Source organism: Duganella phyllosphaerae (assembly GCF_001758785.1).
Lineage (GTDB): Bacteria > Pseudomonadota > Gammaproteobacteria > Burkholderiales > Burkholderiaceae_D > Rugamonas > Rugamonas phyllosphaerae.
The window spans coordinates 1-89,223 of record NZ_LROM01000091.1 but is presented as its reverse complement, the minus strand read 5'-3'; the positions used below and the strand labels follow the sequence as shown (position 1 = coordinate 89,223).

General features: G+C 63.6%; 85 protein-coding genes and 1 riboswitch. Of the genes, 30 read left to right on the top strand and 55 right to left on the bottom strand.

The window, feature by feature from the left end; all coding sequences use genetic code 11:
* Positions 1-1,227, top strand: a 1,227-nt coding sequence (locus DUPY_RS15830; protein ID WP_070249355.1) for an NAD(P)/FAD-dependent oxidoreductase, incomplete at its 5' end; no start/stop codon positions are given.
* Here the strand turns inward: DUPY_RS15830 and DUPY_RS15825 are convergent.
* Positions 1,211-1,498 (bottom strand): hypothetical protein, encoded by a 288-nt coding sequence (locus tag DUPY_RS15825; protein ID WP_070249354.1) that lies wholly within the window; start codon positions 1,496-1,498, stop codon positions 1,211-1,213. The genes DUPY_RS15830 and DUPY_RS15825 overlap by 17 nt on opposite strands.
* A complete protein-coding gene (gene rfaE2, locus DUPY_RS15820; RefSeq protein WP_070249367.1) occupies positions 1,495-1,980 on the bottom strand; it encodes a D-glycero-beta-D-manno-heptose 1-phosphate adenylyltransferase in 486 nt (161 codons plus the stop codon). The genes DUPY_RS15825 and rfaE2 overlap by 4 nt, the downstream gene beginning before the upstream one ends.
* A gap of 79 nt (positions 1,981-2,059) precedes the next feature.
* Between rfaE2 and DUPY_RS15815 the strand changes: the two genes are divergently transcribed.
* The 3 genes from DUPY_RS15815 to DUPY_RS15805 all read left to right on the top strand — a co-directional run bounded on the left by DUPY_RS15815 (position 2,060) and on the right by DUPY_RS15805 (position 4,333).
* Positions 2,060-2,995 carry a hydrogen peroxide-inducible genes activator gene (locus DUPY_RS15815; protein ID WP_070249353.1) on the top strand — a complete coding sequence of 312 codons (936 nt, stop codon included), beginning with the start codon at positions 2,060-2,062 and terminating at the stop codon, positions 2,993-2,995.
* A 59-nt stretch (positions 2,996-3,054) separates the two neighbouring features.
* Positions 3,055-3,909 (top strand): 4-hydroxybenzoate octaprenyltransferase, encoded by an 855-nt coding sequence (gene ubiA, locus DUPY_RS15810; protein WP_070249352.1) that lies wholly within the window; start codon positions 3,055-3,057, stop codon positions 3,907-3,909.
* A 73-nt stretch (positions 3,910-3,982) separates the two neighbouring features.
* Positions 3,983-4,333 (top strand): ElaB/YgaM/YqjD family protein, encoded by a 351-nt coding sequence (locus tag DUPY_RS15805; protein WP_070249351.1) that lies wholly within the window; start codon positions 3,983-3,985, stop codon positions 4,331-4,333.
* Between the two features lie 134 nt (positions 4,334-4,467).
* Here the strand turns inward: DUPY_RS15805 and prfH are convergent, their stop codons facing one another.
* The 4 genes from prfH to DUPY_RS15785 form a co-directional block, all read right to left on the bottom strand.
* On the bottom strand, positions 4,468-5,091 hold the full coding sequence (gene prfH / locus DUPY_RS15800; protein ID WP_070249366.1) for a peptide chain release factor H: 624 nt from the start codon (positions 5,089-5,091) through the stop codon (positions 4,468-4,470).
* Positions 5,091-6,284 carry an RNA ligase RtcB family protein gene (locus DUPY_RS15795; RefSeq protein ID WP_070249350.1) on the bottom strand — a complete coding sequence of 398 codons (1,194 nt, stop codon included), beginning with the start codon at positions 6,282-6,284 and terminating at the stop codon, positions 5,091-5,093. The genes prfH and DUPY_RS15795 overlap by 1 nt, the downstream gene beginning before the upstream one ends.
* Positions 6,285-6,507: 223 nt before the next feature.
* Complete coding sequence (gene proC, locus DUPY_RS15790; protein WP_070249349.1) at positions 6,508-7,332, bottom strand: pyrroline-5-carboxylate reductase; 825 nt, start codon at positions 7,330-7,332, stop codon at positions 6,508-6,510.
* A 1-nt stretch (position 7,333) separates the two neighbouring features.
* The gene (locus DUPY_RS15785) at positions 7,334-8,038 is read right to left on the bottom strand and encodes a YggS family pyridoxal phosphate-dependent enzyme (protein ID WP_070249365.1); all 705 of its coding nucleotides are present in this window, start codon (positions 8,036-8,038) and stop codon (positions 7,334-7,336) included.
* 51 nt (positions 8,039-8,089) lie between these two features.
* Here DUPY_RS15785 and DUPY_RS15780 point away from each other — a divergent pair, with 51 nt between their 5' ends.
* The 4 genes from DUPY_RS15780 (at position 8,090) to DUPY_RS15765 (ending at position 13,450) form a co-directional block, all read left to right on the top strand.
* A complete protein-coding gene (locus DUPY_RS15780; protein ID WP_070249348.1) occupies positions 8,090-9,133 on the top strand; it encodes a type IV pilus twitching motility protein PilT in 1,044 nt (347 codons plus the stop codon).
* 2 nt (positions 9,134-9,135) lie between these two features.
* On the top strand, positions 9,136-10,272 hold the full coding sequence (locus DUPY_RS15775) for a PilT/PilU family type 4a pilus ATPase (RefSeq protein ID WP_070249347.1): 1,137 nt from the start codon (positions 9,136-9,138) through the stop codon (positions 10,270-10,272).
* Positions 10,273-10,282: 10 nt separating this feature from the next.
* Positions 10,283-10,768, top strand: a complete 486-nt coding sequence (locus DUPY_RS15770) for a glutathione peroxidase (protein WP_070249346.1) — start codon at positions 10,283-10,285, stop codon at positions 10,766-10,768.
* 198 nt (positions 10,769-10,966) lie between these two features.
* Positions 10,967-13,450, top strand: coding sequence for a putative bifunctional diguanylate cyclase/phosphodiesterase (locus DUPY_RS15765; protein ID WP_229255389.1), 2,484 nt, complete (start codon positions 10,967-10,969; stop codon positions 13,448-13,450).
* Positions 13,451-13,573: 123 nt separating this feature from the next.
* Here the strand turns inward: DUPY_RS15765 and glcF are convergent, their stop codons facing one another.
* From glcF to DUPY_RS15750, 3 genes are read right to left on the bottom strand one after another with little or no spacing between them, the layout of a single operon-like run.
* Positions 13,574-14,809, bottom strand: coding sequence for a glycolate oxidase subunit GlcF (gene glcF, locus DUPY_RS15760; protein ID WP_070249344.1), 1,236 nt, complete (start codon positions 14,807-14,809; stop codon positions 13,574-13,576).
* 2 nt (positions 14,810-14,811) lie between these two features.
* On the bottom strand, positions 14,812-15,888 hold the full coding sequence (gene glcE / locus DUPY_RS15755) for a glycolate oxidase subunit GlcE (RefSeq protein WP_371851797.1): 1,077 nt from the start codon (positions 15,886-15,888) through the stop codon (positions 14,812-14,814).
* 10 nt (positions 15,889-15,898) lie between these two features.
* Positions 15,899-17,401 (bottom strand): FAD-linked oxidase C-terminal domain-containing protein, encoded by a 1,503-nt coding sequence (locus tag DUPY_RS15750; RefSeq protein WP_070249342.1) that lies wholly within the window; start codon positions 17,399-17,401, stop codon positions 15,899-15,901.
* Positions 17,402-17,495: 94 nt separating this feature from the next.
* Between DUPY_RS15750 and DUPY_RS15745 the strand changes: the two genes are divergently transcribed.
* Positions 17,496-18,050 carry a cob(I)yrinic acid a,c-diamide adenosyltransferase gene (locus DUPY_RS15745; RefSeq protein ID WP_070249341.1) on the top strand — a complete coding sequence of 185 codons (555 nt, stop codon included), beginning with the start codon at positions 17,496-17,498 and terminating at the stop codon, positions 18,048-18,050.
* Here the strand turns inward: DUPY_RS15745 and DUPY_RS15740 are convergent.
* The gene (locus tag DUPY_RS15740; RefSeq protein WP_070249340.1) at positions 18,047-18,961 is read right to left on the bottom strand and encodes a LysR family transcriptional regulator; all 915 of its coding nucleotides are present in this window, start codon (positions 18,959-18,961) and stop codon (positions 18,047-18,049) included. The genes DUPY_RS15745 and DUPY_RS15740 overlap by 4 nt on opposite strands.
* Positions 18,962-19,067: 106 nt before the next feature.
* On the opposite strand from DUPY_RS15740, the gene DUPY_RS15735 reads away from it, so the two are divergent.
* Positions 19,068-20,318 carry an SGNH/GDSL hydrolase family protein gene (locus DUPY_RS15735; protein WP_070249339.1) on the top strand — a complete coding sequence of 417 codons (1,251 nt, stop codon included), beginning with the start codon at positions 19,068-19,070 and terminating at the stop codon, positions 20,316-20,318.
* Between the two features lie 87 nt (positions 20,319-20,405).
* Here DUPY_RS15735 and dxs read toward each other — a convergent pair whose 3' ends face one another.
* The 3 genes from dxs to DUPY_RS15720 are packed head-to-tail and all read right to left on the bottom strand — an operon-like array spanning position 20,406 to position 23,455.
* Positions 20,406-22,295: a 1-deoxy-D-xylulose-5-phosphate synthase gene (gene dxs / locus DUPY_RS15730; RefSeq protein ID WP_070249338.1), complete on the bottom strand. Its 1,890-nt coding sequence runs from the start codon at positions 22,293-22,295 to the stop codon at positions 20,406-20,408.
* Complete coding sequence (locus tag DUPY_RS15725; protein WP_070249337.1) at positions 22,296-23,192, bottom strand: polyprenyl synthetase family protein; 897 nt, start codon at positions 23,190-23,192, stop codon at positions 22,296-22,298.
* Positions 23,189-23,455, bottom strand: coding sequence for an exodeoxyribonuclease VII small subunit (locus tag DUPY_RS15720; protein ID WP_070249336.1), 267 nt, complete (start codon positions 23,453-23,455; stop codon positions 23,189-23,191). Before DUPY_RS15720 ends, DUPY_RS15725 begins: the two co-directional genes overlap by 4 nt.
* A 334-nt stretch (positions 23,456-23,789) precedes the next feature.
* Here DUPY_RS15720 and DUPY_RS15715 point away from each other — a divergent pair, with 334 nt between their 5' ends.
* From DUPY_RS15715 to DUPY_RS15705, 3 genes are read left to right on the top strand one after another with little or no spacing between them, the layout of a single operon-like run.
* Positions 23,790-24,890, top strand: a complete 1,101-nt coding sequence (locus tag DUPY_RS15715) for an aromatic ring-hydroxylating oxygenase subunit alpha (RefSeq protein WP_070249335.1) — start codon at positions 23,790-23,792, stop codon at positions 24,888-24,890.
* Positions 24,891-24,906: 16 nt separating this feature from the next.
* Entirely contained in the window at positions 24,907-25,830 is a 924-nt protein-coding gene (locus DUPY_RS15710; protein ID WP_070249334.1) for a DMT family transporter, read from the top strand.
* 16 nt (positions 25,831-25,846) lie between these two features.
* Positions 25,847-26,701: a sulfurtransferase gene (locus tag DUPY_RS15705; RefSeq protein WP_070249333.1), complete on the top strand. Its 855-nt coding sequence runs from the start codon at positions 25,847-25,849 to the stop codon at positions 26,699-26,701.
* Here DUPY_RS15705 and DUPY_RS29265 read toward each other — a convergent pair.
* The 5 genes from DUPY_RS29265 to polA form a co-directional block, all read right to left on the bottom strand.
* On the bottom strand, positions 26,698-27,006 hold the full coding sequence (locus tag DUPY_RS29265) for a type II toxin-antitoxin system RelE/ParE family toxin (protein ID WP_084640738.1): 309 nt from the start codon (positions 27,004-27,006) through the stop codon (positions 26,698-26,700). The two genes, DUPY_RS15705 and DUPY_RS29265, sit on opposite strands and share 4 nt — an antisense overlap.
* A complete protein-coding gene (locus DUPY_RS15700) occupies positions 26,978-27,298 on the bottom strand; it encodes a hypothetical protein (protein WP_229255388.1) in 321 nt (106 codons plus the stop codon). Before DUPY_RS15700 ends, DUPY_RS29265 begins: the two co-directional genes overlap by 29 nt.
* Before the next feature lie 52 nt (positions 27,299-27,350).
* A complete protein-coding gene (locus tag DUPY_RS15695; RefSeq protein ID WP_371851796.1) occupies positions 27,351-28,052 on the bottom strand; it encodes a ZIP family metal transporter in 702 nt (233 codons plus the stop codon).
* A 202-nt stretch (positions 28,053-28,254) separates the two neighbouring features.
* Positions 28,255-29,139 (bottom strand): dienelactone hydrolase family protein, encoded by an 885-nt coding sequence (locus DUPY_RS15690; protein ID WP_070249332.1) that lies wholly within the window; start codon positions 29,137-29,139, stop codon positions 28,255-28,257.
* A 109-nt stretch (positions 29,140-29,248) separates the two neighbouring features.
* Positions 29,249-32,008: a DNA polymerase I gene (polA, locus tag DUPY_RS15685; protein WP_070249331.1), complete on the bottom strand. Its 2,760-nt coding sequence runs from the start codon at positions 32,006-32,008 to the stop codon at positions 29,249-29,251.
* 271 nt (positions 32,009-32,279) lie between these two features.
* On the opposite strand from polA, the gene DUPY_RS15680 reads away from it, so the two are divergent.
* The 3 genes from DUPY_RS15680 to DUPY_RS15670 all read left to right on the top strand — a co-directional run bounded on the left by DUPY_RS15680 (position 32,280) and on the right by DUPY_RS15670 (position 34,553).
* On the top strand, positions 32,280-32,693 hold the full coding sequence (locus tag DUPY_RS15680; protein ID WP_070249330.1) for a hypothetical protein: 414 nt from the start codon (positions 32,280-32,282) through the stop codon (positions 32,691-32,693).
* 103 nt (positions 32,694-32,796) lie between these two features.
* Positions 32,797-33,765 carry a homoserine kinase gene (locus tag DUPY_RS15675; protein WP_070249362.1) on the top strand — a complete coding sequence of 323 codons (969 nt, stop codon included), beginning with the start codon at positions 32,797-32,799 and terminating at the stop codon, positions 33,763-33,765.
* Positions 33,765-34,553, top strand: a complete 789-nt coding sequence (locus tag DUPY_RS15670) for a BPSS1780 family membrane protein (RefSeq protein ID WP_070249329.1) — start codon at positions 33,765-33,767, stop codon at positions 34,551-34,553. The genes DUPY_RS15675 and DUPY_RS15670 overlap by 1 nt, the downstream gene beginning before the upstream one ends.
* A gap of 33 nt (positions 34,554-34,586) precedes the next feature.
* Here DUPY_RS15670 and DUPY_RS15665 read toward each other — a convergent pair whose 3' ends face one another.
* The 10 genes from DUPY_RS15665 to thiC all read right to left on the bottom strand — a co-directional run bounded on the left by DUPY_RS15665 (position 34,587) and on the right by thiC (position 46,249).
* Positions 34,587-36,881 carry a UvrD-helicase domain-containing protein gene (locus tag DUPY_RS15665; protein ID WP_070249328.1) on the bottom strand — a complete coding sequence of 765 codons (2,295 nt, stop codon included), beginning with the start codon at positions 36,879-36,881 and terminating at the stop codon, positions 34,587-34,589.
* A 123-nt stretch (positions 36,882-37,004) separates the two neighbouring features.
* Complete coding sequence (locus DUPY_RS15660; protein WP_070249327.1) at positions 37,005-39,071, bottom strand: M56 family metallopeptidase; 2,067 nt, start codon at positions 39,069-39,071, stop codon at positions 37,005-37,007.
* A gap of 90 nt (positions 39,072-39,161) precedes the next feature.
* Positions 39,162-40,268: an S-(hydroxymethyl)glutathione dehydrogenase/class III alcohol dehydrogenase gene (locus DUPY_RS15655; RefSeq protein WP_070249326.1), complete on the bottom strand. Its 1,107-nt coding sequence runs from the start codon at positions 40,266-40,268 to the stop codon at positions 39,162-39,164.
* Positions 40,269-40,345: 77 nt separating this feature from the next.
* On the bottom strand, positions 40,346-40,801 hold the full coding sequence (locus DUPY_RS15650) for a response regulator (protein ID WP_070249325.1): 456 nt from the start codon (positions 40,799-40,801) through the stop codon (positions 40,346-40,348).
* A 235-nt stretch (positions 40,802-41,036) separates the two neighbouring features.
* Positions 41,037-41,666 (bottom strand): ANTAR domain-containing response regulator, encoded by a 630-nt coding sequence (locus DUPY_RS15645; RefSeq protein WP_208600054.1) that lies wholly within the window; start codon positions 41,664-41,666, stop codon positions 41,037-41,039.
* Positions 41,667-41,748: 82 nt separating this feature from the next.
* The gene (gene thiE / locus DUPY_RS15640; protein ID WP_070249323.1) at positions 41,749-42,381 is read right to left on the bottom strand and encodes a thiamine phosphate synthase; all 633 of its coding nucleotides are present in this window, start codon (positions 42,379-42,381) and stop codon (positions 41,749-41,751) included.
* Positions 42,382-42,402: 21 nt separating this feature from the next.
* A complete protein-coding gene (thiD, locus tag DUPY_RS15635) occupies positions 42,403-43,212 on the bottom strand; it encodes a bifunctional hydroxymethylpyrimidine kinase/phosphomethylpyrimidine kinase (protein WP_229255387.1) in 810 nt (269 codons plus the stop codon).
* Positions 43,209-43,994, bottom strand: a complete 786-nt coding sequence (locus tag DUPY_RS15630; RefSeq protein WP_208600055.1) for a thiazole synthase — start codon at positions 43,992-43,994, stop codon at positions 43,209-43,211. The genes thiD and DUPY_RS15630 overlap by 4 nt, the downstream gene beginning before the upstream one ends.
* A 124-nt stretch (positions 43,995-44,118) precedes the next feature.
* Entirely contained in the window at positions 44,119-44,322 is a 204-nt protein-coding gene (gene thiS, locus DUPY_RS15625; RefSeq protein ID WP_070249322.1) for a sulfur carrier protein ThiS, read from the bottom strand.
* Between the two features lie 10 nt (positions 44,323-44,332).
* Positions 44,333-46,249, bottom strand: coding sequence for a phosphomethylpyrimidine synthase ThiC (gene thiC, locus DUPY_RS15620; RefSeq protein WP_070249321.1), 1,917 nt, complete (start codon positions 46,247-46,249; stop codon positions 44,333-44,335).
* A gap of 69 nt (positions 46,250-46,318) precedes the next feature.
* A riboswitch (TPP riboswitch) is annotated at positions 46,319-46,427 on the bottom strand.
* Between the two features lie 133 nt (positions 46,428-46,560).
* Here thiC and DUPY_RS15615 point away from each other — a divergent pair.
* From DUPY_RS15615 to DUPY_RS28415, 5 genes are all read left to right on the top strand, one after another.
* The gene (locus tag DUPY_RS15615; RefSeq protein WP_141749558.1) at positions 46,561-49,587 is read left to right on the top strand and encodes a ligand-binding sensor domain-containing diguanylate cyclase; all 3,027 of its coding nucleotides are present in this window, start codon (positions 46,561-46,563) and stop codon (positions 49,585-49,587) included.
* Positions 49,588-49,647: 60 nt separating this feature from the next.
* A complete protein-coding gene (locus DUPY_RS15610) occupies positions 49,648-50,568 on the top strand; it encodes a hypothetical protein (RefSeq protein ID WP_070249319.1) in 921 nt (306 codons plus the stop codon).
* Positions 50,569-50,648: 80 nt separating this feature from the next.
* On the top strand, positions 50,649-53,441 hold the full coding sequence (locus DUPY_RS15605; RefSeq protein WP_070249318.1) for a valine--tRNA ligase: 2,793 nt from the start codon (positions 50,649-50,651) through the stop codon (positions 53,439-53,441).
* 108 nt (positions 53,442-53,549) lie between these two features.
* Positions 53,550-55,118, top strand: a complete 1,569-nt coding sequence (locus DUPY_RS15600; protein WP_070249317.1) for a class I SAM-dependent methyltransferase — start codon at positions 53,550-53,552, stop codon at positions 55,116-55,118.
* The gene (locus DUPY_RS28415) at positions 55,115-55,273 is read left to right on the top strand and encodes a hypothetical protein (RefSeq protein ID WP_167359074.1); all 159 of its coding nucleotides are present in this window, start codon (positions 55,115-55,117) and stop codon (positions 55,271-55,273) included. Before DUPY_RS15600 ends, DUPY_RS28415 begins: the two co-directional genes overlap by 4 nt.
* A gap of 50 nt (positions 55,274-55,323) precedes the next feature.
* On the opposite strand, the gene DUPY_RS15595 is transcribed toward DUPY_RS28415, so the two are convergent.
* Positions 55,324-56,292 carry a threo-3-hydroxy-L-aspartate ammonia-lyase gene (locus DUPY_RS15595; RefSeq protein ID WP_070249316.1) on the bottom strand — a complete coding sequence of 323 codons (969 nt, stop codon included), beginning with the start codon at positions 56,290-56,292 and terminating at the stop codon, positions 55,324-55,326.
* 165 nt (positions 56,293-56,457) lie between these two features.
* Positions 56,458-57,084, bottom strand: coding sequence for a helix-turn-helix transcriptional regulator (locus DUPY_RS15590; protein ID WP_070249315.1), 627 nt, complete (start codon positions 57,082-57,084; stop codon positions 56,458-56,460).
* Between the two features lie 160 nt (positions 57,085-57,244).
* On the opposite strand from DUPY_RS15590, the gene DUPY_RS15585 reads away from it, so the two are divergent.
* Complete coding sequence (locus tag DUPY_RS15585) at positions 57,245-57,703, top strand: DUF2147 domain-containing protein (RefSeq protein WP_070249314.1); 459 nt, start codon at positions 57,245-57,247, stop codon at positions 57,701-57,703.
* A 128-nt stretch (positions 57,704-57,831) separates the two neighbouring features.
* On the opposite strand, the gene DUPY_RS15580 is transcribed toward DUPY_RS15585, so the two are convergent.
* Positions 57,832-58,620, bottom strand: coding sequence for a ThuA domain-containing protein (locus tag DUPY_RS15580; protein ID WP_070249313.1), 789 nt, complete (start codon positions 58,618-58,620; stop codon positions 57,832-57,834).
* Positions 58,621-58,721: 101 nt separating this feature from the next.
* Here DUPY_RS15580 and DUPY_RS15575 point away from each other — a divergent pair, with 101 nt between their 5' ends.
* Entirely contained in the window at positions 58,722-59,099 is a 378-nt protein-coding gene (locus tag DUPY_RS15575) for a YbaN family protein (RefSeq protein WP_070249312.1), read from the top strand.
* On the opposite strand, the gene DUPY_RS15570 is transcribed toward DUPY_RS15575, so the two are convergent.
* The 13 genes from DUPY_RS15570 to tyrS form a co-directional block, all read right to left on the bottom strand.
* Entirely contained in the window at positions 59,096-59,554 is a 459-nt protein-coding gene (locus tag DUPY_RS15570) for a YaiI/YqxD family protein (RefSeq protein WP_070249311.1), read from the bottom strand. The two genes, DUPY_RS15575 and DUPY_RS15570, sit on opposite strands and share 4 nt — an antisense overlap.
* Complete coding sequence (gene ruvB, locus DUPY_RS15565; protein ID WP_070249310.1) at positions 59,554-60,612, bottom strand: Holliday junction branch migration DNA helicase RuvB; 1,059 nt, start codon at positions 60,610-60,612, stop codon at positions 59,554-59,556. The genes DUPY_RS15570 and ruvB overlap by 1 nt, the downstream gene beginning before the upstream one ends.
* Before the next feature lie 172 nt (positions 60,613-60,784).
* Entirely contained in the window at positions 60,785-61,492 is a 708-nt protein-coding gene (locus tag DUPY_RS15560; protein WP_070249309.1) for a phosphoribosyltransferase, read from the bottom strand.
* Positions 61,493-61,575: 83 nt separating this feature from the next.
* Positions 61,576-62,157, bottom strand: coding sequence for a Holliday junction branch migration protein RuvA (gene ruvA, locus DUPY_RS15555; RefSeq protein ID WP_070249308.1), 582 nt, complete (start codon positions 62,155-62,157; stop codon positions 61,576-61,578).
* Positions 62,158-62,186: 29 nt separating this feature from the next.
* Entirely contained in the window at positions 62,187-62,759 is a 573-nt protein-coding gene (gene ruvC, locus DUPY_RS15550; protein WP_070249307.1) for a crossover junction endodeoxyribonuclease RuvC, read from the bottom strand.
* A 191-nt stretch (positions 62,760-62,950) separates the two neighbouring features.
* Entirely contained in the window at positions 62,951-64,546 is a 1,596-nt protein-coding gene (gene purH, locus DUPY_RS15545; protein ID WP_070249306.1) for a bifunctional phosphoribosylaminoimidazolecarboxamide formyltransferase/IMP cyclohydrolase, read from the bottom strand.
* Positions 64,539-64,601: a hypothetical protein gene (locus DUPY_RS29260; RefSeq protein ID WP_371851795.1), complete on the bottom strand. Its 63-nt coding sequence runs from the start codon at positions 64,599-64,601 to the stop codon at positions 64,539-64,541. Before DUPY_RS29260 ends, purH begins: the two co-directional genes overlap by 8 nt.
* Before the next feature lie 32 nt (positions 64,602-64,633).
* A complete protein-coding gene (locus DUPY_RS15540) occupies positions 64,634-64,867 on the bottom strand; it encodes a helix-turn-helix domain-containing protein (RefSeq protein WP_008445162.1) in 234 nt (77 codons plus the stop codon).
* 114 nt (positions 64,868-64,981) lie between these two features.
* Complete coding sequence (gene dusB, locus DUPY_RS15535) at positions 64,982-65,998, bottom strand: tRNA dihydrouridine synthase DusB (protein ID WP_071651652.1); 1,017 nt, start codon at positions 65,996-65,998, stop codon at positions 64,982-64,984.
* Between the two features lie 70 nt (positions 65,999-66,068).
* Positions 66,069-66,716, bottom strand: coding sequence for a histidine phosphatase family protein (locus tag DUPY_RS15530; protein WP_070249305.1), 648 nt, complete (start codon positions 66,714-66,716; stop codon positions 66,069-66,071).
* Complete coding sequence (locus DUPY_RS15525) at positions 66,713-67,381, bottom strand: YbhB/YbcL family Raf kinase inhibitor-like protein (RefSeq protein ID WP_070249304.1); 669 nt, start codon at positions 67,379-67,381, stop codon at positions 66,713-66,715. Before DUPY_RS15525 ends, DUPY_RS15530 begins: the two co-directional genes overlap by 4 nt.
* Positions 67,382-67,392: 11 nt before the next feature.
* Entirely contained in the window at positions 67,393-67,839 is a 447-nt protein-coding gene (dtd, locus tag DUPY_RS15520; protein ID WP_070249303.1) for a D-aminoacyl-tRNA deacylase, read from the bottom strand.
* Complete coding sequence (tyrS, locus tag DUPY_RS15515) at positions 67,836-69,089, bottom strand: tyrosine--tRNA ligase (protein WP_070249302.1); 1,254 nt, start codon at positions 69,087-69,089, stop codon at positions 67,836-67,838. Before tyrS ends, dtd begins: the two co-directional genes overlap by 4 nt.
* A 160-nt stretch (positions 69,090-69,249) precedes the next feature.
* Here tyrS and DUPY_RS15510 point away from each other — a divergent pair, with 160 nt between their 5' ends.
* On the top strand, positions 69,250-70,644 hold the full coding sequence (locus tag DUPY_RS15510; protein ID WP_070249301.1) for a M23 family metallopeptidase: 1,395 nt from the start codon (positions 69,250-69,252) through the stop codon (positions 70,642-70,644).
* A gap of 157 nt (positions 70,645-70,801) precedes the next feature.
* Complete coding sequence (locus DUPY_RS15505) at positions 70,802-71,899, top strand: anhydro-N-acetylmuramic acid kinase (protein WP_070249300.1); 1,098 nt, start codon at positions 70,802-70,804, stop codon at positions 71,897-71,899.
* Between the two features lie 84 nt (positions 71,900-71,983).
* Here DUPY_RS15505 and erpA read toward each other — a convergent pair whose 3' ends face one another.
* The 4 genes from erpA to rplM form a co-directional block, all read right to left on the bottom strand.
* On the bottom strand, positions 71,984-72,346 hold the full coding sequence (erpA, locus tag DUPY_RS15500; RefSeq protein WP_026637751.1) for an iron-sulfur cluster insertion protein ErpA: 363 nt from the start codon (positions 72,344-72,346) through the stop codon (positions 71,984-71,986).
* Positions 72,347-72,442: 96 nt separating this feature from the next.
* Positions 72,443-73,480 carry an N-acetyl-gamma-glutamyl-phosphate reductase gene (gene argC, locus DUPY_RS15495; RefSeq protein WP_070249299.1) on the bottom strand — a complete coding sequence of 346 codons (1,038 nt, stop codon included), beginning with the start codon at positions 73,478-73,480 and terminating at the stop codon, positions 72,443-72,445.
* 175 nt (positions 73,481-73,655) lie between these two features.
* Entirely contained in the window at positions 73,656-74,048 is a 393-nt protein-coding gene (rpsI, locus tag DUPY_RS15490) for a 30S ribosomal protein S9 (protein ID WP_019924401.1), read from the bottom strand.
* A 9-nt stretch (positions 74,049-74,057) separates the two neighbouring features.
* On the bottom strand, positions 74,058-74,486 hold the full coding sequence (rplM, locus tag DUPY_RS15485) for a 50S ribosomal protein L13 (protein ID WP_019924402.1): 429 nt from the start codon (positions 74,484-74,486) through the stop codon (positions 74,058-74,060).
* Between the two features lie 213 nt (positions 74,487-74,699).
* Between rplM and DUPY_RS15480 the strand changes: the two genes are divergently transcribed.
* Positions 74,700-75,122, top strand: coding sequence for an OsmC family protein (locus DUPY_RS15480; RefSeq protein ID WP_070249298.1), 423 nt, complete (start codon positions 74,700-74,702; stop codon positions 75,120-75,122).
* A gap of 70 nt (positions 75,123-75,192) precedes the next feature.
* Here DUPY_RS15480 and coq7 read toward each other — a convergent pair whose 3' ends face one another.
* Genes coq7 through DUPY_RS15470 form a run of 3 tightly spaced genes read right to left on the bottom strand, consistent with a single transcriptional unit; the run spans position 75,193 to position 77,506 of the window.
* Positions 75,193-75,834 carry a 2-polyprenyl-3-methyl-6-methoxy-1,4-benzoquinone monooxygenase gene (gene coq7, locus DUPY_RS15475; RefSeq protein WP_070249297.1) on the bottom strand — a complete coding sequence of 214 codons (642 nt, stop codon included), beginning with the start codon at positions 75,832-75,834 and terminating at the stop codon, positions 75,193-75,195.
* 40 nt (positions 75,835-75,874) lie between these two features.
* Entirely contained in the window at positions 75,875-77,044 is a 1,170-nt protein-coding gene (locus tag DUPY_RS27925) for a hypothetical protein (protein WP_141749557.1), read from the bottom strand.
* Between the two features lie 51 nt (positions 77,045-77,095).
* A complete protein-coding gene (locus tag DUPY_RS15470; protein ID WP_070249358.1) occupies positions 77,096-77,506 on the bottom strand; it encodes a hypothetical protein in 411 nt (136 codons plus the stop codon).
* Between the two features lie 168 nt (positions 77,507-77,674).
* On the opposite strand from DUPY_RS15470, the gene DUPY_RS15465 reads away from it, so the two are divergent.
* From DUPY_RS15465 to DUPY_RS15450, 4 genes are all read left to right on the top strand, one after another.
* Positions 77,675-78,460, top strand: a complete 786-nt coding sequence (locus DUPY_RS15465; RefSeq protein WP_070249296.1) for an ABC transporter ATP-binding protein — start codon at positions 77,675-77,677, stop codon at positions 78,458-78,460.
* Positions 78,461-78,462: 2 nt separating this feature from the next.
* Positions 78,463-79,659 carry an ABC transporter permease gene (locus DUPY_RS15460; protein ID WP_070249295.1) on the top strand — a complete coding sequence of 399 codons (1,197 nt, stop codon included), beginning with the start codon at positions 78,463-78,465 and terminating at the stop codon, positions 79,657-79,659.
* A 170-nt stretch (positions 79,660-79,829) separates the two neighbouring features.
* Positions 79,830-80,726 (top strand): ABC transporter ATP-binding protein, encoded by an 897-nt coding sequence (locus DUPY_RS15455; RefSeq protein ID WP_070249357.1) that lies wholly within the window; start codon positions 79,830-79,832, stop codon positions 80,724-80,726.
* Between the two features lie 26 nt (positions 80,727-80,752).
* Positions 80,753-84,316, top strand: coding sequence for an ABC transporter permease/M1 family aminopeptidase (locus DUPY_RS15450; RefSeq protein WP_070249356.1), 3,564 nt, complete (start codon positions 80,753-80,755; stop codon positions 84,314-84,316).
* Positions 84,317-84,638: 322 nt separating this feature from the next.
* Here the strand turns inward: DUPY_RS15450 and DUPY_RS15445 are convergent, their stop codons facing one another.
* From DUPY_RS15445 to DUPY_RS15430, 4 genes are all read right to left on the bottom strand, one after another.
* Positions 84,639-85,145, bottom strand: a complete 507-nt coding sequence (locus DUPY_RS15445; RefSeq protein ID WP_070249294.1) for a hypothetical protein — start codon at positions 85,143-85,145, stop codon at positions 84,639-84,641.
* A 68-nt stretch (positions 85,146-85,213) separates the two neighbouring features.
* Positions 85,214-87,898, bottom strand: coding sequence for a DNA topoisomerase III (locus DUPY_RS15440; RefSeq protein WP_070249293.1), 2,685 nt, complete (start codon positions 87,896-87,898; stop codon positions 85,214-85,216).
* Between the two features lie 199 nt (positions 87,899-88,097).
* Positions 88,098-88,562, bottom strand: a complete 465-nt coding sequence (locus DUPY_RS15435; protein ID WP_070249292.1) for a Smg family protein — start codon at positions 88,560-88,562, stop codon at positions 88,098-88,100.
* Positions 88,563-88,629: 67 nt separating this feature from the next.
* A partial coding sequence (locus DUPY_RS15430) for a DNA-processing protein DprA (protein WP_141749556.1) occupies positions 88,630-89,223 on the bottom strand: 594 nt, incomplete at its 5' end.

Genomic DNA, 89,223 nt, shown 5'->3' with positions numbered 1-89,223 from the left:
GCCGTAGCGGCCGCGCAAGCGGCAGCAGCCGGCGGTGGCGCGGTCGCCATCGTCGATGACAACCCGCTGGCCGGCGGCCAGATCTGGCGCGGCGGACCGCAGCACCAGGGCGACAGCCGGGCCCCAACCCTGTGGGCCGCCTTGCAGGCGGCGACCAATGTCAGCTTCCTGGCGCAAACGCGGGTATTGTATTCACCGGCGCCGGGCCAGTTGCAGGTGCAGACGGCTGATACTGCGGACACCCTGCACTTCAACCACCTGGTCATCGCCACCGGCGCGCGCGAGCGGCTGCTGCCATTCCCCGGCTGGACCCTGCCCGGCGTGACCGGCGCCGGCGGCCTGCAGGCGCTGGTCAAGGGCGGCTACCCGGTCGCGGGCAAACGGGTGGTGGTGGCCGGCAGCGGCCCGCTGCTGCTGGCGGTGGCGGCCACGCTCAGGGAACGCGGCGCCGAGATCGTCGCCATCGTCGAGCAGGCGCCCTTGCCGGCACTGGCGCGGTTTGCCGCCGGCCTGGTGGCCACACCATCGAAGGCCATGCAGGCGCTGCGCCTGTTGGCGCAATTGCGGGGCATTGCGTACCTGCGCCACAGCCACGTGGTGGCGGCCCATGGCAATGGCGTGCTCGACTCCGTGACGGTACAGCGCGGTGGCCGGCAGCAGACGTTTGACTGCGACTACCTGGCCTGCGGCTACGGCCTGCTGCCCAACCTGGAACTGGCGCAGGCGCTCGGCTGCGCCACCGGGGCGGCAAACGGCCAGACCGTGGTGCAGACCGGCAGCTGGCAGCAAACCAGTATTCCCGGCGTGTACTGCGCCGGCGAGGGCACGGGGATTGGCGGCGTGGACCTGGCGCTGGTGGAAGGCCGCATCGCCGGCCTGGCTGCCAGCGGCCAGACCCAGCATATGCAGGCGGCGCTCGACGAGCGCGCACGCTGGAAAAAATTCGCCGCCCGCCTGGCGCGCGCCTTTGCGCTGCGCCCGGAACTGGCCACGCTTGCCGCCGACGACACCATCGTCTGCCGCTGCGAGGACGTGGTGCACGCGGAGTTGCGCGGGCACGCCAGCTGGCGCAGCGCCAAGCTGCAGACCCGCTGCGGCATGGGGCCATGCCAGGGCCGCATCTGCGGCGGCGCCACCGAGGTGCTGTATGGCTGGCGACCGGACGCGGTGCGCATGCCGATCGCGCCGGCGCGCATCGATACCCTGATCGCTACTGCCGACGTTTGAACTGGTAGTACAGCGCCAGCGCGCCGGCGCCGGCCGCGCTGACCACGATGGCAGCGCCGGCGAACAGCGCCGCCGGGTTGCGCATGCCCAGCAGGTCGGCCGCGAATGCCAGCGACACGGTGGCCAGCAACTGCGCCGGCATGATGAAGCGCAGCTGGCGGAACGAATAAGGGTCGCCGCGCAGCCACTGCCGGCGCGCCACGTACAGCACCGGTCCCCACTGGACGATGATGAACACCAGCGTGGCCAGGATGATCAGCAGCAGTCTCATTTGGGGTGGAAGGCGCGCACCTTGGTAAGCAGGCGCGTGGTCGAGCGGTCGTGTTCGAAGTCGATCGCCACGGCCTGGCCGCCGTAGGCCAGCACCGCCTGCCCTTCGGGAATCGCATCCATCTGGTAGTCGCCGCCCTTGGCGTAGATGTCGGGGCGCGCCTGCTGCACCACTTCGAGCGCCGTGTCCTCGTCGAAGTCCACGACCAGGCTCACCGATTCGAGCGCGGCCAGCAGCGCCATGCGGTCGGCGCAGCTGTTGAGCGGACGGTCGTCGCCCTTGCCCAGCCGCTTGACCGAAGCGTCGGTATTGGCCGCCACCACCAGCGAGGCGCCCAGCGCGCGCGCCTGCGCCAGGTACGTGACGTGGCCGCGGTGGAGGATGTCGAAGACGCCGTTGGTCAGCACCACCGGCTTGGGCAGCGCCGCCACGCGGGCCGCCAGTTGGTCGCGGGTGCAGATTTTTTGTTCGAAGTCGGGCATGGCAATCATCTCGGCTAGAATGGGAGTTCTTGGGCCGCTATTATTGCATCCCCCTATCGCCTGTGTTCAAATACCTCACATGACACTGACCGAACTGAAATATATCGTCGCCGTTGCAAGAGCGAAACACTTCGGCCACGCAGCGGAAGCCTGCTACGTTGCACAGCCCACGCTGTCGGTCGCCATCAAGAAGCTCGAGGATGAACTGGGCGTGGTGTTGTTCGAACGGGGCGGCGCCGAAATCTCGGTCACGCCGCTGGGCGCGCAAATCATCGCCCAGGCCGAACTGGTGCTCGAACAGACCGCCGCCATCAAGGAGCTGGCCAAGCAGAACAAGGACCCGCTGGCCGGACCGCTGCGCCTGGGCGTGATCTACACCATCGGACCGTACCTGCTGCCGCCATTAGTAAAAGGCATGATCGACAAGGTGCCGCAAATGCCCCTGATCCTGCAGGAGAATTTCACCGTGCGACTGCTCGAGATGCTGCGCCAGGGCGAGCTCGATGCGGCCATCATGGCGCTGCCGCTGCCCGACCACGGCATGACCATGCAGGCGCTGTACGACGAACCGTTCGTGGTCGCCATGCCGGCCCTGCACCCGTGGACCAGGCGCAAGACCATTCCCGCCAACGACCTCAAATCCGAGAACATGCTCTTGCTCGGCAACGGCCACTGCTTCCGCGACCAGGTACTGGAAGTGTGCCCGGAAATGGCGCGCTTTTCCACGCCGGGCAACGGCATGCAGCGCACGTTCGAGGGCTCGTCGCTGGAAACCATCCGCCACATGGTTTCCAGTGGCATCGGCCTGACCGTGCTGCCGCGCGCCTCGGTGCCGGACATGGATGCCAACGACGGCATGCTGCAATACCGGCCCTTCGAGGCGCCAGCGCCGTCGCGCCGCGTGGTCATCGTCTGGCGCAAGAGTTTTACCCGCAAGGCGGCGATTGACGCCGTGTGCGAAGTGGTCGCCGCGTGCAAACTGCCCGGCATCACCACCCTGTGCACGGAAGACTGAGGCGATATTTGCGATAATGGCGGTCTTACCGTTATGTCCCTTCGCCGAGACGCCCTTCGATGAACAAGCTTGCCCTGTATTTCCGCCTGGTCCGCCTGGACAAACCGATCGGCACCCTGCTGCTGCTGTGGCCCACGTTATGCGCGCTGTGGCTCGCCTCGAACGGCCGGCCCAACCTGCTGCTGGTGCTGATCTTCTCGCTCGGCACCCTGCTCATGCGCTCGGCCGGCTGCGCCATGAACGACTATGCCGACCAGGATTTCGATCGTCACGTCAAGCGCACCGTCAATCGTCCCATCACCAGCGGCCGCGTGAGCGGCAAGGAAGCGCTGGCGATTGCCGCTCTGCTGTCACTGGTTTCCTTCTGCCTGATCCTGCCCCTCAATGCGCTGACCAAGCAGCTGTCGGTGGCAGCGCTGATCATCGCCGGCACCTACCCGTACTTCAAGCGCTTCTTCGCCATCCCGCAGGCGTATCTCGGCATCGCCTTCGGCTTCGGCATCCCGATGGCGTTTGCCGCGATCCTGGGCACGGTGCCGACGGTGGCGTGGGTGCTGTTGATCGGTAACGTGTTCTGGGCCGTGGCCTACGACACCGAGTACGCGATGGTGGACCGCGACGACGACCTGAAGATCGGCATCAAGACCTCGGCGATCACGTTCGGCCGCTACGACGTCGCCGCCATCATGGTCTGCTACGCGGTGCACCTGCTGCTGCTGTTGTGGGTGGGCTTGCAGATGGGCATGGGATATTGGTACCTGGGCGGGCTGGTGATTGCTGCCGGCATTGCCGTCTATCACTACACGTTGATACGCCACCGCGAACGTGATTCCTGCTTTTATGCCTTCCGCCACAACAATTGGTTGGGTGCGGCGGTATTTGGCGGTATCGCGTTAGACTACGTCATGCGCTAAGCGTTCGTCGCGGTCAGGCGGGCGCAAGGCACGTATACTTTTTTTCGACCGCAGCGATAACGACGAGGTGAATATGAACCAACCACAAAACGGCAACGGTACGCTCAACGACATCAAGGATGCCAGCAGCGCAGCACGCGACAAGGTCGTCACCGGCGTAAAAACCGCCGCCCACGACGCGCAAGACTATCTGAGCGAAGCTGGCGACAAGGCCAACGAAGCGATTTCGGAAGCGCGCACGCGTTTCGAAGACTCGCTGCGCAACGCCCGCATCGACCTGCGCAAGCTGGAAGACACGGTACTGGCCCACAGCCGCGACGCCGCCCGCCAGGCCGACGTCTACGTCCACGACAATCCGTGGAAAGCCGTAGGCATCGGCGCGGCAATCGGCCTGCTGGCTGGCCTGTTGGTCTCGCGTCGCTAAGCTAAAGGGGACCTCAAAAAACCGTAGCGAGCGGTTCGTTATCGTCGCGAGTAGCGGAAGCGTACGGCTGTACGCTGAGCAACGGAGCGGCGATAGCGGATCGCGCAGTAGGTTTTTCAAGGTTCCCTACAGTACTAACGCTCAATAAAGCCGGTCCCCTCGAAGCTGCGCACCGCATTGCCCCTTTCGGCACTGTGGTGCCGCAAGTGACGGGCGGACCGGCTTGTTGCATTGGCGTCCTCCATCAGCCCCGCCAGCTTGCTGGCCAATAGCTGCGCCGCCAGCTTCCTGTTGGCATGCTGGCTGCGCTGCGATTGCACCTTCACCGTCAAACCGCTGGCCACGTGCGTGGCGCGGATGGCGCTGTCGGTCTTGTTGACGTGCTGGCCGCCCGGCCCCGAAGCACGGGTGGCTTCGTAGCGGATTTCGCCGCCATCCTCAGGCTGGTCCAGCGGCGCCCACGCCCCGCCGTGCAGGAACCAGTTCTTGCGTCGGCATTGCGGCCGGTAAGGACTCGGGTGCACCCACAGCAGGCTTCCGCACCAGCGCCGCGCCAGCAGTACTTCCTGGCCTTGGTCACCGTCGAGCTGCAGCAGGATCGAGCGCAGCGTGCCCGGCACCGGGCCGTCTGCCTGCTCGATTACGCTGGCCGTCACGCCCATTTTCGCTGCCTCGGCCAGCACCCGGTGCAGGGCCTTGGCCACGCCCAGGCAACACTCGGCCGGTCCGGTATTCGCACTCAGTTGAAGCCAGATCATCAGCAGCACTCCCCACGAGTTTTATAGGTGAGCAGCGGCTTGCTGCGATAGACCTCGCGCACCAGTCCCGCGCCGAGCAGGCTGCCGAGCACCGACTCGACATTCTTGTACGCCTGCGGCGCCTCCTCGTAGATCAGCGCCTTGTCGTTGCAGATCACGCGGCCGCCCAGCGCCGTGCGACTGAGCTGGGCGGGCGTGGCCAGCCTGACCAGGCGCCCCTTGCATTCGCCGCGCTGCCACTTGCGCCCCGCCCCGTGCGCCAGCGAGTGCAAACTGAGCGCGCCGTTCTCTGTCACCGGCGCCAGCAGGTTGCTGTAGTCGTCGCGCGAGCCTGGCAGCATCACCAGGCCATGGTCGGACGGCGTGGCGCCCTTGCGGTGCAGCCAGCCGTCGCTGCCGTCGATATGCGCCGGCGTGACGGTGTTGTGGTTCACGTCCAGCACCGGCGCCGCATCGCAGCGCAACCGCTGCGCGATACGGGCGGCGATTAGCGCGCGGTTCAGTTCCGCGTAGCGCACGGCAGCGTCGTGCCGGCGCAGGTAATCGAGCGCTACCGCGCTGCCGGCAGGCAGGCCGTCGTGCGAGCACGCGTCGATGTGCGCGGCCAGGATGGCCTGACCCAGTCCGCGCGAGCCGCTGTGCACCAGCAGTTGCACGTGCTTGACCGAGAGCGCGGTAGTTGCCAGCGTATCGGCGCAGGCCACGCGGTCGATCACCTGCAGTTCGGCGAAGTGGTTGCCGCGCCCGATGGTGCCCAGCGATCGCAAATGGACGGCATCGAGGCCGGCATCGGCCAGCGCGCCGGTGACCGCTGCCAGGCGCACGGCCAGTTGCGGTTCGCGCGCGTGCAGCAGCTGCCACTCGTGGTCGTCGAGCGGCTCGTCGAGGTTGCCGATTTGCTTGTCCAGCTTGTCGAGCCCCACCTTGCCGGCCAGCAGATCGATTTGCCACAGGCCCATGCCGCAGCCGATGTCGTTGCCCACCAGGGCGGGGTACAGCACGCCTTCGCAGAAAAACGCCGCGCCGACCGGGTAGCCGCGTCCCGGATGCAGGTCGGGCAAGCCGACCACGCGCCGCATGCCGGGCAGCCCGGCAGTGGTGTGCGCCTGTTGTATGGCAGCGCCCTCGAGCCACAGGCGCTCGGACGCGATGATCGATAAACGATCGGATAACACTTGAATAAAATTGCCCATGAAGGAGCCTATCCTGAAAAATAACCGAGGATTGGGCGTGGCGATACAGCGGCAATACGGAAGTAATATTGCCGGTATGGTGGGTGAACTTATGGAGGAACGCGCGCCAGGGTTGGCACAGCGGATCAGTCCAGCAAGTAAGCAGCCAGGCCCAGGAAAGGAGTGGTGGCGACGACGTGATGCATGGTGATCTCCTTTCAGAATGGGTGGATGGAAGTGGAGGTCAGCTGGCGGCGCCCAGTTCGTCACCGAGTTCCTTGCCGCGCGCAGCAGCTGCCTTGGCGCCCTTGACGATGGCCGCTTTGACGCCGCTGTCTTCCATGCTGGTCACCGCCGCATACGTGGTGCCGCCCTTGGAGGTGACGCGTTCGCGCAGCAGCGCGACCGGTTCGCTCGACTGCGTGGCCAGTTGCGCCGCACCGGCAAACGTGGCCAGCGCCAGCTGGGTGCCCTGCTGGTCGGACAGGCCCAGTTCTGCCGCCGCCTGCTGCATCGCTTCGATGAAGTAGAACACGTAGGCCGGGCCGCTGCCCGAGATGGCGGTCACGGCGTCGATCTGCGCTTCGTCGTCCAACCACACGGTGGGGCCGACTGCGCGCAGGATGTCGTCGGCGGCCTGCTTCTGCTGCGCCGAGACACCGTCGGTGGCGGCCATGCCGGTGATGCCCATGCCGATCAGGGCGGGCGTGTTGGGCATGCAGCGCACGATGGCGCCGTAGCCGCCCAGCCAGCGCGACAGATCGGCGCTGCGGATGCCGGCAGCGATCGAGACGATCAGCGGCTGGCGCGCGGCGTCGATCAGCGGCAGCAGCTGCGCGGCGACCTCGCGCATGCTTTGCGGTTTGACGGCCAGCACGATCACGTCGGCGGCAGATACGGCAGCATCGGATGCGCTGGCGGTAGTGACGCCGTACTGGGTGCGCAAGCGTTCCAGTGCATCGGCATTGGGATCCACCACGTGGATGTTGGCGCCGGCGGTCAGTTTGCCGGCCAGGCCGGCGATCAATGCGGAGGCCATGTTGCCGCCGCCGATAAATGCGATTTTCATGTCAAGCCTTTGGATAAGTTCGGGAACCAAAAATGGCGGATCCAATGCGCACCATGGTGGCGCCTTCGACCACGGCTGCGCGCAGGTCGGACGACATGCCCATCGACAGCGTGTCGAGCGCCAGGCCTTCGGCGCGCAGCTGGTCGTACAGCGCGCGCAGTTGCGCGAACGCGGCGCGTTGTTGTTCGAATTGCTCGGCCGGCTCGGGGATCGCCATCAGGCCGCGCAGCGTGAGGTTGGGCAGCGCTGCGACCTTATGGGCCAGCGCGGCCAGTTCGTGCGGGGCCACGCCACTCTTGCTGGCCTCCCCGCTGATGTTCACCTGCAGGCAGATCTGCAGCGGCGCCAGGCCGGCCGGGCGCTGTTCGGACAGGCGCTGGGCGATCTTTTCGCGCTCCACCGTGTGCACCCAGTCGAAGTGTTCGGCAATCGGCCGCGTCTTGTTGCTCTGGATCGGGCCGATGAAATGCCACTCCAGCGCCGGCGCGCCCAGGTCTTTCAATGCACGGATCTTGTCCACGCCCTCTTGCAGGTAGTTTTCGCCGAAGGCGCGCTGGCCGGCCGCCACCGCCTCGTGCACGGCTTGCGGCCCGAAAGTCTTGGACACGGCCAGCAGCTGCACGGTGTCCGGGGCGCGGCCCGCTTCTGTGGCGGCAGCGGCGATAGACGCGGTGACAGCTTGCAAGTTCTGGGGGATCGGGGACATAATCATTGGAGCTCTTCAGGCAATCGTTAAAGTCAGGCACAGGGATTATAAATGGACATTTCCGAACTTCTCGCATTCTCCGTCAAGAACAAGGCCTCGGATCTGCACCTGTCGGCCGGGCTGCCGCCGATGCTGCGCGTGCACGGCGACGTGCGGCGCCTGAACGTCGATGCGCTCGAGCACAAGGAAGTGCACCGCATGATCTATGACATCATGAACGACGGCCAGCGCAAGGTCTACGAAGAACGCCTGGAGATCGATTTTTCGTTCGAGATTCCCGGCCTGTCGCGCTTCCGCGTCAATGCCTTCAACCAGGATCGCGGAGCGTCGGCGGTGTTTCGCACCATTCCGTCGAAAATCCTCACGCTCGAAGACCTGAACGCGCCAAAGATATTCGGCGACTTCGCCCTGAAGCCGCGCGGCCTGGTGCTGGTGACCGGCCCCACCGGCTCGGGCAAATCGACCACGCTGGCGGCCATGGTCAACCACCTCAACGAAACCGAGCATGGCCATATCCTCACCATCGAAGACCCGATCGAGTTCGTCCACGAGTCGAAAAAATGCCTGATCAACCAGCGCGAAGTCGGGCCGCACACGCATTCGTTCAGTAACGCGCTGCGCTCGGCCCTGCGCGAAGACCCGGACTGCATCCTGGTCGGCGAATTGCGCGACCTGGAAACCATCCGCCTGGCGCTGTCGGCTGCAGAAACCGGCCACCTGGTGTTCGGCACGCTGCACACGTCGTCGGCCGCCAAGACCATCGACCGTATCGTCGATGTGTTCCCGGCCGAGGAAAAGGAGATGGTGCGGGCCATGCTGTCGGAGTCGCTGCAGGCGGTGATCTCGCAAACCCTGCTCAAGACCAAGGACGGCAGCGGCCGCGTGGCTGCGCACGAAATCATGGTGGGCACGCCGGCCATCCGCAACCTGATCCGCGAAGCGAAGATCGCGCAAATGTATTCGTCGATCCAGACCGGCAGCAATTTCGGCATGCAGACGCTGGACCAGAACCTGACCGACCTGGTGCGGCGCAACGTGATCTCGTCGGCCACTGCGCGCAGCGCGGCCAAGACGCCTGAAAACTTCCCGGGCTGACCATGGAAGCCAACACCGCCTCCACATTCATGTTCGACCTGCTGCGCAATATGCTGGCGAGGAAAGGGTCGGACCTGTTCATCACCGCCGGCTTTCCACCGGCGATGAAAATCGACGGCAAGATGACGCCGGTGGCGCCACAGGCGCTCACGCCCGCCCACACGCTCGACCTGGCGCGGTCGATCATGAACGACAAGCAGGCTGCCGGTTTCGAGCAGACCAAGGAAGCCAACTTTGCCATCAGTCCGCCCGACCTGGGACGGTTCCGCGTCTCGGCTTTCGTGCAAATGGGCTCGGTGGGCATGGTGCTGCGCACGATCACCAGTGAAATCCCGGTGCTGGAAAACCTCGGCCTGCCCGAGGTGCTCAAGGAAGTGGTGATGGCCAAGCGCGGCCTGGTGATCATGGTGGGCGCCACGGGCTCCGGCAAATCGACCACGCTGGCGGCCATGGTCGGCTACCGCAACGAGAACAGCTACGGCCACATCATCACCATCGAAGACCCGGTGGAATTCGTCCACCCGCATCGCAACTGCATCGTCACCCAGCGCGAAGTGGGCGTGGATACCGAGGACTGGGAAACGGCGCTCAAGAACACACTGCGCCAGGCGCCGGACGTGATCCAGATCGGCGAAATCCGCGACCGCGAAACCATGGACCACGCAATCGCCTTTGCAGAAACGGGCCACCTGTGCCTGGCCACGCTGCACGCCAACAGCGCCAACCAGGCGCTCGACCGCATCATCAACTTCTTCCCCGAGGAGCGCCGCCAGCAGCTGTTGATGGACCTGTCGCTCAACCTCAAGGGCCTGGTCTCGCAGCGGCTGGTGCCGCGCAAGGGTGCGCCGGGACGCGCCGTCGCCATCGAAATCCTGCTCAACACTCCCCTGATCTCGGACCTGATCTTCAAGGGCCAGGTGCACGACATCAAGGATCTGATGAAAAAGTCGCGCGAACTGGGCATGCAGACCTTCGACCAGTCGCTGTTCGACCTGCACGAAGCGGGCCACATCACGTACGAGGACGCGCTGCGCAACGCCGATTCGGTGAACGACCTGCGCCTGGCCATCAAGCTCGACAGCAAAACCACGCCCGAGCAGGCGCCGCCTACCGGCGCCAGACAACTAGGCATCCTGTGAGTACCAACTTATGAGCTCCATCTACGATTTCACCGCCAACGACCTGGCCGGCGTGCCGGTGGACCTGCGCCAGTACCAGGGCCAGGTGCTCCTGATCGTCAACACCGCCAGCGCCTGCGGCTTCACGCCGCAGTACCAGGGCCTCGAAGCCGTGTACCAGCAGTTTCGCGCGCGTGGCGTAACGGTGCTGGGCTTTCCGTGCAATCAGTTCGGCGCGCAGGAGCCGGGCAGCGCCAGCGAGATCGGTGCCTTCTGCGAAAAAAACTACGGCGTCACGTTTCCGCTGTTCGCCAAGGTCGACGTCAACGGCGACCAGGCCCACCCGCTGTTCGCCAGGCTGAAACACGAGGCGCCCGGCATCCTCGGCACCGAGCGCATCAAGTGGAACTTCACCAAGTTCCTGGTGCGCAAGGACGGCACCGTGTTTGCCCGCTATGCGCCCACCACCAAGCCGGAAAGCATCGTCGCCGACATCGAAAAGCTGCTGGCGGAGTAACACCGGCGGCCACGCTGTAACCATTTGTACACTGCGACAAGTAAATTTGTGAGGGACGGTTTCCGCAAACCGTGCTTTCGATTAACTTTTCAGTAATAATGGGTTTCGGTCACTTTTAATACATCATCGTTGCCTATGCCCCTGCTTGGAAAACTCCTGGCGCCATGGTTGCGGATGGGCGTGTATGCGCGCTTGTTCATGCCCATTTTCGTCATCATCACGGTGGTGCTGGTCGTGCGGTATTCGATGCTGTTCGAGTCGGAGACCGTGAGCGCCAATGCGCGGTACCAGCGCAGCGCCAGCGAACTGGCAACGTACCTGCACAACACCCTGCTGCCGGCGGTGCAGGCGTCGGACCGGTCCGCGATCGATCGCGCCCTGCACGACGCGCTGCTGCTCAATGCCGACCTGGCGGCGCTGTCGCTCGACTACCCCGGCGGCCACCTCGACGTTCGCCGCGCACCAGCATTGCCGCCGCCCTACCCGCACTGGTTCGAGGAGTTCGAGGCGCTGCAACCGATACATCACCCGGTACACCTCGGCGCCGCCAGCCTGCAACTGGCCTTCGAGCCGACGCTGCCGCTGGCCGGCGTATGGCATACGCTGCGCCAGCAGGCGGTAATCTCGGTCACCAACATCATCATCATCTATACCCTGCTTGGCTTCATCATCTTCGCCAACAAGCGCATGCTGCGCCAGCTCAATGCCGCCACCAACCGCTTTCATGGCGGCGACTACGCCACCCGCATGGAGGTGTCCGGCACGCTGGAGGCGCGCGTGCTGGCCGAAACTTTCAACAACATGGCGCAGCGGGTGCAGGCCCTGGTGGACAAGCTGCAGCACAGCGAGCAAAGCCTGAGCCGGCAGCTGGACCGCACCATGCGCGCGCAGGAACAGCTGCAGGCGCAAAAAGAACGCATCGAAGTGACGCTGGCCTCGATCGGCGACGCCGTCATCACCACCGACCTCACGGGCCGCATCGAGACCATCAACGAAGTGGCGCAGCAGCTGACCGGCTGGCCCGAATCGCGCGCGCGCGGCCAGGAGCTGCACCAGGTGTTCGTGCTGGCCAATAACTTCGGCCAGCATTCGCTGCTCAAGTCGATGGCGGCGATCTACGCCGGCGGCGAAGTGGTCAAGGTGGGCAACCAGAGCCTGCGCCACCGCTCGGGCCGCGCCATGACGGTGGAGTACACGGCCAACGCCATCCGCGCCGCCCACGGCCGGGTGGAGGGCTCGGTGCTGGTGTTCCGCGACGTGACGGAACGGCGCCAGTTGATGCAGCAAATCTCGTGGCAGAGCAACCACGACATCCTCACCGGCCTGCCCAACCGCACCGCGCTGGCGGCGCGTTTCGAGAACGAAGTCATGCGCGCGCGCGAACACAACTACCTGCTGGCGGTGTGCCTGTTCGACCTCGATCATTTTCAGCAGGTAAACGACCTGCTCGGCCAGGGCACCGGCGACGAAATCCTCAAGCAGGCAGCCAGCCGCCTGCACGATTTTGCGGGCCAGCGCCATTACGTGGCGCGCCTGGGCGGCGACGAATTCGTGCTGCTGCTGCCCGAGCTGCGCGGTCGCGGCGACGTCGAGCAAGCCATGGACCAGCTGCTGATAGCGCTATCGCGCGATTACACCTGTGACGGCAAGCCGGTGGCCATGTCGGCCAGCGTGGGCATTGCGGTCTACACCGGCAACGAGGCCAGCGCCGACAGCCTGCTGCGCCACGCCGACCAGGCGCTGTACCAGGCCAAGATCACGGGCCGCAACCGCTACCACTTCTTCGACGCCGATCTCGACGAACAGGTCCGCACCCACCACAACCGCCGCACCGAGGTGCGCGCGGCGCTGCGCGCGGACCAGTTCCGGCTGTACTACCAGCCCAAGCTGGACATGCGGCGCGGCCGCATCATCGGCATGGAAGCGCTGCTGCGCTGGGAGCATCCGCAGCGCGGCATCGTGGCGCCGCTGGAGTTCCTGCCCATCGTCGAGCACAGCGACGTGATTATCGACATCGGCGAGTGGGTGCTGCGCGAGGCGCTGCGCCAGTTGCAGCAATGGCGCCATACCGATCCGGCGTGGGTCGTCAGCGTCAACATCGCCGCGCGCCATTTCCAGCGCGCCGATTTCGTCGAACGGATCACCGCCATCCTGTCCGAGTACCCGGACGTGCCGCCGCATATGCTGGAACTGGAAATCCTGGAGTCGTCGGCGCTGTCCGACATCAACCACGTACGCGCGATCATGCAGGATTGCCAGGCACTGGGCATCGGCTTCGCGCTCGACGATTTCGGCACCGGCTACTCGTCGATGTCGTATCTGAAGCGGCTGCCGGCCGACATCTTGAAAATCGACCAGAGCTTCGTGCGCAACATGCTGGAAGACCGCGACGACCTGCACCTGGTGAGCGCGGTGATCGGCCTGGCCAGATCGTTCGGCCGCGCGGTGATCGCCGAAGGCGTGGAGACGGTGGCACACGGCGCCATGCTGATGCGCCTGGGCTGCGACCTGGTACAAGGCTATGGCATCGCCCGGCCGATGCCGGCGGACGAAGTGCTGGAGTGGGTGGCAGCCTTCGGCGCCCGCGCGCCGTTGTGGCAGGCAGCGGCGCGGCTGGCGCCGATCGTCAGTTTGCATGAGACCGAGGAATCGCCAACCACGTCGCTATTACCGCTGGCCTGACTCCCGTCATTCCCGCGCAGGCGGGAATCCATAGGACGGCTGAGGCTGCGCTGCGCACAGCAAAACAAGGGCCGGCTCGAGGGGTTATGGATCCCCGCGTGCACGAGGATGACGAATTCGAGCCTAACGATGCTGTTCGCCCAGCATCCGGTCCACCAGCTCGATCCAGTGCACCACCGGCGTCTGCGTGCCCGACTGCAGATGCGCCGAGCAACCCACGTTGGCCGAGACGATGGTGGTGGCGCCGGTCTGCGCCAGTGCATCGAGCTTGCGGTCGCGCAGTTGCAGCGACAACTCTGGCTGCAAGAGCGAGTAGGTGCCGGCCGAGCCGCAGCACAGATGGCTGTCCGCGCACAGCACCACGTCCACGCCCACCGCGCGCAATACACTTTCCACCTTGCCGCGTATTTGCTGGCCGTGCTGCAGCGTGCACGGCGGATGCCAGGCTACCCGCTCCGTCGAGTGCGTACACAGGCGCTGCAATGCATCCTCGAACTGCGGCAGTACCTCGGACAGGTCGCGCGTGAGCGCGGCGATACGCGCCGCCTTGGCCGCATAGTCCACGTCGTGCGCCAGCAGGTGGCCGTATTCCTTGACGGTGGCGCCGCAGCCCGACGCCGTCATGACGATCGCCTCAACTTCTTGCCGTTCCACGTACGGCCACCACGCATCGATATTGCGGCGCATGTCATTCAGCGCCGCCTGCTGGTCATTCAGGTGATGGCGCAGCGCGCCGCAGCAGCCGGCCTTGGGCGCGACGATCAGCTGCACGCCCAGCGCATCGAGCACGCGCGCGGCGGCATGGTGGATATTGGGCGCCATGGCCGGCTGGGTGCAGCCGGCCAGCGCCAGCATCTTGCGCGCGTGTGGTCGCGCCGGCAGCTTGCCGGCGGCCTGCCGCACCGGCATCTTGTCCTGCAGGGCCGGTGACAGCACGGGCCGGAACAGCCGGCCCGCACGCAGCGCCGCGTTGAAGATGCCATGTCGCGGCAACGCTTGCTTCAACAACCAGCGCTTGAAACGTTCGGTGGCCGGACGCTGCACGCGCTGCTCGACCACCTGGCGGCCGATGTCGAGCAGGCGCCCGTACCGCACCCCGGACGGACAGGTGGTTTCGCAGTTGCGGCAGGTCAGGCAGCGGTCCAGGTGCAGCTGGGTTTTAGCGGTGACGGGCGCGCCTTCGAGCACCTGCTTGATCAGGTAGATGCGCCCGCGCGGGCCATCGAGCTCATCGCCCAGCAGCTGGTACGTGGGACAGGTGGCGGTGCAAAAGCCGCAGTGCACGCAGGCGCGCAGGATCGCTTCGGCTTCCTCGCCTTCGCGCGTGTGCTTGATAAAATCGGCGAGGTTGGTTTGCATGGTCAGTACAGGCGTCCAGGGTTGAAGATGCCGGCCGGGTCGAACGAGGCCTTGAGACGCTGGTGGATGGCGGCCACCGCCGGCGCCAGCGGGTGGAACGCGCCGGCCGCCTTGTCCTGCGCGCGGTACAGGGTGGCGTGGCCGCCCGCTGCGGCCACGGTGCGACGGATCGCAGCGGCATCGGCGGCATTAGCGTCAGCATCGAGCCTGAGCCAGCGCTGCGCCCCGCACCACTCGATCAGCTGGCGGCCGCCGACAATGATGGCGCTGGCGGCCGAGGGCACGGACAGGCGCCACAAGGTATTTTGGCCCTCGAAGAATGGGTCGGTCTGGTCGCGCAGCGCGGTCCAGAAGGCGGCGGCGTCAACATCGCCGAGCGGCTGCCCACCGAGCGCGCGCCGGGCGGCTTCCACCGCCGCCTGCGCGCCCGACAGCCGCACTGTCAGCATGCCATCGTGCCAGCAACTGGCCGACAGCGGCAGCGGCTGGCCGGCCCATTGATTGAGCTTTGCCAGCGCCTCGATCTCGGTCATGCCGAAGCGCAGGCTCGCTTCGCACACGGGCTTGGGCAACACCTTGAGCGACACCTCCAGGATCAGGCCGAGGGTGCCCAGCGAGCCAGCCAGCAGGCGCGAGACGTCGTAGCCGGCGACGTTCTTCATCACCTGGCCGCCGAAGCGCAGCGCCTCGCCGCTGCCATCGATGAGCACCGCGCCCAGCACGAAGTCGCGCACGGCGCCGGCGGTGGCGCGGCGCGGGCCGGACAAGGCGGCAGCCACCACGCCGCCGATGGTGGAACCGGCGCCGAAGCGCGGCGGCTCGAACGCCAGCATCTGGTTGTGGGACTCGAGCAGCGCTTCGATCTCGGCCAGCGGCGTGCCGCAGCGCGCGGTGATCACCAGTTCGGTCGGCTCGTACGCCACCACGCCGGTGTGGGCGCGCGTATCGAGCACTTCGCCGGCAGGTTCGCCGCCATACCAGTCCTTGGTGCCGCCGCCGCGCAGGCGCAGCGGCTGGCCCGTTTGGGTAGCTTCCCGGATGCGGGTGCAAAACGCGCTGGCGATATCGGCCGGTAGCATCGTCGTCATGTCAAAAACGCGGCAGATGGGCAAACGGCAGCAGGCCGCCACGCACGCGCATCTTGCCGAATTCCGCGCAGCGGTTCAGGGTCGGTATCGCCTTGTCCGGGTTAAGCAGCCCGGCCGGATCGAAGGCGCGCTTGACCGCGAAAAACGCCTCGAGTTCGGCCGGCGCGAACTGCGCGCACATCGAATCGATCTTCTCGATGCCCACGCCATGCTCACCGGTGATGGTGCCGCCCACTTCAACGCACAGCGCCAGGATCTCGGCGCCGAAGGCCTCCGCGCGCGCAAATTCGTCGGCGATGTTGGCGTTGAACAGGATCAGCGGATGCAGGTTGCCGTCGCCGGCGTGAAACACGTTGGCGCAGCGCAGGCCATACTTGGTTTCCATCTCGGCGATCCCGGCCAGCACCTCGCCCAGCCGTTTGCGCGGAATGGTGCCGTCCATGCAGTAGTAGTCGGGCGAGATGCGGCCGGCCGCCGGAAACGCGTTCTTGCGGCCCGACCAGAAGCGCAAGCGCTCGGCCTCCGACTGCGAGACAGCAATCGCCACCGCGCCGGCCGCGCCCAGCACCGCCGACATGCGGGCGATGTCCTCTTCCACTTCCTCGGCGGTGCCATCGGCTTCGCACAGCAGGATGGCGGCGGCGTCGGTGTCGTAGCCGGCGTGGACGAACGGTTCGACCATGCGCGACGAGGTCTGGTCCATCATCTCGAGGCCGGCGGGAATGATGCCAGCGGCAATCAGCGCGGCCACCGCGTGGCAGCCGTCGGACACTTGCGCGAACGAGGCCATGATCACGCGCGCCACGGCCGGCTTGGGGATCAGTTTGACGGTGACCTCGGTGACGATGCCCAGCATACCCTCGGAGCCGATGAACACGGACAGCAGATCGAGGCCGGGCGCATCGAGCGCCGCGCCACCGAGTTCGACGATCTCGCCGGTGATGGTGGCCATGCGCACGCGCAGCACGTTGTGGATGGTGAGGCCGTATTTGAGGCAGTGCACGCCGCCCGAGTTTTCCGCCACGTTGCCGCCGATGGTGCAGGCGATTTGCGACGACGGATCAGGCGCGTAGTACAGGCCATGGCGCGCAGCCGCCTCCGAAATGGCGGCATTGCGCACGCCGGGCTGCACGACCGCCGTGCGCGAGTAGGCGTCGAGGTGCACGATGCGGTTGAGGCGCGCGGTGGACAGCACCACGCCGTCGGCAATCGGCATGGCGCCGCCAGACAGGCCGGTACCGGCGCCGCGCGGCACGATCGGCACCCCGAGCTCGCGGCACACGCGCAGCACGGCCAGCACCTGCGCCTCGCTGTCGGGCAGCGTGACGATCATCGGCAGCTGGCGGTAGGCGGCCAGGCCGTCGCATTCGTAGGGGCGGGTGTCTTCGGGCGCGGACAGTATGGCGCGCGCGGGCAGCACCCGCAGCAGGGCCTCGGCCACTTGCGCACGCAGTTGGTCGTGGGCTGTAACATCGTCAAGCCGGGTAGAAACCGCAACAGTCATGGACGGGCCCTGGTAGCACTACAGGCCTCGATTGTAAGCATAAAAGCGGAACTGTTGTATTCTTCCGTGACTCTTACCATCAACCGGAACAACCATGGGCAACCGACTCTCGAAAATCGCTACCCGCACCGGCGACGGCGGCACCACCGGCCTCGGCGACGGCAGCCGCACCGACAAGGACAGCGTGCGCATCCACAGCATCGGCGAAGTCGACGAACTCAATTCGCATCTCGGCCTGCTGCTGTGCGAAGACATGCCCGCCGACCTGCGCGATGAATTGGTCACGATCCAGCACGACCTGTTCGACCTGGGCGGCGAGTTGTGCATCCCCGGCTACCAGATGATCACCGAAGCGCACGTGGAGCGGCTCGACACGCTGCTGGCCAAGTACAACGCCACCCTGCCCGCGCTCACCGAATTCATCCTGCCGGCCGGCTCGCGCGGCGCGTCGCAAGCCCACGTCTGCCGCACCGTCTGCCGCCGCGCCGAACGCGCCATCGTCACCCTGGGCAAAACCGAAACCATCCACGAGCATCCGCGCCAGTACGTCAACCGGCTGTCGGACCTGCTGTTCGTGCTGTCGCGCGTGCTCAACCGCTACGCGGGCGGCAGCGACGTGCTGTGGCAACATGAGCGCAAGCGCGGCTAAGCCTCGCCCTTCAATCCGAAACCAGGCAACGCTGCAATCCGCGCTACCAGGAAATCCAGCAGCAACCGCGCCCGCACCGGCTGATACCGGCGCGTGGGCGACAGCAGGTGCAGCGGTTGCGGGGCGCCTTCCCAGGGCGCCAGCACCCGCACCAGCGCGCCGGTGTCGAGCAGGTCCTGCACCAGCCACAGGGGGCACATGCCGATGCCGCCACCGGCGACCAGGCTGTCGCGGATCGCCAGTGCGTGATTGACGCGGAACCGGCCGTGCGTGACCACCGACACCGCCTGCTGTTCCCGATACAACGTGAGCGCGTCGCCATCGGCCAGCCAGGCGAAGCGGATGTAGTCGTGCGTGGCCAGGTCCTGCTGCTGCTGCGGCCTGCCGCGCCGCTCCAGGTATGACGGCGCGGCCACCAGGTGGCGCGGCGAAACGCCCGCCGCGCGCGCCACTGCATCGGGCGGCAGGCCGGTCCCCTGGCGCACGGCGATGTCCACGCCGTCGCGCACCAGGTCCACCAGGCGGTCGTCCAGTATCAGTTCGATCTCCACCTGCGGATGCACGGCCATGAAGTCCGCCAGCAGGGCGTTCAGCCGAAATTGGCCGAACGCGGCCGGCGCGTTGATGCGAACGAGGCCTCTCGGGGTTTCGGTCTGGCCGCGCGCCTCGGCCACCGCTTCGTGGTACTGCGCCAGCATGCCCAGCGCGCGCTGGTAAAACTGGCTGCCTTGCGGCGTGGGGCGCAGGCTGGTGGTGCTGCGCTCGAGCAGGCGTACGCCCAGTTCGCGCTCGAGCGCCGCCATCAGCTTGCTCACGGTGGGCTGCGTGGTGCCCTCCTCGCGCGCCACGGCCGACAGGCTGCCCAGTTCCACGGCGCGCACGAAGCAGCGCAGCGAGCGGATGGTGTCCATGCAATGCCCTCATTCCATTTTTGAATGAAGTATAGTCGACTTCGCCGCCTTCACATCGATATGTGAATAACCTACCGTTGTGGCTTCACGATCTATGGAGCACATCATGACAAGACGCACGATCGCATTGCTGGCTACCCTGGCCGGCGCATTGGCCCCCCCTCTTGCAGCACTGGCTGCCCCGCCACCTTCCACCAGCACCTGGACCGCGAGCTGGTACGCCAGCCCCCACGCGACCTGGGACGCGGACTTCCCGCTACCTACCGGCGTGCCGGCGGTGCTGGCGCAGCAAACCGTGCGCGAAACCGCGCGCCTGAGCATAGGCGGCAAACGGGTCAGGATCGTGCTGTCGAACCGCTACGGCACGCAGCCGGTGCCCATTGGTGCGGCGCGGTTGGCTCGGGTAACGCGCGCTGCTCCTGCTGCCGCCATCGCGCTCACCTTCGGCGGCCAGACGGCAGCATTCATCGCACCGGGCGCACCACTGGTCAGCGACCCGGTGGAACTGCCGGTGGCGCCGCTCGACAAACTCGAGGTGAGCGTCTACCTGCCGCAAGCCACGCCGCTCACCACCTTCCACTGGGGCGCGCAGCAGACCGGCTCGATCGAAGCCGGCGATACGACCGCAGCAAGGCCGCGCCAGCCGCAGGCGCTGCATGGCCGTGCACTGCTAGCCGGCATCCTGGTGGAGTCGGACACCAGGCGTGACGTCATCGTCGCCCTGGGCGACTCCATCACCGACGGCAATGGCTCCACTCCCGACCAGGACCGGCGCTGGCCTGACGTGCTGGCGGCCACCATGGCGCAACAGGGCATCGCGGTGGTCAATGCCGGCATCTCCGGCGCGCGGCTGCTGGGTGACAGGATGGGCGTCAACGCCGCCGCCCGCTTCGGACCCGACGTGCTCGACCAGCCGGGCGTGACGACCGTGGTAGTGCTGCTGGGGATCAACGATATTGGCTGGCCCGGCAGCGCCTTTGCGCCGCAAGAACCGCCGATGACGGCGCCGCGCATGATTGCCGCCTACCGCCAGCTGATCGCGCAAGCGCGCTTGCACAAGGTGCGCATCGTCGGCGCCACGCTGCCACCATTCGAAGGCGCGCTGCAGGGTACGCCGTTCGCCGGCTACTACACGCCGGCCAAGGACGGCGTGCGGCGCGCAGTCAATCGCTGGATCAGTGAAAGCGGAGCATTCGACGCCGTGGCCGACATCGATGCAGCGCTGCGCGATCCGCAACACCGCACGCGCCTGCTGGCGCGCTATGACAGCGGCGACCACCTGCACCCGGGCGATGCCGGTTACGAGGCGATTGCGGCGACGGTGGCGGCAACGCTCGGCAAGACCGATGGCCGTTGAGGGCTGGAACCTGAACCCGCATACCAAAAACAAAGGGGCCTGACCCGGTTCGGATCAGACCCCACTGTGTACTGATTGCCAGGTAACTCAGCCGTTGTTGACCACCAGCCGTGGCTCGTCGCCACCGGCGTTGCCCGCATTGCCGAACCGCTGCTTGATCGACGCGGTGATGCCGGCGGCATCCAGGCCTACGCTCGAGAGCAGCTTGACCGGATCGCCATGGTCGATGAACTTGTCGGGCAGGCCGATCATCAACAGCGGTTTGACGATGCCCTCGGCAGCCAGCGCTTCGGCCACCGCAGCGCCGGCGCCGCCCATGATGGCGCCCTCTTCCACCGTCACCAGGTAGTCGTGGCTGGCGGCCAGTTGTTTCACCAGTTCCACGTCCAGCGGTTTGACGAAGCGCATGTTGGCGACCGTGGCGCCCAGCGACGCGCCGGCAGTGACCGACGGCGCCACCATCGAACCGAAAGCCAGGATCGCGATGCTGGCGCCCTGGCGCTTGATCTCGCCCTTGCCCATCGGGATGGTGGTCAGCTCCTGCTGCATCGCCGCGCCGATGCCGGCGCCGCGCGGGTAGCGGATGGCTGCCGGGCCCGGATAGCGGTAGCCGGTGGTGAGCATTTGCCGGCATTCGTTTTCGTCCGATGCGGCCATGATCACCATGTTCGGGATGCAGCGCAAATAGGCCAGGTCGTAGTTGCCGGCGTGGGTGGCGCCGTCGGCGCCGACCAGGCCGGCGCGGTCGAGCGCGAAGGTGACGTCGAGGTTTTGCAGCGCCACGTCGTGCACCAGCTGGTCGTAGCCGCGCTGCAGGAAGGTCGAGTAGATCGCCACGACCGGCTTCATGCCTTCGCAGGCCAGGCCGGCGCCGAAGGTCACCGCGTGCTGCTCGGCGATGCCTACGTCGAAGTAACGGTCCGGGTATTCCTGCTCAAAACGCACCATGCCCGAACCTTCACGCATGGCGGGCGTGATGCCGACCAGCTTGTTGTCGAACGCGGCCATGTCGCACAGCCAGTTGCCGAACACTTCGGTGTACGTCATCTTGGCCGGCGCAGTGGCCGGCTTGATGCCCTCGGCCGGGTTGAACTTGCCGGTGCCGTGGTACAGGACCGGCTCGGCCTCGGCCAGCTTGTAGCCCTGGCCCTTCTTGGTCACCACGTGCAGGAATTGCGGACCCTTGAGCTGCTTGATGTTTTGCAGCGTGGGAATCAGCGAATCGAGATCGTGGCCGTCGATCGGGCCGATGTAGTTGAAACCGAATTCCTCGAACATGGTGGCAGGCACCACCATGCCCTTGGCGTGTTCTTCCAGGCGCTTGGCCAGTTCCAGCACCGGGCCCGGCAGCACCGACTTGCCGACATTCTTGGCGGCCGCGTAGAACTGCCCCGACATCAGGCGCGCCAGGTAGCGATTGAGCGCGCCCACCGGCGGCGAAATCGACATGTCGTTATCGTTGAGGATCACCAGCAGGTTGATATCGTCCTGCACACCGGCGTTGTTGAGCGCTTCGAAGGCCATGCCGGCGGTCATCGAACCGTCGCCGATCACGGCGATGGCGTGGCGGCTCTCGCCCTTGATCTTGGCCGCCTGCGCCATGCCCAGCGCCGCCGAGATCGACGTCGACGAGTGAGCGGTGCCGAAGGTGTCGTACTCGCTCTCGTCGCGCTTGGGGAAGCCGGAGATGCCATCGAGCTGGCGCAGCGTGTGCATGCGGTTGCGGCGACCGGTGAGGATCTTGTGCGAATAAGTCTGGTGCCCCACGTCCCACACGATGCGGTCTTCCGGCGTGTTGAACACGTAATGCAGCGCCACCGTCAGTTCGACCGTGCCCAGGTTGGACGACAGATGGCCGCCCGTCTTGGAAACCGAGTCGAGCAGGTAGGCACGCAGTTCGTGCGCCAGCGGCGTCAGTTGGTGGTACGGCAGTGCGCGTACGTCGGCCGGTGAATCTATTTTTTCTAGCAAGTTCATTTATGCCTTCCGCTGCACGATCAAATCCGCGAGTTCGCGTAACCGCAGAGCCTTGTCTCCGAACGGCGCGAGCGCTGCGTGCGCTTCGAGCCGCAATGTTTCTGCCAGCGCGCGCGATGGCTCCAGCCCCAAAATCGACACATAGGTCGGCTTGTTGTCGGCCGCGTCCTTGCCGGCGGTCTTGCCCAGCGTGGCCGAATCGGCAGTGGCGTCGAGCACATCATCGACCACCTGGAACGCCAAACCGATGGCGCGCGAATATTTATCGAGCGCGGCCATCTCGGCCGCATTCAAGTCCTTGCCGGCCAGCGCACCGAGCACCACGGCCGCGCGCAGCAACGCGCCGGTTTTGAGCTGGTGCATCTGCTCCAGCTGCGCCAGGCTCAGGCTCAGGCCCACGCTGTCCAGGTCAATGGCCTGGCCGCCGCACATGCCGGCCGAACCGGATGCGTGCGCCAGCACCTTGAACATGGCCGCCAGCCGTGCCGGCGGAATAATGTTGATGTCGGCCTCGGCCAGCACCACGAAGGCCTGCGATTGCAATGCGTCGCCGACCAAGAGCGCGGTCGCTTCGTCGTAGGCGATGTGCACGGTGGGCTTGCCACGGCGCAGGGCGTCGTCGTCCATGCAGGGCATGTCGTCGTGCACCAGCGAATAGGCGTGGATCATTTCCACTGCTGCTGCCGCGCGCGCCACGATGGCGGCGTCGGCGTCGAACAGCGCGCCAGCAGCGTAGGCCAGCAACGGGCGCACGCGCTTGCCGCCGCCGAGCAACGCGTAGCGCATGGCTTCGTGCAGCTTGGTGGGCGTGGCGGTGGCAGCCGGCAGGAAACCCGATAAATCGTTTTCCGAACCGGCCTGCACGGTTTTCATCCAGTCGTCAAAAGCGGCGGTCATTGTTCGGCCTCGGCGGTTTGTTCGAATGGCTTGAGCATGTCGCCCTCGAGCACCTTGACCTGCGACTCCACTTTTTCGAGCTGGGCCGCGCACAGCTTGACCAGCTCGGAGCCGCGCGCGTAGGCGGCCACCGACGCTTCGAGCGGCAGCTGGCCGGCTTCCATTTGCGCAACCAGTTGTGCCAGCTCTGCCATCGCTTCTTCAAACGAGACGTTGGCGGCGGCGGCGGTCGTTGCAGCTTCGGCAGATAGTTTCTTAGACATTATTGTTCAGCATGGTCACTCGGTTTTCATGGCAAAAAAGCTTGCCAGGCAGTGTAGCCCGTTATTTTAGAACAAACCACCCACTCCGGTGCAACAATACGGACCGCACCGGGGCGGAGAAAGGATTTTATCGCAATCGCCGGCGAATACGATAAGACCATGCATTTCTTGCAATTCCTTACATTTCGGAACGGTACGCACCCTGCCCTTGCGCGCCGAAAGACGGTATAATTGCCGGTTCTGTCCGAAATACTATTTTCAACTTACTTGAATTCAGGAATTTGCGGATTCTGTCTCTTCTTGGTTTGATGTATTTTAATTAAGGGGGGTTTGGATGTCCGATCTGGGTACCCACGCCAAGCTGGCGCGTTCTAACGCGCAACTTCCGGTTGACGTCTATTTTGACGAAGCGCTGTTGCAGCGCGAAAAGCAGCAATTATTCCAGGGTGGCCCGCGTTACGTCGGCCACGAACTGATGGTGCCCGAGGTCGGCGACTTTGCCACGCTTGCTGCCGAAAACGAAGGCCGCATGCTGGTGCGCAACGCCAATGGGCTCGAATTGCTGTCCAACGTCTGCCGCCATCGGCAGGCGCTGATGTTCAATGGCCGCGGCAACGCCAACAACATCGTCTGCCCGCTGCACCGCTGGACGTACGACCTCAAGGGTGAGCTGATCGGCGCGCCGCATTTCGCCGAAACGCCATGCCTGAACCTGCCCAAGACGACGCTGCAAAGCTGGAACGGCCTGCAGTTCGAGCAGAACGGCTACAACGTCATGGAAAAACTCAAGAACCTGTCGGTGACCAGGGATCTCGATTTTTCCGGCTATATGTTCGACCGCGTGGAAGTGCAGACGTGCGACTACAACTGGAAGACTTTTATCGAAGTCTACCTGGAGGATTACCACGTCGAGCCATTCCACCCGGGCTTGGGCGGCTTTGTCAGCTGTGACGACCTGCGCTGGGAATTCGGCCAGGACTACAGCGTGCAGACGGTGGGCGTGAACAAGGGCCTGCTCAAGTCAGGCTCGGAAGTGTACAAGCGCTGGCAGGAGCAGGTGCTCAGGTTCCGCGGCGGCGAAGCGCCGCCATATGGCGCGATCTGGCTCACGCTGTATCCGAACATCATGGTCGAGTGGTACCCGCACGTGCTGGTGGTGTCCACCTTGTGGCCCGATGGCCCGCAGCGTACCCGCAACGTGGTCGAGTTCTATTATCCAGAAGAAATCGTGCTGTTCGAGCGCGAGTTCATCGAGGCCGAACACGCCGCGTACATGGAAACCGTGTCGGAAGACGACGAGATCGCCCTGCGCATGGACGCCGGCCGCAAGGTCCTGCGCGACCGTGGCGAGACCGACGCCGGCCCCTATCAGTCGCCGATGGAAGATGGCATGCAGCACTTCCACGAATGGTACCGATCTAAAATAGATATTTAAACGATAAGGAAACTGGATGCAATCGCTTTGGATGTTGTTCGCTAGCTTTATGTTCGCCGTCATGGGGGTGTGCGTCAAGCTGGCTTCCGAAGAATTCTCCACCTCCGAGATCGTCATGTACCGCGGGGTGGTCGGCGTGATCGTGCTGGCCATCATCATCAAGTCGCAGGGCGGCAGTTTCCGCACCACCATGCCGCTGGCCCACCTGTGGCGTTGCATCATCGGCGTGGTGTCCTTGTGGCTGTGGTACTACTCGATCGGCGAACTGCCGCTGGCCACGGCCATGACCCTCAATTACCTGTCGCCGATCTGGATTGCCGTGTGGCTGTTCGCGCTCGGCTGGTGGCACGCCAAGGGCGACATCAAGTGGCCTTTGATGCTGGCCGTGATGATGAGCTTTGTGGGCGTGATCCTGTTGCTGCAGCCGGCCTTCCACGCCAACCAGCTCACCCCTGCCCTGGTGGCCCTGTTCTCCAGCCTGCTCACGGCCATGGCCTATATGCAGGTGCGCAAACTGGGCCTGGCCGGCGAGCCGGAAAGCCGCGTGGTGTTCTATTTTGCCGTCACCAATATCGTCGCCGGCCTGCTCGGCAATATCCTGCTCAGCGGCGACCAGCCGGTCACCTGGCACCCGATCAACAGCTGGCACGGCGGCTTGCTGCTGCTCGGGATCGGCATCTGCGCCACCAGCGCGCAAGTGGCCATGACCCGCGCCTACCGCCTGGGCCAAACGCTGGTGGTGGCCAACCTGCAATACACGGGCATCGTGTTTTCCAGTATCTGGGGCGTGCTGGTCTTCGGCGACGTATTCAGCTGGATGAGCTGGACCGGCATCATCATCATTCTGGCCTCCGGCGTGGCCGCAACGTTCTACAATACCCGCAATACAGAGCGCGGCAAGGCCATCGACAAGGCCGACCCGATTTCCAGCGAAGTGTAGTAAACGGAGTTTTCCCATGTACACCACCTTGATCAGCGCCACCGACCTGGCCGCCCATGTCACCGACAGCCAGTGGGTCATCCTCGACTGCCGCCACGACCTGCTGAACCCGGACGCCGGCAGCAAAGCCTTCGCCGCCGGCCACATCCAGAACGCCCGGTTTGCCAGTATCGATAACGACCTCTCGGGCGCCAAGACCGGCCCGGACGGTATTTTCCGTGGCCGCCACCCGCTGCCCGAGCGCGCCGCCCTGATCGAAACGCTGCGCAGCTGGGGCGTCAGCGACGACACGCAAGTGGTCGGCTACGACGCCCACGGCGGCATGTACGCCGCGCGCCTGTGGTGGCTGCTGCGCTGGATCGGCCACCCGGCCGTGGCCGTGCTCGATGGCGGCCTGGCGGCCTGGCAGGCAGTTGGCGAACCCCTGGTGTTGCCGGTGGCGCCAAGCGCGCGCGGTACGATCACGGAACGGCCAAGCCTGACCCAGGCGGTGTCGGTGAACGAGGTGGTGGCCAACCTGGCGATCCAGGCCAGGACCGTGGTCGATGCCCGCGCGGCCGACCGCTATCGCGGCGAGAACGAAATCGTCGACCCGGTAGGCGGCCACATTCCCGGCGCGCGCAACCGCTTCTTCAAGGATAACCTGGCGGCGGACGGCCGCTTCAAGGATGCAACGCAATTGAAAGCAGAATGGACGCCGCTGTTTGCCAGCGCGCCGCAGGCCATCATGCAATGTGGCTCCGGGGTGACCGCCTGCCATAACCTGCTGGCGCTGGAAGTGGCGGGCTTGCCCGGTGCGGCGCTGTATCCGGGCTCTTGGAGCGAGTGGTGTGCCGATGCGGCGCGGCCAGTGGCGACCGGGGCTGGTTAAAGCTTGCGAACTTGCGCGTGCCTTGCCCACCGGGTAATGACAACTTGGTTCCCTGCGAACCGATATTCGATGACATGCCCCGTCTTGGGGATCGGGAAGCGGCGGGGGGATTTAGTTCGGGCAGGCGTTCCAATGTTTGGCTGCAGAGATATGACATCCAAGGCCGCCGTTAGCCGCTTTTTCACCATTGCAGCAGCGAATGGGTCTTGCAGAAAAATGTGATCGAGTGTTTTTCTCATCGCAGCCTCTGCCGGCGAAGACCAACGGATCGTGCATTTAGCCGACGTACCGCTTGGGTTCGACATGATCAAACATCCGCTGCAGACCCGCCATCACATCTTCATTGGGAATTGTTTTTCCTTCAGCGATTTCCTTGTCCGCCTGGAGATCGGCACGAATTCCTTCTTCTACATCATCGAACCCGTATAACCAAACGTCCGGCCAGAGCTGCTCGGGCGTTGTGTTCTCCAATTGGGCCAGACGTAGAAGTCGTTCGCGATCCGCAGCCGTTAGGGCTGCCAGTGCATCTGCCTGCTTTCTCTGTTGGATGTTCATCATTGCCAGCGCCGCTGCCTGTTGTAGAGAGGGGAAGTCCATTCCGCCATCTTACCCTTCCCGCCCCAGACTGCAAGCAAGCTGGGCTTTATGGCTAGCGGTGGCCGGTGAAGAACACCACGATCGCCACGCCGGTGGCGATCAACAGCACTTGCGGCACCGATTCGCGCAGCGTGGCGCGGCGTTGCATCTGGGGCATCAGGTCGCTCACCGCGATGTAGATGAAGCCGGATGAGGCAAACACCAGCACATACGGGATCAGGCTGCTGGCGCGGTCGAGGAAGTAGTAGCCGAGCAGGCCGCCGGCGATCGACAGCAGGCTGCACAGCAGGTTGTACACGTAGGCGCGGGTGCGTGAAAAGCCGGCGTTGAGCAGCACGATGAAGTCGCCGATTTCCTGCGGGATTTCGTGGGCGATGATGGCCAGGCCCGTCACCAGGCCCAGTTGCGGGTCGGCCAGGAAGGCCGCAGCAATCAGGATGCCGTCGGTAAAATTGTGCATGCCGTCGCCGACCAGGATCATCCAGCCGGCCTTGCCTGCTTCGGACTTGTCATGGCCGTGGTGGTGGTGGTGACCGTCGTGCTCGTGGTGGTGTGAATGGCGCATGATGGCCAGTTTTTCCAGCACGAAGAATGCCAGCAGACCGCCCAGCAGGGTCGCGAACAGGCTGCGTGGACTGGCGGTGGAATCGAACGCTTCCGGCAAGGCGTGCAACAGCGAGGTGGCCAGCATCAGGCCGACCGACAGGCTGACCATGCGCTCGACCACCTTCGACAGCAGCGTAAACGAGAACACGGCAGCGGCCGATATGCTGACGACGCCGGCGAGCGTGGTCGCCAGGATGATGGAAATGAGAACGGGATCGATGGTATAGCCTCTTGTGCCTGGCCCATCCACAGAGGGGGCCGGGGCGTTATTTTACCGCCCGGCACGCATTTCTGCTCATTTTTGGCTAAAAACAGCCTTCATGGCCCATCGGTCCCTCTTTAGTCAGGCTTTACGCGACGCCATTCTGCTTGAACCACGCCAGCGTGCGGCCCCAGCCGTCCTTGGCATCCGCTTCCACGTAACTCGGACGGTAGTCGGCGTTAAACGCGTGGCCTGAATTCGGATAGACCACGAAGGTGGACTTGTTCGGTCCCTTGGCCAGCGCAGCCTTCATCGCTTCGATCGATTCCTGCGGGATGCCGGTATCCTTCAGGCCGTACAGGCCCAGCACCGGCACGGTCAGAGATGGCGCGATATCGACCGGATGCCTGGGCGTGTTGGCGCTGGTGGTGCCCACCAGGCGGCCGTACCACGCCACGCCCGCCTTGATGGCCGGATTGTGGGCAGCGTACAGCCAGGTCACGCGGCCACCCCAGCAAAAACCGGTGATGGCGATCTTGTCGGGGTTGCCGTTATTGGCCTTGGCCCAGGCCACCAGCGCGTCGAGGTCGGTCATTACCTGCGCGTCCGGGGTTCTGGAGATGATGTCGCGCTGCAAGTCGGCAATCGAGGCGGCTTTTTGCGGGTCGCCCTGGCGCACGAACAGGTCGGGCGCCAGCGCCAGGTAGCCGAGCTTGGCAAAACGGCGCGCCACGTCGGCAATGTGTTCGTGCACGCCAAAGATTTCGGAAATCACCAGCACTACCGGCAGGTTGGTCTTGCCTTCCGGCTGCGCACGATAGACCGGCACCGCCTGGCCGGCCACGTCGAGCATGATGGTGCCGGCGGTGAGTCCGGCGGTATCGGTCTTGATGACGTTTTGCGCGACCACCGGCATGGCGGCCACGGCAAAGCCGGTACCGAGCGCAACCTTGATGAAGTCACGCCGGTCGAGGCCGTCGGATAACGGGGTTTTGGTCAACAAACTCTCTGCGTCGCGTTGCAAGTCATCCATGCGTTTTCTCCATTAGTGAAACACCTGAAAATCATTTAAAAATGCGCTATCTGTAGAGTCGTCATCCCCGCGTACGCGAGGATGACGGAGCGGGCGCCGGCGATGCTGTTTAGTGCGCCTCTTCCCAGTTCTTGCCTACGCCAACTTCCGCCAGCAGCGGCACCTTCAGTTGCGCCACGCCGGCCATCAGTTCCGGCAGCTTGCGCTTGACCAGGTCCAGTTCGGCATCCGGCACTTCCAGCACCAGTTCGTCGTGCACCTGCATGATCATGCGGGTTTGCAGCTTGTCTGCCTCGAGCCAGTTCTGCACCGCCACCATCGCCAGTTTGATCAGGTCGGCAGCCGTGCCCTGCATCGGCGCGTTGATCGCGGCGCGTTCGGCGCCCTGGCGGCGCGGGCCGTTCGGGGAGTTGATTTCGGGCAGCCACAGGCGGCGGCCGAACACGGTTTCCACGTAGCCGCGCGCTTTGGCCTGCAGGCGGGTGTCGTCCATGTACTGCTTGACGCCCGAGAAGCGCGCGAAGTAGCGGTCGATATAGTTTTGTGCGGCGGCGCGCTCGATGTTGAGGTTGGCGGCCAGGCCGAACGCGCTCATGCCGTAGATCAGGCCAAAGTTGATCACCTTGGCATAGCGGCGCTGCTCGCTGGTCACTTCTGCCGGCGGCACGCCGAAGATTTCGGCAGCGGTGGCGCGGTGGATGTCTTCGCCTTCGGCAAAGGCACGCAGCATCGCTTCGTCACCCGAGATATGGGCCATGATGCGCAGCTCGATCTGCGAATAGTCGGCCGACACCAGCTGGCTGCCCGGCGGCGCGATGAACGCTTCGCGGATGCGGCGCCCTTCCTTGGTACGCACCGGGATGTTTTGCAGGTTCGGGTCGTTCGAGGCCAGCCGGCCCGTCACCGCCACCGCCTGCGCGTAGTTGGTGTGCACGCGGCCAGTGTCCTGGTTGATCATCTTGGGCAGCTTGTCGGTGTACGTGGACTTGAGCTTGGACAGGCTGCGGTACTCGAGCAGCACTTTCGGCAGCGGGTAGTCCTCGGCCAGCTTTTGCAGCACTTCCTCGTCGGTCGATGGCGCACCGCTCGGGGTCTTTTTCACCACCGGCAATTGCAGCTTCTGGAAGAAGATTTCGCCGATCTGCTTGGGCGAACCGAGGTTGAATGGCTGGCCGGCCAGCTCGTGCGCCTGCGCTTCGAGTTCGACGATGCGCGCGCCGAGTTCGGCCGACTGGATGTCGAGCAGCGCGGCGTCGATATGCACGCCGTTGCGCTCGATCTTTTGCAGCACCACGGCGGTCGGCAGTTCGATCTGGCGGTAGATGTAGTTGAGCTTCTCGTCGCCTTCCACTTCAGCCTGCATCACGCCGTGCAGGCGCAGCGTGATGTCGGCGTCTTCGGCCGCGTAGTCGGTGGCGCGTTGCAGTTCCACCTTGTCGAAGGTGATCATGTTGACGCCCTTGCCGCACACGTCAACGAACGGAATCGTGGTGTGGTTCAGGTGGCGCAGCGCCAGGTCGTCCATGCCGTGGGTGCGGTGCGATTCGAATACGTACGATTGCAGCAGGGTGTCGTGGTGTATGCCGCGCAGCGTTACGCCGTGGTTGGCGAAGATGTGGCTGTCGTACTTGAGATTCTGGCCCACCTTGAGCTTGCTGTCGTCTTCCAGCCAGGGTTTCAGTTTCTCCAGCACGTGCTCGCGCGACAGTTGCTCGGGCACGCCGGCATAAGCGTGCGCGACCGGGATGTAGCAGGCCACGCCCGGCTCGGTGGACAGTGAAATGCCCACCAGTTGCGCGGTCATCGGTTCGAGCGACGTGGTTTCGGTATCGACCGCCGTCAATGGCGCCGCGTCAATCAGCGCAATCCACTTGTCGAGCTGGGCGTCGGTCAGCACCATCTCGTAGTTGACGTTGACCTTGGGCGCTTCGCCGAACATGTCCTGCGTGGCCGAGACCGCGCCGCCGGCCGGCACCGACTTGGCCGCAGTGACCGATGCAGCCGGGGTGACCGCGCTGAGGTCGCGCAGCAGGGTCTTGAAGCCGTACTTGGTGAAGAACGTCACCAGCGTGGCGCCCTCTTCCGGGCGCGCCACCAGCGATTCGGTGATCGACATCATGTGTTCGGCCAGGTCGCAGTCGGTTTTCACCGTGATCAGCTCGCGGCTGCGCGGCAGCCAGGCCAGCGCAGTGCGCAGGTTTTCGCCAACCGCGCCGCCGATCTTGTCGGCATTGCTCATCACGCCGTCGAGCGTGTCGTAGGCGGTAAGCCATTTCAGCGCGGTCTTCGGGCCGCACTTGGACACGCCCGGCACGTTGTCAACCGTGTCGCCAATCAGGGTCAGGTAGTCGATGATGCGGTCCGGCGGCACGCCGAACTTGGCCAGCACGCCGGCCTCGTCCATCTTCTCGTTGTTCATGGTGTTGATCAGCATGACGTTCGGGTTGACCAGTTGCGCCAGGTCCTTGTCGCCGGTGGACACCACCACTTTCATGCCGGCCTTGACCGCGTCCACGCACAGCGTGCCGATCACGTCGTCCGCTTCCACGCCATCGACCATCAGGATCGGCCAGCCCATGGCCTTGACCGCCTCGTGGATCGGTTCGATCTGCAGGCGCAGGTCGTCCGGCATCGGCGCACGGGTGGCCTTGTATTCGGGATACATGTCGTCGCGGAAGGTTTTACCTTTGGCATCGAACACGCAGGCGATATAGGCTGCCGGGTAGTCGGCGCGCAGGCGGCGCAACATATTGACCATGCCGTGCATGGCGCCGGTGGGATAGCCGTCCGGGCTGCGCAGGTCGGGCAGCGCGTGGAACGCGCGATAAAGGTAACTGGAACCGTCGACTAACAGCAGGGTATTTTGCATAAGAAACTGATCTATGTGAGGGGCGTGCAGGTCGTTGCAGCAATAACAGCAGCAGCGAGCGCAGAGTGAATGGCGCATTATCGCAGGTTTTAGGCAGCGCCTCGACCGCCGCACGGACTTTACGAATGTGAAATCATTTCTTAAGGAAACCTTACTGAGGGGGTGGAAATGGGCTTTTTAGAGCAGGTAATCGTGCACGTTTGTTACAATGGATCATACTTAAAATTATCACGCATTCCCCACCCGGTCAGACTACCCAAGGCGATCCATCATGAAGCGCATATCCTCCCTCCTGCCTGTTCTGCTCCTCGCCATCGGCGCCCACGCCGTGGCGCAAACCCCGCCCAGCGACAAGCCGCCCAAGATGGAAAAGCTGGAGGAAGTCACCGATGATGGCGTCAACGTCCGGTCCAACCAGGCCCCGGCGGGCACCCAGATCAAGGACAACCGCGACAACAACGGCAACCTGATCAACACCACCGTCACTGCCGGTGGCAGTACCTACACCGTGCGCCCGGCCCACCCGGCCGGTGCGCCAGCGGTAGGCGAAGGCCCGGGCCCCACCCTGCGCGGCGCCCAATGGAATGTGCTCGAATTCGGCGGCCCCAAGAAGAAACCGGTCGAAGACGACAGCGCGGACGATGCTGCGGCGCCACCACCGCCAGCGGCGCCAGCCGTCAAGTAAGTACCTGATATGTCCCTGGGGCCGTGTTTCGCAACGCGGCCCAGGATTCCGGTGCGCACGCCCTGCAGCGGTGCGCCCGTTCACCGAACCGATCAAGCTTCTCATGGCAGTATTTACTCCGGTCACCCTGGACGACGTCCAGCAGTGGATCACGCAATTCCCCCTAGGCAAGCCAATCGCCCTGAAAGGCATTGCTTCAGGTATTGAAAACAGCAATTTTTTCCTCGACATCGAACAGGGTGCACAGGTACAGCAGTATGTACTCACTATCTTCGAAAACCTGTCGTTCGAACAGCTGCCGTTCTACCTGCAACTGATGCGCCACCTGGCCGACCGCCAGGTCCTGGTGCCGGCGCCGATTGCCAACAATCAAGGCGAACTGATCGTCGCCCTGCACGGCAAGCCGGCCGCCATCGTCACCAAGCTCGAAGGCAGCTCGCAAATGGCGCCGCAACCGGTGCATTGCGCCGAAGTGGGCGCCATGCTGGCGCGCATGCACCTGGCTGGCTGCGACTACCCGCTGCAACAGCCGAACCTGCGCGGCCTGGACTGGTGGAATGCCACCACGCCCAAGGTGTTGCCGCACCTGTCCGACAGCAACGCCCACCTGTTGCGGGTCGAGATGCATTTCCAGGAAGCATTTGCCGGCTGCGACACGTACAAGCAGTTGCAGACCGGTCCCGTGCATGCCGACCTGTTCCGCAACAACGTGATGTTCGACGGCGAGCGCCTGACCGGCTTCTTCGACTTTTACTTCGCCGGCTGCGATACCTGGCTGTTCGACGTGGCGGTCACCGTCAATGACTGGTGTATCGACCTGGCCACCGGCGTGCTCGACGTGGCGCGCGTGCGCTCCCTGCTCGACGCTTATCACGGCGTACGGCCGTTCACCGACGCCGAGCAAACCGCCTGGCAACCGATGCTGCGCGCAGGCGCGCTGCGGTTCTGGCTCTCGCGCCTGTATGATTACTACCAGCCGCGCGAAGCAGAAATGCTCACGCCACACGATCCCACCCACTTTGAGCGCATCTTGCGCGAACGAATCGCCACGCTGGCGCCGAAGCTTTTTTGATGACTACTTACACCGCCCGCACCGGCTTGCACTGGGTTAAACAGGGCCTGCTGCTGTTCCGCAAGCAACCTGGCGGCCTGATGGCGCTGTTCTTCTGCTGCATGTTCCTGTCGATGTTCATCATGGTCATCCCGGTCGGACAACTGGCAGTGTTCCTGCTCACCCCGCTATTTTCGGTGGCCATGCTCGAAGGCTGCCGGCAGGTGGACGAAGGCAAGCGCGCGCTGCCCAACTTGTTGTTCAGTGGCTTTCGCAAACCGGCACGCGGCCCGCTGCTCACGCTGGGCGCACTGAACCTGGTGATACTGCTGTTAGCCGCCGTCTTGGTTTACAGCATGTCGGGCGACGTGCTGGCCCGCATCGCCGAGCGTCCTGAAAAAGTCGATCCGGCGCTGCTGCAAACGATGTTCGTGCCGATGCTGATCGCCTCGGCCATGTACACCATCACCTGGATCCTGACCTGCTTTGCCGCGCCGCTGGTATTCTGGCAAAAGATCACGGTGGGCAAGGCGCTGTTCTTCAGCGTGGTATCGGTGGTGCGGGCGTTCAAGCCGATATTCATCGCCACGGCGGCGCTGCACGTGCTGTATTTCGTCAGCTCAAACATCGTCGGACTGGTGTTCGGCGCATCGCAGATGGCCATGGCGGGAATTTTCACGCTGCTGCTGTTGTTGATCGTGCTGGCGCACTGCACCTTGTACGTGGCCTACCGCGAGATATTCCACCAGCCGCAAGCAGCGACGCCGGTCGATCTGGAAAAGCACGATACCCCGGATCCGATGGCTTAAAAGAAAGGGGCGCAGACTGCGCCCCTTTTTACATCATCGCGCCAACCGTTCGAGCTTGGCAATACTCAGGTCCAGCACCTTCATCCCGGCGCTGCCGAAATTGATCTGCGCGCGCGCATTGGCGCCGCTGCCTTCGATGTTGACGATCACGCCCTCGCCGAACTTGGCGTGTTCGACCGATTCGCCGATGCGCCAGCCCGACGACTTTTGCTGCATCTTCTGGGCGATCGCATTGTCCGAGCCGAGCATGGGCGCCTCGTCCCACGCGGTTTTCTTGTTGGCAAACCAGTGCGGCTGCGACTTGGCCGACAGCCACTTCAGTGCATCCTCCGGCAACTCATCAAAAAAGCGCGACTTCATGTTGTAGCGCGTCTGGCCGTGCAACATGCGCGTTTGCGCAAAGCACAGGTACAGGCGCTGGCGCGCACGCGTGATGGCCACGTACATCAGGCGCCGTTCTTCTTCCACGCCGCCCTCCTCGCGCGAGCTGCTCTCGTGCGGGAACAGGCCCTCTTCCAGCCCGGTGATGAAGACGTTGTTAAATTCGAGCCCCTTGGCCGAGTGCACCGTCATCATCTGCACCGCCTGCTGGCCGGCCGTGGCCTGGTTGTCGCCGGCTTCGAGCGACGCGTGCGACAGGAACGCCGACAACGGCGACATCACGGTGGCCAGCGGCGCGTCGGCATCCAATATCTCGACGCCATCCTGGTTGACGATGGCCGCACCTGCCTGCGCCTGCGACTGCGGGCCCAGGTGCGCCGGGGCGCCGTGGCCGTAGCCCTCTTCCGCCACGAACTGGGTGGCGGCGCTGACCATTTGCTCCAGGTTTTCGATGCGGTCGGCGCCTTCTTTTTCGGTCTGGTAGTGGGTGAGCAGGCCGCTCGCTTCCAGGACCAGGCGCACCAGTTCGGGTAACGCCATCTGCTGGCTCTCGAAGCGCGCGCTTTCGATCAGTTTCACAAAGCCGGCCAGCGACGTGCCGCCCTTGCCGGTCATGTACGGCACCGCTGCGTACAGCGACACGCCGTACTGGCTCGATGCACCCTGCAGGTTCTCGATGGTACGGGCGCCGATGCCGCGCGTGGGGAAATTGACCACGCGCATGAAGGCCGAGTCGTTGTGGGGATTATCCATCAGCTGCAAATACGAAATCAGGTGCTTGACCTCGGCGCGCTGGAAGTAGCGCAGGCCGCCGTACACATGGTATGGAATGCCGGCCGAGAACAAGGCATGCTCGATCACGCGCGACTGCGCGTTGGACCGGTACAGCACGGCGATTTCGCTGCGCGACGCACCGTCGGCAATCAGGTTTTTCGTTTCCTCGATGATCCACTGCGCTTCGCCGAGGTCGGACGTGGCTTCGTACACGCGCACCTGCTCGCCGTGGCCGGCGTCGGTGCGCAGGTTCTTGCCCAGGCGCTTGCTGTTGTTGGCAATGAGCACGTTGGCGGCATCGAGGATGTGGCCGTGCGAACGGTAATTCTGCTCGAGCTTGATCAGGTTCTTGACGTGGAACTCGCGCTCGAACGCAATCATATTGCCCACGTTGGCGCCGCGGAACGCGTAAATGCTCTGGTCGTCGTCACCGACTGCAAACAGCGCGCCGCCGCCGCCTTCGCCGTGGCCGGCCAGCAGCTTGAGCCACTTGTACTGCAAATCGTTGGTATCCTGGAACTCGTCGACCAGGATATGCTGGAAGCGCTGCTGGTAGTGCTGGCGCAGCGGCTGGTTGCGGCTCAGCAGCTCATAGGTGCGCAGCAGCAGTTCGGCAAAGTCCACCACGCCTTCGCGCTGACACTGGTCGTCGTACATTTGGTAGAGCTCGACTTTCTTGCGCTCGTCGGCGTTGTACGGCTCGATCTTGTCGGCGCGCAGGCCCTGGTCCTTGGCGCCGTTGATGAAGTACATCACCTCTTTCGGCGGGAACTTTTCGTCATCGACATTATTGGCCTTGAGCAGGCGCTTGATGGCGGACAGCTGGTCTTGCGAGTCGAGAATCTGGAATGTCTGCGGCAGCGCGGCGTCGCGGTAGTGCGTGCGCAGCAGCCGGTTGCACAGGCCGTGGAAAGTGCCGATCCACATGCCACGCGTGTTAATCGGCATCATCGCCGACAAGCGCGTCATCATCTCCTTGGCCGCCTTGTTGGTAAAGGTAACAGCCAGGATGCCCGACGGCGACACTTGCCCGGTCTGGATCAGCCAGGCGATGCGGGTGGTCAGCACGCGGGTTTTGCCGGAGCCGGCGCCGGCCAGGATCAGGGCGCTCTGGGCCGGCAGGGTGACGGCGGCCAGTTGTTCGTCGTTCAGGTTATGGAGAAGATTTTGCATCCCGTGATTATACCGGGATGCATCGCGAACCACCGCCAGCCAAGGCGGCCGGAATGGTTGCCATTTGCGCCAGCGGACGACCGCGTTGGCTGCGGGTCACCGCTCTTCCGTGCGACGCTGCGATCAGGCCGACGGCGTGGCGGCCACGGCTTTGCCGTTGCCGAGCGCCTGCTGGAATAGCGCTTGCGTAGCTTGCTCGGCCTGGCGCTGGGCTTGCGCGCGCTGCCGGCCCAGGTCGCCCATTGTGCGGCCCATCTCGCCCATCGGCTTGCTCAGTTCGGCCATGCGGCGGCCCAGCGCCTGTCCCATGTCCTGCCCTGCCTTGGCCGACTGCGCCGCGATGCCGAGTTGCTGGGCGTCCATCTCGCGCGTGAGTGGCGCCAACTGCGCCTGCAACTGGGTGCGGCGCGCGTCGAGCACGGCGCGCTTGTCGGTGTCCGAGGCAGGCAGGGCAGCGCTCTCCAGCGCCACCTGCTCCAGGCGGCGCGCGATAGTTTCATGGCGGACGGCAACGCGGCCGATCTCGCGGCCGCGCTGTTCGACGTCGCGCAGTGCGCCATTGGCTTCCAGGTTGACGCGCATTTTCTCGGCTGCCGCTTCCATGAGCTTGCCCTGGGCCTCCATCTTGTCGCCCTGCGCCTTCATTTGCGCGTCGATTTTCTGCACCGGCGCCCAGGCGGCAAACGCTTGCGCCACCAGTACCGGGTCTTCGATCACGTAGCTCTTGTCGCGTTCGGCGAACCAGATGAATTCGCCCTTGATGGTCTTGCGCAGGTCGGCCACCTTGAGCATGTCGTCGGTGTTGCCCATGATCGTCATGCGGCTGCGGTCGAGCGGCACCAGCGCATACGCGCTGTCGCGCTTGCCCTTGAGGATGGTCACGCCATCGATGTTGATACGGGAATGGATGGCGTCGCCAGCCATCGGGGCAGCCGGCGCTGCGGGTGCTGCCGGTGCGGCAACGGCAGTCATCGGTGCTGCTGGCGCTGCCGCCGCTGCAACCGCAGTCATCGGAGCGGCTGGTGCGGCTGGTGCTGCCGGAGCAGCTGGAGCAGCGGCGACAGCTTCCGGTGCCTCAGGCAGATCGGTGGCGGCATCCGCCACAGCGGCCATGGCCGACGCAGCCAGCGCCACGGCGCCAGCTGCCTGTGGCGCGGCCGCTGGCTTGGGCGCGGCCTGCACATAGAACACGGCGCTGGCCGCGCACAGGCCCAGCAGCGGCACCACCATTTTCCAGCTGACCGGTTCGACATCGGGACGCAGCAAGCGTTTAATACGAGACATAAGATTTCCTCCATGCGCCGCGTGGGCAAGTTGTACGGTATCGAACTGGAATTGATCCAGCTCGGACAAGGCCTTTGCCAGCATCTGCGGTTGACCGAGCAGGGACACTGCAAGGTCATCGGCGATTTGTTCCCGCTCTAGGCGGATGCGGCGCGACAAGGCCCAAACACTTGGGTGATAGAACAGCACGATTTCCACCGCGCTTTGAATGAGGTTGACCAGGTAATCGCGGCGCTTGATGTGCGCCAGCTCGTGCGCCAGCAGCGCTTCGAGCAACTCTGGCGGCATGCCGGTGATCAGCGACGCCGGTACCAGCACGATGGGCCGCCAGCAGCCGGCCGTGATCGGACTGTCGAGGCCTTCGGCCACGCCGAGCCGCACGTGCAGGTCGAGGCCGGCGCGGCGCGCCAGCGTCGAGAGGCGGCGCTGCCAGTAATGGTTGACGGTGTAGCGGTCGCTGCGGGTGCGCTCGGCCACCCACTGGAGGCCGATGGCCAGGCGCAGCGACATCAGCGCGGCGCCGGCCAGCCACAGCCCGACCACCCACGGCAACTGGCCACGCAACACGGCTTCCCAGCCGGCCAGCACGGGCTGATCCAGCAGAGGCGCTGAAACAATACCGGCATCGGCGCCGGAAATAAAGGAAGGAATCAGGGAGACCGCGCCAAGGCTGGCGCCGGAGGAAACACCGCTGTCAGCGGCGTGCAACTGGGTGATGACGCTGGCGACCGGCAATGCCGCGCACAGCAGCAAGCCGGCGCAGGCCACCGCGTAGCGGGTGTGCGGCCGGGCGCGGCGCAGCACGTGCATGGCCAACGCCACGGCCCAGCCGATCAGCAGGCCCTGCCAGATAAAATGCAACAGCGCCCAGCCAACGGCAGGCACCAGAGTTTGCAATACGTCCATGCCGCACTCCCCTTGTGATGGAATGTAGAATAAATTATCTAGATCACGAAGTCTAGAACTTTTTTTCTACATCCACCGGGGGTGCAAAGATTAATAAAGTACCACGGAGCGGATCGACTCTCCCGACTTCATCAAATCAAAACCTTCGTTGATGCGCTCGAGCGGCAGGCGGTGCGTGATCAGGTCGTCGATATTGAGTTTGCCGTCCATGTACCAGTCGACGATCTTCGGCACGTCGGTGCGGCCACGGGCGCCGCCGAAGGCGGAACCCTTCCACTCGCGCCCCGTCACCAGCTGGAACGGACGGGTGGAAATTTCCTGGCCCGCCGCCGCCACGCCGATGATGAACGATTGACCCCAACCTTTATGGGTGCACTCGAGCGCTTCGCGCATCAGTTGCGTGTTGCCCACGCACTCGAAGCTGTAATCGGCGCCGCCGTCAGTCAGTTGAACGATGTGATCGACCACGTTCGGCGTGTCTTTCGGGTTGATGAAATGGGTCATGCCGAACTTGCGCGCCATGTCCTGGCGGGCCGGGTTGATGTCGACCCCGATGATCTTGTCGGCGCCCACCATCTTGGCGGCCTGGATCACGTTCAGGCCAATGCCGCCCAGGCCGAACACCACCACGTTGGCGCCCGCTTCCACCTTGGCCGAGAACACCACGGCGCCCACGCCGGTGGTCACGCCGCAACCGATGTAGCAAACCTTGTCGAACGGCGCGTCTTCGCGGATTTTCGCCAGGGCGATTTCCGGCACCACGATGTAATTCGAGAACGTGGACGTGCCCATGTAGTGGAACAACGGCTTGCCGTCGAGCGAGAAGCGGCTGGTCGCGTCCGGCATCAGGCCGCGGCCCTGGGTCGAGCGGATCGCCTGGCACAGGTTGGTCTTGCGCGACAGGCAGAATTTGCACTGGCGGCATTCCGGGGTGTACAACGGGATGACGTGGTCGTCTTTTTTCAGGGTGGTCACGCCGGGGCCGATATCGACCACGATGCCCGCGCCTTCATGGCCGAGAATCGCCGGGAAGATGCCTTCCGGGTCGGCGCCGGACAGCGTGTAGTAGTCGGTATGGCAGATGCCGGTGGCCTTGAGTTCGATCAGCACCTCGCCGGCGCGCGGGCCTTGCAGGTCCACTTCCTCGATCGTCAACGGCTGGCCCGCGCTCCATGCTACGGCTGCTTTGGTTTTCATTGTTGGTCCTCTGGCGGTTATCTGAATGCGCCATGATAACAAGCCAGGACCAATCTGTGGTTTTCCGTGCCTCAGCCTTACTGCGGCTCGACCGGCATCGTGCTACCCAGTTCCAGCAAATCGGACACCGTGCGCCACAGCTGGCGCGGCGAGGTCCACGGCTTGGGCAGGAAGGCGCCGCCGGGAATGCTGGCCTCGGGATGGCGCGCCGAGTACACCAGCACGCGGGCGTCCGGCTGCAAGTGGTGCAGGTTGTCGAGCAGCAGGCTGGCGTCGCCGTCGCGCAGTTCGGGGTCGATCACCACCAGCGCAAACTGTTCGCGCAGCAGCAATTCCTGGGCGGCAGCCATGCTGCCAACATGGGTGACGCGGGTTTCCGGCACCAGCAGTGCAGTGAGCACCAGCGCGGTGTCGGCGTCGCTGTCGATGTGCAGCACGCGCGGCGCGGTCACATAAATCGAAAAGCCGATGGCGGTGCTGTGGTCGTGGTCGAGGGATGAACGTGGGGTCGTGCTGGTGGTATCGAAAGGCATGGCGGTCTCCGCAAAAAATCACAGCCGTCAGCAGGACTGACGGGAACGATCGGCGGAGTTGGGCCGAAAACTGGGGGACGGGCGCAGGGAAAAGGCAGCCCGGACGGCGGCAGGCGGAGCGCGATCACGCGGCCTGCTGCATCGTGCAACGGTATTGTTCGCCGTCGACAGTTAACAGTGTACAACAAAAATGCCGCAGAGCAAGCAACTCGACGGCATTCCTGCTTGTTTTTGCTTACTTTTTTAACCGCTGGCTGAATGCAGCATGCAAGCCATTGAGGGTTTCTTCGGCCGCCAGCAACTGGTCGGCCACCTCGTTGACCTTGCGCCGGTTGGACCGTGCATGGTCGCGCAGCACCTCGAACGCAGTGTTGCGGTCGGTCTGGAATTTGCACATCAGCAGGCCCACGGCCAGGCTGGTTTCGCGGCCGGCTGCCAGCGCCGCGTTCAGATTCAACTCGGTGCGGCGCAGCTGGCGGATCTCGTCGGCACGTGCCAGGCCGGCAGCAAACGCCGGCATCAGCTGCTTCTCGTCCACCGGCTTGACCAGGAAACCGACCGCGCCGTACGACGCGGCCTGCTTGCCGGCGTCGGCGTCGCCGCGACCGGACAGGAACATGAACGGCACCGAACTGGTGGCGTGCAGTTGCTTGGCCAGTTCCAGGCCGGTCATGCCCGGCATGTGGATGTCGAGCAGCGCCATGTCGGGCTCGCGCTGGGCGATCAGTTGCAGCGCCTGCTCTGCCGACGAGGCCTTGAGGATGTCGTAACCGGCATGGCCGAGCACTTCGCCCAGGAAATCGAGCAATAACGGGTCGTCATCGACGATCAGGATGGGACGCTTCGGGGGCAGGGAATGGGGCATGTGGCGGCAACCTTGGGCTATTGCTAACGATCTCATTATAAGGCCGAAAAGCTTCCTGTATTCAAGGTTTTACTGCGAAGAACTACTGCGCCGTACGCTCGAAAAACAACGCTGCAAACGCATGCACCGCCTGCGCCACGCTTTCAGCTTGATAGACACTGGTGATCGCGGCCACCATGTCGGCGCCGCGCGCGGCCAGCGGCGCCGCATTTTCCGGCGTCATGCCGCCGATCACCACGGTCGGCACGCGGATCACGGCGCGGGCCTGGTCCAGCAGTGCCGGCGCAGTGACGAAATCGTATTGCTTGACCAGCGACGGGTAAAAGCCGCCGAACGCCACGTAGCTGGCGCCATCATCCTGCGCCGCCACGGCCAGCGCCAGGTCGCCGTAGCACGACGCACCGACGATCTTGTCCGGTCCCAGTTGCGACCGCACGGCAGCCACGCCGGCATCGGTGCCGCCCACGTGCACGCCGTCGGCATCGATCTGCTGGCACAGGTCGACGAAGTCGTTGACGATGAACGGCACCCCATACCGGCGGCACAGCGCCAGCAGCGCGGTGGCCTGCTCCAGTCGTTGCGCGGGCCCAGCGTCCTTGTGGCGGTATTGCACAAGTGCGATGTTGTCACTGCCGGCTTGCAGCGCCTGTTCGGTGATGACCAGCAGGCGGTCGGTGTCGTCCCAGTTGGGGGTGACCAGGTAGAGTCCTTGCATTGCGGTGATTCCTTTCATGGTTTAGCGCAGCGGCATGCGCTGGCCGGCGGCCACCGCGTAAGCGTCGCGCAGCGCGATAAAGCAATAATGCTGGGCCTGTTCAAGCGCGGTGATCACCGGCAGCCCCAGCGCCAGTTGGCCGGCAATGGCGGCAGCCAGGGTGCAGCCGCTGCCGTGAAACTGGCCCGGCAGGCGCGGCCACTGCCAATGGTGATCCACTTCGCCGTAACAGCGGTTGAGCAGGCACGCGCCATCGTCGTGACCACCGGTGACCAGCACGTTGCGGCAGCCCTGCGCGCCCAGGATGGCAGCCTGGGTGGCGCCATCGTCCACCCGGGTCAGCCGATACGCTTCCGGGCCGTTGGGCGTGAGCACCGTCGTTAGCGGTAGCAGCGGCGCCAATGCGGCCACCGCATCGCCCGCAGTGAGCACGTCGCCGTGGCCGCTGGCGAGTACCGGATCGAGCACCACCGGCAGGTGCGGTTGCGTGCGGCGCAATTCATGTATCACCTCGGCAATCGCCAGCGCGTTGGCGGCACTGCCGGGGATGCCGATCTTCACTGCACTGATCGCCATCTTGGCGGTGAGCGCCTGCGCCTGGCGCAGCACCAGGTCGGCATCCACCGGTTCGACCGTATAGACGCGGTCGTTGTCCTGCACCGTGAGCGCGGTGCACACGGTGAGCGCGTGCGCACCCTGCGCCGCCACCGCCTGCGCATCGGCCACCAGGCCGGCGCCACCGGACGGATCGAGCCCGGCGAACACCAGCACGCAAGGGCGCTGCAGCGGCGTTGCGGCCGCAGTCATGCCGACGGTGACGCCGACGCTCATGCCAGCCGGCCCGCCATCGGCGACGACGGCGAGGCCGCGAACTTGCGCGCGATGCGCCCGGCCAGGAATGCTTCGCGCCCGGCCTGCACGCCGAGCTTCATGGCGCGCGCCATGCGCACCGGGTCGCGCGCGCCGGCAATCGCCGTATTCATCAGCACGCCATCGCAGCCGAGCTCCATCGCAATCGCCGCATCCGACGCCGTGCCCACGCCGGCATCGACCAGCACCGGCACCCTGGCCTGCTCGATAATCAGCGACAAGTTCCACGGGTTGAGGATGCCCATGCCCGAGCCGATCAGCGACGCCAGCGGCATCACCGCCACGCAGCCGATGTCTTCCAGAATTTTGGCCTGGATCGGATCGTCGCTGCAATAGACCATCACGTCGAAGCCGTCCTTGACCAGCGCTTCGGCAGCAACCAGGGTTTCCGGCATGTGCGGGAACAGCGTCTTTTCGTCACCGAGCACTTCGAGCTTGACCAGCTTGTGGCCGTTCAGCAGTTCACGCGCCATTTGCAGCGTGTAGACAGCATCCTTGGCCGTGTAGCAGCCGGCCGTGTTCGGCAGTATCGTGTACTGCGACGGCGGCAGCACGTCGAGCAGGCTGGGCGCCTTCGGGTCCTGGCCGATATTGACGCGGCGAATCGCCACGGTGATGATTTCCGCGCCGGCCGCGTCGGTCGCTGCGCGGGTCTGTTGCAGGTCCCGGTATTTGCCGCTGCCCACCAGCAGGCGCGATTGGTAGGTCTTGCCGGCGATGGTGAGAGTGTCTTGCTGGTTCATTTGCTGGTTCATTTGCTGGTTCATTTGCTGGTTCATTTGCTTGTCCTTTCAGTTCCACCCCTAACCACATGGGGTCGGACCCCTTGGGGTCCGACCCCGGCATGGTGTGCGGGGTTCAAAAAAATCAGCCGCCGCCGATGGCGCGCACGATGTCCACTTTGTCCTGCGGCTGCAGCTCGCGCTGCGGCCACTGCTGGCGCGGCACCACCGCGCGGTTGACCGCCAGCGCCAGCGCCTGGCCGCTCAGGGACAAGCCGTCGACCAGCTGATCCAGCGTCTGGCGCGCCGGCACCGCGTGCGGCGCGCCGTTCAATTCAATCTCGATCATCGAGGCTCCCTCACAACTTGCGATACAGCTCGGCGCCGTTCTTGATGAATTCCACCGCCTTGATCTGCATGCCCTGCTGCAAAGCCGCACCGTCGCTCATGCCGTTGGCAGCCGCGTACTCGCGCACTTCCTGGGTGATCTTCATCGAACAGAAATGCGGACCGCACATCGAGCAGAAATGCGCGACCTTGGCAGAATCCTTCGGCAGCGTCTCGTCGTGGAATTCGCGCGCCTTGTCCGGGTCCAGTCCCAGGTTGAACTGGTCGTCCCAGCGGAATTCGAAACGCGCTTTCGACAGCGCGTTGTCGCGGATCTGGGCGCCCGGGTGGCCCTTGGCCAGGTCGGCCGCGTGCGCGGCAATCTTGTACGTGATGATGCCGTCCTTGACGTCGTTTTTATCGGGCAGTCCAAGGTGCTCCTTCGGCGTCACGTAGCACAGCATGGCGGTGCCATACCAGCCGATTTGCGCGGCGCCGATGCCGGACGTGATGTGGTCGTAGCCGGGCGCGATGTCGGTGGTGAGCGGTCCCAGCGTGTAGAACGGCGCCTCGTGGCACTGCTCGAGTTGCAAGTCCATGTTCTCCTTGATCAGCTGCATCGGCACGTGGCCAGGTCCTTCGATCATCACTTGCACATCGTGCTTCCAGGCGATTTGCGTCAGTTCGCCGAGGGTTTTCAGTTCGCCCAGTTGCGCCTCGTCATTGGCGTCGTAGATCGAACCGGGGCGCAGGCCGTCACCGAGCGAGAACGAGACGTCGTACGCCTTCATGATCTGGCAGATCTCTTCGAAGTGCGTGTACAGGAACGATTCCTGGTGGTGCGCCAGGCACCACTTGGCCATGATCGAGCCGCCGCGCGAGACGATGCCGGTCAGGCGCTTGGCGGTCAGCGGCACATAGCGCAACAGCACGCCGGCGTGGATGGTGAAGTAATCGACGCCCTGCTCGGCCTGCTCGATCAGGGTGTCGCGGAAGATTTCCCAGGTCAGGTCTTCGGCCTTGCCGTTGACCTTTTCCAGCGCCTGGTAGATCGGTACCGTGCCGATCGGCACCGGGCTGTTACGGATGATCCATTCGCGCGTTTCGTGGATGTGCTTGCCGGTGGACAGGTCCATCACGTTGTCGCCGCCCCAGCGGATGGCCCAGGTCATCTTTTCCACTTCCTCGCCGATCGACGAGGTGACCGCCGAGTTGCCGATATTGGCGTTGATCTTGACCAGGAAATTGCGGCCGATGATCATCGGCTCCACTTCCGGGTGATTGATGTTGGCGGGAATGATGGCACGGCCGCGGGCAATCTCGTCGCGCACGAATTCGGGCGTGATCTCTTGCGGGATGCTGGCGCCGAACGACTCGCCCCGGTGCTGGCGGCCCATCAGGTCGGCCAGGCGCTGGCCCATCGGGCCGGAATCCTTGAGCTCGGCCAGGTATTCGCGGCGGCGCAGGTTTTCCCGGATCGCCACGTACTCCATCTCGGGCGTGATGATGCCCTGGCGCGCGTAGTGCATTTGGGTGACGTTGCGCCCTTCCCTGGCGCGGCGCGGCAGCCGGTGCAAATTGAAGCGCAGCTCGGCCAGCGCCGGGTCGGCCAGGCGCGCCTGGCCATACTCGGAGGTGGGGCCGCTCAGCTCCTCGGTGTCGTCGCGCTCGCGTATCCACGGCAGGCGCGGGGTGGCGGCCAGGCCCGAGCGAATATCGATCACGGCCTCGGGGTCGGTGTACGGACCGGAAGTGTCGTACACGTACACCGGCGGGTTGGTTTCGAAGCCGAACGAGGCGGGCGTGTCGGCCTGGGTGATGCGGCGCATCGGCACGCGCAGGTCGGGGCGGCTGCCCTGGATATAGACTTTGCTGGAATTGGGCAGCGGGTGGATTGCTGCCTGGTCCACCGTGGCGGTGGCGGAGAGGAATTTCTGGTTGGCGTTCATGTGGCTCCTTGGTTGGCGACAGGAGCCAGCTAAGGAGGTAGGACGACACCAGTTCCACAAATACAGTGGCGGCGTTGTCCTGAGCTTCCCTTCGCTGGCATTATCCAGATCAGGTTCGGAGGGTATTTCTCACCCGCGTCACAGCTGTATGCCGTGTGCAGGACCCCTAGCGTATGCTGCCCGGTGGTGTTCACCCGGGCAGCGCGACGATTATAACCGCGCCTTGCCGATTGCGCGACCCGCATGTTGGTGCGCCCTGCCCGTAGCGTAAATGCCACATCTGGTGGCGGCCGCTGCGGTATAGTGATCTCATGCCAAGATGCAATATTCATCGCTGTCTGTTTTTGCTGGCGCTGCTGCTGGCATGCGTTGCGCCCTCGCACGCCACCGAACGCTGGAGCCGCCTGGCCCACACCGCGTTCAAGCACCACCAGCAACCCGACATGACCGGCGGAAATTCTTTTGCCCAGGACCGGCAAGGGTTCGTCTGGATCGGCACCCAGACCGGGCTGGTGCGCTGGGATGGCAGCCGCTACCTGCGCTACATGGGCGACACCACCCGCACCGACGCCCTGCCCGACAGCTACATTCTCAGCGTACACATCGACTGGCGCGGCCACCTGTGGGTCGGCATGAATTCCGGCGGCGTGGCGCGCTACGACGCCGCCCACGACAACTTCGTGCGCTATCGCGCGGTACCCGGTGGCTTGGCCAGCGGTGATGTGGGTGCCATTACCGACGACGGCGCCGACGGCATACTGGTAGGCCACGGCGCCGGCATCGACCGCATCGATGCCGCCGGCGCGGTCAGCCGCATGGTCTATGCCGCCGGGGCGGCGCTGCCGGCCGGCGGCGTCAGCTTCCTGCTGCGCGCCACCGATGGCCGGCTGTGGATCGGCACCGAGCGCGGCCTGTTCCTGATGGACCAGGACCGCCGGGTACGGCCGGTCGCCCTGGTCGATGGCGCCGCCCTGCCCATCGGCGCATTGTTCCAGGACAGCACCGGCCGCATCTGGGTGGGCACCCGCGCCAACGGCGCCTTCCTGGTCGATGCGGCCACCCTGAAGGCCACGGCGGTACGCGAAAGCGGGCCGGTATCGACCTTGCAGCAGGAGCGCGTGGTGTCGATTATCGAAGCGGCGCCCGATCAGGTCTGGATCGGCACCGACGGCAGCGCAGGTGGCATCGTGGTGCTGGACGTGCTCAGCGGCGAGACGCGCCGTATCCGCCACCGTGCCGACACCCCCGACAGCCTGCTCGACAACAACATCATGACCATGTTCCGCGAACGCGGCGGCATTGTCTTCGTGGCCGGCATGGGCGGCCTCAGCCAGCACGGTCCCGTGTCGGATGCGGTCACCACCGTGCGCTACCTGGACCCCGACGCTGCTGGCGTGCTCAGCGTGCCGTCCATGATGCAGGCGCCCGATGGCAGGCTGTGGCTGTCGATTGCCGGCGGCGGCATCAAGATCGTCGACCCGGCCACCGGCCAGGTTTCCAGCGTGCCCGACCTGCCCAAGGGCCGGGTGCTGGCGATCGTGCCGGGACCCGATGGCGAGATCTACCTGGGCACCCAGAAAGGCCTGTACCGCGCCGATGCCCAGGGCCGCCGCGCGCGCCTGGTGCCGGTGCCCGGGCGCGCGCTCGAGGAAGAGGTATGGGCGCTGGCGGTGCGCGACCGGGTACTGTGGCTGGGCGACCTGGAAGGCGTGCGCGCATTGCAACTACCGCCTGCAGGCAGTCGCGACACGGCGCGCCTGCTGCGCCACGAAACCGACCGCCTGGGCGACCCGCGCGTGACCGCGCTGCTCATCGCCGGCAACGATCTGTGGATCGGCACCCGCACCGGGCTGGCGCGCCTGGGCCGCCTGGATCCCGCCAGCGCCAGCGTGGAACTGGTGCCGACCGAGCTGGCCGCCGCCGACCGCCTGGCGCCCGGTTATGTCTCGTCGCTGCTGCTCGACCGCCAGGGACGGCTGTGGCTGTCGAACTTCGGCATCGGCGTGATCATGCTCGAACGTACCGACGCCGACGGTCAGCGGCACTTCCGCCGCTTCAGCAAGCTGCAGGGCATGCCCGACAACGGCGCCAACATGGTGCTGGAGGATGTCGATGGCGCGATCTGGGCCAGTACGGACACCGGTATGGCGCGGATAGCGCCGGGCACGCTGGCGATACAGTCGTTCGGTCCCGGCGACGGCGTGCAAGTGCCGTTGTACTGGACCAATTCCGGCGCGCGCACCGCGGCCGACGAACTGGTGTTCGGCGGCCTGTCCGGCCTGACCGTGCTGCGCACCCGCGCCCTGGCGCCATGGCGCTACGCGGCGCCGGTCGCCGTCACGCGCATCGTGCTGGGCGACCAGGAAATCCCCGGCGGCAGCTACAACATCGCCGGCCGCCGTGCCGCGCCGATCACCATCACGCCGGAAGGCCGCGAGCGCGGCTTCTCGCTCGAGTTCGCCGCGCTCGACTATTCCGCGCCCGAGCGCAACCGCTATGCCTACCAGCTCAAGGGGTTCGATCGCGACTGGATCGCCACCGACACCATCAGCCGCCGCGCCAGCTACACCAACCTGCCGCCGGGCGACTACGTGTTGCTGCTGCGCGGCTCCAACCGCAACGGCGAATGGTCGGCGCCGCTGGAAGTGCCGGTGCGCGTGCTGACCGCCTGGCACCAGCAGCCGTGGGCGCGGCTGGCAGCGGTGCTGCTGGCGGCGCTGCTGCTGGCCGGCCTGATGCACGCCCGCACCCGCTACCTGCGGCGGCGCCAGCACGAACTGGAGGCCATGGTGGAAGCGCGCACCGCCGAACTGCGCGCTACCCAGGCCCAGCTGGAAACCCTGGCCTACAGCGATCCGCTCACCGGCCTTGCCAACCGGCGCCTGTTCAGCGACGAGCTGCGTCACCTGGTGGCGCAGGCCGAGCGCGGCGGACCGGGGTTCACGCTGCTGCTGATCGACCTCGACCACTTCAAGCCGATCAACGACACCTACGGCCACGACGCCGGCGATGCCCTGCTGGTGGCCACCGCCGGGCGCCTGCTGGCGGCGGTGCGCGAAGAGGACCGGGTATTCCGCCTGGGCGGCGACGAATTTGCCGTGCTGCAGGGCCGGACCACCGACCGCGCCACGCTCGAACCGGTCTGCGCGCGCATCCTCCACAACCTGGCCGAGCCGCTATTGCTGCCGCAGGGGGACACCATCGAGATCAGCGTCAGCGTGGGGGCAGCGCTGCACCAGAGCGGCCACAGCCACGAACAGCTCTACAAGCAGGCCGACGTGGCGCTGTACCGCGCCAAGGGCGCGGGTCGCAATACCTGGCACCTGGCCGAATCGTGACAAAGCCGGTGTTGGTCAAATGGAATATCTTTAATATAATGTTGCGTTTGGGTATATACCATGCAACGCTCCCGCGCTTACCTGTCTGCCAACCTGCTTGCTGCCTTGCTCTCGACCGCCTGCCTGACCGCCCACGCCGGCAAACTGCAGGTGGTGGACGAATCGTACTCGAGTGACTTTGCCCTCTACCTCGAAGAAACCCTGCCGGCGCCGCTGCAGGCGGCCCTGGTTCAGCGCGGCCTGGCGGTATGGGGGCGTACCGAAGCGTACGAACTGGGCGGCCATGGCTATTGCATCGGCAGCGTGGGCATCACCACCGCCACCACCGACGGCCGCCAGCCGCGCGCGCCGTTGGAACACATCACCCGCTTCGTCCAGGAAGTGGCCGATGACCAGTGGCAGGAGACGGTATGCCGGGCCACTGCCATGCGCGCCGCTGTCGAGGCCATGGGCGAAACCGAGCTGGCGCAACTGGTCGACAACCTCGATCAAACGCTGCCCGGCGGCGGCACCCGCGCGGTGGAAGCAGCCGATCCCAAGGTAATCGAAATATCGGGATCGGGCGTGGGGGCCAAGGCCAGGGCCGCGCTGTCCGACGCGCTGTCCGCTTACCAGATCGGCAAGCTGTTCGACTACCGCCAGATCACCACCTACGTCGATACGGAAATCTTCGAACTGGACAACGGCGACAGCGCCTGCTACGCCCGCGTGGGCCTGACCGCGCGCGCGCCGCAGGGCCGCCAGTCGCGCCTGCCGGCCTACAGCACCGACACCATGTTCGTCGCCGCGCCCGGCGACGATGAAGCTTGCCAGCGTGACGCCGTGCTCGACGCGGTGGGCAAACACTTCAGCCAGCCGTGGACCACCGACGGCATCTTTGCCGGCCTGGAGAAAACCCGCGAGGACGGCCTGGCCTTGCCCGACCTGGCCAAGGTGGCCGAACAGCACGCGGCGCAGGCCGAGCCGGCAGCGGCGAAATAGCAGGCGCAGGGCGGCGCGGCCAGCCCATGCCGCGCCGCGTCATCTATAATGGCTGTTTTCGCAAATTACTCTGCCCAATCATGGAATTAGCCAAGTCTTTCGAGCCTGCCGACATTGAACAATTCTGGCGCACCGAGTGGGAATCGCGCGGTTATTACACCGCCACCCTCGACGCCGGCAAACCTTCTTTCAGCATCCAGCTGCCGCCGCCGAACGTCACCGGCACCCTGCACATGGGCCACGCGTTCAACCAGACCATCATGGATGGCCTGACGCGCTACCACCGCATGCTCGGCCATAACACGGCCTGGATCCCGGGCACCGACCACGCCGGCATCGCCACCCAGATCGTGGTGGAGCGCCAGCTCGACGCGCAGAAGATTTCGCGCCACGACCTCGGCCGCGACGAATTCATCAAGCGCGTGTGGGAGTGGAAGGAAAAATCGGGCTCCACCATCACCGGCCAGATGCGCCGCCTGGGCGCCTCGCCCGACTGGCAGCGCGAATACTTCACCATGGACGAAACCCGTTCGAAGGTCGTCACCGACGTCTTCGTGCGCCTGCACGAACAGGGCCTGATCTACCGTGGCAAGCGCCTGGTCAACTGGGACCCGGTGCTGGGCACGGCCGTCTCCGATCTCGAGGTGGAATCCAAGGAAGAAGAAGGCTCGATGTGGTACATCAAGTACCCGCTGGCCGACGGTTCGGGCACCATCACGGTGGCCACCACCCGTCCTGAAACCATGCTCGGCGACGTCGCCGTGGCGGTCGATCCCACCGACGAGCGCTACGCTGCGCTGGTGGGCAAGATGCTGACCCTGCCGCTGGTGGGCCGCGCGATCCCGATCATCGCCGACGAATACGTCGATAAAGCTTTTGGCACCGGCTGCGTGAAAATCACGCCTGCCCACGACCAGAACGATTACGCGGTCGGCCAGCGCCACAACCTGCCGATGCTGTCGATCTTCACGCTCGAAGCGAAGATCAACGACGAGGCACCGGAACAATATCGCGGCATGGACCGTTTCGTCGCGCGCAAGCAGATCGTCGCCGACCTCGAAGCGGCCGGCCTGCTCGAAGACGTCAAGAAACACACGCTGATGGTGCCGCGCGGTGACCGTACCGGCGTGGTGATCGAGCCGATGCTCACCGACCAGTGGTTCGTCGCCATGAGCAAGCCGGCGCCGGAAGGCACCTTCTTCCCCGGCAAGTCGATCGCTGAAATAGCCTTGGAAAAAGTGGCCAGCGGCGACATCAAGTTCGTGCCCGAGAACTGGAGCAACACCTACAACCAGTGGCTCAACAACATCCAGGACTGGTGCATCTCGCGCCAGCTGTGGTGGGGCCATCAAATCCCGGCCTGGTACGACGAAGCCGGCAACATCTTTGTCGCCAAGACCGAGGCCGAAGCGCAGGCCAAGCAGCAGGCCGCTGGCAGCACCGGCCCGCTGCGCCGCGACGCCGACGTGCTCGACACCTGGTTCTCGTCGGCACTGGTGCCGTTCTCCACCCTGGGCTGGCCCGACGAAACGCCGGACCTGAAAGCGTTCCTGCCGTCGTCGGTGCTGGTCACCGGTTTCGACATCATCTTCTTCTGGGTGGCGCGCATGGTGATGTTCACCCTCCACTTCACCGGCAAAGTGCCGTTCGAAACCGTGTACGTGCATGGCCTGGTGCGCGATTCGACCGGCCAGAAAATGTCCAAGTCCAAGGGCAATACGCTCGACCCGATCGACCTGATCGACGGCATCGGCATCGACGCGCTGGTGGCCAAGCGCACCACCGGCCTGATGGATCCGCGCACCGCGCCAAAAATCGAGAAAGCCACGCGCAAGGAATTCCCGGAAGGCATCGCCGCCTACGGCACCGACGCCGTGCGCTTCACCATGGCGTCGTACGCCTCGCTGGGCCGCAACATCAACTTCGACCTGGGCCGTGCCGAAGGCTACCGCAACTTCTGCAACAAGCTGTGGAACGCCACCCGCTTCGTGCTGATGAACACGGAAGAAAAGGATTGCAGCGCCAGCGATGCCGACCTGTCGAACGCCGACAAGTGGATCATCTCGATGCTGCAAAAGGCCGAGCTGGACGTGGCCAAGGGCTTCGAAGACTACCGCTTCGACAACATCGCTTCCACCATCTACAAGTTCGTCTGGGACGAGTACTGCGACTGGTACCTGGAGGTGGCCAAGGTGCAGGTACAGCACGGCACCGAAGGCCAGCAGCGCGCCACCCGCCACACGCTGTTGCGCGTGCTGGAAGTGGTGCTGCGCCTGGCCCATCCGGTGATTCCGTTCGTCACCGAAGCGCTGTGGCAGGCGGTCGCGCCGCTGGCCGGCAAGTCGGGCGACTCCATCATGATGCAGCCGTACCCGATCGCCGACACCGCCAATATCGACGAAGCGGCCGAAGCGTGGATGCTGCAACTGAAATCGCTGATCGACGCTACCCGCAACCTGCGCGGCGAAATGCAGCTGGCGCCATCGCTGCGCGTGCCGCTGATCGTCGAGCCGGCCAGTGCTGCCGACAAGGCGGCGCTGGCCCTGTGCGCGCCGTACATCCAGGCGCTGGGCAAGCTGGCCGAAGTGCAGATCGTCGACGCCCTGCCCGATTCGCCGGCAGCGGTGGCGATTGTCGGCACGACCAAGCTGATGCTCAAGGTCGAGATCGACGTGAAGGCCGAGCGCGAGCGCCTGTCCAAGGAAATCACCCGTGTCGAAGGCGAGATCGCCAAGGCCAACGGCAAGCTGTCGAACCAGAGTTTCGTCGCCCGCGCGCCGGTGGAAGTGGTGGCGCAAGAGAAGGAACGGGTCGCCAACTTCTCGGCCACGCTGGACAAGGTGCGCGAGCAGCTGGCCAAGCTGCCGGCCTGATAGCTTATCTCCTAGCCCTGCAGGGCCGCCTCCGGGCGGCCTTTTTTTCGCCCACGCGATCAGGCTTCCCTGCTAGAATGAGCCGATATCTCTTTGACAAGGCTCGCAATGACGCAGGGTACTGGTGGCTACGTGGCGGGCATCGACTACACCCACGGCTACTATCGCGAGCTCGGCCCGCTGCATGCGGCGATGGCGCTGGCCCATGCCGGCGTGCCCATGCCGTCCGTGGCCACCGCCTGCGAGCTGGGCTTCGGCCAGGGGCTCTCCACCAATATTCATGCGGCCGCCAGCGCTGTGGCCTGGCACGGCACCGATTTCAATCCCGCCCAGGCCGGCTATGCCGCGCAACTGGCGCAGGCCGCCGGCAGCAACGCCCAGTTGGCGGACCAGTCGTTTGCCGAGTATTGCGTCCGCACCGACCTGCCCGACTTCGACTTCATCGCCGTGCATGGCGTGTGGAGCTGGGTCTCGCCTGCCAACCGCGCCCTGCTGCTCGACTTCGTGCACCGCAAGCTCAAACCGGGCGGCGTGTTGTACATGAGCTACAACTGCCAGCCGGGTTGGGCGCCGATGGTGCCGCTGCGCAACCTGCTGAGCGGCTACATCGACCGCACGACCGCGCCCGGCACCGGCCTCGAGCGCCGTATCGACGCCGCGCTCGACTTTGCCGACAAGCTGCTGGCCACTCGTCCCGCCTACCTGGCGGCGTATCCACACGTGGCAGACATGCTGGCAGGCCTGCGCAACCACGACCACCGCTACCTGGCCCACGAATTTTTCAACGCCGACTGGCAGCCGGTCGACTTCGCCGAACAAGCCGCCACCCTGGCCGCAGCCGGCCTGGCGTATGCCTGCCCGGCCCACCACCTGGACCAGCTCGACCCGTTGAACCTCACCGCACCGCAACGCGCGCTGCTGGCGCAGTTGCCGGACCCGGTGCAGCGCCAGGGCGTGCGCGACGTGATGCTCAACCAGAGTTTTCGGCGCGACTACTGGATCAACACCGCAGCCGGCGAGTGCCAGCTGAGCCCGGCGCAACACGAAGCGGTGATGCGCAGCCAGCGCGTGGTGCTGGTGATGCCGCGCGCCGACGTCGACCTCACCGTACGCACCGGCGCGTTCGAGATCGCCCTCAAGCAGGACATGTATGCGCCCCTGCTCGACGCCCTGCAAGACCACCAGGCGCGCACCGTGGCCGAGCTGGAACGGCTGGTGCCGATGCGCGGCGGCCTGCGCCAGCTGTTCGAAGCGGTGTTCATCCTGTGCGGCATGGGCGTGCTGGCGCCAGCCCAGGCGCCGGACGCGGCAGCCAGTGCCAGCGCCGCCAGCCGGCGCCTGAACCTGGCGTTGTTCGAGCGCGCACGCAGCTGCGGCGAGATCCAGCACATGGCGTCGGCGCTGGTGGGCGGCGGCCTGGCGATGCCGCGCATCCCGCAGTTGTTCCTGCTGGCGCAGGCGCATGGCCTGCATGGCGCCAGCGCCTGGAGCGACTTCGCCGGTCCGCTGCTGGCGGCGCAGAACGTGCCGCTGCACAAGGAAGGCAAGCCGCTGGCCACGGCCGGCGAATACCAGGCCGAAGTGCTGCGCAAGGCCGGCATTTTCGAACGCCATTATTTACCGATGTACCAGGCGCTGGGCATTATCGACACCGACACCGACACCGACACACCATGAACCACTGGATCAGCGGCAGCGCCGCACCAGGCCGTTCCAGCGCGCTGCGCATTGCCCTGGCGTTCGCCAGCGCAGGTCTGGCCCCACCAGCGGCGGACATGGTGTGTCACCTCGGTGGTGGAGATGCCCAGGGCGCCGGGCCGGCTGGTCGCTAACTTCCGCTTGAAGCTCACGAGCATCTGACGCCACCGCTAGGGGGCATGGCTCACCCGGCCAGCAGCTCGGCGTAGCGCGCCACGTCGACATTACCGCCGCTGATGATGATGCCCACGCGCTGGCCTTGCAGTTGCGCCTTCATGGCGCGCGCGGCGGCCAGGCCCAGGCAGCCGGTCGGTTCGACCACCAGCTTCATGCGCGCGGCAAAAAAACGCATTTCGGCGCGCAGCTGGGCGTCGCTCACCGTCAGAATATCGTCGACATCGCGGCAGATGATGGGGAACGTCAGGTTGCCCAGGTGCTGGGTCTGGGCGCCGTCCGCAATCGTCTTCGGGGTGTCGATGTGGACGATGCTGCCGCTGCGGAACGATTGCTGACCGTCGTTGCCGGCCTCCGGCTCCACCCCGTAGAGTTTGGTCGCAGGCGACAGCGCGCGCGTGGACAGCGCCGAGCCGCTGAGCAGACCGCCGCCGCCCAGGCACACGAACAGCGCATCGAGCTGGCCGACCTCCTCGAACAATTCCTTGGCGGCCGTGCCCTGGCCAGCGATCACGTCGGCATGGTCGTACGGCGGGATCAGGGTCATGCCGCGCTGCTGGGCCAGGTCGCGGCCGATCTGTTCGCGGTCCTGGGTGTAGCGGTCGTACAGCACCACGTCGGCGCCATAGCCGCGGGTGGCGGCGATTTTCGACGGCGGCGCGTCGTGCGGCATGATGATGGTGGCCGGAATGCCAGCCAACTGCGCCGACAGGGCGATGCCCTGCGCATGGTTGCCGGACGAAAAAGCGACAACACCGGCACGCCGCTGCGCCTCATCGAATTTGGCCAGCGCATTGTAGGCGCCACGGAACTTGAACGCCCCCATGCGCTGCAAGTTTTCACACTTGAAAAACACCTGCGCACCGAGCTCGCTATCGGCAGTGCGCGACGTCATCACCGGCGTGCGGTGCGCCACCCCGGCAATCCGCTCCGACGCCGCCACTACGTCGGCATAAGTGGGCAAAACCTGTTCGTTCATGATTCTTCCTTTAGTTGTAAAGCGTGGTCAGGGCAAGGCGCAGCGCCGCAGACAGTGCGAACGCAAGGCAAGGCGCTGCAACGACGCCCTGGTCAGGGCGAGGCGCAGCGCCGCAGACAGTGCGAACGCACGGCAAGGGGCTGCAACGACGCCCTGGCCGCGCTTTTAGCGGGCATCGTTGTAGACGGTGGCGCGGGAGACGTTAAGATACGCGGCAACGATATCCATCGCCCGCCTCACGTCGGACAGCCCACTGTCCTTGAGCTCACCCATCAGCGCGCGGCGCTCGTCGGTCTTGAGCGCGCGCGGGGTGGTGCCGTGGCGGGCGGCGAAGTCGTCGATGCGCAGGCGGATGGCTTCGGCCCCGGTGGGTTGCAGCGTGTCGTTGACGGCAGCGGCCCTATCGACGCTGCCGAATTGCGTGAGCATGGTGTTGAGGCTGCGGAACACGGTGAGATCGACGTTCAGGCACAGCGCGGCCACGTAGCGCCCGTCGCTGTCCTTGATGCCGACCGACGTGCTCTTGGCCAGGCGGCCGTCGGGAAAGGTGTTCGGGTAGTTGGCGATCACCTGGTCGACGCCTGGGTCGGCGGCGCGCGCCAGGCCCAGCTCGGTGGCGGGTTCGCCCACGCTACGCCCGGACAGGTTGTTATGGATCGCCAGGATGGCGTGGTCCGGCTCGGTCAGGTCGTGCAGCACCACTTCGCAAAAAGGCGCCAGGGTCTTGCCCAGGCCATCGGCCACCTGCTGCAACTGGGCCAGCAGGTTGTGGTGTTCGGAAGTCTTTTTCATCAAAACATTTTATCTTGTTTTGGACTTTTTGTACAATACCCTTCCCGTGTCGAGGCCCGTGGTGCAGCGTTTCGATGTCATCCTCTAATCCAGCGCGCCGCAGCCCTGTTGCGCAGCACAGTTCGTATAATGGTTGCACAACAACCATTGGAGACCGATCATGAAACTGCTTGCCGCCACCGCTGCCGCCGCTACCGCCCTGTTCGCTTTTGCAGCCCCGCTTGCCCACGCCGCCGACCTGGCCTCGCCGGTGGGACTGTGGCAAAACATCGACGACGAAACCAACAAGCCCAAGGCGCTGATCCGCATCACCGACACCAACGGCGTGCTGCAAGGCCAGATCGAAAAACTGTACCGCGACGCCGGCGAAGACCAGAATCCGCTGTGCGTAAAATGCGAAGGCGCCAAGAAGGACCAGCCGATCACCGGCATGGTGATCCTCACCGGACTGAAGAAAGACGGCGACGAATACACGGGCGGCGAAATTCTCGACCCGGCCAAGGGCAAAACCTACAAGAGCAAGATGCACCTGACCGACGGCGGCAAGAAACTGAGCGTGCGCGGCTACATCGGCACGCCGATGCTGGGCCGCTCGCAGACCTGGGTGCGGCAGGACTAACGCAGGCTGCAGGCGGACCTTCGATGCGCCTGCTGGCGCACGGCAGCGCCAACTACGCGCCGGTGGCCAGCAACCACGCCGAACCGGGCCGCGCGCTCAACCGGCAGGTGGAGCTGGTGGCGCAATAGTTATGGCGCGATGCCCTTGCCGGTGGCGGTCCAGTAAATGCCGCCCAGCAGGTGCGCCAGGTATTGCGGGTCGCGGTACATCTCGCCGTTGTGGCCCAGCGCGGTGACGAATACCCGGCCGCCTTGTTGGGAACCTTCCAGCGTGTGATACCACGCTACCGGGTGGTCGCGGCCCATGCCCTGGGTGGTCTGGCCGGGCCAGATTTTGGTCGGGTCGTAGGTGCTTTCATCGACGTTCAGTACCGGGTGGATCGCGATATCGTGCGGATTGTCGAAGATGTACCACTCGTCGCTCCAGATCCAGCGCTCGGGTATGCCGAACGTGGCCGGAAACTTTTTATCGACCACGTAGGCCACGCCGGTTTGCAGCATCGGGTGGTTGCCCACCCGGCGACCGATCAGCTTCTCGAACCATGGCCAGGTGTTGGGCGCAATGATCAACGAGCGGTGCACCAGCATGGCGTTGCCGCCGCTGCGCATATAGTCCTCGAATTTTTTACGGCGCGCTTCGCTGAGCTCTTCCCCGGGCGTGTTGAGGAACACGATGGTGGCGTATTGCTTCAAGTCGCCATCGAACATCTCGGGACGATGCGTGTACACCACCTCGAACGAGTGCAGCTTGCCCAGTTTTTCCAGGCTGTCGCGGGCAATCGGGATGTATTCGTAATGGTATTTGCCGGGCATGGCGAACACCAGGATCTTGTACTGGTTGTCGGCGCGGCTGGGCGCGGCCAGCAGCAAGGCGGCGATGGCCAAAATGGACATGAGGGCCTGCAGGATTTTTCGCATGGTTGTCTCCGTGAATTTTTTACTTAGTTAGCGCTAACATCGGACCGTCCAATATACCCGTTTTCTCTGCGCAAGTGATACAGGTGTTACGATTCGCGACGATGAAAATATTTCTGATCCTGGTGGGATGGATCGCCGTGGCGCTGGGCGTGCTGGGCATCTTCCTACCATTGCTGCCCACCACGCCGTTCCTGCTGCTCGCGTCCGCCTGCTTCGCACGCGGTTCCTCGCGCATGCACAATTGGCTGCAAACCAACCGCGTGTTCGGCAAATACCTGCGCGACTACGAAAACGGCCACGGCATGCCGCTGCGCGCCAAGGTCTGGGTGCTGATCTTCATGTGGTGCTCGATGGGGTATTCGCTGTGGCGCCTGCAGCACCTGCCGGCACTGCAAGTGCTGCTGGTGGTGATCGGCGCCGGTGTGACGATTTATCTGACGCGCTTCGTGCCGACCATGGTGCCCAAAAAGCCTGGCTAAGCCGACGGCGTGGCGTGCTTGCGCAAGTGCCGATCCAGGCTGTTGGCAAAGCTCTGGCGGTCGCTCTGGCTGAACGCGGCCGGGCCGCCGGTATCGACGCCGCTGCCGCGCAGCTCGTCCATGAAGGCGCGCATGGTCAGCATCTGGGCGATATTGTCGTTGGTGTAGAACTCGCCGCGCGGATTCAGCGCATAACCGCCCTTCTTCAACACGTCTGACGCCAGTGGAATGTCGCCGGTCACCACCAGGTCGCCGGGCGCCAGGAGGCGCACGATTTCCTGGTCGGCCACGTCGGCGCCGGACGGCACTTGCACCGAGCGGATGAACCGCGACGGTGGCACCCGCAGTAACTGGTTGGCCACCAGCGTGACCTGCAACTGCATGCGGTCTGCCACGCGGTACAGGATGTCCTTGACCACGGCCGGGCAGGCATCGGCATCGACCCAGATCTGCATCACAGGTCCGTCCACAGTTCGCCGTTGGGGCTGGTGCGCGGGGGCGTCACGCCAAAGTGGCGGTACGCGGCAGGCGTGGCCACCCGCCCGCGCGGCGTGCGCTGCAAAAAGCCCTGCTGGATCAAATACGGTTCAAGTACGTCCTCGATGGTGTCGGCCGCTTCGCCGATGGCCGCAGCCAGGTTGCCGACGCCCACCGGGCCGCCGCCGAACTTGAACAGCACCGCTTCGAGCAGCTTGCGGTCCATGACGTCGAAGCCGACGGTATCGACGTCGAGCATGACCAGTGCGGCGTCGGCCGTGGCCTTGGTGATGTCGCCATTGCTTTTGACTTCAGCGTAATCGCGCACGCGGCGCAGCAGGCGGTTGGCGATACGCGGCGTGCCACGGGCGCGGCGGGCGATTTCCACCGCGCCGTCGGGGTGGATATTGGCCTTGAGCAGTGCCGCACTGCGGGTGACGATCTTGGTCAGTTCCTCGGTATTGTAGAACTCGAGGCGGGCCACGATGCCGAAACGGTCGCGCAGCGGGTTGGTCAACATGCCGGCGCGGGTGGTGGCGCCGACCAGCGTGAACGGCTGCAGGTCGAGCTTGACCGAGCGCGCGGCCGGGCCCTCGCCGATCATGATGTCGATCTGGTAGTCCTCGAGCGCCGGGTACAGAATTTCTTCGACCACCGGCGACAGGCGGTGGATCTCGTCGATGAACAGCACGTCGTTGGCTTCGAGGTTGGTGAGTATGGCCGCCAGGTCGCCGGGACGCTCGAGCACCGGGCCCGAGGTCTGGCGCAGGTTCACGCCCATCTCGCGCGCAATGATGTTGGCCAGCGTGGTTTTACCGAGACCGGGCGGGCCGAACAGCAACGTGTGGTCGAGCGCCTCCTTGCGGTTGCGCGCAGCGGCGATAAAGATCTCGAGCTGGTCGCGGATCTTGGACTGCCCGACATATTCATCGAGGAGCTTGGGACGCAACGCCCGTTCGATGGCCTCTTCGTTGGGCGACGTGGGCGCCGCGTCGATAATGCGCTGTTCGGTGAAGCTGTCGGTCTGGATGCTCATTCGTTACTTGGTTGGGGTGGTATTTAATATGCGCTCGACGTACGCGCCTGCCGCTTTCTTGGTGGCACGTAATTGCTCCTGCTCTAGCGGTGACAGCATGCGTACCGGTTGATTCGGTTGATCCGTATCGGGCGAAGCAGGCAGCTGCACAACCAGCGATTCTACCTTGCCTTCAGCTATCAGCCGCTTCCAGGTTCGTAATGATTCTTTCGCTCGTTGGAGTTCGGCAGAGATATCGGGCTTCGGAGGCGGTAAGGCAGTCGAAACCGAATCCAAAACGTCGATACCACCAGTTTTCGATGTGGCCATGTTTTCTCCTTAACTCATCAATCTGCCCCCGGGCAGGCGTCAGACGCGCAGAATAGTCCTTACCTGTCAGAACGGTCGCGCCTATCACATGCGCGCCCTGCGCCATCATGTGGCCGCGCAAGTTGGCCAACGTGCCGCCCTGACCGATAAAGTCGTCCACCAACACGTAGTGTAGGCCAGATCGAGCGCTGCCACCGAAAAGTGCCTGCCCGCGCAGCCGGGCGAATCCGCTCGCGCCGGTATGGCTGACCTTGTTGATCTGGATGACCTCGCGCTCATAACGCCAATTGAGCTTGGTGGCGATGACGGTGGCCATCGCTTCGCCGATGGCATTCGTGCCTTGCGCTTCTTCCGCATGAACGCTGGCGAGTGCTGGATGATGGTGGTCAAACAAGCGCCATAGCTGTTCCAGCACTTGTAACGATAGCGCCTCCAGCACCAGTTCCACCGCTGCGGCCAAATTGCCTGCCTTGGCTGCCGCATAAGCGCGATGCTTTTTGACGAACAATTCGGGCGCGTGCATCAGCACATCGGGAAAACCGCCCCAGGGATAACGTGTCGGCTTGTCCATGCAGCCCTCCACCCAGGCTCACTAACAACCTTCGAGCGTAGGCTGCGGCTCCAGCACCGACAAGCATGCACATTTGAGCTATGTCACCCCTTCGACAGCGCTTTCAACGCCTGCTTGATACCATCCGACACACCGGCGCCGGCCGGGACGGTCTTGAGCGCCAGCAGCGCTTCCTTGTCGGAGTAGCCCAGCGCCAGCAGCGCGTTGAGGATGTCCGATTGCGCGTCGGGCACCGAGGGCGCGCCGCCAGCGCTGCCCAGGTCCGGGCCGAGCTTGCCCTTGAGTTCGAGCAGCAGGCGTTCGGCGGTTTTCTTGCCGATGCCGGGCACCTTGATCAGGCGGCCCGATTCCTGCAAGGTCACCGCCTGGGCCAGGTCGGCGATCGACATGCCGGACAGGATCGACAGCGCGGTGCGCGCACCGACGCCGCTGATCTTGATAAGCAGGCGAAACACGGCGCGCTCGTCGGCATGGCCGAAGCCGAACAGGAGATGGGCGTCTTCGCGGATGGCTTGGTGGGTAAACAGCACCACCTTTTCGCCGACGTTGGGCAGGTTATAAAACGTGCTCATCGAGACATCGACTTCGTAGCCGACGCCGCCGCAATCGACCAGCAATTGCGGCGGATTTTTTTCGAGCAAAATACCGGAGAGACGACCGATCATCGTGTGGAGACCTTGTGAGTTTGTGTGGATTAACCGACCAGGCGGCCGCGCTTCATGCGCATGCCGGCCAGCGGGCCACCAGGCGCGGTAGCACCTGCCGTGGTGGTCTTGATGCCGGCGCTGGCGATCAGGGTCAGCGTTTCACGGCTGTGGGCGTGGCAAATGGCGATGCCGAGCGCATCGGCAGCATCGGTGCCGGGCAGGCCGGGCAGCGACAGCAGGCGCGCCACCATGTCCTGCACCTGCGACTTGACGGCGCGGCCGGTGCCCACGACTGCCTGCTTGATCTGGGTGGGCGAATATTCGGCCACCGCCAGGTTGGCCGACACCAGCGCGCAAATCGCCGCCCCCCGCGCCTGGCCCAGCAGCAGGGTCGATTGCGGATTGACGTTGACGAACACCTGCTCGATGGCCGAGCACTCGGGCTGGTAAATGCGCGCGACTTCAGCCACGCCGTCCAGGATCACCTTGAGACGCGTGGGCAAGTTGCCCTCGCCGCTCTTGATGGTGCCGGAAGCGATGTAGCGCAACTTGGCGCCCTGCTTGTGGATGACGCCAAAGCCGGTGGTGCGCAGGCCGGGGTCGATGCCGAGAATGATCATGCGGGGATTGTACTATGGCAAACGGCGAAAAGCGCGATGGTGAGTCATTCCTGCGAATGCAGGAATGACGAAAAAGCAGTAGCGGCATCAGAGGCTGTCGCAAACCGTGTGCAGCGAGGCGCGCCGTTGAAGACACCGCGTGAGCACGGCGAACCGGCGCAACGACGCTGCGCGCGGTTTACGACAGCCGATCAGTGGCGGAAATGACGGGTGCCGGTGTAGACCATCACCACGCCGCGTTCGTCAGCAGCATCAATCACCTCCTGGTCACGCATCGAACCGCCCGGGTGAATCACGCAGGTCGCGCCGGCATCGACCACCACGTCGAGACCATCGCGGAACGGGAAGAACGCGTCCGACGCCACCACCGAACCGGCGAGCGACAGGCCGGCGTTTTGCGCCTTGATCGAGGCGATGCGGGCCGAGTCGATGCGGCTCATCTGGCCGGCGCCCACGCCCAGCGTCATGTTGTTGCCGCAGAAGACGATGGCGTTCGATTTGACGTACTTGGCCACGCGCCAGGCAAACATCATGTCCTGCAATTGCTGCGGGGTTGGCTGCAGCTTCGAGACCACTTTCAGGTCGGCGACCAGCACATTTTTCGCATCGGCCGACTGCACCAGCAAGCCGCCACCCACGCGCTTGAAGTCCATCGCGTTGACGCCCGCATTGGCTGCATCCAAAGGAATTTCCAGCAGCCGCACGTTCTGCTTGGCCGACAGGATTTGCTTGGCTTCGGCCGAGAAGGTCGGCGCGATCAGCACTTCGACGAACAGCTTGGCCAGTTCCACGGCAGCGGCCGCATCGACTTCCACGTTGAAGGCGATGATGCCGCCAAACGCCGAGGTCGGGTCGGTTTGCAGCGCGCGCTTGTAAGCGTCGGCAGCATCGCTACCGAGCGCCACGCCGCACGGGTTGGCGTGCTTGACGATCACGCAGGCAGCGCTCTGGTCGAAGCCACCCATGCTCTTCACGCATTCCCACGCCGCATCGGCGTCCGCGATATTGTTGAACGACAGTTCCTTGCCTTGCAGCTGGCGGTAATTGGCCAGCGCGCCTGGCGTTGCCACCACGTCGCGGTAGAACGCGGCCGACTGGTGCGGATTTTCGCCGTAACGCATGTCCTGCACTTTTTCAAACGCCACGTTCAGGTTCTTCGGATATGCGCCACGGGTGGCGTGGGCGCGGTCCGGGCCCAGGCTGGTCAGGTAGTTGGCGATGGCGCCGTCGTACTGGGCAGTGTGGGCATAGACCTTGGTGGCCAGGCGGAAGCGGGTTTCGTAGCTGACGAAACCGGGAGTGTTGTCGGTGGTTTTCATTTCCGCCAGCACCACGCCGTAGTCGGCCGGATCGCAGATCACGACCACGTCCTTGTGGTTCTTGGCCGACGAGCGCAGCATGGCCGGACCGCCGATGTCGATGTTTTCGATGGCGTCGTCGAGCGAACACTCATCCTTGGCGACCGTGGCCTGGAACGGGTACAGGTTGACCACCACCATGTCGATGGTCGGAATGCCGTGTTCGGCCAGCTTGGCCATGTGCTCCGGAAAATCGCGACGGGCCAGGATGCCGCCGTGTACTTTCGGGTGCAGGGTCTTGACGCGGCCATCGAGCATTTCCGGGAAACCGGTGTAGTCGGCCACTTCGGTCACGGCCAGGCCGTTGTCGGCCAACATTTTGGCAGTGCCGCCGGTGGACAGGAGCTGAACGCCCATGGCGGACAACGCACGGGCGAAGTCCAGCACACCGGTTTTGTCGGAAACGGAGATGAGAGCTGATTTAATCATGGCTGTGAAGGCTAGGTGGGTAATAAAGGTGGGAACAGTCGGCACAACGGCCGATTCCCAGCCGTCCACGCCGGAAAACGCAGGCCGTTACAGCAGGCCGTGCTCTTGCAATTTCTTGCGCAAAGTATTGCGGTTGATGCCCAGCATCTGCGCCGCGTGCGACTGGTTGCCGTCAGCGCGCGTCATGACCACTTCCAGTATCGGCTTCTCGACGGTCAGCACGACCATGTCGTAGATATTCGACGCCTGCTGCTCGCCCAGGTCGTTGAAGTAGTCTTCAAGGCTTTTCTGCACTACTTCCTGGATACTTTCTTTGCTCATTTTGTACGTTCTCAATAATCTGTTGAAGCTGGTAAATCGCCACCAGGCTTGTGGCCCGGACGCTTACCCTTTTGATATGACTTTTTTGATGCTGCGCTGGCTGTTTGCGATGGGCTAAGCGGCCTGCAAATCTTCGGAGAGGCGGTATTGTAACCGCTCGCCCCACTGTCGCTGCGATTCGAAGAACTGGTCCACCGCGTCGAGCTGCGTCTCGGTCGATTCCAGCAAGTTCATCCGTTGCCGGAATTCCTCGCCGCCAGGCAGGTCGCGCACGTACCAGCCGATGTGCTTGCGCGCGGTGCGCACGCCCAGGTAGTCACCGTAAAAACCGTAGTGGGCGCGCAGGTGTTCGTCCATCAGCGCGCGCACCTCGGCAATGTAAGGCGCCGGCAAGTGCGTGCCGGTTTGCAGGAAATGGTCGATCTCGCGGAAGATCCACGGTCGCCCCTGCGCTGCACGCCCCACCATCACCGCATCCGCACCGGTGTAGTCGAGCACGAACTTGGCTTTTTCGGGCGTGGTGATGTCGCCGTTGGCCACCACCGGGATCAATACCGACTGCTTGACGGCGGCAATGGTGTCGTACTCGGCGTCGCCGGTGTAACCGTCGGTGCGGGTGCGGCCGTGCAGGGTCAGCATGGCGATGCCGGCGTCTTCCGCAATGCGGGCGATTTGCAGGGCGTTCTTGTTTTCGCGGTTCCAGCCGGTGCGAAATTTCAGCGTGACCGGCACGTCCACCGCGCCGACCACGGCAGCGAGGATCTCGCGCACCAGCGGCACGTTTTGCAGCAAGGCCGAACCGCACCAGTTGTTGCACACCTTCTTGACCGGGCAACCCATGTTGATGTCGATGATCTGGGCGCCGCGCTCGACGTTGAAGCGCGCGCAGTCGGCCAGGTCTTGCGGATCGGCGCCGGCAATTTGCACCGCTTTCGGTTCCATTTCCCCGGCGTGGTCGGTACGGCGCGAGCTTTTTTCGGTGGCCCACAGGCGCGGATTGGACGCCGCCATCTCGGACACCGCGTAGCCCGCCCCCAGCTGCTTGCACAGTTGGCGGAACGGCCGATCGGTCACTCCCGCCATGGGGGCGACAAACACGTTGTTACGCAGCAGGTGGGGGCCGATTTGCACAGAAGTTACCTGGTTGGAAAGGAGGAACCTTCTATTTTACCCCAAGGTCTGCTCAAATAATAAGCACTATTTAGACTATGTCGTCGAGTGCTATTGCCAAGTGGGCAACCTCACCCCAGCTGTCGAGCGCCAGCTTGCCATCGGCATAGTGAAAACGGTTGATGCTGGCGTTCTTGACCTGGAAGTCGCGCGGACTGTCCAGTTGCATGCCCACCGCCTCGCGGTACGCGCATTCGAGCACGCCGCCGTGGGCCACGATGGCAATCGTCTTGCCTGGATGCTCAACCGCCCAGCGGCCGATGGCGCCGATGGCGCGCTCGTAGAACTGGCGGAAACTTTCGGCCACGCGGTCGCCGGCCGGCATCACGGCGTCGATATCGCGCGCCTGCCACAGCACGAAATCGTGCGGGTATTGCTGCTCGATCTCGCTGTACAACATGCCTTCGAAAACGCCGTAGCCGCGTTCGCGCAGGGCGGCGTCGGTGTGCACGGTGGCGTGGTCGTAGTGCACGGCCACGGCCTGGGCGGTTTGCAGCGCCCGTTGCAAGTCGCTCGAGACGACCAGGTCCAGCCCCTCCCCTGCCAGCGCGTCGGCCAGGGCGCGGGCCTGGCGCTCTCCTTCGGCGTTGAGTGGAATGTCGATGTGGCCTTGCAGGCGGCGCACGGCGTTCCACGCCGTCTCGCCATGGCGGATCAGTACTATCTTGGTAGTGTTCATGCAGTCTTCGGTTTGCCCTTGGCGGCCTTGGGCGCCAGGGCGGGATTGAGGGTATAGGTGGCGATCAGCTGGGCTTCGTCGATGATGTGGCCATGGATGGCATTTAACACGTCGGCACAGGTGAAGCGCGCAGGCAAGTCCAGGCGCGGCACGTCGAGCGCGTACAGGCGAAAGATGTAATGGTGCACGCGCTCGTCGTTCCAGGGCGGACACGGGCCGTCGTAACCGTGGTAGTCGCCAGCCATGGCCGGGTCATGCGCGAACCAGCCCGTGTAATCGTTGAGCCCCTGGCGCAGCGCCAGGTCGTCCAGCATCACTTCCGGTCCCGGCTTGCCGTGGGGCGTTACGCCGTTCGCTAGCGCGCCAGCCGGCAGTTCGCGGCGCGACGGCGGAAGATCGACCAGGCTCCAGTGGAAAAAATCGCCGCGCGCCTCGACGGCCGCTACCGGCACATCGGCGCGGTTGGCATTGGCAGCATCGACCGGCGCATCGCCATCGATGCACAGCAGCACCAATGATTCGGTCCCGGCCGGCACGTCGGTCCACGCCAGGTGCGGGTTGCGGTTGCTTGATAGCACCACCTTGCCGTCCTGGTCCAGCACGCCCAGCGCGAACTCGGCCGGCAAGGGACGGCCGTTACGCACATTGTCACTCACCAGCTTCATTGCCACGTCCTTTACTTTGGATTGACTTGCAACCAGAACGTCACCGGTCCATCGTTGGTGAGCGTCACCTTCATGTCGGCGCCGAACTGGCCGGTTTGCACGACCGGGTGTTTCAGCTTGGCCTGGGCCACGAAATGCGAAAACAGCCGCAAGCCGTCCGCTGGTGCGGCAGCCGGCGTCAACGACGGCCGGGTACCGGAGCGGGTGTCCGCTGCCAGCGTAAATTGCGGCACCAGCAGCAAGCCGCCGGCGACATCGGCGACGCTGCGGTTCATTTTGCCGGCATCGTCGCCGAACACGCGGTAGCCGAGCAGCTTGGCCAGCAAGATGTCGGCTTCCTTTTCTGTGTCGCCGCGCTCGGCGCACACCAGCACCATCAGGCCGGCCTCGATGGCGCCGATGGTGGCGCCATCGACCACCACGCTGGCGCTACTGACCCGTTGCAGCAGCGCGATCATGCTGTCAGCGTGACGCGGGCGAACTTGCGCTTGCCCACTTGCAGCACGAAGGTGCCGGCTTCGACCTTCAGCGCTTTGTCGCTGAGCACGGTGCCGTCGAGGCGCACGCCGCCCTGGTCGACCATGCGCATCGCTTCCGACGTCGACGGGCACAGGCCGGCCTGCTTGAGCAGTTGCGGCAGGCCCAGCGGTGCGCCGGTGAGCGCCACGTCGGGCACGTCGTCGGGAATGCCACCCTTGGAGCGGTTGACGAAGTCGTTCAGCGCTTCTTCGGCAGCGGCCTGCGAGTGGAACCGGGCCACGATTTCCTGAGCAATCGCCACCTTGGCGTCGCGCGGGTTGGCGCCGCCGGCCACGGTGGCTTTCAGGGCGGCGATGTCGGCGATCGAGCGGAACGACAGCAAATCATAGTATTTCCACATCATCTCGTCGGAAACGCTCATGATCTTGGCGAACATGGTGTTGCCCGGCTCGGTGATGCCGATGTAGTTGTTCTTCGACTTAGACATTTTTTCCACGCCGTCCAAACCTTCGAGCAGCGGCATGGTCAAAATACATTGCGGCTCTTGCGCGTAGTCTTTTTGCAGTTCGCGGCCCACCAGCAGGTTGAATTTCTGGTCGGTGCCGCCCAGTTCCAGGTCGGCCTTGAGCGCGACCGAATCGTAACCTTGCATCAGGGGATACAGGAACTCGTGGACCGCAATCGGTGTCCCACTCTTGAAACGCTTGGTAAAGTCGTCGCGCTCCATCATGCGCGCCACCGTGTAGCGCGAGGCCAGCTGGATCAGGCCGCGCGCGCCCAGCGGGTCGCACCACTCGGAGTTGTAGCGGATTTCGGTCTTGGCGGCGTCCAGTACCAGCGAAGCCTGCTTGAAGTAGGTCATGGCGTTTTGCTCGACCTGCTCCTTGGTCAGCGGTGGACGGGTGGCGTTGCGGCCGGACGGGTCGCCGATCATCGAGGTGAAGTCGCCGATCAGGAAGATCACCTGGTGGCCCAGGTCTTGCAGCTGGCGCATCTTGTTGAGCACCACGGTATGGCCCAGGTGCAGGTCGGGCGCGGTGGGATCGAGGCCCAGCTTGATGCGCAGCGGCACGCCCGATTGCTCGGAGCGGGCCAGTTTTTGGGCGAATTCGGTTTCGATCAGCAACTCGTCGACACCGCGCTTGGTGATCGCGAGTGCCTCCTGTACATTGTCGCTCAATGGCAGAGCTTTTGAGGGAACCGGCGGCGTCGAAGAAGAGGTAGTCATAACTTTTGAGAGGTTTTTTTTCAGAAAAAGGTAGCAGTTGCCAGGACTTTGTTATAATCCGTGATCCCATCAATCTTGCTCTACGAAAACGAACAACGATTAGAATTAGAAGAAAATAAACGTTCCTGAATAGTTCAAGCGGTAAATTCTAACTGATTGCATGAACCAAATACATAAATTCACGAGCTCACGCTTATATAAACTGGTCGGTTCCACGCCAAAGAAGCGCATCATTTCCGCTTCGGCTTTCGCCCTCACAGTCTGTGCTTTTGGCGCTGCCGCAGTGGCGCCGCTTGCTCCCGACGCGTCTGATTTGCCAGTGACCTCGATTCAGGAAACCGTTGCGATGCCGGATCTCGGCAAGCAGATTTCCGCACTCGAGCAGCAATCCTCCACCGAACAGTTCGTCCATGAAGAACGCGTACGCTCCGGCGATACGCTGGCCACGCTGTTGACCCGCCTTGGCGTGGACGACAACGATGCCGAGTCCTTCATCAAGAAGGACAAGATCGCCAAAGGCGTCATGCAGCTGAAAACCGGCAAGCGCGTACAAGCGCAAACTGATGAAATCGGCAATCTGCAATGGCTGCGGGCGACGGTGGTTGACGGCAAGGACATGCCAGTGAAAAACATCACGGTTACCCGCAAGGGCGACAGTTTTGTTGCACAGGAAGAAGCTGCGAAACTGGAACGCCGCGTGGAAATGCACGCGCGCACCATCTCGAGCAACCTGTACGCGGCCACCGATTCGGACAAGGATGGCGCCAAGCTGCCCGACGCGATCGTCAAGCAGATCATTGAAATGTTCTCCACCAACATCGACTTCCGCGGCGATGTGAAACGTGGCGACCGTTTTAATGTTGTGTACGAGACCTTCTGGCAAGACGGCGAATTCGTCAAGGCAGGCCGCATCCTGGCTGGCGAATTCACCAACCGTGGCACGACCTACCAGTCGGTGTGGTACGAAGATCCGCAAAGCAAGCAAGGCGGCGGTTACTACAGCTTCGACGGCAAGTCGCTGAAAAAGGCGTTCCTGAAGTCGCCGGTGGAGTTCACCCGCATTTCGTCGGGCTTCTCGATGCGCGTGCACCCGGTATCGGGCCAGTGGAAAGCCCACAAGGGCATCGATTTCCCGGCGCCGATCGGCACGCCGATCCGCGCTGCTGGCGATGGCACCATCGAATTTGCCGGCACCCAGAACGGTTACGGCAACCTGGTCACCATCAAGCACTGGAACAACTACAGCACCGCCTATGCCCACATGAGCCGTTTCGGTTCGGGCATCAAAAAGGGTGGCAAAGTAAGCCAGGGCGACATCATCGGCTACGTGGGCAACACTGGCTGGTCCACCGGCGCCCACCTGCACTATGAATTCCGTGTGGGCGGCGAAGCCCGCGATCCGAACAAGATGAACGTGCAAGCCCAGGCACCGTTGACCGCTGCAGAAATGTCGCGTTTCAAGGTCTACGCTTCGGACATGACGCACCGCATCGCCCTGCTGCAATCGGGCCAGTCCGGCTTCAACGGTGGCACCACCCGCATGGCTGCCAAGTAACAACTTCCCGCTTCAAATCTCCACTCTAAAAACAGGCCGCCGCATCGGCCTGTTTTTTTTATTATCATGCGCTTCGACAGCGTTCGCTTCCGTGCGACACCACACGCAAGGTCAGGCAAAATACATTTTTCCCAAAAAACAACGACGAGGACGCCACATGGCTCTGTATATCGGTTTGATGTCGGGCACCAGCCTCGACGGTGTTGACGGTGCGCTGGCCGACTTTTCGGGCGACGACATCACCACGCGCGGCGCCGCCTATATCGCTTTTCCGCCCGCGCTGCGCGCCGAACTGATGGCGCTGCAAGCGCCAGGCGACAACGAGATCGAACGCGAGGCCGCTGCCGCCATCCAACTGGCGCAGCACTATGCCGACTGCGTGGCAGCCCTGCTGGTCGATGCAGACCTCTCTGCCGAGGATATCGCAGCCGTTGCCGTGCACGGCCAGACCATCCGCCACCGCCCCGAACTGGGCTTTACGCGCCAGGTCAACCACCCTGCCCTGCTGGCGGAATTGTGCGGCATCGACGTGATCGCGGACTTCCGCAGCCGCGACGTGGCTGCTGGCGGCCAGGGTGCACCGCTGGTGCCGGCGTTTCACCAGGCGCTGTTCGGCAAAGCCGGCAGCACCCGCGTGGTGGCCAATATCGGCGGCATTGCCAATATCAGCGTGCTGGGCGGCGATGGCGCCGTGACCGGTTTCGATACCGGCCCCGGCAACGTGTTGATGGATGCCTGGATCGGCCGCCACCAGGACAGGGAATACGACGCCGACGGCGCCTGGGCCGCCAGCGGCGCGGTGCTGCCGGAGCTGCTCGATGAGCTGATGCGCACGCCGTACCTGGCGCTGCCGCCGCCGAAAAGCACGGGCCGCGACCTGTTCCACCTCGACTGGCTCGATGCGCGCCTGGCCGTGTACCGCGAGGCCGCGCCCGAGGACGTGCAGTGCACGCTGACGCGCTTTACGGCCTTATCGCTGGCGCAGGCCATCGCCGCCCACGGCGAAGGCGCCGAGGCCGTCTACGTGTGCGGTGGCGGCGCCTACAACAGCGTACTGATGAGCGAACTGGGCGCGGCGCTGGGCAAGCAGGTGGTCGTGGCGTCCACCCAGGCGCTGGGCGTGGCGCCGAACCGGGTGGAGGCGCTGGCGTTTGCCTGGCTCGGGTATCGGTTCACGGAGCGGCTGGCTGGGAATTTGCCAGCGGTGACGGGCGCACTGGGAGAGCGGGTGCTGGGGGCGTTGTACCCGCGCTGACGGTTTTAGGTTCAGGCATGAAAAAAGGCGGCACAACCGAGGTTGTACCGCCTTTTTTTTACATGGCGCGAGGCGCCGCGTGCTTTATACCGAGAACGACGAACCGCAACCGCAGGTCGAGGTGGCCGACGGGTTCTTGATCACGAACTGGGCGCCTTCGAGGTCGTCCTTGTAATCGATTTCCGCGCCGACCAGGTACTGGTAGCTCATCGAATCGATCAACAGCTCGACGCCGTTCTTGACCATGGTGGTGTCGTCTTCGTTGACGATTTCATCGAACGTGAAACCGTACTGGAAGCCGGAGCAACCGCCACCCTGCACGAATACGCGCAATTTCAGGTCGGGATTGCCCTCTTCCTCGATCAGTTGGGCGACTTTTTCGGCAGCGCTATCGGTAAACACGATAGGAGCTGGCATCACGTCCAGGCTTTCAGCAACAGCATTCATTTGGGACTCCTACGAGTTAAACATTAGCGGCCATTATAGACCCCTACCGGGTTTCCTGCTCCGACACCCTCAGATTTGGTGACGGAACCCAACATATCAAGGCAACAGCGCGATTTGTTTCAGGCCGGTCGTTTCTTCAAAGCCAAACATCAGGTTCATGCACTGCACGGCCTGGCCCGATGCGCCCTTGACCAGGTTGTCCTGCACCACCAGCACGATCACCGTGTTGCCGTTGTCCGGGCGATGCAGCGCCAGGCGCAGCATGTTCGAGCCACGGGTGGAACGGGTTTCCGGGTGCGAGCCGAATGGCATCACGTCGACGAACGGGCTGTCCTTGTACTGCTCTTCGAACAATGCTTGCAGTTCCTCGTTGGTGACATCTCTGGTGAGGCGACCGTACAGCGTGGAGTGCATGCCACGGATCATCGGCACCAGGTGCGGCGTGAAGACCAGGCTGACCTTGTCTTCAGTGAACTTTTGCAGCTGGGCCGAGGTTTCCGGCGTGTGGCGGTGGCCGGCCACGCCGTAGGCCTTGAAGTTGTCGCTCGACTCAGAGAACAGGGTGCCGATTTCGGCCTTGCGGCCGGCGCCGGACACGCCCGACTTGCAGTCGGCGATCAGGCCGCCAGCGTCGATCAGGCCGGCCTTGAGCAGCGGGTAGTAGCCCAGTTGCATGGTGGTCGGGTAGCAGCCGGGGTTGGCGACCAGGCGCGCGCCCTGAATCGCTTCGCGGTTCAGTTCGGCCAGGCCGTAGGCGGCTTCGTCGAGCAGTTCCGGGCAGGTGTGCTCGATCTTGTACCACTTCTCGAAGACGGCCTTGTCCTTGATCCGGAAGTCGGCCGCCAAGTCGATCACCTTGACGCCGGCAGCGAGCAGCGCCGGCGCCTGGGCCATGGCCACGCCGTGCGGGGTGGCGAAAAACACCACGTCGCACTGGGTCAGGTCGGCCTTGTCCGGCGACGAGAAGGCGATATCGACGCTGCCGCGCAGCGAAGGGAACATATCGGCAACCGGCAAACCATCTTCCTTGCGCGACGTAATGGCCGTCAACTGCACGTCAGGGTGGACTGCCAACAGTCGCAGCAATTCCACGCCGGTGTATCCGGTGCCGCCGACGATGCCAACTTTGATCATGTTCTAATCCTTGAGTAATGATGCGTGAAGATGCGTGAAGAAATATTCGAGTGCCATTTTATCAGGCATGTACGACAGGCGTATTACGCCTGCCAGATAGCAAAAAAGCCGCCCGACACAAGGCCGGCGGCTTTTTGTACAGCATGCAGGCAAGCCCGCATGCCGGAAGCGAAAATTAACGCTTCGAGAATTGCTTTGCGCGACGTGCTTTGCGCAGACCAACTTTTTTACGTTCAACTTCACGTGCATCGCGGGTCACGAAGCCGGCTTTGGCCAGATCCGGTTTCAGCGCTGCATCGTAGTCGATCAGGGCGCGGGTGATGCCGTGACGCACAGCACCTGCCTGGCCGGACTCGCCGCCGCCGTGCACGTTGACTTTGATGTCAAAACGCTCGACGTTGCCGGTCAGTTCCAGTGGTTGACGAATAACCATCAGGCCGGTTTCGCGCGAGAAGTACTCAGCAGCTGGCTTGCCGTTAACGATGATTTGGCCAGTGCCAACTTTGATGAACACACGAGCTACTGCACTCTTGCGACGGCCGGTGCCGTAATTGTAGTTACCGATCATGTCAGTTCCTTAGATTTCGAGTGCTTTAGGTTGCTGGGCAGCGTGCGGGTGCGAACCTTCGGCGTACACTTTCAGCTTCTTGATCATGGCGTAGCCCAGTGGGCCTTTTGGCAGCATGCCTTTGACGGCTTTTTCCAGAGCACGGCCTGGGAAACGCTGTTGCATTTTCAGGAAGTTGGTCTCGTAGATGCCACCTGGGTAACCGGAGTGACGGTAGTACGTCTTCTCGGTTGCCTTGGTGCCGGTCACGCGCAGTTTGCCTGCGTTGATGATGACGATGTAATCGCCGGTATCGACGTGAGGAGTAAATTCTGGCTTGTGTTTGCCGCGCAGTCGGAGTGCCACTTCGCTGGCAACACGTCCGAGGACTTTGTCCGTCGCGTCAATCACGAACCAATCGCGCTGGACTTCGTGGCCCTTAGCGGAAAAAGTTTTCATGTTGACTTCCTAAATATTAAAACACGCTCAAATGGTGGTTCCGCCATGGTTTCAGCGGACTCGGCCTTCTTATTGTCTTTCCTGAGCGAACGGAAAGCCGGCTAGTATAAGCGGCGATGACCGGCCGCGTCAAGCACCATGTGGCCTTCAAGCCCTGAAAACACAGGCGTTGCGCAGCCCATTACAATATGGAAAACACACTTGGAGAATGCGATGGAATGCAAAGTCAGCTGGAATGGCCCGTCGGGCATGAGTTTCCTGGCCCAGACCGGTTCTGGCCACCTGGTCATCATGGACGGCGCACCCGAGGGCGGCGGCAACAACCTGGCGCCACGGCCGATGGAAATGGTATTGCTCGGTACCGGTGGCTGCACCGCTTATGACGTGGTGCTGATCCTGAAAAAAGGCCGCGCCGACATCCGTGGTTGCGAATGCACGCTCAAGGCTGACCGTGCCGAGACCGATCCGAAGGTGTTCACCAAGATCAATTTCCACTTCACGGTGACTGGCAAGGGCCTGAAGCCGGAGGCGGTGGAACGGGCGATCGCGCTATCGCATGACAAGTACTGCTCGGCGTCCATCATGATCGGCAAGACTGCCGAGATCACCCACTCGTTCGAAATCGTCGAGGTATAAGGCCACTGTAAACCACCCATGGCTTCGTTGCAGCGGCTTGCCCTGGGCGGTTTGCAGCGGCCTTCAGGCTTCAGACGTAATACGCGGTATTGGTCATGACGCTACCCATCACGGTCATCACCGCTTTCACCGGCGCCGGCATCTCTGCCGCGCCCAGCGCCTGCGCTGCCGCGCCGTGCGCGATTTCGTCGAGCCGCATCTGGTCTACGATGGCGCGCGACTTGACGTCTTGCGGCGGCAGTTTTTCCAGGTGGCTTTGCAGGTGGGCTTCCACCTGGCGCTCGGTTTCCACCACGAATCCCAGGCTTTTCGCATCGCCCAGCAAGGCCGCCACCGTGCCCAGCGCGTACGAACCGGCGTAGAACAGCGGATTGAGCACGCTGGTGTGCGAGCCGAGTTCGCCCAGGCGCTGCGCGGTCCAGGCCAGGTGGTCTTCTTCTTCGCGGCTCGAATGTTCGAATTGCTGGCGAATCTGCGCGGTGCGGGCAAACCGCGCCTGCGAATTGTAGAGCGCCTGCGCGCACACTTCGCCCACGTGGTTGACGCGCATCAGGCCGGCCGCATGGCGGCGTTCCTGCTCGCTGAGGTCGGCGTCGGGCGCGAACTGGCCCGGGGTCGGGCGCGACGCCGTGGCCACGCCGGCAATCACGCGCAGGGCCTTGTCGGCGCCGGTAATCAATCTGTCGAGGGGGGTGTGGAAACAGTTAGTCATAGTGCAACCTTTGCAAAATAGGTGTTATACAGCAGAAGGCTTACTCGCTTGTTCCGAATGCAAACCCACCAGAACTTACAGAAAAATTTAAATTTATCTTTTTGGTAGCGCCCGCGACAGAGCCAGATATTTTTTCCTCAAACTGAAATTCATGAGACATGGAATTTTCATAATTAGAAAAATTCATTGATAAAATATCGTCGAAATTCTGCGATATAGCCCTCCGTGCCAAGTCGCCTCGCATCCCAATGAAAGAATAAATTCCCTCAGATGAAGAGTATACCTTCCCAATGACATCTATATCTTTCAAATAAATCTTTTTATTTGAAAGATAGCGCTCAACATAATTCGAAGTAGAGAAGTGATATCCATTTTTTTGCTCTAGTATTTTCCCGTCGAAAGAAGATGAACCCCGCTCCAAAATCTCTCCAATGCGAGAATAAATAACTTTTGGCAAAGTGGCGTTTGGAGCAATAAGTGAAATTAATTTCGCTATAAAACCAAGTCTTTTGGCAATACGCAAGGTTTGGGGACTTATATCAAGATTAACCGCATCAGGATCCAAAATCCAGCATTTGGCACCATTAACAGCATCAACTGCTGCTATGGTCCCGTACCGAACTGATGCTGGGTATGGGTAATTTACAATAGCACTGATGCTAATTTTCTTATCAACTATATTTTTTTTCAGATTACTGACTTTTGAAGGCTTTTTATTAGAATCAACTACAAATGATCCTTTTGCTTCAACTTGAATAATTCGAACACCATCGCTTGCCACTTCAAAATCAAAACTATCTGCCTTATCTTCCCCTGAAAGCTCATCAAGCTTTGTCCAATCGGCATCGGTCAGATCATGCAACCTACTCACGACACTCAAGCCTATAGCCTCACCGATTGTCTCTGACAGACGTCGGTCAGAGTATCCAGCCTTTACCAGTCTGACATTGCCACTCGTCGTCGAAACAGCGCCTCTAAGCCACTCTATTGCGGCAACTTTACGCTGTAATCGGTCTGAATATGTCTGAAAATCTGGGAGGTCTTGTCGGTGTATGAGAAAGTAGGAGTAAAAGTCTGCCATCCTGATCCGTTGAACAGCTTGATAAGCTGCAACCTTAGAAGACGTGCCTGCATCCACATATGGCTGGGAATTCAATAACAATTTCTTTTGACTATTGTCATAATAGTCGAGTTTTACTATTAGCGTCATTCTAAGTCTTGGTGATTTCGATTTCCTATATTAACAAATAGTTGACAAAAGTCAATTTAAATCCTCTTCTTCGCGCAGTTGCCGCTGGCGCTCGATGTAGTCGGCCACCGGGCCGCGCACGTCGATTTTCGAGATGTCCTTGGCCACGCCCAGGTTCAGTCCCAGCAAAAACGGAATGCTCTCGACCGGCACCTCGGTGCACAGCTGGCCGAATGACTTGAGAAAGCGTTTCGATTCCACCACCGGCACCACCTTGGCCCCGCTCATGTATTGCAGGATGCTGGTGATGGTGTGGCCCTTGCCGAGCGCGTGGTAAATAAAGCGGTTGTAGTCGCGGTCGATCTGCTTGAAATCCAGGGTGTCCTTGGTCATCAGGCTCGACAGGTAGAACAATCCCAGCGCGGTACGGAAAAAGCCCGTCGCTTCGCTGCGGTCCACGCCGGCCTGCATTACCGCCAACATTTTGTCTTTTATTTCGGGAGTCAACATGAGCGCCTCGCTTTTGCAATCACTATAGCAAGCGTCGGATTCGATTTGTGGCCTCGCAGCCAACAAGGTGTGGCTAATTCCGAGGTTTTTTGCATGTCACGCATGTTACTCTTGAGAACATTTTAAAAAAAGGACAAGTTGATGATCGAGGTGAAAGGCCTGGCGAAGCGTTTCCGCTTGCCCAAGCGCGCTGCATCCACCAGCGACACCACAGCGCGCGACGTGCGCGAACAGGACGGCTGGTTCCACGCGGTGCGCGATGTCAGTTTCAGCTGTGCGCCCGGCGAAGTGCTGGGCCTGCTCGGTCCCAACGGCGCCGGCAAGACCACCACCTTGCGCCTGCTGTCCACCGCCTTGACACCCGACGCCGGCAGCATCCACGCCCATGGCGTCGATCTGCTGCGCGACCCGCTGGTGGCGCGCCAGCGCATCGGCTTCCTGTCCGGCAGCACCGGCCTGTACGGCCGCCTGACCGCGCGCGAAAATGTCGAATACTTCGGCAAGCTGCACGGCATGCGGCCCGACCACCTGAAACGCCGCTGCGACGAATTGTTCGCGCTGCTGGGCATGAACGAGTACGGCAACAAGCGCGCCGACCAGCTCTCCACCGGTATGAAGCAGAAATGCGCGATTGCCCGCACCGTGGTGCACGAGCCGCAAATCGTCATCCTCGACGAACCCACCACGGGCCTCGACGTGATGTCGGCCAAGATCCTGCTCGACTTTATCGCCAGCTACAAGGCGCTGAGGGTGCCGCTGATCTTTTCCACCCACCACCTGCACGAGGTGGAAAAAGTGTGCGACCGCGTGTGCATCGTCAACCACGGCGCCACCGCCTTCCACGGCACCGTGGACCAGTTGCGCCACCTGGGCGGCAGCGCCGACCTGTACGACGCCTTCGTGGGCGTCATTCATCGCGGAGCTTAACTATGTGGACCATCTACCTGAAAGAACTGCTGGAGCTGATCCGCGACCGCAAAACTTTTATTTTTACCATCGTCATCCCGGTGTTTGCCATGCCGCTGATCTTTGCCGCCTTCGGCATGCTGTCGTCGTCGATGTTCAAACAGGCGCGCGAGGCCGAGATGGCGTACGCGCTGTTCGGCCAGGAGCACGCGCCGGCGCTGGCGCAGCGCTTCGCCGCCGAGCCGAGCTTCAAGCGCGTGGCGCTGGCCAATCCGGCCGACATCCGCGCCGCCATCGCGGACGACCGCATCAAGTTCGCGCTGGTGATACCGCCAGCGGCGCAGGATACGCTGGCGCGCCGCGAGCAAACCCTGATCGAACTTCATTACAACAGTGCCGCCACCGTGGACGTCACGCGCAAGCGCGTGATGGCGGTACTGGCACTGGAAAACAACGCCTTGCGCCAGCAGGCGCTGGCCGACATGGGGCTCTCGGCGCCGCAGCAGCGCTACGTGCTCGATCCGGTCGCCCTGCTCGACCGCTCCACCGCCAACAAGCGCGAGCAAATGGGCGCGGTGGTGGGCGGCATGGTGCCGTACCTGCTGCTGATGGTGTGCCTGCTGGCGGCGATGTACCCGGCGATCGACACCGGCGCCGGCGAGAAGGAACGGGGCACGCTGGAAACATTGCTGCTTGCGCCAGTGTCGCGCACGGCCATCGTGCTGGCCAAGTTCCTGATGCTGTTTACCGTGGGACTGACCTCGGCGCTCTTGATGATCGCCAGCCTGGGCGCGGTGCTGGCCTTTGGCGGCCACCTGTTCAGCGGTGACCTGGCCCAGGTGGTGCGCTCGATCAACCTGCTCGACCTGGCGCTGCTGGCGCTGATGCTGGTGCCCACGGCAGCCATCTTCGCCTCGATCCTGCTGGCCATTTCGATCTACGCCAAGAGCTACAAGGAGGCGGCCGGCATGATTTCGCCGCTGATCATCGTCATCATCCTGCCCACCATGGTGGCGCTGCTGCCCGGCGTGGAAATGAACTGGGGCTGGGCCATGGTGCCGCTGACCAACGTGGCGCTGGCCATGAAGGAGCTGGTCAAGGGCACCATGGAATATCGCATGTTGTCGGCCATCATGCTGTCGTCCACCATTACTGCCGGGCTGCTGCTGGCCCTGTGCCGCTGGTGGTTCAACCGCGAGCAGGTGCTGTTCAGAAGTTAAACCTCGAGAAGCCCCGTTCCGGGGCGTCGTTTGCGCAATCTGGCTGGCGGTTTCGGCTGCCTGTCGCAAGCGGCCCCCAAGTATGGAACAAATTCAATACAATGCCATCATGTGAAAAGTGTATGGCCTTGCAGAAACAGGGCCTGCGCCGGCAGAATCGGGGAATCAATATGGAATTACGCATCAGCAACTTGTCCAAGACCTACGCCAATGGCGTGGTGGCACTGGACAATATTTCGCTCACCATCCCGGCCGGGATGTTCGGCTTGCTCGGCCCCAACGGCGCCGGCAAATCGACGCTGATGCGCACCCTGGCCACCTTGCAGGAATGCGATGCCGGTTCGGTCTTCCTCGACGACATCGACGTGCTCGACGAAAAAGACGCGGTGCGCCGCGTGCTCGGCTACCTGCCGCAGGACTTCGGCCTGTATCCGAAAGTGACTGCGTACGAAATGCTCGACCATTTCGCCCTGCTCAAAGGCCTGTCCAACCGCAACCGCCGGCGCGAGGTGGTCGACGGCCTGCTGCAGCAAACCAACCTGTTCGAGGTGCGGCACCAGCGCCTCGGCGGTTTTTCGGGCGGCATGCGCCAGCGCTTCGGCATCGCCCAGGCGCTGCTGGGCGACCCCAAGCTGATCATCGTCGATGAACCGACGGCCGGACTCGATCCGCAGGAGCGGGTACGCTTCCACAACCTGCTGTCCGACATCGGCGACGACAAGACCGTCATCCTGTCCACCCACATCGTCAGCGACGTGGCGGACCTGTGCGCCAACATGGCCATCATCAACCAGGGCCACCTGCTGCTGTGCGGCCCCACCCAGGAACTGATCCACGATGTCAGCGACAAGATCTGGGCCCGCTTCATCGACAAACGCGACCTGCCGTCGTTCCAGATCCGCCACCCGGTGATTTCCTCGCGCCTGCTGTCGGGCCGCACGCTGATCCACGTGTACAGCGAGACCGATCCCGGCGACGGCTTCGAGGAAGCGCTGGGCGACCTGGAAGACGTGTACTTCGCCACCATCGCCGGGCGCCACCGCGCCGACGCCAGCTGCGACGCCTGAGCTTTACCATGTCCACCATGCCGACCATGTTTGCCATTGCCCGGTTCGAAGCGCGTCAGCGCCTCAAGCTGCTCTCCACCTGGGTGTACTTCGGCGGCTTCCTGGCGCTCACCCTGCTGTGGATGGCCACTGCCGGCGGCTACTTCAAGGGCTCGAGCATTGCCTTCGGCGCCAGCGCGATCAACTCGCCGCGCTCGCTGATGTTTACCGTCAGCGCGCTCGGCTCGCTGGGGGTGATCGTGATCGCGGCCATGATGGGGCGCTCGGTGCAGCAGGACTTCGAGCACGACATGCAGCACTTTTTCTTCAGCGCGCCCATCAAGAAATACCAGTACATGTTCGGCCGCTTTCTCGGCGCCTACCTCACCCTGGCCGTGATTTTCACCAGCATCATCCTCGGCACCTGGCTCGGCAGCCTGCTGCCCGGCATCGACCCCGAGCGGCTCGGCCAGCCCGGCGCGCTCGGCTACCTGGTCCCGTACCTGGTCGTGATCCTGCCAAACATCTTTATCTTCGGCGCCGTCTTCTTCATGCTGGCCGCACTGACCCGGCGCATGCTGCCGGTGTACATCAGCAGCGTGGTCATGCTAATCGGCTACATCATCGCCCCCAGCCTGGCGCGCGACCTCGACTTCAAAACCCTGGCCGCGCTGATCGATCCGTTCGGCACCACGGCAGTGATCCGCCTGACCGAATACTGGCCCATCGTCGAGCGCAACACGCGCATGTTCTGGCCCGAGGGCGTGTACCTGGTCAACCGCGCGCTGTGGTCGTCGTTTGCGCTGGCAGGTCTGCTGCTCGGTTACTGGCGCTTCCACTTCATCGCCACCAGCGACAGCGGCCGCCAGGGCAGCGCGGAAGCACCACGCGTGCTCACCGCTGCCGCCACCAATACCGCCGAGCCGCCCGACTTCGCCTCGCGCAGCCTGGGCCTGCTGCTGGTGCGCATGAGCTGGCTGAACCTGCGCGAAACCGTCAAGAACATCTATTTCCTGGTGCTGGTGCTCGCCGGCGTGCTGATGATGCTGGCCAGCGCACTGGAAATGGCGCCGCTGTACGGCACCAGCACCTACCCCGCGACTTACCTGGTGCTCGAGTCGGTGTCGGAAACCTTTGCGCTGTTCATGATGGTGATCACCACGTTCTACGCGGGCGAACTGGTCTGGCGCGAACGCGAAGCGCACATGGGGCAAATGCTCGACGCGCTGCCGGTGCCAGGCTGGCTGCCGCTGCTCTCCAAGCTGTTCGCGCTGGTGGGCCTGCAGGCGCTGCTGATGGTCGTGGTGATGTTGACCGGCATGGCGATCCAGATCGGCAAGGGATACTTCGTGCTGGAGCCGGGCCTGTACCTGTACCACCTGTTCCTGCTGCAGCTGCCCGGCTACGCGCTGGGCGCCGTGCTGGCGATTGCGCTGCAAGTGCTGATCAACCAGCGCTACCTGGCGTACTTCGCCATGATCGCGTACTACGTCGCAGTGGTGACCATGTCGTCGCTGGGCATCGGCGACCCGCTGCTGCTGTACGGCGAAATGCCGCACTTCATCTATTCGGCCATGAACGGCTATGGCCACTACCTGCCGCGCGAGCGCTGGTTCGAGGCTTACTGGGCCGGCGCGGCCATCGTGCTGATGGTGCTGGCGGTGCTGTTCTGGGCGCGCGGCACCAACGACGGCTGGCGCCAGCGCCTGCAACTGGCGCGCCGCCGCCTGAGCCTGCCGGTGCTCGGTACACTGGCAGTGGGCACGCTGGTGTTCGCCGGCGCTGGCGCAGTGCTGTTCTATAACACCCACGTACTCAATCGTTACCAGTCGGCCTGGCAAAAAGATGTCGATCGCGCCGACTACGAGCGCCGCTATCAGCAATACGCGGTGGTGCCGCAGCCGCGCATCACCGACGTCAAGCTGGGCGTCGCCATCACGCCGGAAACCCGCAGCCTGGTCGTGCATGGCCGCTACATCCTGCAGAACAAGACCGCGCAGCCGGTGGCCGACATCATCATCCACCAGGATCCCACCGCCACCGGCTGGCGTGCGCGTTTCAGCCAGGCGGTGCGGCCCGGCGTGCAGGATGCGGGCCTGGGCTTTTACAGCTACAAGCTGGCCACGCCGCTGGCGCCGGGCGCGCGCCTGGCGCTCGAGTTCGACGTCGAGTTCATCCCGCGCGGCATCCTCGGCATGGGCCAGGACACGCCGGTGGTGGGCAACGGCACCTTCTTCAACAACGGCGTGCTGCCGCACATCGGCTACCAGCCAGCGAACGAACTGGCCGACGCGCGCGACCGCCGCAAGCACGGCCTGGGGCCGCGCGAACGGATGCTGGCGCGCGACGACACCGCTGGCCTGGCCAACAACTTCGCCGCCAACGACGCCGACGCCATCACGTTTGACGCCGTGGTCAGCACCAGCGACAGCCAGGTGGCCGTGGCGCCGGGCACGCTGCTGAAAGAATGGAGCGCGCAGGGGCGCCGCTATTACCACTACCGGGTGGCGCAGCCGATGCTAAACTTCTACGCCTTCCAGTCGGCGCGTTACCTGGTCAAGCGCGACTGGTGGCAGGACGTCGGCATCGAGATTTACTATCACCCGGGACACGAATACAACCTCGAGCGCATGAACCGCGGCATCAAGCAGTCGCTCGACTACTACACGCATCACTTCGGTCCCTACCAGCACAAGGTGGTGCGCATCGTCGAATTCCCGCGCTATGCCACGTATGCGCAGGCGTATCCGAACACGATTGCCTATTCGGAATCGCTGGGCTTCATCGCCCGCGTCAACGACAGCAATCCGAAGGATATCGACTACCCGTTCTATGTCACCGCGCACGAAGTAGCGCACCAGTGGTGGGGTCACCAGCTGGTGGGTGGCAACGTGCGCGGCGCCAGCGTGCTGTCCGAAACCCTGGCCGAGTATTCGGCGCTGATGGTGATGAAGCACGCCTACGGCGAAGCGAAGATGCGGCGTTTCCTGCATTTCGATTTGGAGCAGTACCTGCTGGGCCGCGCGTTGGAGCGCAAAAAAGAAATGCCGCTGGCCGACAATGAAAACCAGGACTACATCCACTACCGCAAGGGCAGCCTGGCGATGTACCAGTTGCAGGATATCGTGGGCGAAGACAAGATCAACGCCACGCTCAAGCAGCTGCTGGCCGAACACGCAACGACAGGCGGCAGCGGCCCGTACCCGGGCGTGACGGTACTGATCGACGCGCTGCGCAAGATCGTCTCGCCCGACCAGGCCTACCTGATCGACGACCTGTTCAACCACATCGTCCTGTACGAAAACCGCGCCGTCTCGAGCACCGCCCGCAAGCTGGCCGACGGCCGCTACGAAGTGAACCTGGTCGTCAGCGCCGCCAAGTCGCGCTCGAACGACCAGGGCGTGGAACGCGACGTGCCGTTAAAAGACTACATCGACATCGGCGTGGACGACGACAATGGCGCGGCGCTGCTGCGCGAGCGCAAGCTGATCTCTCAAAAAGAGAACCGCTACACGGTGATCGTCAACGCCCGCCCTGCCAAAGCCGGCATCGATCCCGACAACAAACTGATCGACCGCAAACCCGACGACAACATGATCAACATCGAATAACTTCGGGGTCAGTGCCTAATGCCGTTAAGTTAAGCTGAAGTTTTAATTTTTTTAGCATCGAAACGTCGTCCCCGCGCAGGCGGGGACCCAATTTGGCGTGCATTTCGACGAATTTCGTAGAACCTGGGTACCCGCCTTCGCGGGTACGACGGGTACGACGGGTACGACGGGTACGCTGAGCTTAACTTAACGGCATTAGGGTCAGCGGCATTAGGGTCAGTGCCGACATTCGGACACGAGCTCAGCCTTATAAATGTTGGGCTCGTGTCTAAATGTCGGCACTGACCCCGAAGTGGGACACGAGGTGGGACAAGCAATGCGCTCAGGCGGTAACGCTGATGGTGCTGATAATGCCCGAGTCGAACGAGCTGCCGACGACGGTGCTGGCATAGGAAGGATCGGATTTCAGGATGTCGGCCCAGTTGCTAGACGCCTGGTCGGACAGGCCGTTGCCGCCTCCCGCGGTGTACACGCCCGAGGTGCTGCTGGCAGCAGAATAAGCGGACAATATGCCCTGGTCCAGCGCCTGTTGCGGGGTCTGCGCGGTAGCGGCATTGCTGCCGGGCTTGGGCACCGCGATGGTTTCCTGGCTGACACCGGCCTGCTCCAGGGCGCCCAGCAGCCCGGCGGCGGAATATATGGCCGCGCCACCACCGCTGCCCCCGCCGAGCGTGGCCACCACGGCCGACTCCGCAGAAAGGTCGACCGCTTCCACCGACAGCGCCGCCCCTGCCGCATCGCGCGCAACAGAAGGCTGCGCATACGACGGCGGCGCAGCGGTGACAGGGGAAATCGAAGAAATGGCCATGGTCTTGCCAATATAGACCATCAGTTTCCACTATTCAAGAAAAAAGGGACGCCGCAGCGTCCCTTTTACCTTACCAATCAGTGAGCCAATTACTCGGCCGCAGCAGCAGCCTTCTTGGCCGGAGCTTTTTTGGCCGCCGGCTTTTTAGCTGCCGTGGCCTTGGTAGCGGCGGCTTTCTTGGCTGGCGCCTTCTTGGCCGCCGCCTTTTTCGGCGCTACCGCTGCTGCATCGGCGCCGCCCTCGGTTTCCGGCTCGGCCTTGGCAGCCGCTTTACCTTTGGCGGGCGCCTTGGCTTTGCGTTCCTCGAACTCGAAGCTGATCTTGCCATCCTTGCCTTTGACCAGGAAAGCCTTGAACGGACGCCGCGTGCGCTGCGATACAAAACCTGGCAGCAAATCGGTCTTGCCGTCGTTGAGCAGCTTGGCCATTTGCTCGGGCAGGATTTCCTGTTGCAGGATGATGCGCCCGCTACGGAAATCGCAACCCTTGGGCTTGGCAACGGTCTGCTCGCACACATAGGCCAGGCCCATTTCGTACACGCCGCCATTGCACTTCGGGCAAGGTCCGAGCACCGGTTGGCCGGTGAAATCGACCGGTTCCGCATCTTCCGAATCGTCGTTCTGGCCAAAGTCGAACTCGAGCTTGAAGTTCTTGATCTCTTCGTCACGGACGATGCGCAGGATGGCGGCAAACGGCCGGCCCATCTTCGAGCGGAAGCCTTGCAGCGGGCCGATGGTGCGGTCGCGCAGCAATTGTTCCACTTCCGGGATCTCGAACTGGCGGCTGCCCGGCGTTTTGCTCATCGAGAACTCGCACTTGGTGCAGGCAAAGCGGCGGTAGTTTTCCTTGACCACGTGGTTGCAGTTCGGGCACGGCGTCACCAGGGTGGCGTACTCGCCCGGGATGGTGTCGTTGTCGTATTCCTTGGCCCGTTTGACGATGATTTGCGTCATCTGGGCGATTTCGCGCATGAATTCTTCACGCGAGATCTTGCCCTTTTCCATCTGCGACAGCTTGTATTCCCACTCGCCGGTCAGTTCCGGCGCGGTCAGCTCGTTCACGCCGAGGCCGCGCAGCAAGGTCATCAGCTGGAACGCCTTGGCGGTCGGCATCAGTTCGCGGCCTTCGCGCAGCAGGTATTTCTCGCTGATCAAACCTTCGATGGTGGCCGCGCGCGTCGCTGGCGTGCCGAGGCCCTTGCCAGCCATGGCATCGCGCAACTCGTCGTCTTCCACCAGCTTGCCTGCGCCTTCCATGGCCGACAGCAGGGTCGCCTCGGTGTAGCGCGCTGGCGGCTTGGTCACCAGGCCGTTGGCATCGACCTTGTCGGTCAACACTTTTTCGCCCTTGGCGACCGGCACGATGTTCTTGTTGCCGTTGCTCTTGTCGCCTTTTTCGTCGTCCGAGGTCTCCTTGCCATACACGGCCAGCCAGCCGGGGTTGGTCATGACCTTGCCTTCGGTCTTGAACTGGTGGCCCGACACTTCGGTGTAACGGGTGGTGACCTGGAACTCGGCGGCCGGGAAGAACACGGCCATGAAGCGGCGCGTCACCAGGTCGTAGAGCTTCTGTTCCGGCTCGGACAGGTTCTTGGGCGCGATCGTGGTCGGGATGATCGCAAAGTGATCCGAGATCTTGGTGTTGTCGAAAATACGCTTGTTCGGCTTGACCCAGCCCTTGTCGAGGATCTGCTTGGCGAACTGGTGGTAGTTCGAATTTTCCTTCACCGTCTCCAGCGCCTGCTTGACCGTGTCCATGTAGTCTTCGGGCAGGTGGCGCGAATCGGTACGCGGGTAGGTCAGCACCTTGTGCTTTTCGTACAGCGCCTGGGCCAGGCCCAGGGTGTTCTTGGCCGAGAAGCCGAAACGCGAGTTCGCTTCGCGCTGCAGGCTGGTCAGGTCGAACAGCGCCGGCGCCATCGACGTGGTCGGCTTGGCTTCTTCGGTGACCACGCCCTGCTTGCCACGGCAAGCGAGTGCGATCGAATCGGCAGCCGCCTTGCTCCACAGCCGCTCGGCGCGTTTTTCAGGATCGGTGTCGTCCTTCTTGAACCTGGTGTCGAGCCAGCGGCCTTCATACACACCGGCGGCGCACACGAACTCGGCGCGCACTTCCCAGTAGTCGCGGGCGACGAACTTCTTGATCTTTTCTTCGCGCTCGACCACGATCGACAGGGTCGGCGTTTGCACCCGGCCCACGGTGGTCAGGTAGAAACCGCCCTCTTTCGAGTTGAACGCGGTCATGGCGCGGGTGCCGTTGATACCGATCAGCCAGTCGGCTTCGGAGCGGCAACGGGCGGCGTCGGCCAGCGGCATCATTTCTTCGTCGCTGCGCAGCTGGGTGAAGCCGTCGCGGATCGCGCCCGGCGTCATCGATTGCAGCCACAGGCGCTTGACCGGTTGCTTGGCCTTGGCGTTTTGCGCGATCAGGCGGAAAATCAGCTCCCCTTCGCGCCCGGCATCGCAGGCGTTGATCAGGGCGGAGACGTCTTTACGCTTGATCAGCTTGTTCAGTACCTTGAGGCGCGACTCGGTCTTGGCGATCGGATTGAGTGCGAAGAACGGCGGTATCATCGGCAGGGGGGCGAAGCTCCACTTGCCGCGCTTGACGTCGTACTCTTCCGGCACGGCAATTTCCAGCAGGTGACCGACGGCGGAGGACAGCACGTACTCGTCGGATTCAAAGTACTCATCGTGCTTGGTAAAGCCGCCAAGCGTCTTCGCGATGTCGTTCGCGACAGATGGCTTCTCGGCGATGATGAGGGTTTTGCTCATAATATTTGGTATCTCGTTTTTTAACACTTGGGGTGGTTTAGCATGCGCATCATACATGGATCGCGCCGCAGTCTGCACTTTTGCGGCGCTGATGGCAAGGGGGTGGCGTGACAGTGTTGTCGAAAATGATAGCACGCGAGATTGGAAACCCGCCTGCGCGGGTATGACGGATCAACTGCTGGCGGCGCGGCGGTTTTGCTTAATGAAGCAGGCGGGGAGGCGCGTCGTCGTCGGCGCCGAAGAGGTCGTCGAACATGAGTGCATCGGGTTCCTTGCCCTGGCTCCACAGCAGCATCAGCACGATCACCTTGAGCTGGCCCAGCGACACCGGCGCTTCTTCCAGCGACAAGGCGCGCTCGATAACGATTTCACGCTGCAGCGGCGTGAGGACCTTGGCAGATTCGAGGAACTGGATGAAACCGATGGCATCGGTGCCCAGCACATCGCGCTCTTCCTCGACATAAATCCGCATGCCGGTGGAAGCGGCAGTGAGCGAGTGCTCGACGCCGGCCATGGCCGTGAGATCGTTCAACCAGACCAGTGCCTCGGAGATTTCAACGTCGTCAAAACCGACCGCCGACAGCTTCTTGGCCAATGCCTCCGGTTCCGGGCAGGCATCGGGACGGTAATACGTCTCGTAGAGATAAACTAGGATGTCGAACATGGCTCTACTCTATCAGTTAAAACAGATTGGGCACAAGTAGCGCCCTATTTACGATACGCAACACATTTCACCGACGCAAGCGTTGCATCCAGCCGCCCGGCAGCCGTTCCAGCAACCCGGCGAGCTCGAGCGCCAGCAACTGCCCTTGCAGTTCGGCCGCCGGTTGCTGCAAGTGCGCAGCCAGCGTCTCGGCGCGGATCGGCTCGTCGCCCATGGCAAGCAGCACGCGATCGACAAAACTGTCGTCAAAATGCGACCCTGTTGCCACTGCATCAACGCCCATTTTCAGTTCAGACAACACGTCTTCGGCGGTCTCCACCAGCTTGGCGCCGTCGCGTATCAGCCGGTGGCAGCCTTTCGACAAGGTGGCGTGCACCGAGCCGGGCATGGCGTACACGTCGCGGTCCTGGGCCGCCGCCAGGCGCGCCGTGATCAGCGAACCGGACCGGGCCGCCGCCTCCACCACCAGCACCGCGCGCGCCAGGCCGCTGATGACGCGGTTACGCCTTGGAAAGTTGTCACGCAGCGGCGGCGTGCCCAGCGCATATTCGCTGACAATGCAGCCCTGTTCGGCAATCCGCCGCGCCAGCGCCTCGTTGCTGGCCGGATAAATGCGGTCGGCGCCGGTGCCGATCACTGCCACCGTGCCGCCCGCGCCGGC

Excerpts from the sequence above, each read along its gene's own strand:
- DUPY_RS15825 (WP_070249354.1), bottom strand. The coding sequence starts at position 1,498 with ATGAGACTGCTGCTGATCATCCTGGCCACGCTGGTGTTCATCATCGTC.
- rfaE2 (WP_070249367.1), bottom strand. The coding sequence starts at position 1,980 with ATGCCCGACTTCGAACAAAAAATCTGCACCCGCGACCAACTGGCGGCC.
- DUPY_RS15815 (WP_070249353.1), top strand. The coding sequence starts at position 2,060 with ATGACACTGACCGAACTGAAATATATCGTCGCCGTTGCAAGAGCGAAA.
- ubiA (WP_070249352.1), top strand. The coding sequence starts at position 3,055 with ATGAACAAGCTTGCCCTGTATTTCCGCCTGGTCCGCCTGGACAAACCG.
- DUPY_RS15805 (WP_070249351.1), top strand. The coding sequence starts at position 3,983 with ATGAACCAACCACAAAACGGCAACGGTACGCTCAACGACATCAAGGAT.
- prfH (WP_070249366.1), bottom strand. The coding sequence starts at position 5,091 with ATGATCTGGCTTCAACTGAGTGCGAATACCGGACCGGCCGAGTGTTGC.
- DUPY_RS15795 (WP_070249350.1), bottom strand. The coding sequence starts at position 6,284 with ATGGGCAATTTTATTCAAGTGTTATCCGATCGTTTATCGATCATCGCG.
- proC (WP_070249349.1), bottom strand. The coding sequence starts at position 7,332 with ATGAAAATCGCATTTATCGGCGGCGGCAACATGGCCTCCGCATTGATC.
- DUPY_RS15785 (WP_070249365.1), bottom strand. The coding sequence starts at position 8,038 with ATGTCCCCGATCCCCCAGAACTTGCAAGCTGTCACCGCGTCTATCGCC.
- DUPY_RS15780 (WP_070249348.1), top strand. The coding sequence starts at position 8,090 with ATGGACATTTCCGAACTTCTCGCATTCTCCGTCAAGAACAAGGCCTCG.
- DUPY_RS15775 (WP_070249347.1), top strand. The coding sequence starts at position 9,136 with ATGGAAGCCAACACCGCCTCCACATTCATGTTCGACCTGCTGCGCAAT.
- DUPY_RS15770 (WP_070249346.1), top strand. The coding sequence starts at position 10,283 with ATGAGCTCCATCTACGATTTCACCGCCAACGACCTGGCCGGCGTGCCG.
- DUPY_RS15765 (WP_229255389.1), top strand. The coding sequence starts at position 10,967 with ATGCCCATTTTCGTCATCATCACGGTGGTGCTGGTCGTGCGGTATTCG.
- glcF (WP_070249344.1), bottom strand. The coding sequence starts at position 14,809 with ATGCAAACCAACCTCGCCGATTTTATCAAGCACACGCGCGAAGGCGAG.
- glcE (WP_371851797.1), bottom strand. The coding sequence starts at position 15,888 with ATGCTACCGGCCGATATCGCCAGCGCGTTTTGCACCCGCATCCGGGAA.
- DUPY_RS15750 (WP_070249342.1), bottom strand. The coding sequence starts at position 17,401 with ATGACTGTTGCGGTTTCTACCCGGCTTGACGATGTTACAGCCCACGAC.
- DUPY_RS15745 (WP_070249341.1), top strand. The coding sequence starts at position 17,496 with ATGGGCAACCGACTCTCGAAAATCGCTACCCGCACCGGCGACGGCGGC.
- DUPY_RS15740 (WP_070249340.1), bottom strand. The coding sequence starts at position 18,961 with ATGGACACCATCCGCTCGCTGCGCTGCTTCGTGCGCGCCGTGGAACTG.
- DUPY_RS15735 (WP_070249339.1), top strand. The coding sequence starts at position 19,068 with ATGACAAGACGCACGATCGCATTGCTGGCTACCCTGGCCGGCGCATTG.
- dxs (WP_070249338.1), bottom strand. The coding sequence starts at position 22,295 with ATGAACTTGCTAGAAAAAATAGATTCACCGGCCGACGTACGCGCACTG.
- DUPY_RS15725 (WP_070249337.1), bottom strand. The coding sequence starts at position 23,192 with ATGACCGCCGCTTTTGACGACTGGATGAAAACCGTGCAGGCCGGTTCG.
- DUPY_RS15720 (WP_070249336.1), bottom strand. The coding sequence starts at position 23,455 with ATGTCTAAGAAACTATCTGCCGAAGCTGCAACGACCGCCGCCGCCGCC.
- DUPY_RS15715 (WP_070249335.1), top strand. The coding sequence starts at position 23,790 with ATGTCCGATCTGGGTACCCACGCCAAGCTGGCGCGTTCTAACGCGCAA.
- DUPY_RS15710 (WP_070249334.1), top strand. The coding sequence starts at position 24,907 with ATGCAATCGCTTTGGATGTTGTTCGCTAGCTTTATGTTCGCCGTCATG.
- DUPY_RS15705 (WP_070249333.1), top strand. The coding sequence starts at position 25,847 with ATGTACACCACCTTGATCAGCGCCACCGACCTGGCCGCCCATGTCACC.
- DUPY_RS29265 (WP_084640738.1), bottom strand. The coding sequence starts at position 27,006 with ATGTCGAACCCAAGCGGTACGTCGGCTAAATGCACGATCCGTTGGTCT.
- DUPY_RS15700 (WP_229255388.1), bottom strand. The coding sequence starts at position 27,298 with ATGGACTTCCCCTCTCTACAACAGGCAGCGGCGCTGGCAATGATGAAC.
- DUPY_RS15690 (WP_070249332.1), bottom strand. The coding sequence starts at position 29,139 with ATGGATGACTTGCAACGCGACGCAGAGAGTTTGTTGACCAAAACCCCG.
- polA (WP_070249331.1), bottom strand. The coding sequence starts at position 32,008 with ATGCAAAATACCCTGCTGTTAGTCGACGGTTCCAGTTACCTTTATCGC.
- DUPY_RS15680 (WP_070249330.1), top strand. The coding sequence starts at position 32,280 with ATGAAGCGCATATCCTCCCTCCTGCCTGTTCTGCTCCTCGCCATCGGC.
- DUPY_RS15675 (WP_070249362.1), top strand. The coding sequence starts at position 32,797 with ATGGCAGTATTTACTCCGGTCACCCTGGACGACGTCCAGCAGTGGATC.
- DUPY_RS15670 (WP_070249329.1), top strand. The coding sequence starts at position 33,765 with ATGACTACTTACACCGCCCGCACCGGCTTGCACTGGGTTAAACAGGGC.
- DUPY_RS15665 (WP_070249328.1), bottom strand. The coding sequence starts at position 36,881 with ATGCAAAATCTTCTCCATAACCTGAACGACGAACAACTGGCCGCCGTC.
- DUPY_RS15660 (WP_070249327.1), bottom strand. The coding sequence starts at position 39,071 with ATGGACGTATTGCAAACTCTGGTGCCTGCCGTTGGCTGGGCGCTGTTG.
- DUPY_RS15655 (WP_070249326.1), bottom strand. The coding sequence starts at position 40,268 with ATGAAAACCAAAGCAGCCGTAGCATGGAGCGCGGGCCAGCCGTTGACG.
- DUPY_RS15650 (WP_070249325.1), bottom strand. The coding sequence starts at position 40,801 with ATGCCTTTCGATACCACCAGCACGACCCCACGTTCATCCCTCGACCAC.
- DUPY_RS15645 (WP_208600054.1), bottom strand. The coding sequence starts at position 41,666 with ATGCCCCATTCCCTGCCCCCGAAGCGTCCCATCCTGATCGTCGATGAC.
- thiE (WP_070249323.1), bottom strand. The coding sequence starts at position 42,381 with ATGCAAGGACTCTACCTGGTCACCCCCAACTGGGACGACACCGACCGC.
- thiD (WP_229255387.1), bottom strand. The coding sequence starts at position 43,212 with ATGAGCGTCGGCGTCACCGTCGGCATGACTGCGGCCGCAACGCCGCTG.
- DUPY_RS15630 (WP_208600055.1), bottom strand. The coding sequence starts at position 43,994 with ATGAACCAGCAAGACACTCTCACCATCGCCGGCAAGACCTACCAATCG.
- thiS (WP_070249322.1), bottom strand. The coding sequence starts at position 44,322 with ATGATCGAGATTGAATTGAACGGCGCGCCGCACGCGGTGCCGGCGCGC.
- thiC (WP_070249321.1), bottom strand. The coding sequence starts at position 46,249 with ATGAACGCCAACCAGAAATTCCTCTCCGCCACCGCCACGGTGGACCAG.
- DUPY_RS15615 (WP_141749558.1), top strand. The coding sequence starts at position 46,561 with ATGCCAAGATGCAATATTCATCGCTGTCTGTTTTTGCTGGCGCTGCTG.
- DUPY_RS15610 (WP_070249319.1), top strand. The coding sequence starts at position 49,648 with ATGCAACGCTCCCGCGCTTACCTGTCTGCCAACCTGCTTGCTGCCTTG.
- DUPY_RS15605 (WP_070249318.1), top strand. The coding sequence starts at position 50,649 with ATGGAATTAGCCAAGTCTTTCGAGCCTGCCGACATTGAACAATTCTGG.
- DUPY_RS15600 (WP_070249317.1), top strand. The coding sequence starts at position 53,550 with ATGACGCAGGGTACTGGTGGCTACGTGGCGGGCATCGACTACACCCAC.
- DUPY_RS28415 (WP_167359074.1), top strand. The coding sequence starts at position 55,115 with ATGAACCACTGGATCAGCGGCAGCGCCGCACCAGGCCGTTCCAGCGCG.
- DUPY_RS15595 (WP_070249316.1), bottom strand. The coding sequence starts at position 56,292 with ATGAACGAACAGGTTTTGCCCACTTATGCCGACGTAGTGGCGGCGTCG.
- DUPY_RS15590 (WP_070249315.1), bottom strand. The coding sequence starts at position 57,084 with ATGAAAAAGACTTCCGAACACCACAACCTGCTGGCCCAGTTGCAGCAG.
- DUPY_RS15585 (WP_070249314.1), top strand. The coding sequence starts at position 57,245 with ATGAAACTGCTTGCCGCCACCGCTGCCGCCGCTACCGCCCTGTTCGCT.
- DUPY_RS15580 (WP_070249313.1), bottom strand. The coding sequence starts at position 58,620 with ATGCGAAAAATCCTGCAGGCCCTCATGTCCATTTTGGCCATCGCCGCC.
- DUPY_RS15575 (WP_070249312.1), top strand. The coding sequence starts at position 58,722 with ATGAAAATATTTCTGATCCTGGTGGGATGGATCGCCGTGGCGCTGGGC.
- DUPY_RS15570 (WP_070249311.1), bottom strand. The coding sequence starts at position 59,554 with ATGCAGATCTGGGTCGATGCCGATGCCTGCCCGGCCGTGGTCAAGGAC.
- ruvB (WP_070249310.1), bottom strand. The coding sequence starts at position 60,612 with ATGAGCATCCAGACCGACAGCTTCACCGAACAGCGCATTATCGACGCG.
- DUPY_RS15560 (WP_070249309.1), bottom strand. The coding sequence starts at position 61,492 with ATGGACAAGCCGACACGTTATCCCTGGGGCGGTTTTCCCGATGTGCTG.
- ruvA (WP_070249308.1), bottom strand. The coding sequence starts at position 62,157 with ATGATCGGTCGTCTCTCCGGTATTTTGCTCGAAAAAAATCCGCCGCAA.
- ruvC (WP_070249307.1), bottom strand. The coding sequence starts at position 62,759 with ATGATCATTCTCGGCATCGACCCCGGCCTGCGCACCACCGGCTTTGGC.
- purH (WP_070249306.1), bottom strand. The coding sequence starts at position 64,546 with ATGATTAAATCAGCTCTCATCTCCGTTTCCGACAAAACCGGTGTGCTG.
- DUPY_RS15540 (WP_008445162.1), bottom strand. The coding sequence starts at position 64,867 with ATGAGCAAAGAAAGTATCCAGGAAGTAGTGCAGAAAAGCCTTGAAGAC.
- DUPY_RS15530 (WP_070249305.1), bottom strand. The coding sequence starts at position 66,716 with ATGAACACTACCAAGATAGTACTGATCCGCCATGGCGAGACGGCGTGG.
- DUPY_RS15525 (WP_070249304.1), bottom strand. The coding sequence starts at position 67,381 with ATGAAGCTGGTGAGTGACAATGTGCGTAACGGCCGTCCCTTGCCGGCC.
- dtd (WP_070249303.1), bottom strand. The coding sequence starts at position 67,839 with ATGATCGCGCTGCTGCAACGGGTCAGTAGCGCCAGCGTGGTGGTCGAT.
- tyrS (WP_070249302.1), bottom strand. The coding sequence starts at position 69,089 with ATGACTACCTCTTCTTCGACGCCGCCGGTTCCCTCAAAAGCTCTGCCA.
- DUPY_RS15510 (WP_070249301.1), top strand. The coding sequence starts at position 69,250 with ATGAACCAAATACATAAATTCACGAGCTCACGCTTATATAAACTGGTC.
- DUPY_RS15505 (WP_070249300.1), top strand. The coding sequence starts at position 70,802 with ATGGCTCTGTATATCGGTTTGATGTCGGGCACCAGCCTCGACGGTGTT.
- erpA (WP_026637751.1), bottom strand. The coding sequence starts at position 72,346 with ATGAATGCTGTTGCTGAAAGCCTGGACGTGATGCCAGCTCCTATCGTG.
- argC (WP_070249299.1), bottom strand. The coding sequence starts at position 73,480 with ATGATCAAAGTTGGCATCGTCGGCGGCACCGGATACACCGGCGTGGAA.
- rpsI (WP_019924401.1), bottom strand. The coding sequence starts at position 74,048 with ATGATCGGTAACTACAATTACGGCACCGGCCGTCGCAAGAGTGCAGTA.
- rplM (WP_019924402.1), bottom strand. The coding sequence starts at position 74,486 with ATGAAAACTTTTTCCGCTAAGGGCCACGAAGTCCAGCGCGATTGGTTC.
- DUPY_RS15480 (WP_070249298.1), top strand. The coding sequence starts at position 74,700 with ATGGAATGCAAAGTCAGCTGGAATGGCCCGTCGGGCATGAGTTTCCTG.
- coq7 (WP_070249297.1), bottom strand. The coding sequence starts at position 75,834 with ATGACTAACTGTTTCCACACCCCCCTCGACAGATTGATTACCGGCGCC.
- DUPY_RS27925 (WP_141749557.1), bottom strand. The coding sequence starts at position 77,044 with ATGACGCTAATAGTAAAACTCGACTATTATGACAATAGTCAAAAGAAA.
- DUPY_RS15470 (WP_070249358.1), bottom strand. The coding sequence starts at position 77,506 with ATGTTGGCGGTAATGCAGGCCGGCGTGGACCGCAGCGAAGCGACGGGC.
- DUPY_RS15465 (WP_070249296.1), top strand. The coding sequence starts at position 77,675 with ATGATCGAGGTGAAAGGCCTGGCGAAGCGTTTCCGCTTGCCCAAGCGC.
- DUPY_RS15460 (WP_070249295.1), top strand. The coding sequence starts at position 78,463 with ATGTGGACCATCTACCTGAAAGAACTGCTGGAGCTGATCCGCGACCGC.
- DUPY_RS15455 (WP_070249357.1), top strand. The coding sequence starts at position 79,830 with ATGGAATTACGCATCAGCAACTTGTCCAAGACCTACGCCAATGGCGTG.
- DUPY_RS15450 (WP_070249356.1), top strand. The coding sequence starts at position 80,753 with ATGTTTGCCATTGCCCGGTTCGAAGCGCGTCAGCGCCTCAAGCTGCTC.
- DUPY_RS15445 (WP_070249294.1), bottom strand. The coding sequence starts at position 85,145 with ATGGTCTATATTGGCAAGACCATGGCCATTTCTTCGATTTCCCCTGTC.
- DUPY_RS15440 (WP_070249293.1), bottom strand. The coding sequence starts at position 87,898 with ATGAGCAAAACCCTCATCATCGCCGAGAAGCCATCTGTCGCGAACGAC.
- DUPY_RS15435 (WP_070249292.1), bottom strand. The coding sequence starts at position 88,562 with ATGTTCGACATCCTAGTTTATCTCTACGAGACGTATTACCGTCCCGAT.